Source organism: Paenibacillus taichungensis (assembly GCF_003287275.1).
Lineage (GTDB): Bacteria > Bacillota > Bacilli > Paenibacillales > Paenibacillaceae > Paenibacillus > Paenibacillus taichungensis_A.
In genome coordinates this window covers 115,344-230,686 of sequence record NZ_QEVW01000015.1, presented here as the reverse complement: position 1 = coordinate 230,686, position 115,343 = coordinate 115,344, and the positions used below count along the sequence as shown (strand labels likewise).

The following is a 115,343-nucleotide window of genomic DNA, read 5'->3' as shown; positions in this document are numbered from 1 at the left end:
GGTGCTGTCCTTTCCTTGTTAACAGAGGTGAGGATGTGAAGTGATGTTCTCTTATGAAATGGAATTCATTGTTTGCGAAACACATCTTTATCTTTCTGAAGCTTTCAGAAATAGATTGACAATATAGACATATAGACTTAAAATTTAAAACGATCGTTTGATTTAAACAATCGTTTACATCAAATTCGAACTAATAAGTAATGGAGGACATCATTTATGTTGCAGGCTTTACGTATATTGTTGAAAAAACCGCCAGTAATTGTGGGGATCGTGACGGCGCTTATGTTCCAAGTGATCTTCAGCGTGATCTGGATGACAGCATATTCCGGAGTGAATGACCGGATGAATGAATTGACGGTTGCCGTTGTCAATGAGGATGGAGAGCAGTCCAAGGGGATCGCAGATCGCATGGCTGAGACGCTTCCTTTTCATACCGTAACGAATCTGAGTGCTGCTGAAGCACTTGACCAGTTAAATCACCGCAAGATTCATATGGTACTGAATATCCCGGCAGGGTTTAACGAGCTGATTCAAACAGCCGGTTCCACTGCCGAAATCAAGTACACCATTAACGAGGCGAACCCGGTTACGATCAAAAGCATGATGCAAGGTGTATCGCAAAGTGTGACGAACACGATTAACAAGCAAGCAACCGCTCAAGGTGTGCAAGCTGTGTTGACGGCTTCCGGAGCGCCTGCAGATCAGGCAGCTGAAGCTGCTGCCAACCTGACTACCCGCGTGGAAGGTAAAACGACTTCCATTAATCCGGTTAACGGCATGAACAACCAGATGGTGCCGATGATGATGGTACTCGCTTCTTATGTGGGAGCCATGATTATGGGGATGAACCTGCAGACAGCGATGGGTATGCTGTCCGCTACTCACTCCCGCTGGACGTTGTTTGGTGCCAGAGTAGTCATTAATCTGGGGTCTGCTCTAGTGGTTTCCCTGCTGGGATCATCACTAATTGTTTCGCTTGGCGGACAGATCGAGCAAGGATTTATCGCATTCTGGTTGTTCCAGGCGTTATTCCTCTGCACGTTCATGTTCTTCTCCCAGTTCTTCCTGATCTGCTTTGGACCGGCAGGAAGCTTGTTCAACATCATTTCACTGTCGCTGCAACTGGTATCTTCCGGTGCAATGGTGCCACGTGAACTGCTGAACAGTTTCTACAGTGGTATTGGTCAGTATCTGCCAGCCACATATGCCGTTCAAGGTGTTCTGAGTGCTCAACTGGGCGGACCTGGAGTTCAAGCCGCTGCTGGCTCGATTGTTATCGTATTGCTGGTTGCTGTAGCCCTCTCCCTGGTGGTGACGTTGTTGAAAAAACAACGCATGCCAGCTGGGGCACCAAGCCCGGCTCAAATGAACAGCTAATATTTCAGACATCATGGTTGTTCTTCATAGGTTATGATCAAGCGCCCCGGTGATTTTCACCGGGGTGCTTGGTTTAATAGTAGGTTGAGGTGGATAGCTTTGAAGGAACACAGGCTGCACACCTTGCGCTTTGATGCACAAACTTTCATAATGAAACGATAGAGTAGTCTCGCTGCAGCCCGGTGAGCTGGAGCAAATGAATAGAACGGACAAGAGGAGCGGACGGAATGACGGAACCGGAATTGGATATAAAAACGAGGATTTTGCTTGCAGCCAAGAAACTTTTTGCACAGCAGGGGTATGACGGGACGAGTGTTCGTCAAATCTGTGATGAGGCGGGGGCGAATGTATCGCTGGTCTCGTATCATTTTGGCGGAAAAGAAAAGGTGTTCGAAGCATTATTTGAGCACTTTTTTCCTGATCATATGATGAATGAGTTGGCTGAAGAGTCCATGTCCTCCCCCGTGGAGGGTATCCGACGAATCATAGGTGAAGTTGTAAAGTTCACAATGACGGACCGGGAGATGAGCGATATTGTGCAGCTTGAAATTACGCTGCGTACCCATCGCACAGCTACCGTATTTCGTTTTTTGGACCCCGTCTGGACCAGAGTGAGAGAACTGCTGCAAGAAGGCAAGGAGCAGGGAGTATTCCAGATCGAGTCCGTATCTTATGCAATGCTTCAGGTCATGGGTGTGGCTTTGGCACACAAACGGGCCAAGAACTCACGATTTAGCTTTGACTATCAGGATATGAACACAGATGAGCTGGCCGAGCAGACCATTGAATTCGTACTACGAGGATTGGGAGTGAATAGCAATGAACGAAACCATTGAATTGATGATGAAGCACCGCTCTGTGCGGAAATTCAAGCCAGACCCGGTAAGTGAAGAGCAGCTGGCAGCAATCGTGGCGGCCGGGCAGATGGCTTCTTCTTCAAGTAGTGTGCAGGCCTATACTGTAATTGCTGTTACCGAACAGGAGCAAAAGGACAAATTGGCTGAATTGGCAGGCAATCAGTCTTACATCAACGAATGCCCTGTATTTCTCGTATGGTGTGCTGACCTATATCGCCTGAGTAATGCAGCGAAGCGTCATTTACCTGAAAAGGAATCCTATGAGGACTCCACTGAAAACTTTATGGTGGCCACAATTGATGTTGCACTCGCATCGCAAAATGCTGCGCTTGCAGCAGAGTCACTAGGTTTCGGAATTGTATATATTGGCGGGCTGCGCAACCGCATTGAGGAAGTTAGCGATGTCTTGGGCTTGCCTGACGGAGTGTACCCAGTATATGGAATGTGCATAGGTGTTGCTGATCAGGAGACGGGGATTCGTCCGCGTCTACCGCTGGATGCGGTCTTGCACCATGGCCGCTATAACGCCGAGCAGACCCTCAAAGGCGTCGAGAGTTATGACGAAACGACTGCTGCATACATGAAGGAGCGCACCCAAGGGGAACGTACTACACCGTGGTCCGAAATGATGGCGAAACGCCTCACAGAACCGGTACGTCTACAGATGAAGCCATTCCTCGAAGGCAAAGGATTCTTGAAACGTTAAGCGTAAATCCAAAAGAAGTCAGTTCGGCGGATGCCGACTGACTTCTTTTTTGATACTCTGCAGTGCCTACTTAGTGGAGAAAGTGAACCAGAACAAGACTGAACGCCAATTCGGATCTAAGGAAGACCGTAAAAGCGTTTTGTATTCTGATAGAAGAGACGCGCTGCCCGCTCCGTTCCCATACCTGTCACTTCACTCCACGCCTGAATAACCTGTCTTGTCATGGCTGGATGCGTCATTCTTCCCTGGAAAGGTCCCTCGAAAGGCCAAGGTCCATCGGTCTCTGCCATAACCTGCTCGGAAGGATACTGACGGGCCAGTTCGCGTATTTCCTCTTCGTATATGATATCAGGTGTAAATGAGACGAAGTATCCGTTGTCAGCCATACGCTGGACGGTCCGCTTGGAGCCTTTGAACCAGTGAAAGTGAGCCCGGCGATGATGATATTGCTCCAGCAGATCACAGGCGATATCGGCATCCTCATATACAGCGTGCAGTACAATCGGTTTACCGTGCCGTTTCGCCAGCTGGATAAATCGCTCCAACAGATCGATATAACCGCTCTGATCAAAGCGTTGCCCTGCCAGTTCGGCTTCCTGTCGGTTGTAATAGGGCAACCCAACTTCCCCAATGGCTGTAGCTTGTCCCATATGCTTTTCGATCCAGTCAAAGAACAGATCCTGCTCTGCCAGGGACGGCAGGGGCTGCTCGGGATGGAACCCAAAGGCTGGATATACGGTGCGGGGGTATTGTGAAGCTAGCTCCAGGTTGGTCTGGGCTGATGCCAGATTCATGGAAACGGCAATGACGGCTTCAACCTGCTGGGATGGGAAGGAATGCAGCATCTCACGTTGTTCTTCGGTTGTATATTTGTCCAGGTGAAGATGAGCATCGATCAAGGGTGCAAAAGCGGTTGATTGCATGGATGGACCCCTCCTTTTTATCTTTTACCAATGATACGCAGTATTGTATATCTCGGATCACCCATTTTAGGGAAATAATAACTTAAAAACCCGCACTATTTAGATAGGCGGGTTTTCTGCTGTTCTTCTCTCATCCACTGGGAAATCTGCCGTTTGCGTTCAAGAAAAGCGGATTCCTCCGTGATCGCTTCGCGACGTGGACGATCAAAGGGAACATCGACTTCGTGAATTACAGCTGCAGGCCGATTCGATAAAACATAGATACGGTCAGCGAGCAATAACGCTTCCTCAATATTATGCGTGATGAACAGCACCGAGCGGCGGTTCTGTTCCCAGATATCGAGCAGCCAGCGCTGCATGTCGCTGCGGGTCAATGCATCAAGTGCACTAAATGGCTCGTCCAGCAGCATCAGCTCCTGCGGACTGAGCAGCGCGCGCAGAAAGGCAACCCGCTGCTGCATGCCACCCGATAACATATGCGGATAGGCTTGTTCAAATCCGGCCAGTCCGACACTGCTCAGCCACTTCCGGGCATCTGCAAGCGCTTCTGCTCGGGGTGGTGCATCTGCAGACACTTCACCAGCAAGCAGCACATTGTCCTCAATGGTACGCCATGGGAAGAGGGCAGGCTGCTGCGGCATATAGCTAATCTTGCCGCGTTGTCCGGTAACATCCTGACCATTCATCAGGATTTGGCCCCCCTGTGGTTTCAGCAGACCGCCGATGATGTGAAACAGGGTGCTTTTGCCACAGCCGGAAGGGCCAACGATGGCTACGAATTCTCCTTGCTCCACGGTCAGTGACAGGCCATCCAGAACGGGCAATGTGCTGCGTCGCTCGCGGAACGAAGCATGCACGTTCAGAACTTCGAGCGCTGGTGATAAATGATGTGCAGGTAAGGCCGCGGCTCCATTCTCAGGAAGTCCACTACTCTTTGGAATGGTTGCACCTTCATTCGGCGCAGCAGCTATCCGCTCGTTGTGTTCGGGTGTCATCTTTTCATCACTTCCTAAGCGTTATATGGTGCATATTTCAAAGTTATCGTTTTTGTGGCCGCCAGCGTACGAGCAGCTTCTCCAATAGCGCAATGAGCAGGAAGAGCAGCAGGCTCAGTGCCACAATAATCATGATTGCCACGAAAAGACGATCCGTCCGATAGGCCGATTTTTGCAGCATCATATAATAACCGATACCCTTATCTGCACCGATCCATTCGGCGATAATCGCACCCATGACGCTGTACGTAGCGGCAATTTTAATCCCCGAAAACACTGAGGGTAATGCATGTGGGAGTTCGAGCTTCCAGAAAATTTGGCCGCGTTTTGCACCAGCCATGCGCATATAGTTCATCATCGCTGCATCGGTGCGGGTCAACCCGTCCATGGCAGCTACGGCCACCGGGAAGAAGCAGACCAGGATGATGGTAATCAGTTTGGGCAGCAGCCCAAATCCGAACCAGATCAGCAAGAGCGGCGCAAGCGCGATAGTCGGTATATTTTGACTAAGAATAAGTAATGGATAGAGTGCAGATTTCAAAAAGGGAATTAAATGCAGCACCATCGCAATCAGTAATCCCACAAGTGTACCTGCTGCAAACCCTATCAAAGTCAACTGGATTGTTGCCCATGCATGCATGCCAAGTCGCTCGGCCTGGGACGCTGCTTCATGGGCGATGTCCGAAGGTGCAGGCAGCATCCATTTCTCAATATGGAACAGGGAGACGGCTCCCTGCCATATCGCTATAAAGAGAATAACCGCCACAAAGGGCGGCCAGACGTTTTTCCAATAGGCATGCATTAGCGATATTTCTCCGTCAGGGTGTCCATGCTGAAACCACTTGGGCTATGGGCGATCTTGATCTGTGAGATGATGCTCGGACTGCCGGCTTCCACAAGAACTTCGTGCATTTTGCGAACAACCTCCAACAGCTCATCCAGTTCTCCTTCCATCGTGGTATCCAGTGGATTAACCTGATATTTCAAACCAGACTGCTGAATAACTTCGATGGCACGATCAACGTAAGGGTAGGAATTTTCGCCATTGGGCGTTTTGGGAATGACTTGAATGCTAAGTAATGTGCTTGCCATGAGAGATCACTTTTCCTTTCGGGTTAAATTGCATGAGTTAAACCAGCTTTACACTTTACCACTCCGATTGCAGTACCCTCTTCCGATCGCTGTTATCCCCGGATTTTTCGATTCCATTTTCCACATGGGGAAAATCCGGGGATAAAGGCGACCACTTCGTTTCTACAGATGGGTTCTGCACTCTTCGTTCTGGTGTAAAAAAAGTTAAACTTAAACCATTTTTATTGGGGTAAGAACTCGTTCGTATATGCTTTGGATACATCTACCTGCTCGTCGAGCAGTTTTTTGCTAAACATCCAGTCCGTGTAGTTCTGCCATACTTCCTGCTTCTGCTCACCCCAGCGCGGTGCGTCATCCTGATATTTTGGACTCAGCCACTTCTGGCTTGCGAGTACAAGATCCTTATCCAGATCCGGTACGGCCTTGATCAGAATGTTGGCAGCGTCTTCGGGATGTTCAATCGCGTATTGATATCCTTCGGAAGTCGCTTTCAAGAACGCTTTAACCAGCTCGGGATCGTTCTGAATCGTCTTTTCATTGGTAACGAGTACAGGAGTGTAGTAGTCCAGTGCCTCGGAATAATCCTTCACATATAGCATGTCGATCGGTTCGCCGCGCAGTTCGGCTTCAATGCCCGTCCATGCGTAGAAAATCCAGGCAAAGTCGATATCGCGTTTCACAGCGGTGAAGAAATCTGCATCGCCCATGCTGATATTTTTTACTTTGGATACATCGGCGCCTTCGCCTTCCATAATGGACTGCATCACAGCTTCTTCTACCGGGGAGCCCCAGCCACCATAAGTTTTGCCTTCAAAATCTTTGGGGGACTTGATGTTCCGATCCGCCGGAGCGGCAAATCCGGACGTGTTATGCTGAATAACCGCAGCGATGGACACGAGTGGTACGCCTTGTGTGCGGGCCTGGGTCACACTCTCCTGATAACTTACGCCAAAAGGCACTTCGTTCGAAGCTACCATGGTATCCGCGCCTCCGGCACCTGGCTGTACAATCTCAACATTCAAGCCTTCGGCTTTGTAAAAACCTTGATCTACGGCCGCATACAGGCCGGTATGATTCGTATTTGGTGTCCAGTCCAGCACCACTTTAACGTCCTTGAGGGCTGCATTGTCACCTTCATTGCTGTTTTCGGTGTTGCTGCTACCATTTTCTCCTGAAGGTGCAGCTTCTTTGCCGCCACATGCAGCCACAGCCACTAGTAGTACGCACAAGAGCATTAGGCCCATCATTTTACGCCATCTCATCTTTATTTCTCTCCTTCATGTTGTCCGGCCAGTGGCGCGGGGTACTCCTTGGCTTCATATCCAAGCTTCTTGCATAAATCGACAGATTTATACCAGCTATGATCCGGATGACGTCACTTTTTTAGCTCTCTGGCTATATAAAAGAACATTAAAAAAGCGCCCCGTTAATCCGGGACGCGTGCAGGCGTTAGAGATGTGGCACTCAGCAAAGAGGCTGGGCCAATTCGATATACTCCGATTCCTACGCTGGCATGATCCAGATCAGGTCTAAGGGTCAGTATCTTGGTGGGATACACTCTCAGCCGGCCTATTCCGACTCCCCTGGGAAACTATGAAGTTACGGGCATTACTAGGTGTAATTATAGGCCAGAGGCCCATGCATGTCCAGTCAGGAACTGGATAGGGGCACGTATGAAATAGTCAAAAAGGCCGTTATACATGCGTATAACGACCTCTCTAGATGTGTTATTTTCAATAATTATCGTGGCGAATCATATAAGGAAATCTGACTGAGTGCAAAAGCATCGGATTTCGGGTCATAGCCTACCTGTTTCTGAGTGGTTTCCAGATTCAATCGTTTAAACCGATTATTCGAGATCCCATGCAGTATGGTGAAGGGCTCCAGATCTGGAGCTGTAATTGCTTTGAACATCAAATCACACAAGTCAGCCGGACTAATATACGCACTCATATCCCTTGCTTCCAGCGCGGGGCCATCCAGTTGAAAATCATCATATGCCCCTATACGTATTGCAACACTTTGTAAACCTTCGGTATACGCAAAATAGGAAGCGAGCGATTCTCCAAAACATTTGCTAACCCCGTACAAATTCCGTGGGCGTGTCGGCATGTCCGGATAGATTTGAGCATCAATGGGATAACCCTCAATCGTCTGTGCACTGCTTGCCAGAATGACTCTCCGTACACCTTGGTCTTGAGCTGCACGGAATACATTAAATGTACCCTTGATATTGATATCCAACAACGATTCATAAAACCCTGCATGTGGGGAAGGGTCTCCCGCCAGATGAACAACCACATCCATGCCTTCGCAAGCGTGCTGACAGGCTTCGGGATCTGTCACATCCAGTGTCATGATCTCATGGCTTGTCCCTTGATACGTATGCAGTCTGTCGATACTCAAATCCGTAAGTCGCAGGTGAAATGCTTCTGACAAGTGATGGGACAAGTCACGTCCAATTTTTCCGGCTGCGCCGGTAATTAAAATGTTCATAAATCAGCTCCAATTCTTAGCGCTGGAAGAACTCGATCCATTCCTTTTCAGGTCCATAGATGAAGAAATAACGGTAACCGTTAGGCAGTGTAATCATCTCTCCATCAATAAACTCGGCCTCGGTTTCCTTAATGCGGTTGTACTCAGACTCAAGGTCATCGACATGGATGGCAAAATGGTGCACCGTACCTTCGGAAGGCAGCTTGTCGCTGTATCCCTGAATCAACTCAATCTCGGTCTCATGGCTTCCGTTGAAGCCGAGAAAGGCGAGCTGAATGACGCCGTTGGTATGGGTTACCCGGTCTTTCAATTCAAGACCAACAATCTCCGTATAGAAACGCAGCGTGGTCTCCAGATCACGAACGGCAATGCCGACGTGGTCAATGCGCTTTTGAAAACTCATCATCCAAATCCTCCTTATATGTAGCGAATATTCCCTACCATTTTAAGGGATATGATAGGGCTCTAATACGAGGTTGTCAAATCCGATTTTAATTTGGAAAAATTATATTTGTTCACAGAATGTTCACTTATGTGGAGGGGTTTGTCATCTCTATAATTACGAAGGTAAACAGAGAGGATGAGAGAATTGCCAACAACGAAAAAAGAACAGATTGTTTTTGGAATAATGATGTGTACAGGAATGGTTGTAGTCATGATGACTTTCAATTTATGGCACAATGGGTTATTGAGCAAGATGTCTGCGTTTGAGATACTGCTTCAGTTCATATTGTGCTTTATCATTGCGTTCCTGGTGGAGTCCTTCATTGTGGGGCCTGTAGCGAGAAAAATTGCCTTTGCCTTACCTTTTGACAACAAAATCCTGGGTGTGCTCGCCATGTCATTTTTCATGGTTATTGGGATGGTTCTGATCATGTCCTTGTATGGAATGATTTCCGCTTATCTTGCAAATCAGTTAAATGGAACATCCATACTACGTACGTATCTTCATACGATTGCTCGTAATTTCAGCCTGGCGCTACCTTACCAAATTATTATTCTGGGACCGCTCGTTCGATATGTATTCGGTAAATTCATTAAGGATAAGGGGAATGTAGTTCCTTCAACCTAAATAACGTTAGTTCCGATTCAAAGCACCTGAAAGTATTTCCTGGGCAATCTTGTGTAAATAAATAGATCGTATGATCATCTTTAATGAAAGGTGATCTGAGGTGAAGATAGGACACTTTCTACCATGATTACAGCGCTAACGAATAGGGAGCATCTTATTAGGCCGGTTTTTAAGGAATGAAAAATCTAACGAATCTCAGCGGCGTTATTATGCTAAGAAACTGCAACGAGACCTTGATTTGGAGCTAATTATCTAGAATATCGTCTCTAGGATTCGTTAGATTTCAAACATGCAGAAATGAGGATGAATAGCGTGTACCAGGTTCGTTAGAACAGAATAACGTTACAACAAAATGTCCACCGCCAATTCATGCGATGGACATCTCAATCTCTATAATAGTTATTCTATTTCTGATTCTAATTCTCAGGTCTGCCTCGACACATAACTGTTAAGTCACTGTATCGACCACATGTTTGTTCTGCCATTGATAGGTGATCACGCTGATAATCAGCAGACCAACTGCAAAAATGGCAAGCATCCATGCGGACTGGTTAACCTCCAGATGATCCAGGCTCCAGCCTGTAACCAAAGGCAGAATGGCACCGCCAACACCACCTGATGCAATCAGGATGCTGGGCGTCGATTCTTCTGTTCCAGGCAGCATTTTGCTGGCGAAGACGAGGGCGATGGAGAATACGCCCGATAATGCGAGCCCGAGCAACAGAATGATCAGAAATGCCGACCAGATCTGGTTGGTAAAAGGAAAGATCATCAGCAGCACAACTGCCGCAAGGCAGCTGTAGAGAACGTAGACGCGATATTGGAATTTCTCCGCAATATATCCGGCGAACAGCCGTCCAACAGACATGGCGATCCAGAAGCAGGTAACACTAAGCGCGGCACCTGCTTCCTTCATGTTCATTTTCTCAATCAGAATGGCTGGCATGAAGTTGGCAAGGCTCATTTCGGTGCCGACATAGAGAAAGAAAAATAGAACAAATAAAGACAGAAGAGCCAAATTACGGCCGTGATAGGTTAAACGAGTTGGCTTGATGTCTGCAGGCGTTCCCATTGGCGACTCAGCAGCGTGAGTGTGTACAGGAGTCTGGTCTGAGCCGCGTCGACTAAGCTCGCTGTCCAGCTCACCGAATGAACTTTTGGCCCAAAAGATAAAAGTCATCGCTGCACAGACGGCTACCACGAGGAACGACATACGCCAGTACCCGGCAGAAATCAGACCGCTGGCAATGAGCGGCATGACCATGGCTCCGATACCAAATAACACTTCAAGTCGGCTCATGGCAACCGCCGTATTATCTTTAATTGCAGCAATGATGATTGTACCGATGACGGCCTCAATCATGCCGAATCCGAATCCGGCTGCAGGTGCAATGACGAACATCCAGCCCCAAGGAGGCAGCAGCATATAGGATAACTCAGCAATGAAGAGCAGAGCTGCGGCAATTAATAGGCCGCCTCGCTTACCAAAGCGTTTATTCAACCACGGAGATAACAGTACACCGCCCAAGAACCCGGCAAATTGGGCAAAGATCAGTGTGCCTCCCTGACTATAATCCTTGCCATAATATTCAAGGGCGACGGGCAGGATTGAGCCGAGAACCACATGGGCAAGACCGATGAGGAAATAGGAAAGACATCCGATCCAAAGCAATTTTTTCATGAAGAAAAACTCCTTCTAGATATTATGTTATGTAATAAGTCTGCCATTCAGGAGTATTTCCTAAAAACAAACAATCTCTATCATAACAGGACATGTAAGGGTGTGCACGGATAACTTGCAATGGGGGCTAAAGTTCGTATATACTGAAAAACAACAATTACAGATCGGACCATGCCGTTGAAGAGAATCCAACTCGGAGGCGTTTTCGCCAGGGGAGCGAACATTCCCCAAGTTAACCGGAACCGCCCGTTATCGCGGACCAAGAGGCTGAACCAGAATATTCTGGTTTGGCAAGTTGGGTGGCACCGCGAGCAGAGCGCTCCTCGTCCCAAGGGATGAGGGCGCTCTTTGTATTTTTACAGCCAAAGGAGACGGTGACCATGTTGGAAATGAAGTGGATTCGGGAGCATGCAGAAGAGGTGCAAGCTGCGGCAGTCGGCAAGAGAATGGATATCAGTATTCGTGAATTGTTGGAACGGGACGAGGAGCGCAGAGCACTCTTACTGGAGACGGAAGAAGGGCGTAGAGTGCGTAATTCGTTATCTGCTGATATCGGTAGACTGATGCAAGCTGGTGAGCGTGAACAGGCCGAAGGTTTAAGGGAACAGGTGAAACAGCTGAATGGTCAGTTAGAACAAGTTGAAGCCAAGCTTGCTGTTGTGCAAGAGGAAGTGACACGGCTGCAATGGTTGGTACCCAATGTTGTATCGCCGGATACGCCAATGGGCGCATCGGATGAGGATAATGTGGAGCTGAGACGTGTGGGTGAGCTGCCAGTATTCGATTATGAGGCCAAGGATCACGTGGAACTGGGTGAACGGCATGATCTAATCGATATTCCACGTGGGGTAAAAATCGGCGGCACACGAAGCTATGTGCTCAAAGGAGCAGGGTTGCTCCTGCACCGGGCTGTACAGCAACTTGCGCTTGATCTGCTAATGAAGCATGGATTTACGCCAATGGAAGTTCCTTTGATGGTGAGAGAGAATACACTCTTGAACACGGGGTTCTTCCCCACAGGACGGGATCAGGTCTATGAATTGCAAGGTGAGAATAAGTGGCTGGTAGGAACATCGGAAGTGCCGCTGGTTTCGTATTATGCCGATGAGATTGTGGATGTGCAAGAGTCAATCAAGCTGGCTGCCGTATCGACGTGTTTCCGCAGTGAGGTCGGCTCGGGCGGTCGGGATGTGCGCGGGTTGTACCGGGTGCATCAATTTGCCAAAGTGGAGCAAGTCATTCTCTGTGCACCGGATGCGGAAGAATCGGAGCGAATGCTGCAGGAAATTACGGGACACGCCGAGGAATTACTGCAAATGCTGGAACTGCCTTATCGCGTGGTGGCTGTCTGTACAGGGGATATGTCGCAGAAAACGTACAAACAGTACGATATTGAGACCTGGATGCCAAGCCGCAATGCTTACGGGGAGACACATTCGTCGTCGAATCTGCATGATTTCCAGGCTCGGCGTTCGAATATTCGTTGTCGCGATGCCCAAGGCAAGCTTGCATACTGTCATACGTTGAACAATACGGCTGTGGCTTCGCCACGCATTCTGATTCCATTGCTGGAGAATCACCAGCAGGCGGATGGAAGCATTCGCATTCCAGCCGCACTTCAGCCTTATATGGGCGGTGCCGAATTTTTGGTTTTGCCGCATCAGGACGAAGAAAATTAAAAGGACTAGAAGCTGTGTTGAGAAACAAAAGGGAACTCTGCTCCGGGGTTCCTTTTTGTTTTGCCTGTGATGTTGGGAGCAGTTAAGAGTGTTCAGCGCTTCTATGGTATGGGTGGCGCAGTACAGGGATGTGGGAATGGCCAAACCAGCGGGTATGTCACACAGCTGTAACGTACAGATTGTATAGTAGAATCCAGTTTGGAAAGGAGGCACAGATATGAACCTGCTGCTCGCGGATGATGAGCCGTTGATGCTGCAAATATTAAAAGCCTATTTCGTTAAAGAGGGCTTTCAGGTATTTTTAGCCGAGGATGGGGAAGCAGCCCTGAATCTCTTTTATACTAATCAAATCGATTTGGCGGTTTTGGATTGGATGATGCCTGGTCGCAGCGGTGTCGAGGTATGCCGGGAAATCAAGCGTACGAGTCGGGCGAAGGTATTGCTGCTGACAGCCAAAGGGGAATCGGATGATGAATTTCTTGCCTTGAAGGCCGGGGCGGATGATTATCTGCGCAAGCCATTTGATTCGCGTATCCTGCTATTGCGTGTAAAAAAGCTGCTGCAACTTTCCGCCAAAATTATTGTGGGAGAACTGACTGTCGATCTGGAAGGCCAGAAGGTCTACCGTGGTGGAGTGGATGTAGGGGCTACCCATAAGGAATTCGAATTAATGAAAGTTCTGGGAATGAATAAGGGGCAGATTGTAACCCGTAAAATTTTGCTGGATCAGGTGTGGGGTTTCGATTATTTCGGCGAGGAACGCACCGTAGACACTCATATCCGCAGACTGCGTGAGAAAATTGGAGAAGATTCGATCAAAACGTACCGGGGAATGGGCTATTGCCTAGAGGATCAAAATGAGTAAACTGACCCGGAAACTGCTCGTGCGTATTATCGGTGCATTGTGTGTTGTCTTTTTCCTATCCTTTATCGTCAATACGTTTTTCCTGCCCAGCTATTTTTTGTATCAGAAAAAGCAGAAGCTGGCCGAGTTAACGGCTGAAATCTCTGCTTCAGAACATGACGTTCCAATACAACGAATTGAGAGCCTTGAAACGCAATACGAGGTCGCTATCGCTTATGCTTCGTTGAAGGATAGTGTAAATGATATTAACGATCAATTGTTATGGCAATATAACCGCAAGGGGATTGCCCTCAGTAAATTTTGGCTCACAGAAGAGAGTATCTCTGCGCTGCGTGAGGGTGCCCGGGTTAATAAATTCTATGATCAGACCAAGCTGAAATCCAGCTTTCTCGTGAACTTTGTTATGGTGGGGGATTCCGTGTTTGCAGTCGGCGAATCCATCTCCCATTCATCGGAGACGATTCGAATTATTAATCAATTCAATGCGTACATATGGCTCGGTATGCTGCTGATGCTTATCCTGCTTTCCGTGCTGTATACCGCCCGGATCGTTAAACCGCTCGCAAAACTAAGCGAAACGGCTGAAGCCATTTCCAATTTATCGTTTGCGAAGGTTGATATAAAGACAGGAGATGAGATTGAGTCTTTAGGACACAGCATCAATGTGATGAGCGACAAATTGCAGCAGGCGCAACATTCGTTGGAAATGAAAAATGCCAATCTGCGAACGTTCATCTCGGACATCTCGCATGAATTAAAAACACCGCTCTCCCTCATTCGTGTCTATGCCTCTGGCATTCAGGATGGCCTGGATGATGGAACTTACGCCGGGGTTATCCAGCAACAGAGCGAAGAGCTGGCTGGTTTAATTGACCGTCTGTTGGAGTTATCCCGTCTGCAGGCCGAAGTATACGATTTTGAACCCGTTGATCTTCGTCAATTGCTCACAGAGACCCTTCATACCTATGAAACCGTATTTCAGCAGCATGGCTTGCATGTGGAAGTGGAGGATGGATGGACTGCAGAGACCTGGGTGCTGGCTGATCGACGGAAGCTGGAGTCTGTTCTGCACAATTGGATGACCAACGCGGTGAAATATACAAGCGGTGACCGAATAACCATTACACTTGAATTGAAAGGGGAAACGGCATATTTCGGTATCACCAATGAAACGGATAAGGAAGAGCACGAACAGTGGGATCAGGTATGGGAGCCCTTCTATGTAATGGATAGTTCGCGCAGCAAAAAGTTTAGCGGGACGGGATTGGGCCTATCTATCGCCCGGACGATTCTTGAGAACCACCATGCCGACTATGGCCTTAGCGTAGCCGATGGAAAAGTAAAGTTTTCTTTTTCTTTACCTTTAATACAACGTTAACTAAGGATGCCACCATGCAAATGGTGGTTTTTTTGTGTGAGAAGCAACCTGATTAAAGCATGTACACGTTGGAAAAAGCCGGTTGTTCCCTTGTCATACTGATGTAACACAATTGCCTTAGGATAGGCCTATCACCAAAGCAGAATTTAATTGATGGAGGGATATCCGATGTTCAATAAAACCTTTTTAATAACGGGAGGCACAGGCTCATGGGGAGAAGAGTTGGTCAAACGATTGCTCGTTCAGGAGCCGAAAGAAATTCGTATTTTTTCACGAAATGAATCGCTTCAGGCTCAAATGAGACAAACCGTCTCTGACCCGAGAGTGAAGTTTGTACTTGGAGATATCAGAGATCGGTGGGAGCTGGCTGGCGCCTGTAAGGGTGTAGACTATGTCTTTCATCTTGCGGCGCTTAAACATGTTCCGGTCTGCGAGGACCAACCGGATTGTGCGGTCAAAACCAATATTGTCGGAACGCAGAACGTCATTGATGCTGCAATCGAGAACGGCGTGCGGAAGGTGATATATATATCTACGGACAAAGCTGCGAATCCTTCCAGCATGTACGGGATGACCAAAGCCATCGGGGAAAAATTGATTTTATTAGCTGACAGTCGTTCCGCTACAAGCTTTGCTTGTGTACGAAGCGGAAATGTTCTTGGATCCACGGGCAGCGTAGTACCGTTATTCAAACGCCAGCTTGCGTTGGGGCAGCCACTCAGCATTACCGATTCCAGAATGACACGTTTTTTTCTTCCCCTTGGAGACGCCGTGGAAATTCTTTTATCGGCCATGGAACAATGCGAGGGCGGCGAGATTATTGTCCCCCGAATGCCATCCTGCAAAATAACGGATATCGCGCAGGTATTGGCAGAGGATGCTGGACAAAAGGATGTCCCGATACATTTTATCGGTGCCCGTCCGGGTGAACGGCTTTATGAAACGTTGATTTCAAATTGGGAAAACGTTTGGGAAGTGGAAGAGGAGAAGTCCTACTTTGTTGTCACCGCCTCCTCTGCACCCAAATTAGTGGATAAAGAGGGTTGTGAGACTTTTGCTCTTCCTGGCAGAGGATATCATTCGGAGGATGTCATCATGACCAAGGCGGAAGTGCGCGATATGCTGTGGAGAGGGGGATTTCTGTGTTCAAGCGGAGGATCATATTTACAGGAGGCGGCTCCGCCGGTCATGTGACAGCCAATCTCATTCTGATCTCCAGATTGCTTCAGGAGCAATGGGAGATCCATTATATCGGTTCCAAGCAGGGCATCGAGCGTCAATTAATTGGCAAAATTCCGGCAGTTCACTACCATGCGATTGCAACAGGCAAGCTGAGAAGGTATTGGGCGTGGGCAAACATTTCCGATGTGTTCAAAATTATGCTTGGAGTGCTGCAGGCTTATCTACTCATTTTTCGAATTAAACCTCATGTTTGCTTTTCGTTAGGGGGATTCGTGGCTGTTCCTGCTGTAGTGGGTGCCAGGTGGAACCGGGTGCCGGTGCTGATTTTGGAGCCGGATCTACATCCGGGTCTGGCCAACAGGCTGTCACGGCGATACGCTCAAATGATGTGTACCACGTTTATGGATACCACGACATTCGTCTCCTCTAAGGCGTCAGACAAGACAGTATACGTGGGACCTGTAATCAGGGAGGAGTTGAAACTTGGCAGCCGAGCACGGGGGATTCATTTTTGCCGATTTGTCTCCGACAGGCCTATTCTGTTGATTATGGGTGGCAGTCAGGGTTCGGAAAAGCTCAATCGTATGGTACTTGAAACACTGCCGGAACTGCTCAAGCGTTATCAAATCATTCATATATGTGGCACAGGTAAATTGAACTCAGCTTTTCCGCGGTTTGCAGGCTACAAGGCATTTGAATACGTGCATGAAGAACTTGCCGATTTAATGGCTATGGCGGATATGGTTGTGTCACGTGCCGGCTCCAATGCGATCCATGAGTGGCTGCTGCTGCGCAAGCCGATGCTCCTGATTCCCCATGCCAACGGCGGGTCTCTTGTTGGACAGACGCTGAATGCAAAGTATTTTCAGGAGCGAGGTTATGCGAGGGTTCTCCAGGAAGAGGATTTAACTGCTCAGACATTCCTGCGAGATATTGACCTTGTATATAAGGAGAGGGATCATATGGTGGGCCATATGAAGGCGAGTGGAACGGACAACGCCGTTGACAAGGTTCTGCAGCTTATTCATACAACGGTTTCTTCGGTGGAAAAGAGCTGAACATGAATAAAAGATTTCCCGAACTGCTGCTGGTCATGTTCTTTTTGCTCATCGTATCTATCCTGATTATCTCAAAACGTTTATTGTATTAAACAATATAATCTTCCAATCGCTGTTATCCCCAGATTCTTCTGAATATAGAGGCATTCTTCAGTCACTTCTTAATGACTTGGAGAATGCCTCTGCATATTTTGGGAATATAGGGGGAGGGCCGTAGCATGTAACAAATGTCGAATGTTCCTCTTATCCGCGATTCTGCTCCAACAGGATTCATTTTTATGTAATGAGTTTCCGATATAATATAATAGAAGTAAAATATTGGATTACAGGAGATGAAGATTGCAATGAATGGAATGAAATTAGCAATACGAGGCGCCTTGGCCTTTATTTTAGTATTGGCAGTACTGGCTCCTTCGCTTGCCTTGGCAGCCACGGGTGACGTGACATCCATCGAGATTACCAACAGTAGTCCGCAGCAGATGAGTGTGTCCCAGACAACGACGCTTCAAGTGATGGCGGTTATTGAAGGGTTTGATAACAAGCAGGATGTTACGGGTGGCGCCACATGGTCCACGAGTAACGAAGCTGTTGCCACCATTATTAAAGGCAAAGTGAAGGCTGTGGCAGCAGGAGAAGCAACGATATATGCACAGGTAGATGGCTCCAAAGCGCAATTGCTGGTTAAGGTTCAGGATAAAATTAAAAGCATCAAAGCTTCGCCAAGTTCCTATAATTTTGTCAAAGGTAGTGAAAGTGCGCTCCCCAAAGTAAGCATTGTGCGTGCAAACGGCAAGGAAGAAGACGTAACGTCCGAGATCGTATGGACGGTATCGAGTGCCTCCGCGGTGCTGGAGAGTGGTAAAATTAAAGGAATTACGCCTGGCAGAGTGCTGTTACAAGGCAAATATGGCTCAGAGACGGTTAAAGTCCCCGTAGCGATTACAGACGAGATTACCAAAGTCGAAGTAACACCTGCTGTCATGCAGCTGAATATTAAGAAATCGAAAGCGTTGAAGGTAATCGGTACATATGCCAATGGGAAAACAATTAATCTTTCAAAACAGGTGATATGGACCTCTTCCAACAATAATGTAGCAACCGTCAAAAATGGTACAGTCAAAACACTGACGGAAGGACAAGCCACCTTGACAGGAACTTATCAAAATCAGACAATAAAGGCAGAGGTTACCGTTGTTCCTTTGCTCAAAAAGCTGATCACAGGCCAGAAAACACTCGTCTTATCGCCACAAGCAAGTACAACACTGAGTGTGATGGCGCAGTATGATACAGGCAAAACCACGATTGTAACGAGCAGTGCTGTATGGAGCAGCACCAAACCAAGTGTAGCCACAGTATCGGGCGGCAAGATTGTGGCCGTGGGTAAAGGCAAGACATCCATCACCGCCAAGTGGGGTAATAAAAAAGTTACTATACCGGTAACGGTAAAATAAAGTTTCAACAATGAAACATATCAATTAAGATAAATTCATCATCGTGAACAGAAACAGATGGGGCGTAGACATACGCCCCTTTTAAGTATAAAAAATTCTATATAGTAATTACATAAAGGAGGGAGCATCTGAATGACAGATCATCTGCAACCGGAAAACTGGCCTGCGTGGGCGACAGAATCGATAGAGATTGTAGAGGCCAATCCCATGTGGGACTCGCAGGCTCAGGAAGAAATTCGACAACTCAAAGAACTATTACAGGAGCTCAATATTCATAAATTTGAACATATCGGAAGCACATCGATTCCGGGATTGCCGGCAAAGCCCATTATTGATTTGATGGGAGAGGTGAAGTCGTGGGAGGACATGGACTTAATTTCCAATCAGCTGAATCCGGCAGGCTGGAACTACGTTCCACCTGAACTGGATGGTCGGGAATACAGACGATTCTGGGTCAGAGTGAAGGATGGCAAGAGGGCTGTACATCTTCATCTGATGCGCCCAGGCGAGGAACGTTGGGATCGCCAAATCCAGTTCCGGGATGTGCTGAGACAGCGCCCGGATCTGGTAGAGGTTTATTCGGCCTTGAAAGCTAAACTTGCGGATGAGAATAAGGACGACAGGGAAGCGTATACCGCTGCCAAAACGGAATTTATTATACAAGTGCTTGATGAAGGCATTTGATCCATGAGGAAGGCATTTTTCAAAGACAGATTGATTTATTTCATTGCAGTGATCATAACCATGGCGGCAGGACTGGCGTCCAGACACTTTGGTGAACTTTTACCGGATTTTGTACGTGAGCATTTCGGTGATGCCTTGTGGGCAGCGATGATTTATTTTGGGGTACGCATGGTTTGGATGAATCGCAGCAAAGAGTTGGCGCTGATCGTAAGCCTGCTTTTTAGCTGGGCCGTCGAATGTTCGCAAATGATTCAGATCGCTTGGCTGAACGAAGTGCGTTCAACGATGCTGGGTGCGCTTATTTTGGGACGTGGATTTCTGGTGATGGATCTGTTGAGGTATGCTGTCGGCATTCTGTGCGTCTATGGGATCGATCGTTATTTCCTGAGCAATAAGAAGGCTTGATACTGGGGAGGGACTTAAGTGAATGTAGAGAAGCTTTTTACGGCATCACCCGAATTTGAGACAGAGCGTTTGATACTGAGACGTCTTACGCTCAACGACCTCGATGATTATTTTATGTTTGCCTCTGATCCGAAAGTGAGTCAGCAAAGTTTGTGGAACTGCCATGAGACGTTGGATGATTCCGTTCAATATATTCAAAGAGTGTTAGACAATTATGAGAAGAAAACGGTCTATATATGGGCCTTTATTCTGAAAGAAACGGGGAAACTGATCGGGCGAGGTGGCATTTTTCATCTAAATGAATCCATGCAAAGTGCGGAACTGGGGTACGCGATTTCCAGCAGTTGTTGGGGCAAAGGCCTTGCAGCAGAAGCGATGCAGCCGATTGTTGAATACTGTTTTCAGGAACTGGACTGCAATCGGCTTGAGGGGAAATGCAATGCAGGCAACATCGGTTCTGCACGAGTGATGGAGAAGCTGGGCATGTCATATGAAGGTCTGATGCGTAAACAATTGAAGATCAAAGGTGTGTTTACGGATCAAAAATTGTACTCCCGTATCCGGGATGATCTATAATACTTCCAATGACTTGCACGATACATAGAAGAAATTGAAGGAGGCGGAACAATGATCTACAGTATTATTTCCCGAGCGGTATGGGAGCAGGTATCCAAGCAGAGCGTGTATGCACCGGATAGCCTGGAGACGGACGGTTTCATTCATTGTTCCACTAAAGAACAGATTCCATGGGTAGCGGCTCAATTTTATCAAGGGCGTACGGATTTGTTATTGATTGGCATTGATGAGAGGGCCTTGAAGCCGGAACTGGTGTATGAGGACCTGTATGAGTTGAATGAACTGTTTCCACATATCTATGGTGAACTTAATTTGGATGCTGTACGGAAAGTCATTTCTTTTGAACCGAATGAAGACGGGACGTTTTCTTTTCCTGAATAAAAACATTTTGTGAAGGGTTGTGAACGTGTGGATATGAATCAGGTATTTCTGGATACAGCCGAGAAGCAATTTTTGTATTACAAACAGCTTGGGGAAAAGGCCATGGAGCAATTGGAATCCGAGCAACTGTTTCAATCCTGGAATGAAGATGCCAACAGCATTGCGGTTATTGTGAAGCATCTATGGGGCAATATGCTGTCCCGTTGGACGGATGTGCTGACAACCGATGGAGAAAAGCCGTGGCGTGAACGTGATGCGGAATTTGTGAATGATATTTCGACCCGGGAAGAGCTGCTCGCCAAATGGGAGGAAGGCTGGAACTGTTTGCTTGGAGCCATTCGTTCTTTTACACCGGAGCAACTGTCTCATATTATATATATTCGCAATGAAGGACATACCGTCATGGAGGCAATCATCCGGCAATTGGCCCATTACCCTTATCATGTGGGGCAGATTATCTATGCAGCCAAAATGCTCAAAGAAACCGCATGGAACAGTCTTTCCATTCCGAGAAATGGTTCGGACCAATATAATGGCGGCAAATTTGCCAAGCCGAAGGCACGAAAACATTTTACAGATGATGAATTACGCATAGAAAAAGGTAAAGGTGAGGAACAGCAATGACACAGATCGCATTGATTCGCCATGGAAGCACGGCGTGGAATAAGGAGAAACGTTCGCAAGGCCAAACGGATAATCCGTTGGATCAGGAAGGAAGAGAACAGGCACTATTGCTTGCTGCAAGACTGAGTGAGGAAACGTGGGATGCCATCTATGCAAGTGATCTGGAGCGTGCAAGTGAGACGGCTCGCATCATTGGAGATCGTTTGGGAATACAAGAGATTCATTTGGACCCGAGGTTGCGTGAAATGGGCGGTGGGCAGGTGGAGGGTACGACCGAAGATGAACGTCTAGCCAAATGGGGAGCGGATTGGAATACTCTGGATTTAGGTCGGGAACTTGCGGATGCAGGAACGAGTCGGGGCAGTGCCGCGATAGAAGATATTGTACGACAGCATCCCCATGGAAGAGTGATCGTTGTCAGCCATGGCGCTATTCTTCGTAATACACTGCGAGGGTTGGTTCCTGAACTTGATGTGAGCGCAAAGCTGTCCAACACGTCGATCACCCGGATTTCTTGGGAAGCTGAGTCTTGGCAATGTGATCTATACAATTGCAGCGTGCATCTGAATTCCTCCAAGGAGTTGTGATAGATGGATGCTTTGGCATTAAAACAGAAATTGCAGCAGATTGATTCGGCTAATTTATCCGCCCATGAAGTAGAACATCCTTACGAATTGGCTCTGCATATGATGCAGCATATTGGCAGTCCAGACCCAGTTTTGCGGGATGAATTGATCTATGTTACGTTTGCGACCTGGATTGGACAGGGTGTATTTTCGGAAGAACAGCTCAGTCATCTGTTACATATGGCGCTGGATGATCAGCATCTTTTTCATGGTATTGGAGAACAAGGCACGGACAGTGTGTTTACCCGAACCTTCTCTGTGCTGCTCCTGCCTCCAATTCTGAGTGTAGATCGTCAACGGCCTTTTCTGAAAAAGGAAGAGATAGAGGTTATTCATCATCGGTTGACTACGTATCTGGAACGTGAAAAAGATGTTCGCGGCTATGTCGATGATAAGGGCTGGGCGCACGCTCCGGCACACGCGGCAGATGCAGTTGAAGATCTTGCACAGTCGCCTTATATGAAGCAGGTAGCCTTACGGGAGCTTTTGCATGCACTCACTGTGAAAATTACCGAATCGAGTGTGGTCTACATCCATGATGAGGATCAGCGGATTGCTCATGCAGTGGTCACCATCCTTCGTCGCAATCTGCTGGAGCAAAACGATATTTCGTCTTGGATCGATTCACTGAATCCAAACGATAAGACGGAGGGGAAATCGCTTCTGGAGATCAGCCAGATGAGCTTGAATGTGCGCGTCTTTCTGCAGACGCTCTATCTTGCCATACGGACAGAAGACGTAGAGCCCTTTCCCGCTGTGCGCTCATTTATTTTGCAGGCTTTGGAGAAAAAATGATCAAGGGATTATAAACTTGTGAACAAGGAGGGGGATAGCATGACTGAACTGCCGTATTCATGGACTGAGGATGTGCTGTCTCCTCTGGGAGAAACAGGGGTTATGATCCGGTGTGGGGACAACATATCCGAAGCGGTGCACCGGAGGGTGATGTCGATATGTACTTTGCTGGAAAAGAGGCAACTATCGGGCATCTTGGAGTGGTTACCTTCATTTGCATCGGTCACGCTGTTCTATGATCCGTTGATTTCCTCGTACGACGAGGTATGCGGAAGGCTGCTTCATGAATTGAACAAGATGGAAGAGGCAACGCTGGGTGAACCCAGAACGATCATTATTCCCGTATGTTATGGTGGTGAACTGGGTCCTGATCTAGAATATGTCGCTACTGAACATGGGCTTACGCCGGATGAGGTCATAGCTATTCATACATCCGGCGATTACCTGGTTCACATGATTGGATTTGCACCAGGTTTTCCTTATCTGGGCGGGCTATCGGAGAAGATCGCTACACCCAGACGATTCACACCTCGGCTTCGTGTAGAAGCGGGAACAGTGGGTATTGGTGGCAAACAAACGGGAGTTTACCCGGTGACGACTCCTGGCGGATGGCAATGTATCGGCCGAACACCACTGGAGCTATTTCGTCCGACGGAAAATCCGCCAAGCCTGCTGGCAGCAGGTGATCGGGTTCGTTTTGCAGCGATATCACTGCAGGAGTATCTGGAACAAAAGGAGGGCGAAGGATGAGTATTGAAGTTATTCGCCCAGGTTTGTTATCCACCGTTCAGGACGAAGGAAGGACGGGATTTCGTCGGTATGGAATTCATCCGGGCGGGGTTATGGATTCCTTTGCAGCCAGAGCAGCCAATGCACTGGTTGGCAATTCCCGTGATGCAGCTGTGCTGGAGATGACGATGACGGGACCGGAGCTTCGTTTTCATGACAATCGGCTGATCTCTTTATGTGGCGCGGATCTGACGGGAACGGTGGATGGCCTGCCTGTTCCGCTATGGCGTCCGGTCATGCTACTTGCTGGAAGTGTACTGAGATTTGGACGATGCCGTTCCGGTTTGAGGTCTTATATGGCGATTGCTGGTGGAATCGCAGTACCTGAGATGATGGGCAGCCGCAGTACGGATCTTAAGACAGGTTTTGGTGGGGTTGAAGGACGTGCCCTGAAGGTGAGTGACAGGTTGTTTGTGGGGGAAGCTTCTTATGAAGCGCAATCGGCGTTGCATGGATGGAGTGTGGAAGCTGGAAAGAATAATCGGCGGATGCACGCACCTGCCTGGTACTTGTCCAGCAGGGAATGGCCCGCCTACCATGCTGAACCTGTTATTCGTGTCATGCCGGGCAAAGACAGTACAGCGTTTGATGAAGACAGCCTGGAACGATTCCACAAAGAACGATATGTAATCTCTCCTCAATCGGATCGGATGGGTTATCGATTGGAAGGTGCAAAGTTGGAACTCGTTCAACCCATGGATCGGCTGTCCGAAGCCGTCACCTATGGCACAGTTCAGGTGCCAGCAGATGGTCAGCCCATTATATTGATGGCCGATCATCAAACCATTGGGGGCTATCCTGTGATCGCACAAGTAGCGCGGGTAGATTTGCCGATACTGGCACAGGCAAGGCCAGGGGCGCGGGTTACTTTTGAACGGATTACGTATGAAGAAGCACAGCAATTATTCCTTGAACAGGAGTTGGAGTGGCGGCTAACCGATCAGTTGATTCGCAGGAAATTGGCAGAAATGGGGAACCTTTAATGAACACGGTGGATATCAATTGTGACCTTGGCGAGAGTTACGGAGTATACCGTATGGCGTCGGATGAGGCAATTCTGCCGCTGATCACTTCAGCCAACATCGCTTGTGGATTTCATGCGGGTGATCCGGCAACGATGCGGCAAACGGTGCTACAAGCATTGGAGCATCATGTCGCGATTGGCGCCCATCCCGGCTTGCCCGATTTGCAGGGATTTGGCAGAAGACGTATGGATATTTCACCACGAGAAGCCTATGACATGGTTGTGTATCAAATGGGTGCGTTGGATGCTTTTGTCCGTTCATACGGGGGGCGCATGCACCATGTGAAACCCCATGGAGCCTTGTATAACATGGCTGCTGAAGATGATCAGCTCGCTGAGGGAATCGCCGAGGCTATCTATAAAGTACAACCGGAACTGTATCTCTATGGCCTGGCCGGCAGTGCAATGAAACAGGCAGCGGATCGCATTGGGCTGCGCAGTATCGGTGAAGTTTTTGCAGATCGAACCTACGGACCAGATGGGAGACTAACCCCACGCAGTCATCCGGGGGCTGTCATTCAGAAGACGGAACAAGCTCTTGCTCAAGTACTGCGTATGGTGAAAGAGGGCATTGTTGTGTCGACGGAAGGTTCACCTGTTTCCATAAAGGCAGAGACAATTTGCATCCACGGCGACGGAGCGCATGCTCTTGTATTTGCTCAAGAGATACGTTCGTTGCTTGAATCTGAGGGAGTTAACCTGACTGCACCTGGAGTTGCTAGATGATTGCTACAGTAACCGAGGGTCAGAGGTCGAACTATACGAGTTTGTAAGGAGTGAAAGTAGAACATGAAACCGATACGTAATTCGGCGAAGGCTGTTATTGTACAGGATGGACGTTTGCTAGTGATCCGGTTGGAGGATCAATATGGTGACGCTTATGTTTTCCCTGGCGGAGGACAGGAGAAAGGCGAAGAACTAAAGGATGCCGTTGCCCGTGAATGTCTGGAGGAAATTGGACAGGCGGTGACTGTGGGAGATTTGCTGCATATCCGGGAGTATATCGGAAAAAACCATGAATTTGCCGATTGGGATGCCGATGTCCACCAGGTTGAATTTTATTTTGAATGCAAGTTAGTTGATCCGAATGCGACGATTTTTGAAGGCTCCAGCCCGGACGATCATCAGGTAGCCGTAGAATGGATTCCTCTCGAAGCGCTGTCACAGATACGTCTATATCCGAAAACCATTGGTGAACTGTTACTGGATCAGGCGTCTTCACGTATTTATCTTGGGGATTTGAATTAAAAATTAATCCATATGGTCACGAAATGCTTCCTTTATGTACACATTTTTATAAATAACTTTTCCAAAACTGTCACGTTTACGAACCGGTTCATGGATTCACCATAGATGAGGTGGGTACACTATAAGTACAGGCTTATTACACCTAACGTAAGCTGACTGTACTTATACACGGCAGCGGAGTGGATAAAAACCTAAGGAAGCAAAACCTGCAAAGTTGAGGCGTCAACAGGTTTTGATTTGAACTTTAGCTTACCCACTCCTCAATTTGAAAGAACAGTAGACGTAGTGAAGGGGACGGAATCGATTCTGTAGAAGCGAAGCGTTCGCCTTCATCCCCAGATTTTATCCTATGAGATAGGATTTCAAAAAAATCTGGGGATAACAGCGATCGAAAGAACGATCCGTACCCGTAACGGCCGCCTACAAGGCTCTTCAAATATCCCCTAAATCGAAAGGAGCATTTCCCATGAACCAGACTGAATTGGAACAAAACATTGTAAAAGCATTGGAAAACAACCCTTTTTGCAGTTTCTCCACAGTGGAGAACGGTAAACCGAAATCACGCTACATGGCGCTTTTCAACGATGGAATGAACATTCATCTGGCGACAAACCGCCGTACGCACAAGGTAGAGGAGCTGGAGAATAATCCGAATGTCAGCCTTTTGCTAGGTTATGAAGCGGGTGGCTCCAAGGAAGTGGTCGAGATTGAAGGAACATGCGAAGTGACGAAAAATGAAGGTTTGCGCGAACAGGTATGGAATGATGAACTAAAAGCATGGTTTGACGGCCCAAACGATCCCAATTATGTCATTCTGGACATTACCCCAAATCGGATTGAATACATCGGCAAAGATCATGAGCATCAGGTGTGGGAGCAGTAATTTCGCATATTGAAAATCACCTTTTCTGAGTGGGAGGCCATGCCAACGATTTGGAAAAGATATAGCCAACCGTGAACGCCAGAAGGCGTCACGGTTTTTTGATATGGGTCGATTCAGCTAATATGGATATAGATGTAAGCCACATGTAATATACGTTTTTAACAGCGTGAGTAAACTATTTTCATCCAAAAACATGCAAAAGATGTCGAAATCACGCATGTTATTGTAAACTGGGCCATGTATGTGCGGATAACGTAAAAAATAATGCTTTTCAATGGTTGAACATTGCGTTATGATTTGGAATGTAAACGATACGCACAGATATGAATAGATGTTCATGTGAGATAAACTAACCTGAGATTCTGAACCATACGATCGGAATATCAGTACGCACAACCCATGAGATCTTTCGCATTTCTGCGCTTATTCGTTTGCTCACTAATGCATGATTCAATGTACATAACCGGGAGGGGTTATTTTGAGAAAGAGTAAAAAAGTATTATCAAGCCTGACTGCCGCTTTGGTTGCATTAAACGTGCTTGCGGTATTTCCGGTACCTGTATCGGCTGCGGACGCTACCAAGGTTAAATTGCGGATCATGGAAACAACGGACATTCACGACAACCTGATTAACTATGACTACTATTCCGACAAAGAGACAGACCAGTATGGTCTGGCGAAGACAGCTACGCTGATCAAAAAAGCCCGTGACGAAGCGAAGAACAGCTTGCTGTTCGACAATGGTGACCTGATCCAGGGTAACCCACTCGGGGATTATGTAGCGAAGATTGATCCACTCAAAAAGGGCGAAACTCACCCTGTATATAAAGCGATGAACCTGCTCGATTATGATGCAGGAAACATCGGTAACCATGAGTTTAACTATGGTTTGGATTTCCTTGACATGACACTGGAAGGTGCGAACTTCCCTTACATCAATGCCAACGTATATGTAGATGACGGTGACGACGATGAGACGAATGACAAGAACTACTTTACCCCATATAAAATTTTAGACAAAAAAGTTACTGATGAGAGTGGCAAAGAGCACACCATCAAGGTGGGTGTCATCGGATTTGTACCGCCACAAGTTATGCAGTGGGACAGTGCTAATCTGGAAGGCAAAGTCATTGCCAAAGACATTATCGCTACTGCGAAGAAATTCGTTCCTAAAATGAAGGCTGAAGGTGCCGACATTATTGTAGCTATTCCTCACTCCGGTTTTGAAGATATTCCTCAAACGGATCTGATGGAAAACTCGGTATTGTACCTGAGCCAGGTTGAAGGCATTAATGCCATCCTGTTTGGACATGCCCATAAAGTATTCCCGAGCGCTGATTTTGCCGGTAAAAAAGGTGTAGACCTTGAAAAAGGTACAATCAATGGTGTTCCTGCTGTAGAGCCAGGCTTCTGGGGTGACCACCTTGGAATTATCGATTTGGATCTGGAACTGGTAGACGGAAAATGGAAAGTGGCAGACTCCAAAGTAGAGGCACGCCCTATCTATGACACAGCTAACAAAAAGGCTCTGGTAGATGCTGATCAAGAGATCGTTGATGCTGTTCATGACGAACATGAAGGTACGCTTGAGTATGTGCGTGGCCCAGTCGGCGAAACGACGGCTCCAATCAACAGTTTCTTTGCACTTGTTCAGGATGATCCATCCATTCAGATCGTAACAAATGCACAGAAATGGTATGTTGAAAAACATATGCAAGGAACAGAATATGAAGATATTCCTGTATTGTCTGCAGGCGCTCCGTTCAAAGCAGGCGGACGTTCAGGAGCTTCGTATTATACGAATATCCCTAAAGGCACCATTGCGATCAAAAACGTAGCTGACTTGTACGTGTATCCAAATACGGTACATGCCGTGTTGGTTAATGGCGCTGAGCTGAAAGAATGGTTGGAATGGTCTGCTGGCCAATTTAACCAGATCGATCCGGCAAAAGGTGGACAACAACAATTGGTCAATATGGACTTCCCAACGTATAACTTCGACGTTATCGATGGTGTCACGTACCAAATTGATGTAACTCAACCAGCGAAATATGATGGCAAAGCTACGATCGTAAATGCTTCAGCTAACCGGATTAAAGACCTGAGTTTCAATGGTAAACCGGTTGATCCAGCTCAAAAATTCATCGTGGCAACGAATAACTATCGTGCTTCTTCATCCAAACTGGCTAACCCGGACGGTAAACGCATCGTCTTGGCTGCACCGGATGAGAACCGTCAAGTTATCATTGATTACATCCGTGAGAACAAAACGATTAACCCGACAGCTGATGGTAACTGGTCGCTTGCACCAATTAAGCCTTCTGCAGGTGTAACGGCAGCTGCACTCAACGATCTTGAAGTTGTGTTCGCGTCTTCCCCGGATGCCAAAGCATTGGTTGAAGCGAACCCGGCGATGTCCTTTATTGGGACAAACAAAGACGGCTTTGCTGAGTATGGCTTGAAATTGACAGGAGAAGCAACAACGACTCCAGAAACAGGTACGGAGCCTGCTCCAACGCCTACGAAGCCAGACCCAACTCCAACTAAACCTACAACCAAGCCACAACCTGAGAAACCAGCAGGGGGCAAAGTGGTACATGTAGTGAAAAAAGGAGATAACCTCTACCGCATCGGCTTGAAATATGGTGTGGACTGGCGCAAGCTGGTTTCCGTAAATAAAATTAAAAATGTGCACAATCTTAAAGTTGGACAGAAAATCGTAATTCCCGCGTCTTAAGATTAATTAGCGGTAAATGAAGACCGACAGTCAGCAGACTGTCGGTCTTTTTTATGCTATGACAATGCGAACGTATGCCGGAACCGTTATCATTAAAGTCATCAAAACAGTAGAGATAAATTTCAATACCCATGCTATAATATTTACAAACTTTGGGTATATACCAGTAAACATTAATGAGATAGAATCACAAACTGGCAAGGGGGTTCTACATGAATTGCAGTGGCTGCAGTCCAATTCATCCTATAGAGGATCAAGGTACCCTGTATATGCGTCCCATCTCCCCCGCTTTGCTGGAAGCACTGCAGATGCAGGGAAGACATGTCGAACATTCGGATGAACTCATCTGGATGCATTTTTTGAACCTTGAATCTGCACAGCAATGTATAGAGGATATTCTGAACATTGAAGCGACCCTGCCGGATAAGGTAACGGTACAGGTCACTCCACTGTATGGGCAGGTAAATGCGGATAGTTGGATTAGTCTCTCCATGCAGGAAGCTCGACTCAAACATGCGGATCTGGTTTCCATTATCCTGGAGCATCAATTTAGCAGTCATATGCAGCCAATCGTAGATGCATCGGAGCAGATTATCGGATTTGAATTTTTACTTCGTCCTGCTGAACAGGGTAGACCCTTCAGTGCGTATGAATTATTTGAAGTTGCACGGGATACCGGATTGCATTCTTTTCTAGATCGGACAGCGCGTATTGCTGCCATTGAGACGAGTGCCGTTCTTTTACCGCATGGTGTCAAACGTTTTGTGAATTTCCTGCCTTCCTCCATCTATAACCCCGAATATTGTCTGACACACACATTTGAGACGATTGAACGCCTTTCGCTAGACCCTAAGGATTTTGTGTTTGAAGTGGTGGAAACGGAACAGATTCAGCATATGTCCATCTTGCAGCATATTTTTGAGGTGTATCGTTCTCATGGAATGTCAGTTGCCTTGGATGACGTGGGGGCCGGATTCTCAACGATTGAAGTAATGAATCGGCTGAAGCCGGATTTTGTCAAAATAGATCGGAGTCTCATTGATCATTGTGATCATGATTTGAACAAACAGCAGCAAATTATTGATATTGTTGAGATGTCGCGTCGTTTTAGCGGGCGGGTACTTGCTGAGGGCATTGAGCGGATCGAGGAATTTGAATTCTGTCGATCCGTGGGTATTGATTTGGCACAAGGGTATTATTTTGGTAAGCCAACCGCCTATCCGCCACAAGGTCCCTACGGAAAAACCTCTGCGTGAATGCAATAAAATATAGTCGTACCACAAGTCACTTCGCTTGATCGGAGTGGCTTGTTTGACATGCCATGAAAACTTTTCATTCAAATAAATAAGCTTATTCAGCCGATATATAGGGTAGGCCTTTGAATAAATTGTTGTCTATATGGCACCTTATTTAATCGGGTCGGAGGGGTCTTACATAAAAAGGTAGATTTAAATTTAGAGGGGGAGAAGCAAGATGGGTAACATTCGGGGGAATGAGCAAGAAAAGGCAGCAACCGAGCCAGCCAAACCAAAAGATAATAAACCGAAAAAGAAAAACAGAAAGAAAAAAGGCTTCGTTTGGAGCATAAGGAACAAATTATTGGTATCCTTCCTGGCTGTTCTACTCTTACCGAGTCTAACCATTGGGATCGTTACGCTAATTATCGCTGATGATACGGTGGAAGACCAGCTGATGGATAGTGCGAAACAAAGTGTAGACACAACGAATTCAATTATTGGAACACATGTGGATGCGAAGATCCATGATATCAATTATTTTGCCAGTTTGATTGTGACTGACATGATTAAAGGACAGGATGAAAGCCCTGAGCTTGAGACGAAATTGAAAGAGTATCTTGGGCTACATCCGGATGCTATAAATATCTTTGTGGGGACCAAAGAGGGAGTCATGGTTCGTGGCAAGGAATCTGCGGGAAGCTCACAAGGGTCCGCTTATGATCCTCGGGAACGAGAATGGTACAAGCTCGCGATGGAGAAGCCAGGTACTCCAGTAGTTTCACCTGTTTCCAAGAATACAGACGGCATTGCTGTTGTCTTTGTCTCCAAAACGCTTGAGGATCAATCGGGTGTCATTGGTTTGTCCATGGATCTAACAGAGTTGCAAAAGCAGGCATCTATTAAGGTTGGCAAGGAAGGGTATGTCGTCATCTTGGATGCAGACAAAAATTATGTCGTATCCCCAGTCGTGGAAGTCGGCACACAAGAACAAACAACAACGCTTGATCCAATGTTCGAGAGCAAAGAAGGCGAATTTAGCTATATCTATCATGACGATCCCAAAACCATGATCTTCTCTACTAACGAGGAAACCGGATGGAAGATTGGCGGCACTTTGTTTAGAAGTGAAGTATCCAATGCAAGTAAAGACATTCGGATGGCAACCCTGTTGGTCATTCTGGCAGCAACCTTCTTAACGTTGATATTTATTATCTGGTTTACACGTTCAATGCTGCGTCCGATCAAACGTCTACAGGAATCCGCTAGAGCCGTAAGTAAAGGCGACCTGACGGTGAAAATGGAAACAGGACGCAAAGATGAGGTAGGCGACCTGGCGAAGTACTTCGAACGGATGGTCGATAATCTGCGCATGATGATTCTGGGTGTGCAGGAAACGGCAGAGCAGGTCTCTGCTTCCTCACAGGAATTGTCTGCAAGTGCGGATCAAACAACCAAGGCCATTGAGCATTCAACGATGGCGATTCAGGAGCTTGCCGAGGGTGCCGAACAGCAAGTGAAGAGTGTGACGGATGGATCAGGGCAAATGAGCCAAATGGCGGAAGATGTTCGTATGATGTCTGAGCGTGTGCAATCCATTACAACAAACATGCGGCATACATCCGGTGCAGCATATTCAGGCAATGAGGCTGCTGGTCAGGCGGTAGAGCAGATGAATAGCATTCAGGAAACGGTAGAACAGCTGGCAACGGTGGTTCAGTCACTGAATGCACGGTCCGTTGAGATTGGCAGCATGGTAGATGTGATTGCCACGATCTCAAAACAGACCAATCTGCTTGCTCTGAACGCCTCCATTGAAGCGGCAAGAGCGGGAGATGCTGGCCGTGGATTCGCCGTCGTAGCGGGAGAGGTGCGGAAGCTTGCTGAGGAATCGGGAAGCTCGGCTGCGCAGATCGGTGAACTCGTTCATAATATCCGTCAGGATATGGATGCGGCCCTGAACGCTATGAATGCAGCCCAGACTCGGGTTGGAGATGGGATTCAGGCTGTAAATACCTCTGGACAATCCTTTGCACAAATTCGGGAGGCTGTAGAGGATGCTGTTCATACGCTGGACGATTTGTCCGAAACAACGAAACAGCTGGAGAGTGGTGCTTCCCATGTTGCCAAAGCAATGAACGATATTTCAATTGTGACCCAAGAATCTGCCGCAAATACGGAATCCGTCTCAGCCTCTTCTCAGGAACAGCTGGCATCTGTGGAGGAGATCGCTTCTTCTTCAGCACATCTGAACAGTATGGCGGAGCAATTACAAGGATTGTTGGGTATGTTCAAAATGGTAGGGGACACGCCGAAGGATGGGGATAAATCCTAATCATTAGGTCATATTTTTTACCGCAGTTCCTATAGAATTAGAAAGAAATAAAGATAGACAATTCTCCTGCAGCCATGTATAACTATAGCGTCTGGTTTATCCGCAAGAATTGCGGTGTAATCATATCTGGCAAACCATTCTCATATCATGCCTCAAAACATGATGAATATATCGGCGCAGGAGGCTTTATGACATATGTAGCAATTCTGATTTTTGTACTGACCATCACATTGGTTATCTGGCAACCACGCGGATTAGGCATTGGTTGGTCCGCCATGGGCGGGGCCTTGCTAGCATTGATGTGTGGTGTCGTCAGTCTGAACGATGCTTCTGATGTGGCATCCATTGTATGGAATGCAACGCTCGCTTTTGTCGGCATTATTATGATTTCATTAATACTCGATGAGACAGGTTTCTTCGAATGGGCTGCCCTTCATATGGCGAGGTTGGCAGGAGGAAATGGGCGCAGGCTGTTTATCTATTCCATTTTGCTCGGGGCGGCGGTGTCGGCGCTCTTCGCCAATGATGGTGCAGCGCTCATTCTTACCCCAATTGTGCTCGCGATGGTACGTGCATTGAAGTTCGATGAGCGCATGGTGCTTGCCTTTGTCATGGCTAGTGGATTTATCGCCGATACAACATCGTTGCCGCTGGTCGTAAGCAACCTGGTAAATATCGTATCTGCGGATTATTTTGGTATTACATTTGTGGAGTATGCGGTGCGGATGATCGTACCCAATCTCTTTTCCATCGTGGCGAGTACAGGGATGTTGTTCTTGTTTTATCGCAAAAGTATCCCGCTTCGCTATGATATCTCTGCAGCACGTGATCCAAGGGAAGCTATTCGTGATCCGCGGATGTTTCGCATCGCCTGGTTCATGCTGGTGCTGCTGCTCGTGGCCTATGCTTCCAGTGAGTTTTTGCCAATTCCCGTATCGGTTATCGTTGGTGCCGTAGCTCTTTTGTTCGCCATATTGGCAAGAAAGAGCGAAGCAGTGGACTTGAAACGCGTGATCAAGGAAGCCCCATGGTCCATTGTCGTGTTCTCGGTGGGCATGTACATCGTGGTGTATGGACTGCGTAATGCCGGTTTAACCGATCACTTGAGCCGCTGGCTTGAAACTATCGCAGACCATGGTCTGTTGGCCGCCTCAGTGGGAATGGGCATGATCGCAGCGATATTGTCATCAGTAATGAACAATCTGCCCACCGTGTTAATTAACGCACTCGCGATTCAGGGTGCACACACCGAAGGTATTGTGCGTGAGGCGCTGATCTACGCGAATGTGATTGGTTCCGATCTGGGTCCCAAAATGACGCCAATTGGTTCGCTTGCCACATTACTGTGGCTGCATGTGCTGTCCCGCAAAGGTGTAAAAATTACTTGGGGATATTATTTCAAGGCAGGCATAATCTTAACCATTCCCACACTATTAATTACCTTGGCCGGATTAGCGTTATGGCTATGGATTCTGGGTTAGTAAAATCGTATTTGTACATTAACAATTATCGTATGATCCAACTTATTGTAAAAAGCTGCTCTTACACGCTGGTGCTACATACCAGCGATGAGGCAGTTTTTTTATTTCTTCTATAGAAGAAACAAATTCTCTTTCTACATTAAGCATGTACACAAAGGCCAGCATCCATAGTGCTGGCCTTCTTTTTTTACCTTCCCCAGGCTGAGGATTAAAATGCCTGGGACATAACCAGCGTTGACACAGCGCAGGGAACGGAACGCTTGTGTAAAGTCGAAGCGTATTCTGTTTAAGAATTGTTTATGAATTTTAAAACACCGAATGTAGTGGAGGGGAAGGAATCGATTCTGAAGAAGCGAAGTGTTCGCCTTTGTCTCCGAGTTTTAACATTATACATATCAAATCAAAAAAAATGGAGACAACAGCGATCGGAAGAACGATCCGTAACCGGAACGGCCACTCTAAAGTATTAGCGACTTATTCATTATGTGATTAAAATTTGGACACAATACGGATTGAAACAACGCGTCCGTTTCCGGAGCGGCCACTTCAGCGCAATTTTTCTCAAATTTATTTCAATTCACAGCCCAACATTTTTAACATTGCGTTTACAAAACATTGATTTTGAGATGACATAACGAAACTACAATGAATAAAGAGTTGATGGTGAACAAAAATAAAAGCAAATCACCGTCACTAAATTGGGGGAGGAAAACAAAACATGTTTAAAAAGTTGCCGTTCATTTTGATGACCTTAACATTCGTACTGGTACTCGCAGCATGCGGATCGAAAAATGACGCTGGTACAGAGGGAAGCAACAATTCCACAGGAGAAACTGCTACTGAACTTAGCGGTAACATTCTGGCTGTTGGTTCAACAGCACTGCAACCTCTGGTAGAGCAAGCTGGACAAAAATTTATGGCAGTTGATGAATATAAGAACGTAACAGTACAAGTGCAAGGCGGCGGTAGTGGTACTGGTTTGACACAAGTATCCGACGGACAAGCTACAATCGGTAACTCTGACGTATTTGCAGAAGAGAAAATCGATGATGCAGCAAAAGTAAGCGAACTGAAAGATCACCAAGTGGCTGTTGTAGCCATCGCTCCAGTAAGCAACAAAGATGCAGGTGTACAAGATTTGACGAAGCAACAACTGATCGACATTTTCTCTGGTAAAATCACAAACTGGAAAGATGTTGGCGGTGCAGATCAAGCGATCGTTATCGTAAACCGTCCTAGCAGCTCCGGTACTCGTGCAACATTCGAGAACTTTGCTCTGGGAACAAAAGTAGAAGATATCCAAGGTTCTATTCAGGAAGATTCCTCTGGTACAGTTAAAAAGCTCGTAGCTGAAACACCGGGCGCAATTGGTTACCTGGCTCTATCCTACCTGGATGACAGCCTGCAAGTTTTGAAATACGAAGGTGTAGAAGCAACAGTTGAGAACGTAGAAGCAGGAACTTATCCGGTATGGGCTTACGAGCACATGTACACTAAAGGTGATCCGGATGCAGCAACACAAGCATTCCTCGACTACATCCTGAGTGATGAAATTCAACAAAACGACGTGACGGAGCTTGGTTACATCCCGGTATCCGGCATGAAAGTAAAACGTGACGCAGCAGGCACTGTGACTCAATAATCTTTGAACTTGCGCATACAGCGAGAGAGGCGGACCCAGGTCCTGCCTCTTTGCGCGGTTTGCTCTGGAATAATCCCATATTTATGAATTCTACTATAGAAGGATGGTTGTTATGGAACAGACCGAAGGGGGAACGGTAATGAACAACAAGTTGAAACCACGCCGGCCCTTGAGAGAGAAGCATTATTGGGAAGAGTGGACGGGACGGATCTATACGTCGATTTGTGTCGTTTTCCTGATCGTTGTCATGTTTTCCATCGTTTATTTTGTAGCGTCCAAAGGCTTGTCGACCTTTTTCCAGAATGGCGTAAGTTTACGCGAATTTTTATCCGGAAAAACGTGGAATCCAACGGGGGAACCCGCTGCCTACGGAGCGTTGCCGTTCATTACCGGTTCATTCATAACAACTTTGCTTGCAGCTCTGATTGCAAGTCCGCTTAGCTTGTGTGCAGCGCTCTTCATGACCGAGATTGTACCAGGTAAAGGTAAAAAGATATTGCAACCTGCGATTGAGTTGCTGTCCGGTATTCCTTCCGTAGTGTACGGGTTTATCGGTCTCAGTGTGATCGTTCCTTTATTGCGCAGCATGTTTGGCGGAGCCGGCGTCGGGATTGCAGCCGGATGTTTGGTTCTGTCTGTTATGATTTTGCCTACCGTAACAAGCATTATGGCAGATGCACTGTCTGCACTGCCGAAAGGTCTGCGTGAATCATCCTACGCACTGGGTGCAACCCGCTGGCAAACGATCTACCGTGTCATTATCCCGACGGTTCTTCCAGCTTTACTGACAGGGATCGTACTGGGTATGGCTCGCGCATTTGGTGAAGCTCTTGCCGTACAGATGGTTATCGGGAATGCACCGCATGTACCGACATCACTGCTCGAATCGGCTTCAACGTTAACGAGTGTAATCACCCTGAGTATGGGTAACACCACGATGGGATCTGTTCATAATAATGCACTGTGGAGTATGGCGCTTGTCCTGCTGGTGATGACCTTTGTCTTTGTCATTCTGGTTCGCCTGCTTGAAAGGAGGAACCGGGTATGAAAATGAAGGCTAAAACGGTAGATAAAGTTGCCACATCCATTATCGTTGTTCTGGCGCTGTTCATTGTTGTTCTCTTGCTCGGTTTGCTTGGCTTCATTCTGGTACGTGGAATCGGACAGATTAACTGGCACTTCCTGACCAGTGCACCACAGTTGCTCAAAGGTGGAGGCGGGATTGGACCGCAATTATTCAACTCGATATTCCTGCTTGTCCTGACATTGATTATTACGATTCCGCTCGGATGGGGCGGCGGTATTTATATGGCTGAGTACGCCAAGCCGGGCCGGATCACAAGTTTTATTCGACTCGTTGTCGAAGTGTTATCCTCGTTCCCGTCTATCGTTATTGGTTTGTTCGGACTCTTGTTAATTGTTAATACATTTGGTCTTGGATTCTCCTTATTATCGGGTGCCATGGCCTTGGCTATATTCAATCTTCCACTTATGGTGCGGACAACAGAGCAAGCGTTCCGGGCCGTTCCGAAAGAGCAGAAGGAAGCGGGTCTTGCACTCGGATTGTCCAAATGGAAAATTATCACCTCCATTCTGCTGCCTGTGGCATTGCCAAGCTTAATCACGGGTACGATCCTGGCATCGGGCCGGATCTTCGGTGAAGCAGCAGCCCTGATGTTCACAGCGGGTATGAGTAGTCCACCGTTGGACTTCACGGACTGGAATCCAACGAGTCCAAGATCTCCAATCAATCCATTGCGTCCGGCAGAGACGCTGGCCGTGCACATCTGGAAAGTAAACAGTGAAGGCATTGGCCCGGATTCCAAAGAAGTAGCAGCTGGCGCTTCAGCCGTGCTTGTACTTCTCGTACTAGCGTTCAATCTGAGTGCACGCTGGATCGGTCGGGTGGTTTACCGCCGTATGACAGCTTCGAAATAAGGAGGAACCAACATGGCCATACCTTTTGGTACGGAACAGTTAAGCATATATTATGGGCATTTTCAGGCAGTTAAACAGATCAGCCTGACGTTTCCCGAAGCCAGTGTAACGGCACTCATTGGACCATCCGGCTGTGGTAAATCCACGTTCCTGCGGTCGCTCAACCGGATGAATGACGAAATTGCCGGTTCCCGCACCGAGGGACATATCTGGATGGATGGTAATGATCTGAACGAGCCGGGCACGGATGTAATCAAGCTTCGCCAGAAGATTGGTATGGTATGGCAGAAGCCCAATCCTTTCCACAAATCCATTTATAATAATATCGCGTTTGGCCCCCGCTACCGCGGTATCAAGAACAAGAAGGCACTGGATGAAATTGTGGAAAAAAGCTTGCGCCGTGCTGCGCTCTGGGACGAAGTGAAGGACAGACTGAACGAGTCTGCCCTGGCCCTTTCGGGTGGACAACAGCAGCGGCTCTGTATCGCCCGCGCGTTGTCGGTTGATCCGCAGATTTTGCTGCTCGATGAGCCGGCATCTGCGCTTGACCCGGTATCAACGGGTAAGGTGGAGGAGTTGATCTCGGAGCTCAAGAAGGAGCTTCGGATCGTAATTGTTACCCATAATATGCAGCAAGCGGCACGCATCTCGGATTATACGGCTTATTTTTATCTGGGAAGCATGGTTGAGCACGGAGATACGGAGCATATTTTCACCAATCCGGACAATCGTCTGACTCAAGAATATATTATGGGACGGTTCGGTTAACGGTTATATTGGATGGAGTATGAGATCGAGATAGATTTATAGAGATAGAAGGAAGCATAACACTCGGGCGAGGTCGTTCGGGGGTTATGCTTTTTTACATCATCAGATATATGGAATAGTTTGCCAAAATAAAAACAATCATGCTACGATATTTGTAAACACTACCTTTCATCTGATAAAAGAAGGAGATGTGACTCATAACTACCCATAAAATTTCCCATGACGCCATGGCAACTGAAATTGTCTCGCATTATACCATTGAAAAGCCCTCGGTTTCCTTTATCCGACATAATGAAAACTTAACGTATCAGGTGGTTGATGATTCAACCGGACAGAAGTACCTATTGCGTATACATAAAGCCGCTTTTGCAAGCATGACGGGCATTCAGCATACACGACCTGCACTTGAAGCGGAGATGAGCCTACTTCATGAATTACGGGCTACCAGCCCGTTGCGAGTGCAGAAACCTATACGCAATAAAGCGGATGAGTGGGTCACCGTCTGGTTGGACGAAACAGGGGAAGAGATCTGTTGTACCGTTTTGGAGTGGATTGAGGGCAGGGATATCAAGCAGGGAGAACGTCTGACAACAGCGCAGATTCATGATTTGGGCGTACAGTTGCAGACGTTGCACCAATATGGACGACGACCAACGGGAGCTCCTGAGCCACAGGTGGGTTCACTGAAGTCTGAAAGCGGACAGCAGATGAATGACCGTGATCAGCATGCTGATAAGGCGATCATCGCAGAGATGTATACCGATAGCGACAGCCCTGCCTTGGAGCATACAGAAGTAAGACCAGCCTATGGCTCGATCAAAGAGAATCTGGTCATGCTGGAACAATTGGAGGAAGGCGTTAGACGTGGCATCTTTACTCCTGAAGATTTCGATTTGATTCGCAAGACGTTTGAGAACATTAACGGTCAACTCGAAACGTATCCGCACAATGCCGAGACATGGGGAGTGATTCACGGGGACATCACCCGCGGCAATCTGTTAGTGACGGAACAGGGGATATCCATGATTGATTTTTGTTTATACGGTTATGGCTACTATCTATTTGATGCCGGAGGTGCGGCTCTTATTTTCAATCGGGAGGAACGGGATGTCTTCCTATCGGGTTATAGTGAGAAGACAGGACCACTAACGAAGCGTGATATTCGTTTAATGGAAGGATTCATGCTGATCTTTACGTTCGGCTATTTTGCATTCCAGATGGAGAATGAGTCCAGGTACGAATGGATGAAAGAGCGAATGCCTCTTATATGCAGTAAATTTTGCAAACCATATGTACAGAACGAGAGTATTTTCTATGAGTTATAATTTGTGATTTCTAGTGGGTGGGTAGCGCTATGAAGAACATTCGTGCAAAGAGAGTTGCATCGAAGGGGCAGTCTGGTGGCTGGAAGCATGCCGGATTGCTACTTAGCGGAGTGGGCATATCCAATCTGGGTGATTTCATATATATTGTGGCGATTAACCTGATGGTATTGAATATGACACAGTCTCCAGCGGCAGTCGCAGGGTTGTGGATTATCTCGCCGATTGCTTCGGTGTGCACTAAGTTTTGGTCAGGCAGCCTGATTGATCGTTATGATCAGCGACAGCTGATGATTGGTGCTGATATGCTACGGGCATTGTTGGTGGCGGCGCTCCCACTGATGTCCAGCCTATGGATGATGTATGCAGTGATGTTTTTGATCAGCATGTCTTCATCTATATTTGTCCCTTCCTCTCAGGTATACATTACCCGGTTGGTACCTGCTGAACGGCGCAAGCGCTTCAATTCCCTACAAGCCCTGATCAGCTCAGGGGCATTTATTACCGGCCCAGCAGTTGCAGGAGTGATGCTGATTTATCTATCTCCGGCGGCAGCCATTTATGCCAATGCGATTTCCTTTGCTGCTTCTGCGTTGATTCTAATGTTTCTTCCCAAACTGGGCATTGGAGAACAGAATATAGGGACGGGAAGCAGACTGACACCTCGGATGATTGCCCAGGATTGGAGAGCTGTACTGAGCTTCAGCCAGAAGTCGGGCTACGTGGTCGGTATATATGCGCTGTTCCAGATTATTCTGGTCGTCGGCATGTCGCTGGATGCCCAGGAAGTGGTATTTATCCGTCAGGTGATGAACCTGCCTGAAGCGCAGTACGGAGCATTAATGAGTATCACCGGCATCGGTTATTTGGCAGGCTCCATGCTGGTTTGGCTGTTCGCCAAACATTTGCCGATCCGTCACATGATGGGTGGCGGTGTACTTCTGGTTGCGCTAGGTTATTTCCTGTTTGCCCGTTCATTCTCGTTTGAACTGGCGGCGGTTGCCTTTATTCTGCTCGGTCTGTGCTCGGCACTGGCGAATACGGGCCTGGTTACTTTTTATCAAAATAATATCCCTGTCGATCTGATGGGGCGAATGAGCAGTGTACTTGGACTGGTGTTAAGTGTGCTACAGGTGGCTTCCATTTTGATTGCAGGCGTAGTGGCAGAGCGGTTGTCGCTTCGTATGGTATATACGGTTGTATCCGGGGTTATGGTGCTGGCAGCGTTGGGCTTGTGGGTGACGAGCATGTTTCCTTCCCGAAGCAGATATTACGATGAACCGGCGAAGCCCAAGGCAATGGTGGGGTGAAAGGCAGGAATACGGCAAATACAGTTCTAGTACAGAATAAAGGTTGCCTGAATACCCGAACCGTTCAGTGGAACATAACATAAATAGTATTAAACACAGATATTGGCTAATAGAAAATGAAAAATGTATACGCTTTCGAGATGAAACGCATTAACACATTCATGTGATGAAAGTTTACAGTTTATTCGTTTATCTTGTGTATAAAATGGGAATAAGCAAATATTCGCTAAGAAATCGTTAAGTTTGTTGACACTGATCTTCCGGTCGATTAATCTTAATGAGAAAGTATTAAAAACTTCAATTATCGTTCTGGTACAAGATCAGAATGGTTCCATACAGCGAATGATAGCGAGCGGGAGAGACCTGAGCTTGTCGAGTAAAATGGCAGCTGTCGGGCACCGAAGGAGCAAGCTGCTACGCACCCGGCGCAGCGGTTAATCTCTCAGGTAAATGTACCATCGTTGGACGCAACTCTGGAGAGTGCGCGAACTGCGCCACCCAAGGGGTATATGGTCAAGCAGCACGGTGTGCAGGGTGACATCACCTGTGAATACAGGAATGCATCGATCCGCCGCGCTGCTTATCATGAAACTCTCAGGTATCGAGGACAGAGAGAGGGCCTAGGGCCTTCTTCTGTCCTTTTCTCATGTCATCATTCAGTAATAAAGGAACATTATGGGTGTACGTCTGGATGAAAATGACGATTATAAATGGAGGGTTTGCGATGCGTTTTAAAGACGTTTTTTCAATTATTGGTCCGTCCATGACAGGTCCATCAAGTTCACATACGGCTGGAGCGGCAAGATTGGGGCGAATTGCCCGTCAGTGGCTGGGATGCACGCCTGAACGCGCCCGATTAACTCTATACGGCTCGTTTGCTGATACGTATCAGGGGCATGGTACGGATCTTGCGTTGATTGGTGGCCTGCTTGATTATGTGACTGATGATCCACGTATACCGGATGCAGAACAATATGCAGAGGAAGCGGGTATGGAGGTAGAGTTTTTCACAAGCGGCCTGCCTGCTCCTCATCCCAATACGGTTAAGATTGAGCTGTGGCACGGAGACCGTGAATGCTCATTAATTGGTGCTTCCATCGGCGGGGGCAGTGTTTCCGTGCATGCATTGAATGATTTTCGTGTACAGATCAGCGGAGAGTTCCCCACACTTGTACTGCGACATTCGGACAAAGCAGGGGTGCTCGCTTCGGTAACCTCCACCATCAGTTCGTCCGGGGTGAACATCGGGTACATGCAAGTGGATCGGAAAGCCCGGGATGGTGAAGCACTGACAGCGATGGAGATGGATGGTGTGCCGAATCCTGAGATGTTGAACCGCCTGCGGTCGCTGGATCATATGCTGGACATTCGCGTGATTGATTTGAAGAGAGGGGTCGAGCCTGATGCGGTTTAAACATCTACATGAACTGAATACCATCTGTACAGCAGAGTCCAAGACCATTGCCCAGCTGATGATCGAAGAGCAGGTTCAGGAGACGAATATCCCGGAAGCGGATGTTGTGCGGCAGATGTCGGATTACTACCAGGTGATGAAGGAAGCTGTACACAAAGGGCTGACAGAAGATACGACATCACGCAGCGGCTTGACTGGTGGAGATGGCAAAAAAATGGCTGAGTACATTCGTAAAGGTGAGACTTGTTCTGGAGATGCCTCTGCACTGGCCATGGCGTATGCCCTTTGTGTATCGGAAGTGAATGCCTCCATGGGTCGGATCGTTGCGACACCGACAGCCGGTTCCTGCGGCATCATTCCGGGTGTATTTATCAGCTCCCAGGAGCGTTTTGGCTGGAGTGACGAGCACCTGGTGAACGGTCTGTTCTGCGCGGGAGCGATCGGTTATGTCATTGCCAACAATTCATTTATCTCCGGTGCAGAGGGTGGCTGTCAGGCTGAAGTGGGTTCTGCTATCGGTATGGCCGCTGGAGCCATGGTGGAGCTGCGTGGAGGGACGCCGGAGCAAGTGGTTCATGCGGTTGGTCTCGCGTTAAAAAATACATTAGGCCTTATCTGCGATCCGGTCGCAGGCCTCGTGGAAATTCCGTGCATCGTCCGTAACGGACTGGGTGCGGTAACCGCTTTGGCTGCGGCCGATATGGCGCTTGCCGGGGTGCGTAGTGCCATTCCGTCTGACGAAGTCATTGATGTCATGCTGGAAGTGGGCAGTGCGATGCCAAGCAGGCACCGTGAAACGGCCCAAGGTGGGCTTGCTCAAACGCCGACAGGACGGAAAATGATGGAGAAGCTTGCCAAACCAAAGGCGAAGCGTGCTGAGCCTGAGGCTGAAGCTGAGACTCCTGCTGAAAATAAACCAGAAGCCAAGGCATAATACCCATCAAAATGAACTGAATTTAACTCGTGGAGCCTGAATCATTAACGGTAATGATCTGCTCTCTCATGATATGAAAGCCGATATGAATTCTTCTTGGTGAAGAAGCGTATCGGCTTTTTGTTGTTCCAACAAAGAAAAATAAAAAGGTATTGACGTTTATATATCGTGTTGATATATTACTTATTGTTATATATCAATACGATATATATGACCGAGAATAAGTTATACAACTTAAGGAGATGGATAATATGAAAAGTGTTTTTCAAACGAGTATTCTGTTTTTGAAAAATGGAGCTACAGTGGTCGGGTTAATTACAGCCGTACTGTTCCAGGTTTTTTTTAATACCATTTGGCTTAGTGGATATGATCAGGTAAATGCACGGATGAATCAGCTTGCAGTAACTATCGTAAATGAAGATGGGGCTGCGGCGGAGCCTGTGGCAAAGTCTCTTGCAGAGGGCCTTAATTTCGCGATCAAACCCTCGGCAACTATGGAAGAAGCAAGGCGGATGTTGACGGACCGGGATGTATACATGATTATCGAGATTCCATCCGGTTTCATGCAGCAGGCGGGAGACTTGTCGAGCCCGGTGGCGGTGAAGTATGTGATGAATGAATCCAATGTAGCTACCGTAAAAAGTGTGATGCAGACCGTATCCGCACAAGTTACAGCGACGTTGAACCGTGAAGTACAGCAAAACAGCATTCGGGGAGTGCTGAATCAATCAGGTATGGCTGACGATCAGGCGAATGTTATGGCAGCGGGGTTATCTTCCCGGGTGGAGGCAGAAGTGGAACGGCTGAATCCAGTTCATAATTTTGCTTTTTCCATGGTACCGATGTTGATTGTGACGGCTACGTTTACAGGTGCAATGCTGCTTGGCATGAATCTGCAAAAGGTTTCTGGTGAACTCAGTAGCAGGGCAGGGAAATGGGAACGTTTCTGGGCACGAAATATCATCAATGTTGGTGCTGCATTTATCGTATCGCTCGTTGGAGCAGGAATGATGCATGTGATGGGTGTATCATCAGCAGACGGATGGTGGATGTTATGGTTATTTCAGTTGTTGATTACTTTATCTTTTCTATTCGTGGCGCAATTGAGCTTGCTGCTGCTTGGAAATGCTGGGGCATGGTTAAATAGTGCCTTGTTGCCTCTGCTGATGTTGTCATCAGGCGCAACCATTCCTCGCGATGTCATGCCTGATTTCTATCAACAGATCGGACATTATCTGCCGGCAACCTACGCGGTGGAGGGGATGATGAATCTGGTGCTTGGCGGCAACGGGATTAGTCGTGATGTTATGCTTCTGGTGGTGATTGGAGCGGCGACGTTGGTTCTGGGAGTGATATGCACGTGGATCAAAGGTTCAGGTCCTGCACAATCCGGCATTCCTTTGGAGTCCAAGTCTGCACCGACACCTGTCGCTCTGACTGGGAACCTGCCATCACCTGATCGTGGATAACATGGATGATAATGATACACCCCCGTTTAACCAGATAAACCAATCCGTGAGCGGCTTATGATGTTGAACGTATAAGGGAGGATGTGATACGTTAAGAGGAATTGGAAAGGAGCGGTACACCGATGAACACGCAGCAGGTCATCCTCGGAATACTGCACAATCAGCCATGTTCCGGATATGAGATTAAGCAGTACTTTGAACAATATTTTTCATTTTTCTTCGATGCCAGCTTTGGCACCATATATCCTACACTTGCCAAGATGGAAAAGTCAGGGTTGTTAACCAAGGAATCCGTTAGACAAGAAGGGAAACCTGACAAAAATGTGTATACCTTAACAGCGGAAGGGTCTGCGGAGTTCAATACCTACTTGATGAGTCCCCTGGAAGCCGAGGTGTTCCGTTCTGATTTTCTGATGCGTCTGTATTTCGGAGAGCTGGCGGATGAAGATACTGTCACAGGCTGGGTACGGTCAGAGTTGAATCGTAAAGAATTGCTGTATGCTGAGCTGCAGCGCCAGATGAAGCAATTTGGCGAACAGATCTCACCTGCACAGCGTTTATGTATGCAAGTGGGGCTTGTGCAATACGAAGCTACCATCCGATTGCTCAAGGAGCAGTTAGCCTCGCCACAATAGTTTTCAATAGTATCCATCCATGTCTCAAATCAATTGACGATCCATCCATAACGCAGAAAAGCGCTTTACAGATCAATAACAGGTCTGTGAGCGCTTATTCGGCATTGCCTTCAGTACGTTGGAATTGCAAGGGTATAACAAAATTAAGAAGCTACGCGATATCTGTACTTAGTACAGCATATCCATATGCGGGCAGCTCAACGGCCAAGATTCCCTCTTCCTTGGCTGTGCGATAATTCTCGCCAAATAACTCCGTCCATTCTCCGGCGCCTGCCTCCAGCTCGACAATAGCTGTTTCTTCCGAACGATTGAACAGGATCAGAATGCGCTCTTTCTCATCCTGTCGTTCCATCACAAGCTGGCTTCCGCCTTCGCGGGCCTGCAGGAAGCGAATGCTGCCTTCTGCACGCAGGGCAGGGTGGGCATGGCGAAGTGCGATTAGCTTCTGATAAAAGGTGAACAGCTCGCGGTCCTGCTTCGTCTCGTCCCACTCCATACATTTCCGACAACCGGGATCATGATCCCCGTCCAGCCCAATCTCGTCTCCATAATAAATGCACGGAGTGCCCATATAAGTGAATTGGAACAGCGCGGCCAGTTTCATCTTCCGCTGGTCGCCCTCACATAAGGTGAGCAATCGTGGTGTATCGTGGCTGTCCAACAGATTAAACGCCACTTCGCTGGCTTGCAGCGCATAGCGGGACAGCTGTCGACCGATCGAGTTCGCGAACTGTTCGGCGTGCATGATATCTTTTACAAAAAAACGATTCACGGCTTCCGTAAATGGATAGTTCATCGAGGCATCGAACTGATCGCCTTGCAGCCAGGAGGAGGACTCATTCCATACCTCACCCAAGATATAGGCATCCGGATTCGCAGCCTTGACCACACGGCGGAAGTCACGCCAGAACGCATTATCCACTTCATCCGCGACATCCAGCCGCCAGCCGTCGGTACCCACTTCCTTGATCCAGTATTCGGCCACCTCCAGCAAATATGCCTTCACCTCAGGATTTTCCGTATTCAGCTTCGGCATGTGGGCTTCGAATCCGAAGGTTTCATACGTAGGAATGCCATCCTTCACGTCCAGCGGAAATTCATGTACATGGAACCAGTCCTTGTATTTGGACTTCTCCCCGTTTTTTTGTACATCCACAAACGGCGCAAACGTCTTCCCGGAATGATTGAACACCGCATCCAATAGCACCCGGATTCCGCGCGCATGGCACAGCTCAACAAGCCGTTTGGCTGTATCTGCATCACCAAAATGCCGATCTACTCGCAGATAATCTTCGGTATCGTATTTGTGATTGGTTGTTGCCTCGAAGATCGGTGTAAAATAAATGGCGTTGATGCCCAACTCTTCAAGGTAATCCAGATGGTCGATGACGCCCTGGAGATCACCACCGAAAAAGTTAAATGGGGTCGGCTCACCACCCCACGCTTCCACATGTTCTGGATCAAGGTCAGGGTTGCCATTGGCGAATCGTTCAGGGAAGATCTGATAGAAAATCGCATCCTTCACCCATGCAGGCGGTGTAAATACAGCTCCGGGGTGGATATACGGGAACTGGAACATGTGACCAGGATCGTTTGGTTCATGCGTTTGGAAATCCGTTTCGGTCATCCAGATCTGTTCTGTGCCACTTTTTAGCAGGAAGGAGTACTTCAGACGGTGATACGGAGGCTTTACTTGCCCCTCATAATAATCAAACATGGAATCGGATGTATATTTGGTTAAAGGAACCAGTTCTTTGGTACGATCCCAGGCGTATTTGTCCCCAGTCAGGGCATGTACCTCGGTGAGATCATTCTTTTTGGCACGCAGACGCAGACGAATGGTATCCTTATCGTAGGCATAGGCCCAGTTCCGTTTCGGTTGATGAAAGATGGCTTCCAGCAGCATGTTGAATTTCCTCCCGTCGTATACACATGTATTATGTGAGCAAGTCGCAGCATTCGATGCAGAATCATGCGAAGCGGATAATTAAGGTATAATTTAAAATAAAAGGACATCAATGATCGCGAGATCACCATTCGTACATTTTATATAAGTAAGATACTTCATTATGTTTCAAATATATAATTAACCCAAAGGGTGGAGAAAGGAAACGGATGCGGGCATGAAAACGAAACTGTTATACATTGAAGACGATACGGAAATTGCTACATGGGTTAGGGCCGACTTGGAGGAGCGCGGATATGAAGTGGTATGGCTGGGAAGTGGTGAAGGTGCGGCTGAAGCTGCCGGGGGCTGTTCGTTGGTTATTCTGGATGTCATGCTGCCGGGACTGGATGGATTTACGGTAGGACAACGACTCAAAAAGGAACATCCTGAAGTGCCCATTGTTATGCTTTCGGCCAGAACGTCCATTGACGACAAGCTGCACGGGCTTGATTTTGCCGATGATTATGTAACCAAGCCATTCCATCCCGATGAACTCGCCGCACGGATTGAAGTCCAGCTTCGGAAGGCAGGTACTGCAATCTCAGCTGATACGGTGGTGAAACTGGACCACTTGTCCATCTATGAGAAGGATCACCGGATTGTGAATGAGGAGACGGGGGAAGAGATTATTTTATCAGGCAAACAGTTTCATATCTTCGCCTATCTGCTCAGGCATATGGGCATGATTCGAACCAAGGAACAGATCTACGAAGCCGTTTGGAACGAGCCTTACCTGGACGGTGATAAGACATTAATGGTACATATTCGGCATCTGCGCGAGAAGCTGGAGCGTGACCCGGCGAACCCGACCATCATTCAAACCGTTCGTGGTGTCGGGTATCGTGTGAAGAAGCCATGAGCAAAAAGGCGATGATGCCCGATCCATCCAATAGAGACAGAGGAGTGAAACGAAGCTTTTTGGGTAAACGGAAAATGCGTTTTGGACGTACCTTGATGTCCCGGTATATTCTCCTGATCTTGGCGGCAGTTTTGTTTGTGCCAGTCGTTCTCCCGATTACATCCATCATCTATGTGGTGGTGGTGAACAATACGAATACGGGGAATACGGCACCTTATGGGGATGTCACAAAAATCAGCAACCTGTGGACGCGGGAATCCGAGAAGCTGGGTGGGGCGACCTCTGACGAAATTAATCAGCGTATGGCACAGCTGCACCACAAATATCCCAAATCTTCGATGTACCGTGTGGACCAAAACGGTAAAACGGTATTTATTCTCCCTGGAGAGGACGTTGTTGTCTCGGAACTCACCGTGGATGGAATGACAATGACCACAATGAAATGGACGCTGGATCATCAGACAACAGAGACTCAGATTCCCTCGAAATGGAATGCGAACATTGCCCTGGAATTTATGAAGGAAGCGTCCTATCGTGATCCGCTGACGGTAGTTTCTTTTGTAGGCGGAGATAGCGAAGACAAGGGACAAGGCTTTATGGTAATTGAGGTTCCAAGGTATCTTTTGCAAAAGCCGCAGAATAATTGGCCTATGGAACTCTTGTATTTGGGTGGATTAATGATGATTATCTTCCTCTTATTTATCATCATGTCTATCCTGTTCTTTGCGCGAATTCGCAAGCGGCTTATCCGGCTCCAGACGGCGATGATCACTCCGGGCAAGGAAGGAATCCCACTTCCTGTCGAAATCCGCAGATCGGACGAGATCGGACAGCTGGAGGAATCGTTTAATGAAATGGTGCATCAGTTAACAGACAGCCGCCACCGGGAGCGGGAGGAGGAACAGCTGCGCAAACGTCTAGTTGCGGGATTGTCACATGATCTGCGTACACCGCTGACGGTCATTCGCGGACATATGCATTCCCTTCACAAAGAACCACTAAGCATGGCCGCGGATACTTCATTGCGTCGTATGGAAGCCAAGATGGATGATTTGAGCGGACTGATCGATAACATGTTATCGTACAACCTGCTCACCAGCGGGAAATATACATTGAAGCTGGAACAGAAGGACGTCCTGCGAATCGTTAGAGAAACAGCAGCGGCCTGGTATCCCGTATGGGAGAAAGAGCAGTTTGAGATCGATATCGATCTGCCGGAAGAACCGTTGATCTGGCAGGTGGATGAGCAGGGATTACGTCGTGTTCTCGATAACCTGTTTCAGAATGTCATCCGTCATGCAGTGAGTGGAAAATATATTGGCATATCAACAGAACAGATCCATGGGGAGACAGCTCTTGTTATTCATGATAGGGGCCCAGGATTGCAGGAAGATTCGGATACCAAAGGAACGGGTCTGGGGTTATCCATCGTGGATCTGCTGATTCGTGAGATGGGACTGCGGAAGAGGGTGCACAGCTCCGAGAATGGATTGCGGGTGTTTCTCTATAGCGGCGGGGAAGCTGGCAAACCGAGGCCCTAACCTTTTTTTAAACTAAACTTAAACTTCAGGCGGCTTCAGCTTTAACCTTGGAAGGTTACGATGATATCCGAGGTGATCAAACAGTGAGTGATAACATTATTCAAACCGCTAACTTATGGAAAACATACCGGGACCGTGCGGCGGTCCGTGAACTTGATCTGCATATTAAAAAAGGAGACATCTACGGCTTCCTTGGTCCCAACGGGGCTGGTAAAACAACAACCATTCGTATGCTCCTTGGCTTAATCAAGCCGACCAAAGGAGTCATCCGTATCTTCGACAAGGATATCCGCAAGGATCGCATGGACATTCTTCGACGTGTAGGTTCGTTGGTTGAATATCCGTCCTACTATGGACATCTGAACGCGGTGGAGAATCTGGAAACCTTGCGCCGGATATTGGATGTCCCCAAATCGAGGATTGCCGAAGTGCTTTCCATCGTGGATCTGACCCGGGATGCCAAACGTTCCGTAAAAGGTTACTCGCTTGGCATGAAACAGCGGCTGGGGATTGCGAGTGCCCTGCTGGGCCAGCCGGAGCTGCTGATTTTGGACGAGCCGACGAACGGGCTTGATCCGGCGGGTATTCAGGAGATCCGTGAGCTAATCAAACGTATGCCGTTGGAGCATGGCATCACCGTACTTGTGTCCAGCCATTTGTTGAGTGAAGTGGAACAGATGGCGAGCCGGGTGGGCATTATCCGTGAAGGGAAAATGGTTCTTCAGGATACAATCGCCAATCTGCATAGCCAGACGGGCAGCTCCATTCGACTGACCGTTTCCGAGCCGGAAGAAGCGATGAAGCTGGCACGAGAGCAGGGACAATTCGGTCAACGTGAAGGAGCGGCACTTACGTTCCCGTACATGGATAATAGCGCCATTGCCTTGCTGGTCCGTCGATTGGTTGAGCAGGACCATGCGGTCTATCGTGTGGAAGAGCACCGTCAATCTCTGGAAGACTTGTTCATGCGGGTTATCGGCGAGGGGGCGGCGATATGACGGGCCGTGCGTTATCGTCTGACTGGCTCAAAATTCGTGGTAAAGGCATCTGGTTTCTCGTTTTTCTGGCACCCATTGGACTGACAGTAATGCAGGCTCTGAACTTCGGGCTTCGTTTGGGCTATCTGAAAGAACAGTATGGGGATCATTTGTGGGAGGGTTTGCTGGACAATGTGGTTGTTTTTGTACCACTTGCCTTGATGCTGGGGGCGACGATTCTCAGTTCGATGATCGCAAATGTTGAACATGAGCAGGGATCATGGAAGCAATTGCTGGCGATGCCAATCCCAAGACCTGCGGTGTACCTGGCCAAGTTCCTGCTCGCTTGTATGCTGCTCATCATCTCCTGTTTGTTATTAACAACAGGCATTATTGGTCTGGGACTGGTGCTTGGATTCAACGCGGGTGAGATTCCCTGGATACATGCAATCAAGCTGGGCTTACTGCCACTGGCTGGAGCACTTCCAGTGTTATCACTGGAGCTATGGCTGACGATGGTAAGCAAAAATCAGGCTCTTCCGGTCACTCTCGGCATTGTACTCGCGGTAATGGGCATGTTCGCACTCAGTATCTCACCATACTTTCCGCTTGCATGGGCACAGATGGCTTGGGTCAGCCCAAAACCATTTGTGTACGTCGGTTTGGGCGTAGGTTCGGGTCTCCTGATCATGTTGCTGGGGATGATGCATTTTAGCCGGAAGGATGTGGCCTAAGATGAGTTTTGCAACAACCTATTTCCGAATCCTGTCCTCTGAGCGACTCAAAATGGGCAAATCACCTGTCTGGCTTCTGATTCTACTGAGTCCGTTAATTGCGCTGCTGATTGGGCTATTATCCACACCTTCAGATCAATGGAGTGTGCTAATGGGCTCAATGGTCTTTCTGCACGGTTTGTTATTGCTGCCCATCCTGACCGGCGTATTTACGTCTTTCGTCTGTCGTTTCGAGCATGCGGGTGGAGGCTGGAAGCAAATGCTGGTGCTGCCGCTCACCCGTACGGGCGTATATGCGGGCAAATTGACCATCGTGATTCTGCTTCTGGCAGGTACACAATTGCTGTTGCTCGGGTCCATCCTGCTGGCAGGTATGATCCAGGGCATGACGGATCCTATCCCATGGGGATTCCTTACAGGAAAGCTGCTGCTGGGGCTATTCGCTTGTGTGCCGCTCGCTGCTCTTCAAATGTTCGTTTCCTTGGTATGGAGCAGCTTTGCAGCACCACTAGCATTGAACTTTGCGTTAACCGTACCGAACATTCTGATCGTGAACTCGGCTACGTTTGGCCCGTATTACCCTTGGGCGCAACCAATGATTTTAATGACACCGCTTGAAGGTGGAGGATTCGGAGCGTACAATGTTCCGCTTGGGACTATGCTGGCAGTGGTTGGGGGTAGTGCAGTTCTCTTCATTTTAATCGGAGTGTTATATTTTAGAAAAAAAGAAATTTAATTTTCGCAATTAAGTTGTCTAATAAATTCCTTTTAAGCAAACATAGACCTCAGTTATTGACGAGCTATGTCGCTTAAAGGGGATTTTTTTGTCGTTTATACATGGTTTTTGGTGAAGAGATTGTAAGCAAATTTGAACTGGAATCTGGTAAAATAAAAAAAGCTGTTTCTAGGAAGGCTTACATGGTTATTCGAGGGTAGGCCCATTTCTCCGAAAATTATATTTTTTGGTTGTTAGATGAAGATATAGGCTAAGAAAAGAGGGGTAAGCCTTGGATATTAATAAAACGGAAACCCTAAAGCGCATTATTTCTGAGGGAAGTTCTTACCAATCATTGTTTTTTAATCACCCGGATGCCATATATGTGATGGACATCCATGGAAATTATATTGATGCCAATCCCTCGATTGAGAGGATCTCAGGGTATACTTTTGAAGAACTCCGTAGCTTGAATCGAGATAGAATATGCCCTCCCGAGAGTGAGGAGTCACGTAAAGAATACATTCGCGAGGTACTGGCTGGACATTCAGTCAGTAAATCGATCACGTTTTATCATAGAGACGGTTCTCTGAAACAGGCCGAGATTACCTATGTACCCATAACGGAACAAGAAGTTATCGTGGGGATATACGGTATTGCCAGGGATGTAACCGAGATCGTAGAAGTCGAACGTAAGTTGCATGAAACGCAGGAGAAATATCAGATACTGGCGGATCATGCCCAGGACCTGATCACCACGACGTCCATGGATGGCAAGTTGCTTTACGTCTCACCTTCCGTCTATCCTTTGCTCGGATATCGTCCGGAGGAAGTCACAGGCAAGCTCCTGAAGGATTACTGTTACCCCGGGGATTACCCTGAACTTCTGGAGATGTCGTCGAGTGGGAATGGCTGCAAGATGCGGGTGCTTCATAAGAAGGGGCACTACATCTGGATGGAAACACTGGCAAAGCCTGTGGCCGGAGAAGAGGGTAAGAATACGCAGATTGTAAGCGTCAGCCGGGATATTACCCAGCATAAAAACGCAGAAAGACGTCTTAGAGAGAGCCGTCAACGATACAAATCTCTGTTTGAACATAATCCAGCAGCGGTATACTCGCTGAATCTCGAAGGCAAATATACTGCAGTGAACCGGAATCTGGTCAAAATGCTGGATGTACCTCGAAGCAAATTGATCGGGCAGTCCTTTCTTTCGCATTTGGATAAATGTGAAGTACACGGAGGGCAGGCATATTTCGAACTGGTGAAGCAGGGGAAACCTCAACATTATGAAACGCGGATCGTGAATTCCAGTGGCCGGAAGGTAGATGTATCTATCATTAATGTTCCCATCATTGTGGACCAGGAACTTGTGGGTGTGTATGGAATCTTGTCTGATATTACGGAGCGTAAGGACTATACGGAACAGATTCAGGAGCTTAGCAAACAGCATGCCCTGATTCTTAACACGGTTACAGAGGGCATCTACGGATTGGACGCAGATGGCATCACCCGATTTATGAATCCGGCTGCTGCTTCCATGTTCGGCTACGAAGCGGAAGAGTTTGTCGGCAAAAGCTCGCATCCTATCATTCATCATTCACGTGCAGACGGCAGCTATTTCCCAAAAAATGAATGTCCTATTCATATGACAGTGATGGATGGGCAGCGCCGTACAGTGAAGGAGGATGTGTTCTGGCGCAAAGACGGAACCAGCTTTCTGGTGGAATATCAGGTTACACCGATTATCGATGAGGGTCAGATTCGTGGCGCCGTTATCGTGTTCAATGATGTGACTGGTGATCGCGAAATTGTGCGCGCCAAGGAAACCGCTGAACTTGCAGCACAGGCCAAGTCGGAATTCCTGTCCATGGTCAGTCATGAAATTCGGACACCAATGAATGGAATCGTAGGCATGACTGAATTGCTGATTGGCACGGATTTATCAGAGGAACAGCGAGAATACGCCGAGATCATCCGTGAGAGCGGCGATGCACTCTTGAATATCTTGAATGACATCCTTGATTTCAGTAAATTGGAATCCGGGAAAATGGCTTTGGCCTATGAACCGTTCTCGCTGCGGATCATGTTGGAGCAGGTTGCGGAACTTTTCTCCCCTAAAGCGGAAGAGAAGCAGTTGAAGATCCGATATCGTCTCAATCCCGACATTCCTGAGTTTATGGTGGGCGATGCGATGCGTATTCGGCAAATTCTCGTCAATCTGGTGAGCAATGCCATGAAGTTTACGGATCAGGGGAGCATTGATGTTACTGTGGATATTATTCGCGGCAGCAGACCGGAAGCGAGTGTGTTGGATTTCGCGGTGAAGGATACAGGGATCGGTATTCCAGAGGATAAGCTGGATCAGTTGTTCCAGTCATTCTCTCAACTGCATCCTGTCATTAACCGCAAATATGGCGGGACAGGTCTTGGATTGGTCATCTCGAAGCGGCTCGTGGAGATTATGGGTGGCAGTATCAGTGTGGAGAGTGAAGATGGAAAAGGATCAACCTTCCGCTTCGCTGTGCCTGCTACAAGTGTAGATGCGACTGCAGAGCAATCTGCACGTCAATTCAGCCATGATCGAACACGCCAAGGGGATAAAGTGGCTATGCGTATTCTTGTTGCCGAGGACCACCCAGTAAACCGAAAGATTTTGACAGAGTATCTGGAGAAGCTTGGTTACCAAGCAGATGTATGTTCGAATGGAGTCGAGGCTATCGAAGCCATTTCACAGAATGCCTATGATATTGTTCTCATGGATCTTCAGATGCCTGTTATGGATGGACTCAAAGCGACAGATCTTGTACACCGATTAATTCCGCAGGAGCGTATTCCAGCTATTATAGCGGTAACCGGAAATGCCAAACGTGAAGACAAGGAAGCTTGTCTGGAGATTGGGATGCGTGACTTTATCAGCAAACCCGTTATGCTGAGTGAACTGAAACGGGTGCTTCAGCAGTGGGGGCCGACGGATGAACCTCAGCTTGCACCAAGCTGAAATCGTACTCCCAAGGTGGATAAAAACAAACAAACACAAAAATGCCAATAACACTTCTGAATCAGGAGGTTATTGGCGTTTTTGTGTTTCTGATTATTTTGTTATGGACCATCCTTGAATAGCTGAACTGGTCAAGCCAGGGTAAGACGATTGATGTTGCCTGACAAAACCTCACAGGAGCGCTCAAATTTCTCGCGTTCAGATGCATCCAGGTTTAATTCGATTATCTCTTGGATCCCATCCCCGCCAATAATGGCTGGAACACCTGCACATACGTTGCTCTGTCCATACTCTCCATCAAGGATCGCGGACACGGCAATAATCTTGTGTTCATCATTGAGAATCGAACGGGTAATATGTGCGAGTGCGTTACCGATTCCGAATTGAGTGGAACCTTTACGAGTGAATATTTCCCAACCGGCATCTTTCGTTTTGCGGGCGATATCTTCCAGATCCAGATGTTTGAAACGTTCCTTGTGCTGCTCCATAATGTGCATAATCGGTTTGCCTCCGATGGTAACATGCGACCATGCGACGAACTGGGATTCCCCATGCTCCCCGAGAGCATATCCGTGCACGCTGCGAGGATCGATGGAGAAGACTTCGGACAACAGCGTTTTGAGCCGTGAGGAATCAATAGACGTACCTGTCCCAATGACTCGTTCACGCGGAAGACCGGACAGCTTCCATACCATATAAGTTACTATGTCAACCGGATTGGCTGCGACGACAAAAATCCCTCGGAATCCGCTATTCATGATGGGAACAACGATGTCTTTGGCGATGGACTCCGCTTCTTCCAGGATATCCAAACGAGTCTGCCCTGGCTTCGGATTCGCTCCGGCAGTCAGGACAATGACGTCCATACTGCCGCAATCTGCATAAGTGCCAGCGTATACCTTTGTGCGGTTATGCGTGAAGTCCATGCAATGGGAAAAATCCAGCGCCTGTGCAACCGCGCGATCATACGTCCGGTCAACCATCATAATTTCTCTGCATATCGATTGATTAATCATGGAATACGCACAACTTGAACCGACAAGTCCCGCCCCGATCACCGCTACTTTACCTGATTTGCCTAACACTGCCGTTCAGCCCCCATTACCATTTGATTTATCCGTTCACAATGATACATATGTTAAGTATAGTCCTTTATTTTATGCTAATAATTGCTTCTACGTTACATAAGATAACACATGGAAAAGCTGCACAGCAATGATTTCCTCTGTCGCGGGAGCGTATTGGAGTGGTGGAGTTAACAAAATTGACATGAATAATTCATTTTCATAAAAAGTGACGGCGTTTGCATCAGCATATTTCGACATGACAGCATTCATGTTCATTGTCGGATGAAGGGTTATTTTTACGAATGAGGCAACTGACAAAAGTTCTTATGAATCCGCAGAAACAGAAGAAAAGCGTCAAAGGGATCAGCAAAGAGACTGACGAATACATACGGACAAGCAAATGAAAAATGCGTACTTGATCTATGAGACAGGTCGACCCGATCCGATGACAGTTCCAGAAGGGAACGCTGAAGCCACTACCTTGTACCAAAAAGACTTCATTCCGGGAGGGAATAATAATGATTGCAGAAGCAGGAGCAACGACGGAAACGGCCAAGAGCCTGGGCATTGGTGCCAGTACTCTTCGTAAATATGCGGCAGCACTTGAGGAACAGGGATACCGATTTGAACGTTCCGCCAACAAATCCAGACTGTTCAAGTCGGACGATATCGAGTGCATAGAACGCTTGATGACAGAGCTTAGGGAACATAACCTGCCGCTTGCGGATGCTGTAGTCACCGTACTGGCTCCAGAAGTGCCTGTGATGGCAGTGGAGGATGCTTCGGAGACGGAATGTGCGGCTACGGTGATGCCCGCAATATTTCCTGAGGCACCTGAACCGACTGGAGCCCTAAGATCTTATGAAGGTCTGGGACAACTCGTGAGTGAAGTGACATACGGTGCTGTCGGACAGCAGGATGATCAGGTCCAACTACTGCAGCATCGGGTGGACGAACTGGAGTTAACGCTGCAGCATCTGGCGGATACCCATCTTGCTCTTCAGGAGCAGATGGAGAAGCAGCGTCTTTGGATGAATGAGAAGCTGGAAGAGGAGCGGGATCGTGAACTGGTCACCAATCTGCGCAGCTTCCAGGGAAGAAAACGCAAACCCAAAGGAACATCGCTCCGAATGTTGTTTGGGCTGCTGCCCAAAAAGCACAAAGAAGCCTGAGAACTCGGCCCATGCTCGTCGTGATTTTACACAGATAGCTTGATATAATGAGCCCATACAACAACAAGACTGGCTGCTGATCTGCTCTTTTTAAACGGAAAACAGAAGATTAGATGGCTGGCGTGGGAGGATCTGTGGAGCTGCGACGAAGCTGGCAAAGACTGCTCGGCCTATGGACTGATCGTCCCCGGCGGAAAGGTACGAAGATCGCCGGGCGTTATACGATATATGACTTGCTCGGCATGGGAAGTTATGGACTGACGTACCTGTGTACCGATGAACAGACTGGCAAGGATGTGGCGTTAAAAGAGTCCAAACCCAGCAAAGGTAGACTCGCTGTACGGTTGCTGGACAGGGAGGCGGATGTGGTGAATCGGATGGATCATCCGGCTATCCCTAAGTTGCTGGATGTGTTCACATATCGTGCGCGTAGTTACATTGTTACCGAGTACATCCTTGGTGAGACACTGGAACAGTGTATATTCGAGCAAGGCCGCAAATATACGGAACAGGATTGTCTGGAGCTGGCAAAGCAACTGCTGGCTCCCATTATGCATGTTCATGAGCAGGGATATATTCATGGAGATGTGCGTATTCCAAATGTCATTTTACGTGACGGGCAGGTGCGTTTAATTGATTTTGGCCTGGCGCGGCGCATGGGGGAGCCGTTGTGGCCTGAGCTGAAACGCCGGATGCGTGAATTACCTGAACCTGAAGATGAACTGGCTGCACCTGACCAGGATTTGCAGGATCTCGGTCATTTTCTTTTGTTCATGCTGTATTCCGCTTACGAGCCAGAGAAGGGCCGCAAACCGGCCAGCTGGCAGGAAGAACTCAAGCTCACGAAGGAAGTTCGCGACATCCTGGAACGACTGCTTGGACTTCGTCCAGGCTATGAAGGTGAAGCACTGAAGTTACAGGCAGATATTGACCGTGTGCTGATAAAAATGCGATGAAGAAATAAATAAGGGTTGTTTTGCTAACCGTGAAGACGGCAAGCAGAACAACCCTTTTAATACATATACGATGATTTAGCGCCAGTCTAAATGAAACGAACATTTCTGTTTGGAAATCGTAATACCAGCTTAGCTGGAGCTGTATTTTCTGCTTTTATAGTAACCGGAGCCATGGCGGTTATCCCGGTGTTTTGCATCCGAAGATGAATATCGTCTGTAGTTGCGTTTGCCAGAGGAACTGCTGTGACGTTTATATGAGTGTCTATCCGATGAGCTGTTACGCCTATGATGAGATGAAGATTTAGAATCGAGGAGTTTGCCGATAATCTTTTTGAACATGAACGTTCATCCTTTCGTCTTCAACCGTTTTAAGCATATACGGAGCTTTGTTAGACGGGTTTCGAATTTTTTTAAGGGGAATTGTATTTATTGGACAGGGGCGAGGTGTATAATAGAATGTTGAGGATTACACGGAATTTTTTATTTTGAGCATTTCGCGTTACAATAGAAGACAGGATGAGATTTTAACGGACAGGAGTAGTTGTAATGATTACGTTGAAAACCAAAGAACAAATCGAACTTATGAAGAAGGCCGGAGAAATTCTTGCCGCATGCCATAGAGAAATCGCCGGAATGATCCGTCCAGGGATCACGACACAGGAAATTGATCAGTTTGCCGAAGCTTTTATGAAGAAAAATGGCGCTACGCCGGAACAAAAGGGATACAACGGGTATCAATATGCGACATGTGCGTCGGTTAATGATGTGATCTGTCATGGATTTCCGGGAAAATATGTACTGCAGGATGGGGACATCGTTACGATTGATATGGTCGTGAATCTGAACGGCTGGCTGGCTGATTCCGCGTGGTCGTATGCGGTGGGTCAGGTGACTCCAGAAGCACAACATCTATTAGACGTGACCAAAACATCCCTCTACAAAGGGATTGAACTGGCTGTGATCGGCAACCGGATCGGTGATATCTCCAATGCGATTCAGACGTATGCGGAAGGAGAAGGCTTATCGGTTGTCCGTGAATTTATCGGTCACGGAATTGGCGAGAAAATGCATGAGGAACCACAGGTGCCTCACTACGGCCCACCACACCGTGGTCCACGTCTCAAGGAAGGCATGGTTATTACGATTGAGCCGATGCTGAACATTGGTACGTACCGTAGCAAGCTCGACTCGGATGGTTGGACAGCGCGTACTCAGGATGGAAGCCTGTCTGCCCAATATGAGCATACGATTGCCATTACAGCAGATGGTCCTGTTATTCTGACTGCTCAATAATGGCTCCCAATGTCTCCAATGTGATGATATTTGCATATTTCAAGGCGGCCCACGTTTGTGATCCGCCTGTTTCGGTTTAAACTATTTAGAGGCGATACACATAGAGCCGGTGGTTAATAATATCAGCTGACAGAGGTTTAACCCCTGTCCACTGGCAAGAAGGAGGTCATTTTGGTGTCTGAAAATAAACAGATCGTACTTGCGTCTCGTCCCGAAGGTGCCCCATCCAGAGAAGACTTTAAATTCATTGATGCACCGCTTCCTGTACCGGATGCAGGACAAGTTCTGGTACGTACGCTATATTTGTCTGTAGATCCATACATGCGGGGCCGCATGAAAGATACAAAATCCTATGCTCCCCCCTATGCGTTGAATGAAGTGATCAAGGGCGGAACGATTGGGCAGGTGGTGGATTCTTCGGAACCCAATTTGCGCAAAGGGGATTTAGTATCCGGCATGTGGGGCTGGCAGCAGTATGCAGCCGTAAATACGGGAGATATTTCCCTGATTGATACAGAAGAGGCTCCAATTACGGCTTACCTGGGTGCGTTGGGCATGACCGGTTTGACCGCTTATTTTGGCATGGAAGACATCGGTAAGCCGAAGGATGGCGAAACGGTGGTCGTATCGGGAGCCGCCGGAGCGGTAGGCATGATTGCGGGCCAGATCGCCAAGATTGTAGGTGCGCGTGTAATCGGGATTGCAGGTTCTGACGAAAAATGTGAGTATCTGAAAGAAAAACTGGGATTCGATGTGGTGTTGAACTATAAGCACGAAGAGGATATGTCTGCTGCCATTGAACGGGCTTGCCCGGCTGGCGTAGACGTCTATTTCGACAATGTTGGCGGTGAAATCTCGGATGCGGTACTGCGCCATATTAATCGGAATGCACGTATTCCACTCTGTGGACAGATTTCGTCATATAATCTGGAGAAACCGGATATCGGCATGCGCCCACAGACATTATTGTTAACCAATACAGCGTTAATGAAAGGTTTTCTGGTGGGTGACTATGCCAAGTCCTTCAAGGAAGGCCGAGCCAAGCTAGCAAAATGGATCAAGGAAGGCCACATTCAGTTTGAAGAAAACATTGTGGAAGGTTTTGACCAGACGCCTGAAGCATTTATGGGCCTCTTCTCAGGAGATAACTTGGGTAAACAGCTTGTAAAGGTTGCGGACCCCGAATAGATATAGAATCCCTAGAACATATGCCAGAACAAGAAAAGACACGTTCCGCACGATGAAGTGCACAGAACGTGTCTTTTTAGTTGTTAGGATGTTGCGATGAAGCTAAGATTCGGCAGCAACAACTTCCTTATAGTGTTTGTACATATATACCCGCCAGCGTACGATCATACCGAAGGCCAGAAGGAAGAACAATCCACCCGTTTGAGGAATGCTTACATAACGCTGAATGACTTCATGCAGGATTAGGCGTATTGCCAGCAATCCAAGCAGAATGAACGCGAAGCTTCGTGAACGGGTGGCAAAAATTTCTTCGTTAACTCGTTCAAAGCGAGTACTGCGAATGAGGGGATACGAGAATATAAACCAGCCCACCAACAGCGCGATAAGTGCCCATAGAAGCGGAACATGTGTCTCAGGTACAACAAACATGAGAAAACCCGTACTCATTCCCAGCGGGGGAATAAGTATTTTGCGAATGGTTACCGGACGGTGGCTGGCTTTCATTCGAATAAAAATGGCAAGTAGGGCCATGACGAGCATACCCAGAGTTGCACCGATCTGAAGGTAAGACGGACTGATTTGAGCCACGTAAAACTCCCTCTTTCTGGAATAATATGTTATCCGGACATCCGGAACATGATGCGAATTACCGGAATTTTCTGTTTCTATTATATCACAAACGAAGAAAGCCGATAGAATGCTTAGTGTATCATTTACCCGGATTGTATATAGAGGGTTCATTTGAAAAATTTGTATTATTGTACCCAGTGTGAGGCGGTTTATTCGAGTAAGGGGAAATCAGGAAATGAACGATCATGTACGGATGAATGTCCACCTTATCGGTGGGCAAAATGCTGGGTGGTTTGAAGGAAAAACCGTTTTGTTACTACAGTTGTCCAGTATCATATGTGGAAGTGTGCTTGTGCTCCTGCTATGCGCGTATGGCTACATCCTATGGGATAAGCATGCAGCGAGGCGAAGGGTGGTCGTGCAAGCAAAATGGTTGCATGAGTTTAATGCAGAAGGTGAAGGTTCCGCCCTAAGGAATTATTTTGACACAGGAGAACTTGACTCCGCTTTGCTTAATATGTCGGGAGATCAACAGGCTGTGTTGCAGGGCATCTTGTTACAACGACTGTCTCAAGGGCCCCGAGAAATGGAGCTTGCACGTATTCGCTTCTTGTCTTGGAGAGTCTTTGAAAGTTCATACAGAACAAGGCTTGGATCGAGGAAGTGGAGCGTTAGGGTTAACACTTTGTTATACGTCGAGCAATTTCATATGATAGAACTATTGCCCAAGCTTGAGGACATCCTTCGTTCTGCTTCATGTACGCCGCTTGAGCGGTTCATCATCTTACGCATGTATGCCAGAACAGGGTATATGAGAGTTTTGAAGGAATTACTGCGAAAGGATACGTTGCTTTCCGATTCACAGTATTTGCAGATCTTGTTACCGCTCACAGATGAGATGTGGTTGAAACTAATGGAACATTTCAAGGAACTATCTTATCAGGTCCAGTGTACGTTCATTGATGCTCTGCGAATCCGTGATGAACAGACAGATAACGCTATTTCATTGCTGGAGTCACTGATCCTTGGAGGGGATGCTGAACTTCGCACCCGCTCGTTACAGGCGCTCGCCCATGTTGAAAAGAAGGATAAGCGTTTGCTGAGACAGTTGTTGCTGGTATGGAATGAGCAGGGTGACGAAAGGCCACGCTCGGAGCGTTTAGTTGTGGCCCGATTGATGGGCAGCATTCGTGAAGAAGCTTTTGTCCCGCTACTGAAAAGGTTGATGGGAGACCCTTCTTTTCAAATCAGGCAGGAGGCAGCGAATTCACTTGCTCGATACGAGCAGGCGGTTGAGGAACTGCGCTATACAGCCTCAGAACACCCGGATAAATACGCAAGGCAGATAGCGGAGGAAACGCTGGAAAGGAAGCAGTATGGACGAAAGATGGATTAATATGCTGCGGAGTTTGATTGTGGCGTGGCACGAGGGGATTTTGATATACCTTATACTCGCCATTGTGATGTTCAGTGTACTGTTTCTCGCTGCTGTCCGGATGCTGATCCGGCAGAGGGATGTGGACTCGCTTCAATATGATGAGATGCTGAATGAGGAGCTGGCTCCGCCGGTATCACTTCTTGTCCCAGTGTACAACAGCGAGAACATGATTGTTGACCGTGTCGAACGTTTGTTGGAAACGCAATATGCTCTCTATGAAATTATCATCATCAATGATGGTTCCCAAGATGGAACTATGCAGCAGCTAATGGATACGTATGATTTGTTGCCTATTCAGAGTAAAGTTCATTATTCGGGTCTGGAACGGGAGATTGGACAGATCAGGGCAGTGTACCGATCTATGGTGCACTGCCATCTCCTCGTGATTGATAAGGAGTATGGTGGCCATATGGATTCACTGAATGTGGGGATCAACATGTCTCAATATCCCTATGTTGCATCGATTGGACAGGCGACTGTGTTAGAAAGGGATGCGTTGGTGAAGATCATGAAACCAGTTATGAGCGCTCTTCCGGGTGAAGAGATCGTCGCTTGCAGCGGCAGGGTAGATATGGCCAATGGGAAGTACCCATTTACTTCGATTCAAGGCATTACATCGTCAGAACGGGCATTAAGCCCCCTGCTTATAATGCAATATATTGAATATGTGCGAGCTTTTTTGATCAGTGGCATAGGACTTGTACGATATAACATCAATATTCTGTTGTTTACATCACAAGCTTTCGGTGTTTTCAAAAAAAATAGGATCATGGAAATCGGCGGTTACAACACGGATTCTCATGTAGGTCACATTGAGCTTGTCATGCGGTTGCACAAACATATGAAACAGATGAAAGAGCCTGGACGTATTATATACATTCCCGATCCGATCTGCAGTGTCAACGTACCGGAGTCCTGGAGCCAACTGCTGAAGCAGCGTGCTGGCTGGCATAGACAGCTCGCGGGCAGCCTATGGGAACAGCGCAGCATGATTGGAAATCCGCAATATGGGTGGATGGGGATGGTATCGATTCCTTATTTTATCCTTGTTGAACTGATGGGACCGGTTCTGGAGATTGCGACGATAATTTTTCTGATCTCGGGAATGTGGTTACAAATTGTGGATGTCAAGCTATGTCTGGTCCTTGCTCTGCTTCTGGTGCTCTACGGTTCCCTGTTGTCGGCTTGCGCGGTGATGTTTGAAATATGGTCCTCCCGCAGAGCATATACGTTTCGTGAGGTGACACGACTGTTTTTGTACGCATGCTCAGAGACATTTTGGTTTAGACCTATGAACAATGTATTCCGTATTTACGGACTGTTGCAGGTCGTGGGATACGGGAAGAAGAACAGTAAGCACGGAAAGGGGTAGTTTGCCGATCATCGTAATACCTTGGAACAGAGCAAGGAGGAATACGCTTCATGAATAGAAATCACAGGCCGCTCACGGTATGGACATTGGCTTGCTTGACCGTGGTATCAGTGGTCCTGGTTATTCCCTGGATTTTGTGGCAATCACAGGCACCGATACCGCTTAACATCATGATTGTTGACAAAGGTAAACCGGACTTGTCCTATGTAGGGCATAAGGGACTGGTGTGGATTTTGAATCAACAGAAGATTGTCCAACAAACAGGGGAGCATTATACGTACGAAGAAGACTACTACGGATATGATATACAGAACGGAATCTCCCGTATTGAACGGAAATTGCCGGATGAGGTAACCGACACGGACCTGATCTATCTGACGGCTAATCATCATCTTTCATCTACAGATACGAATGAGCGTATACAAGACAAAGCCTATGAAGGTCTCACGATCTATGATGCGCACAAAATCCGTGAAGCAGCAACCAAAGGTGTAACGATTGTTGCTGAGTTTAGCGCCTTGTCGAATGCTGTTTCGAACATGACAAAAGAGCAATTGTATCCGATTCTGGGCATGAAAAGCAGTGGATGGCAGGGGAGATCGGTATCGGATCTGCAGAGCCTGGATGAAGTGCCGCAGAAAGTCCGAATGAACTACGAGCTTAGAGAGAAAAGGGATTGGCCCTATCACGGAGCAGGTATTTTATTGGTTCATGAGGATGGACGGGTAATTGTACTGAAGAAAGGCCGGGATGTAAAGACCGGTGACTTAAAGGTCTCCTTTACACAGGAAGGTGAGGAATGGAGTGGAATTACCCGGGATATCCATTACAGCGAATGGTTCGACATTATTGTGCCTCAACAACAGGCTGCTGTACTGGCCTGGTATAAGACGGATCTGACGGAGAATGGTCAGCAGAAACTGATGGACGCAGGTATTCCGGTGGAATTCGCTGCTCTTATCCGGAATGAGGGCTATAATCGGACGTATTATATGGCAGGGTCCTTCGGAGAGCTGGAGCATTATTCGTTCTGGCGCCGTATCAAGGGATGGGATGTAGTAAAAACGAAGCTTACACCGGATCAAAAGGGTGTCTCCGATCGGTTTTACTGGAAGGTATACGTACCCGTAATGAAGAAGATTTTGCAGGAAGTCCAATCAGGGCAAGCACCCTGGCAATAGAAAAACCGTTCCTTTGGTTGCGGGACGGTAGGATACATAAGGAGGGCTGCAGATCAACTGCAGCCCTCCTCTATTTGGCATCAAAGATATATCGGGTTTTATGAATGAAGATGTTGCAAACCATTCAGGAAAGCGGCCACGGAAAGTTGCAGACTCTCATCCGGGTCAAAGTTCATACCGAAGCCGCCTTTTTCACCCATGGAGGCGAAGCCATGGCAAAGACTGCGTAATCCGCGAACGGCATGGAGCGTTTCCGCTTCACTTAGTGTATAGGGCTGCAACAGGCGGAGCAACAGATTTAGGGCAGCTGTACTCTCCACAACGAGCTGTGGTTCCTGACGGTCCGGAGCGTGGAAGAAGGCTTCGTACAGCCCTGGATGCTTGCGGACGAAGCCGATATATGCAGCAGCGACCTCCTGAATGGCTTCGTCGCCGGAACGGCCGGCGGAAGCCTCAGTTAATGCAAGCCTGAGCTGCTGTGCGGACATCAACGCCAATTCCTGGCGAAGCCCGGGAAGACCGTTGATGTGGTTGTAGAGCGACGGGGAGCGCACATCCAGCCGCTGGGCCAGAGCGGCCAGTGTTAGCGAATGGAATCCGTCGCTGTCGGCAAGCTGGACGGCGGCGCTTAACAGAACGCCGCGATCCAGCCCTTGGCGGGGGCTCACAGATGCCCCCCGGCAGGGCGCAGCCGCTGCTCCGCGTCTGCTGTAGCTGCTCGCATAGCCGCAGCGGGCTGACGCAGCATTCGTCCGTGCCCTACAGCGAGCACGGACGGCTCCAGCTCAGCCAAGCGCTTGGCGCTGGCAAGAGCAAGTTCACGGTTCCACGTCGCCAGCGCGGGGAACGGAAAGAGCGGGCGCAGCCGGCCGGATACGGCGAGACCGCCGTGCAGCTGATACGCGTCGCCAGCGATGAGCACGCGGCTGCGCGTATCCATGAAGGCCATATGGCCCGGCGTATGGCCTGGGGTAGCAATGGCGACCAGGGATCCGATCCGGTCGCCATCATCGAGCAAGCGATCCGGCCGGGTGCGGATCGCTTTGGGTACACTACCGCGTACCGGAGTCTGCGGCTCGCCGGGAAGCAGGGAAGCGTCTCCGGCCAGCAGCGGGGCATCTCTTCTTGAGATGCAGACCTCGGCTTCAGGCAGCGCATCCTTAAGACCGTCCAGTGCACCAACATGGTCGCCATGGGCGTGAGTCAGAATGATTCTGGTAATCGGTTTACCCAGGGATTGTGCAGTAGATAGAATCCCCTTCAGACTGAATGGCATTCCGGCATCAATAAGGGTAAACCCATCTTTTTCTTCAACAAGATATACGTTCACGGGGAAGAGGCGTGGAAGGAATGAAACCTGGACAACATCATGCTCACGTGTAATTCGCATCATTGAATCCTCCTTAAAACTAATGTTGTTAGTAATATAACTAATATCATTAGTTTTTGCAATACCCTATGAAGATATGCTTAAAAAATAGGATATTTTAAGCCGTAAAATCACTTTACAAAAAAAGCGTTTTCAAAATGAGAATAACCGATTATAATAATCTCGTAAGCCCTTTCATATGTCTATCTTATTGGAGCCTTTCGCGAAGCGATAGGCTCACTTTTTTTGTTCTTTCCCCCATAAAAACGGTTAGAACTCAACCTTTTTATTTAGTCTATGAAGAGCCTGTATATACTGATATGACAGGGGAATCGGGTTTTCTAACCCCTAAGTTGAGAGTGTTGACAAACATAACTGTTATTCCTATAATAACAGTTATACTTACCTTGGATTGAATGTTCATCGGTGAACGATATGCCGGGAAGGGAGTAAGTAATGAACAGTGAATTTACCATTGCTGTACACTGTCTGGTCTTTCTGTCCATGAAGGATGAGTGTATGGCCAATAGTGAAGACTTGTCTCAAAGTGTGGGTACGCATCCAGCCAGAGTACGCAAGGTGCTTAGTGTGCTGCGGAAGCACGGATACCTGACCACCAAGGAAGGTGCTCATGGTGGATATCTGCTCAGCCGTCCGAGTGGAGAAATAAAGCTTGGAGAATTGTACAGACTGGTAGCCGGTGGATCACTGGGTCCCAGTTGGTGCTCGGGAGAAACTGGTTCAACGTGCGTTGTTTCTTCCAATATGCAGGATGTAATGGGAAGCATCTACGATGGAGGCGAAGAAGCATTAAGCGCTTATTTTGACCGTATATCCATTGAGGATGTGAAGCATCGTATCGGTAATGGGAAAGAATGTTCTTTGTCTATGGAACCCTTGTCCATGAAGGATAGGTCATGACAGAACTGATCGTTAACAGCTCTTCATGATCTGGCCTTGGACTGCTGCTGTCAGGCATAGTGGACAGGCTATACAAGGGCGTTTGCTCCGGGTGTAAGATCCGTTGATGTTTCAGGCGATTCCGGGCATAACGTGAACACAGATGGAAGCGATCGTCTGCGCTGATGTTATTTTCGGAAGGTGAGAACTCGGTAGAGTTGGGCCTTACGAACGTAAAAAAATAAAAAGAACTTGGGGAGTGGAACGCATGTCCAGCATTGAAAACAATGAAACACTTCGCGTGATTAACGAACGTCACGCTGTCAAAAAGTACGAAAGTGGTTTTGTTATGCCTGAAGCAGATTTGAACGCTATCCTGACTGCCGCTTCCGAAGCACCGTCTTCATGGAACCTGCAACACTGGAAATTCCTCGTGATCGAATCCGAAGCAGACAAAGCCAAGTTGCTGCCAATCGCTTACGGCCAAAGTCAAATCACAGACAGTTCCGTTACGATCGCTGTACTCGGGGATCTGGAAGCGAACCGCAACGCCGTGATTTATGATCAGGCTGTTGAAGCAGGTGCAATCCCTTCTGAAGTTCGTGACGCATTGGTTGGACAGATCAATGGTGCTTACAAAAATCCGCAAATCGCTCGCGATGAAGCGATCCGTAATGCATCGTTTGCTTCACAGAACATTATGCTTGCTGCACGTTCCCTGGGATATGATACTTGCCCAATGGGTGGTTACAACCCGCAACAATTGATCGAAACGTTCAACATCCCTGCGCGTTATTTGCCAACGTTGTTGATCACTGTAGGTAAAGCTGCAGTTCCAGCTCGTCCGTCAGGTCGTTTCCCGTTGTCAGAAGTTGTAGTTAAAGGTTCTTTCTAAGACTGATTTTAGATCAGTTATCGCTATAGATATCAATAGATATAACATAAACAGCCGCATGTCCCCACTAGAGGGAAACATGCGGCTGTTTGGTATTTAAAATGACAGTGGATCATTATTTCTCTGGTGTTTCCGGGATTTTCGGTGCATTGAAATCTTCCAGGTACTCAATTGCGTTATACATCATAACCGCAGCTTCGGCGCGGGTAATCGTTTCCTTCGGATTGAAGTTGCCCTCGGTATCGAGCGTATTAATCTTCAAGACAAGGGAGCGTTGAACCGCACCTTGAAATTCTGGCGTAAGCTCTTTCTCATCCGTGATATCTACAGGCTTGATGTTAATCATCGGCAGGCCGCCTTTAGCTTCAATGCCTTGCATCAAGAAAAGGGTGTACTGTTCACGGGTTAGCGGCTTGGAAGGGTCGATGTCGTTGGACATCTTAATACCATTAAACTGAGCACGGACAAAAGCATCACTGTACCATACGCCATCTTTTACGTTGGAGAAGTAGTCACTTGGCAGAGGTTGCTTGACAAAACGAATCGTGTCCAAATTCAGATGGAGACCATCAGCAATAAGCTGTATTCCCTGAGCTGTGTTGAGTTCTTGTTCCGGTTTAAATAAGCTATCACTCACGCCTTTGATTAAGCCATCCTGATGAAGGGATTCAATCTTGTCTGCCCCCGTAATACCTTGAATATCAGTAAATTCTGCTTGAGCTGCATGAATCGGACCCGCGCTCAGAGAAAGGGAGAGTACTGCTCCGGCTGTTAATGCAGCCAATATGTTTTTTTTCATGACAGGTTCGCCTCACTTTTCCAGGGAGTATCCCTTTGTATAAAAGCTATTTGTCCCTATAGACGACCCTATTCCTCAAAAGGTTGCTGTAATTTTCCATTGGTTTTCTACAAGAAATGCCGTTGGAATATGTACAAAGGGAATGGACTATTGTAAGGCCTTACACTTTGTATTATGGTGAGGAAAGATAACCACTGAAGCAAAAGTCTGTGATTTGGGTAAGTACATAACAAGTGGAATCAACTATTCGGGATACAACTTCTTATAATTGCATGTAATTAGAGTGTGAGATCAATCATTTGAATCAATAAGGAGAGAATGAAACGATGGAAACAACAGCAACGAATGAAGCTTTTTTCTATACAGGTACTTATGCATCCGCAGATCAACCGGGAATATTTCTCTGTGCGTTGAACAAGGATACAGGCGAGTTGCGGATTGTAAATCATATGGATGGAGTAGAAAATCCATCGTATCTGGCCTTATCTCCGGATGGGAACTCTCTGTACGTGGTAAGTGAGACAGATGAGGGAGAGGTGCTGGTCTATCGCAGGGATGCTGCAACGGGTGAGCTGCATTTGATGGATCGCAAATTGACGAAGGGCGCATCGCCTTGTTATATATCTGTCACGGAGGATGGCAAGTGGGTGCTGACTTCGAACTACAGCAGTGGCAGTGTGAACGTATTCCCGGTAGGGGATCAAGGCACGCTTGAAGAAATGAGTGCGCTGATTGAGCATACGGGAAGAGGGCAGAATGACGACCGTCAGGAAGGGCCGCACGCCCACTCCATTCAACCAGACCCTTCGGGTCAATATGCCATTGTCTGTGATCTGGGTCTGGATCAGATTATTGTGTATCGTCAGGAAGAAGGCCGCTTGGTAACGCACCGTGAGATGAATCAGCCTCCAGGCTCCGGACCGAGACATCTCGTCTTCCACCCCAACTCGAAATGGGCCTATGTGATTAATGAATTGAGTAACACCATTACGGCGTTCATGTATGATCAGCGTCGAGGTGAGTTCACTACGTTACAGCATATCACCACACTGCCTGAAGGGCATTCTGGTGAAGGGACGGGAGCGGATATCCGTGTATCCCCGTGTGGCCGTTTCCTCTATGCTTCCAATCGTGGGGACGACAGCATTGTGCTGTATCATATTGACCAGGAATCCGGTAAGTTGGAGGCTATAGAGTGGACTTCCACTATTGGTCAGACTCCGCGTAACTTTAACTTGCTGCCAGGTGGCATTCTGCTGGTCGCCAATCAGGACAGCAACAATCTCGTTGCTTTTCAGATCAATGGTGAAGATGGACGTCTGACACACAACGGATTCAAATTGGAGATACCACGTCCAGTGTGTATTGCTCCAGTAGTATAAGGTGAGATGACACAACATTCTTTGTTACGTCCGGGTTCCGATCGAGTGTGCGAGAATGAAGCATCCAAGTCGAAAGATTCATCTTTCGGCTTTTTTCCTTTTTATCATACATAAAATTACTAAATTAGACCTATAGATGGAATTATATGTTTAATTTAAAATGAGTATATTAAAGCGCTTACATTGATATGAGATGGCGCTACCAAGGGCATCGGGCTTACCAATTCGATTGGGGAGGCAATGGCTTTATGGGAAAACGATCGTTATGGAAGCGTACATTGCGGACCGCAGGTGTGTCCCTTCTGAGTTCTGCGCTACTGGTTACTTCGCTGGGTCTTGGAGACACTTCGGTCACTCATGCTGCGGGTGCCCGCCAGATGGAGTTTCTGGACCGCGGTGTAGTTGCAGTGAAGACGGGCACAGGTGTGTTCGTCAGTTGGCGGCTTCTAGGTACGGAAGGGTCGAATGTATCGTTTAATGTCTATCGGGATGGAACCAAGGTAAACGCATCACCCATAACGAACAGCACCAACCTCCAGGATGCAAACGGGACAAGCAGTTCCAAATATACGGTTCGAGCCGTAGTGAGCGGAACCGAACAGGCTGCTTCGGCGGCAGCGAGCGTATGGGGCAATAATTATTTGTCAGTACCTCTCAGTGTGCCCGCAGGAGGTACAACACCGGATGGTGTGGCCTACACGTACAGTGCCAATGATGCGAGTGCGGGCGATGTGGATGGGGACGGCGAGTATGAATTGATCGTGAAGTGGGACCCGTCCAACTCCAAGGATAACTCCCAAAGCGGCTACACGGGTGAAGTATTTATCGATGCCTACAAATTGAATGGAACACGCCTGTGGCGTATCAGCCTGGGCAAAAATATCCGTGCGGGTGCTCATTATACCCAGTTTATGGTGTACGATCTGGACGGAGACGGCAAGGCCGAAGTGGCGATGAAAACGGCTGATGGAACGAAGGATGGAACGGGAGCAGTCATCGGGGATGCCAGCAAGGATTATCGTAATTCCAGCGGATACGTTCTGTCCGGGCCTGAGTTTCTTACGATCTTCAATGGACAGACCGGCAAAGCACTTTCCACGGTGAACTACGAACCGGCGCGCGGCAATGTGTCCGATTGGGGAGACAACTATGGCAACCGGGTCGATCGATTCCTTGCGGCGATTGCGTATTTGGATGGAGAGCGGCCAAGTCTGGTCATGGCACGCGGTTATTACACTCGGACTGTGCTGGTGGCGTACAATTGGAGAGATGGACAACTAACCAAGCAGTGGACGTTTGACTCCAACACGTCAGGTAATTCAGGTTATGCAGGACAGGGCAACCACAATCTGAGCGTTGCAGACGTAGATGGCGATGGCAAAGACGAAATCGTTTACGGAGCGATGGCAGTGGATGATAACGGCAAAGGACTCTACACGACAGGGCTTCATCATGGGGATGCGATGCATCTTAGTGATCTGGACCCGGATCGTGCGGGACTTGAGGTATTCCAGGTGCATGAGACCCCGTCCAATGCCGGAGTGGAATTCCGTGATGCGCGTACAGGTCAGTTGATCTGGGGCGTACCTACGACAAAAGATATCGGACGTGGCATGGCAGCTGATATTGATCCGCGTTACAAGGGTGCCGAAGTGTGGGCAGATGGTGGTTTGTATACAGCCAAAGGGCAGAAATTGGGGACAACCCTGCCTTCCTCCACGAATTTTGGAATTTGGTGGGACGGTGATCTGCTTCGTGAGTTGCTGGACAGCAACCGGATTGATAAATGGGATTACGCCAATAGCAAAACGGTGAATCTGCTGACCGCTTCCGGTGTTTCTTCCAATAATGGAACAAAATCCACACCGAATCTGCAGGCCGACCTGTTTGGAGACTGGCGAGAAGAAGTGGTATGGCGGACCAATGACAGCTCTGCGCTCCGTATCTACACGACAACAGCCGTTACGGACAAACGAATCTACACCCTGATGCATGATCCGGTATACCGTCTGGGTATAGCTTGGCAAAATGTAGCCTATAACCAGCCGCCACACACGGGCTTTTATTTGGGAGATGGCATGAACACACCTCCTGTACCGAATATCCGGTATGCAGGTAAATAGGAGGAAGGTGCATGATTTCATGTCAAACTCAAGGAATGATGTTGCAGCGAATAAAACTTACCGCTGAATAGGGAACAACGGACTTTGGTCCGTTGTTCTTCTTTTTCTTCCATTTACACAGATATCCGGTAGAAATCGGAAAAAAACGTTTGACAGTCATATGTACTGCCCTTATGATACGTATATAACTCACTAAACAGGTAGGAATAATAAAAATGACTACGCTCTATTTGCGGAAGCAGTCATTTACAGTCACATGAGAGATCGTAACGTGAACAGAATAACGTTCTCACCGTATAGACGGAGGAACACCGCAGCGCATCAATCCTGGATGAAGCATACACGGCCTTTGGGCTGGCATGACTTTATGAGGGAGAAGTGCGCGGGGGTTCCTCCGTTTTTTGTTTTTTTTCGGTGCGTTCCGTGCTGTTCAGCCTGCTGAGGTAATCTTGCAAATCCATTCGGGGGGAGTGTTATCTATGAAAAAGAGAATTCATAAGGGTATTCTGGTTGGTCTGGCATTGGTGTTAACAGGGGTACTGGCGGCATGCGGATCGGAAAGCGGTGGCACGAATGCGGCAGGAACATCGGGTGGAACGGAAGGCGGCAAAGAAGGGGCAAAAGCGATCGAGTTGCTGAATGTATCCTATGATCCGACACGTGAACTCTATGAGCAATATAACAAGGCGTTTGCGGCCTATTGGCTGAAAGAGAAAGGTCAGGAAGTAACGGTTAAGCAGTCTCATGGTGGGTCAGGTAAACAAAGTCGTTCCGTCATTGATGGTCTGGACGCGGATGTGGTTACGTTGGCATTGGGATACGATATCGATGCTATTGAAGATAAAGGTCTGATTAATGCGGGGTGGCAGGACAAATACGAGCACAACAGCTCCCCGTATACATCAACGATCGTATTTTTGGTACGCAAAGGCAATCCGAAAGGCATTAAGGACTGGGATGATCTCATCAAGGGAGATACCCAGGTCATTACCCCAAATCCGAAAACGTCCGGCGGGGCACGCTGGAACTATCTGGCGGCATGGGGATATGCGCTCAAACATAACAACAATGATGAAGAGAAGGCCAAAGCATTTGTTGCAGAGCTCTTCAAACATGCGCCTGTCCTTGACTCTGGAGCACGTGGAGCGACAACTACGTTTGTAGAGCGTGGTATTGGTGATGTACTGCTTGCATGGGAGAACGAGGCTTTCTTGTCAGTTAAAGAGCTGGGTCCGGACAAATTCGACATTGTTGTGCCTTCGGTCAGTATTTTGGCTGAACCACCTGTAGCAATTGTAGATAAAAATGCAGACAAAAAAGGCAGCCGCGAAGTGGCGGACGCCTATCTGAAATATTTGTACAGTGAAGAGGGGCAAACCATTGCTGCTGAAAATTATTACCGCCCAACCCTGGACAGTGTGAAGGAAAAGTTCAAGGATCAGTTCCCGCAGCTTGAGCTGTTCACATTGAACGATGTATTTGGCACATGGCGCGATACCCAGGCCAAGCATTTTAATGATGGCGGTATCTTTGACCAGATTTATGTTCCGGGCAGCTAATGCATCTGACGTCGATATTGTTGCGTGACCATGTAAGCGGCCAACCAGTCCGACCGACTGAAGGCAGAGAGGATGAACGTGCATGAGCAAGGTGATGGTGGCCCGGAGTCGCACACTGCCGGGATTCGGATTAACGATGGGTTACAGTGTGCTATACCTGAGCCTGGTTGTACTTATTCCACTGGCAGCGCTCTTGTTTAACTCCACAGGGCTGACCTGGTCCACATTGATTGAGGTGGCGACCAATCCCCGGGTACTGGCTTCTTTCCAAGTGAGTTTTCTGACTGCAGGTGCAGCGGCCCTGATTGATCTGGTCCTCGGGCTGCTCCTGGCTTGGGTACTCGTTCGGTATGAGTTCCCGGGAAAACGACTGTTTGATGCCGTCATTGACCTGCCTTTTGCCTTGCCGACGGCAGTGGCAGGGGTTGCCTTAACGGCGCTGTATGCCGGAAATGGCTGGATTGGGCAGTTTGTGGAGCCATTGGGCATCAAGCTGGCCTATTCACAGGCGGGCATTACGCTCGCGCTGATGTTTATCGGGATTCCGTTTGTGGTGCGCACAGTGCAGCCAGTATTACAGGAACTGGAGACGGAGGTGGAGGAAGCTGCGGCTACGCTGGGAGCGGGAAGATGGCGGATATTCCGGAAGATTCTGCTTCCGGATCTGATCCCGCCGCTGCTGACAGGTTTTGCTTTGGCCTTTGCCCGAGGTATTGGCGAATATGGCTCAGTGGTGTTTATTTCAGGCAATATGCCAATGAAAACGGAGATTGCGCCCTTGCTGATCATGGCGAAGCTGGAGCAGTTCGATTATGCGGGAGCTACGGCGGTAGCCTTGCTGCTGCTGCTGGTCTCTTTTGTCCTGCTCTTGATCATTAATTCACTTCAACGCTGGAGCCGAAAGGCAGGCAGAGCTTAGTGAGCAGTGAACCAACCTAAACCAAAAGGAGGTACAGAATATGGCGGGTTCCGTTCCATTGACGCCTGCTTCCCGTGTGCGAACCGGGCCTGGGCCAAACCGTGCAACTACGGAAGCACCATGGGTCAAATGGTTGTTGATCGGATTGGCAAGTCTGGTGTTGCTCTGGCTGCTCATCTTGCCGCTGGTGATCGTGCTGATGGAGGCGTTAAAGCAAGGCTGGGGTGTCTACATCGCCGCGCTTACCGAGCCGGACGCGATGTCGGCATTGAAACTTACGCTGCTGGTTGCCGGGATCACCGTACCGCTCAATACGATATTCGGTGTGGCGGCAGCGTGGGTCATTACCAAGTTCCAATTCAGGGGCAAAGGACTCATGATCACCCTGATCGATCTACCTTTTTCGATCTCGCCTGTCGTAGGCGGGTTAATCTTTGTCCTCGTCTTTGGTTCGAATGGATGGTTTGGACCTTGGCTGGCCGAGCATGATATCAAAATTATTTTTGCCCTGCCCGGCATTGTCATCGCAACATTGTTCATTACGTTTCCTTTTGTCGCCAGAGAACTGATTCCGTTGATGGAGGATCAAGGCACGAGGGAAGAAGAAGCGGCAGTTACGCTTGGGGCCTCCGGGTGGCGGATCTTCTGGAACGTGACCCTTCCCAACATCAAGTGGGGACTGCTGTATGGCATTATTCTGTGTAATGCACGGGCGATGGGCGAGTTCGGGGCCGTGTCTGTTGTATCGGGACATATTCGCGGGGAGACCAACACCTTGCCGCTGCATGTCGAGATCCTGTATAACGAATATCAATTCTCTGCTTCGTTTGCCGTCGCCTCCTTGCTGCTGATTTTGGCTCTGGCAACGTTGCTGCTCAAGAGCTGGTTGGGTCATAAAACGATTCCCGAAAAATGATGTACGACTCCTGTATCCATGCCGATCATCTTGGTTTTGAAGAGGGTTCCGAATGAAAATGGATTTTGTTTAAACTTCATGAAAATTCGGATTGACAGCTACTGGAAGCCCTGCTAATGTATAAACCAAGTATATAGGTTGGATAAGAATGAATTATAAGTCGGGTTGGATGACAGCGCACTTGAGGAATATAGCGGGCAGTAGCCCGAGAAGAGGAGGCGGCTCTATGGCTAAGCCGTTAAAAGTGGATGAGGTATGGATGGATCGAATTGCCGGACAACTGAATGACATGGAGTTTGGCTCGTTACACATCGTTGTGCACGAAGGCCAGATTGTGCAGATGGAGCGGACCGAACGTAAACGTTTTGAAAATACGTCCTCCGGCAGCGCCTCCAAATCCGGCAGCACTGCACGAGGCAGCTCACCCCGTTCATTGCGCTCATCGAATGCAAGCGCGAAGGGATAGGCTTCATGTAATTCATGATTGGATTAGGCATAATGCAAAAAAATAGTAGAAACCGAAAAAGAGAAGCCGCCGATTTTCCGGGCTTCTCTTTTTCGGTTTTGAATGAACTGATTTTGATGATGCAGGCGAATCAAGTTAACAGAGAGGTTCACTTTTCAGAAATGGCTCCAGATGTGCGCGGTTTATAGAGGTTTAGCTCCATATCCAGGTTCTCATCCTCATGTACTTCTGTACTGCTATTCAATTCCTTATCCGAATCGGTGTGTCCCGCGTACGGGCGATCACTGCGAGAAGGCGTTCCTGTCAGGCTGAAGCCAGAGATGAACAGGATGAGTTGCAATCCCAATGCGTAGGGAGCAGCAGCAAGTCCGATCAGATGAAGCAGCGAGCACAGCGCAATTAGAGTAACAAGTGCTTTGGTTACTGTGCCCGATGAACCCTGTCTTGGGCTGGACCAGAGCAGATAACCATAGAACACCGTGATGATTAAGGAAACAAAGCGTATCCATGGCAAAGCATTGAACCAGGAATGCCAGAAAGGATACAACAGACCTTGTTGACGAAACACAAAATCAGCAATTAGGTACAGTACAGCGGCGACAGCGGTGGGCTCGGCAGCTGGACGAATGACATTCCAGATTGATTTTCCCCAATGGTCTGGATGTACGTAACGATTCAATTCATCGGACAAGGCTGCACTCTCTCGTTCCAGAGCCCTGTGCATCAATGCGAGCCTGGCGGGATCCACATCGATGATACAGCTGCGGATCTGATCCTGAAGCTGTGGAGACAGATGTACTGCGGTTCTGCAGGACAGCATGGCAGTTATCAGTTCATGATGCTCATGTTCCGTTATAGCAACATTCCGATGTTCTTTGGCTGTGAGTTGTCCAAGTAGGGTTGTACTTATGTATAGTGTGTCTCGTATCGCGTGCATTCGCCTATCACGGCTTCGTCTGACCTCAGTTGCTGACCACACGTAGAGACCAAGCAGCACAGCGATCATTCCGAGTAATACCGCCACGAAGCCCGGATATGAGAATAGAGCAAGAATCCAGCGTTGAAGCACAATGGTTCCTCCTTTGCAAAAACTGTAGCGTAGCATGAAACACGGTCCACATAAGCTTTCTCTCACTATTACACAGGAATTGCGTGAATTCAAGCAGGAACAGTAGGAATTTACTGTTATAAGAAGGACATGAGCACCCAAGCAAAGAAGATGTAATTTCCATAATTCTTTTATTCTACACATAATCATTGGTTTAATAGGAAGGGAGCATGAGCTATGGACCAGATCAACATTGAACATACACCGCCCTCAGCGGCAGAATACCTAGCGTTACGGAAAAGCGCAGGTCTTAGTGCGATGAGCAAGGAGGGAGCGGAGATTGGGCTGCCCAATAGTCTTTTTGCCGTATGTCTGCGTGAAGAAAATGAAATCGTAGGCATGGGCCGGGTCATCGGGGACGGTGGTTGTTTCTTTCAGGTGGTGGATATCGCTGTGCGCCCTGATCAGCAGGGAAGAGGATATGGCAAATTGATCATGAGCGAGATCATGAATTATTTGCGCGAACATGTGCCTGCTCGTGGCTTGGTTAGCCTGCTGGCAGATGTTCCTGCCGATCGTCTGTACGCTCAATTTGGCTTCACCTACACCAGTCCGAAATCGGAAGGTATGTGGTGGAGACAAGGGGAATAGGAAGCGAAATAAAGCTGCAGGTTGTCAAAAAGTGAAGAGGAATGACCCACAACCTCATTTTAATATGAGGGAATTGATGTTGAGCCGCATATTGCGGCTTTTTTCGTTTGAATTGGGGAATAGAAGAGATTTGTTGGCGATGGTTTACAAGTAGATGAAGAGGGTTTAAGATGGCGTGAGCCGTTTAAGGTATATAACAATGGGATTAAGTATTAAAATAACGGTAAGTTGACAAGATGATATCTACTGAAAAGAGGGATTTGATATGAAAGTTGCCATTTTTGGAGCAACCGGAGCGATTGGAAAGACGATACTATGGGAGTTAATGGACCGCGGACATGAGGTAACGGCGATTGTTCGTGATCCTTCGAAGGTTGAGATGGAGCATGAGCGTTTGCGTGTGTTACAGGGGGATTTGCTTAACCCGGACCAGGTTGCCGATTTTACAGCAGGGCAGGAAGCTGTTGTGAGTGCCTATGGACCGAAGTTTGGTGCGGAGGAAGAGATGCTGGAAGTTACACGTTCATTAATTGAGGGTGTTCGGCGTGGAAAAGCAGGACGTTTGGTTGTCGTGGGTGGAGCAGGAAGCTTGCTTACGGATTCTGGAGAAATGCTGATGGACACACCTGGATTCCCAGAGGAAGTCAAACCACTGGCGAAGGCTCATGTTGATGCGTATAACCTGATTGAGGCATCGGATATCAACTGGACCTACATGAGTCCTGCGGCTACGATCACAACAGGAAGACGGACAGGTCTGTTCCGGGTGGGCATGAGTCGTGTGATCACCGATGATCTGGGTGAGAGTTCGATTTCCGTTGGCGATTTTGCAGCGGCTTTGGTGGATGAGCTGGATGATCCGCAATTTATTCAATCCCGGTTTACGGTGGGGTACTAAGGGTCACAGAGTAAAGGACAGGAAAAAACAGATGCGAATATTAGAATGAAGCGAAGCAGCTTGGAAAACGAAAGAGGCATCGCGACATTAACCTATTCGAAGATGTAAATTTCCGTGAATTTCGCCGGGGAGGGATGAACGTTGTTTATCGTAACCGCTGAACAGATGAGAGCTGTGGATGAGCATACGATTCACAAGCTAGGCATTCCTGCTGCCAGTCTGATGGAGAACGCAGGCAGAGCCATCGCCGAGGAAGTTATCCGGCTGTGCCGGGAAAAGGACGTTGGCCTCAGTTCGGAGCAGCAGGACCGCTTGAGCGATGGTAACCGGAAGCGGGCGCACACCGGGCCCGGGGATCGGCAAGGTCATGGTGGCGACATCATCGCCGATCCGGCGTTCGTGATGGAGCAACCCGGAGATCAGCAGTGGTACATGCTGATCGGCAAGGGTAATAATGGCGGCGACGGGCTGGTTGCGGCGCGCCATTTGGTTGAGGCGGGGCTCGGCGTGACTTTGGTTTACGCCGATGCGCCGGATGCGTTGCGGGGCGAAGCCGCAGTGCAGCGGGATGCCGCAGCGCAGCTCGGCATCCCAGCCCTTGTCCACGGGCGCGATGCCGTGGACTTCAGCCGGTGCACAGGCATCGTGGATGCGCTGCTGGGCACCGGCTCGCGGGGGGCGCCGCGCGGAGCATACGCGGCGCTGATTGCGGCGGCAAACGACAGCGGCAAGCCAGTCGTGTCCGCCGATGTGCCAAGCGGGCTGAATGCCGACACGGGGGAGGTATATGAGCCCTGCATTCAGGCCCGGGTGACCGTATGTCTCGCGCTGCTTAAGCGCGGGCTGGTGCAGTACCCGGGCGCATCTGCCGCGGGGCGCATCGTGGTGCGCTCCATCGGCATTCCCGCGCGGCTTGCGCCGGAGCACAGCCCCTCGGTCCGTCTGCTGACGGAAGAGGTGCTGCGAAGTGCGCTGCGCGTGGATACGGGCCGCCTCCGGGCACCGGACGGCCATAAGGGCACTTACGGCCACGTGCTGCTGGCCGCAGGCAGTCTGCCGATGAGCGGCGCAGGCTTGCTCTCGGCCAAGGCCGCGCTGCGCGCTGGCTGCGGGCTCGCTACATGGGCGCTGCCCGCGGCACTGCTGCCGCATGTCATCGGCACCGTGCCCGAGCTCATGCTCGCTGCCGCCGCAGGTGGCGACAGCGGCGAGTGGAACGCGGCTTCCGCCGACGCCGTGCTGCGTCTCGCGGAAAGCCGCGACGTGCTCGCAACCGGCCCGGGCCTCGGCCGCTTCAAGGGCGACACAGACTGGCTGCGCCGTCTGTGGCAGCATTCGGATCGCCCGCTCGTCATCGACGCGGACGCCCTCAACATGCTGGCAGACGCTGGCCCAACAGGGCCACGCGACTGGGGAAAACGAAGTGCGGCGACCATCCTGACGCCGCACCCCAGAGAGATGGGCCGACTGCTGGGCATGTCGACCCCTGAAGTGCAGCGTGACCGAATCGGACACGCTGCACGGTACGCCCGCGAGCAGGACGTGACCCTGGTGCTCAAGGGAGCACGCACGGTCATCGCAACGCCATCCGGCGAGGCGTATATCAACACCACCAGGCACGCCGGCATGGCAACCGGCGGTGCGGGAGACGTGTTGACCGGCATCATCGCCGGTTTGCTTGCCCAAGGGCTCAGCGCGGAGCAGGCTGCTACCTTTGGCGTGTTTCTACACGGCCAGGCAGGAGAGAGGGCCGCGCTGCTGCGCGGTGATCCGGCATCCTTACTAGCCGGGGATATCATGGATACACTGTAACTAGGGGCATGAGTGAAGACCGTGTGTAACACGCAAGAAGAACGGCAAGGAAGAACCGCAAGAAGGACACACAGGAAGTACTCGCAAGAAGAACGTGCACCGAAGTATGCACAGGAAGTGCTCGCAAGAAGGAACGCCAGGAAGAACGCCAGGAAGAACACAAAAGAGGTATACGCAAAAAGTACAAGCAAGAAGTACAAGCAAGAAGTACATGTGCCCCTTCATTCCTCCTGCGCATAACAGAAACAACTAAACCATGCATAACATCATGAAAGGGATGTCCCATAGTCATTAACATGACGTGGACATCCCTTTTTAGTGCCATTAACGTTTAACGAACCAGACACACGCTATTGGCCGAATTTTCCATTGATCTGCGGTTTAACGAATCACAGCAACGTTATTATCCTACATCGGCAGGTTTTGGCCCGAATTTACACCCGTATAACAGGAATAGCGTGTCTGGAATTCGTTAAACTGTGCATTCATCGCAAATCCGCCAATTAAGGTGTGTTCGATTCGTTAGAATGGGTTATCGCTTCGTAAACCCAAGAAGTGAATTCCCTTTCAGCCTTTTTATGCATCCGCTTCTTTCTTCATTCATGGTTCAGCTACAACCGGAACCGTAGAAGCTCCTGATGCATCTCCGCACTGATATCCCGCAGGCTTTTCACCTTGGTGCTTGCTTCGGCAAACGAACGTTGCTGCTCAGCCGTTGAAGCTGTAATTTCCTCGCTGCTTGCAGCGGATTGTTCGGTGATCGCACTTATATTTTCAATTGCCTGCTGAACCTGTGCGCTAAGTTCACTGGACTGCTGCATGTCCTCCGTAAGCTGATTAATACTTGTGCTGATTCGCTCTACACTGTGACGAATGCCGGAGAAGGATTCGCCGGTTTTCCCGGTAGCCTGCTCCTGTTCTGCAAAGAGCTGAATGCTCTGGGTCACAGAGTTTTTCACTTTGCCCATAGCCGCTGTGATTTCGCCGACAGCCGCAAAGATATGCTGTACCGATTGCTCCGATTGCTCCGCCAGTTTCTTCACTTCCCCCGCGACGACAGCAAAGCCGCGTCCGGCTTCACCTGCACGTGCCGCTTCGATGGAGGCGTTCAGAGAGAGAAGGGTTGTCTGCGTTGCGATACCTGATACATAGGCAGTCATAGTTGCGATCCGGGAGGCGCTCTCCTCCAATTCCTGGACAGTCTTTTCCACCTCAGACATCGCAACCCGGTTTACTTCAGCCAGTCGAAGCTGTTCCTGTACGGCAATGTGTCCCTCTCGCACAGAAGTCAGAACTTCGTTACCATAGATGGCCGATTGTGAAGTCGCCTGAAGATTGCTTTCAAACATATGCTGCATCTTGTCCACGACCATAACCGTGTCACTTAGATCCTCAGCAATTTTCTGACTGCCAATCGACAGTTCTTCGGTTGTTCGGGATACTTGCTGCACAATGGCCTGCACGGTATCATTGCCGCGATCAATGTCCTGCGCCATCCCATCCACACGGTTTCCTGCGGCACCGATGGATTGAATGATACTGCGTATGTTCCCCGTCATCAGACGGAAGGAGCGGTTTAAGTCATCCAGTTCATCTTTGCCTCGTGTCTCCGGAAGCTGCTGCGTAAGATCGCCGTTCGCAATTTGTCCTGCGGCTTCCTTCAAGCTGCGTATGCGTCTCGCCAATTTTCGTGAAGTGTACATGTTGAACAGCAGAACAGCGACAAGCAGGATGATGGCTCCGGCGAGAGCGATCTGCCAGGTCCGCTGAATGTCTTGTTCAAGATCTATTGTGTATTGGTCATATCGATCCCGGGTCACCTCATCCAGCATGTAGATATCATTTTGTATGCCTTTGACCCGGGAGCTGAAACGTTTGGCGTCCGAACTGTTCATGGCTGTAATGGCTTCGGTGGCGCCCGTGTCCAGAGCCGTTAATTTGGTTTGGATGGATTGGATCAGGCGAAGCTGTTCATCTGTTTCCAGCAAGCCTTCTGTGAGCTGCTTTACCATGGTTTTACCTTCATTCAGCAAGCGTGCTACATTATCCTGATTGCCAGCTGTCATGGAGAACGAGTACACATCGAGTGCCTGCTCGGTCTGTATCTGGTTAGCGTTCAGCTCCGTGACCTTCAGCATGGCAGGCACCAGATTTTGATTTTTGGCATTCATGTTCAGCAATTGAATAATGATATAGGCTACTAGCAAAAGGCATAACAGTAACGATACTATGGCATTCAATATCAGCTTTCCCTGCAATTTCATAAGCGTGCCTCCATGTTAGCAATTGGTTTATTGATCTAGGGTAATTTTGGTTTTGCCGGAAGCGATCTGTGCTTTCAAATCTTCGAACGTTTGCTGTTGTTCGTCCGTGAGTGTGATGTTATGTAGGGCGGTTAAACCTACGCCATTTTCTGCCAGACCATAGAACATTTCTTTTTCGGGAAATGAATGTTGGTTCTGAATGAACGTATTAATGGCGTTATGAAGTGAGACATCTACATTTTTGAGCATGGAAGTGAGTACTGCTTTTTCTGCTAAAAAGAACTGATCCTGGTCCACGCCAATGGCGTATTTACCCAATCTCTGAATCTCTGAAAGTGAGCCTATACCTGTCAATCCTGCTGCGACGTAAATGACTTCAACATGCTGTTCCTGAATCATCTGTGCTGCGAGCTTTCCTCCAAGATCAGGATTGCCAAAATCCCCGGCGTACACGACATGGACTGTGGCATCCGGATTGGCTGCCTTTACACCTTGCTCAAAACCTTGCTGGAAATCGTGAAGCACCGGAATATCCATTCCACCCAAGAAGCCTACATGATCTTCGGTTGTTGCAAAGCCAGCAATGATCCCTGCAAGATAGCTGCCTTCTTCTGCTTTGAAGGACATGGAAGTCACATTGGGGAGATCGGAATGCCCGTCAATGATGAGAAAGTGCTGATCGGGATACTTCTGAGCAACCTTCTCCAGATCTGTTTTTATCGTGTCGCTTAGACCAATAATCAGATCAACTTTATCCTTCGCAAATTGCTCAAAAGCTGCCTCGGATGTCAAATCCTTTCCCGGTTCCTTGTAATCAAAAACAATACTGTTCTCGTTTCTTGCCTGTACCAATCCCTCAAAAGATGCGTCACTGAAAGAATGATCACCCAAGCCGACATCCGTAAGAACGATTCCGACTTTGGTTCGCTGATCTGCGGGGGACGCCTTATCTGCTGCCGAACAAGCTCCCAGCATCAGAACAACCAGAACCATCATCATGGTGAACCCGAATTTGATTTTCCATTGTGTTTTCATGTGCGTATGCCCTCTTTTCTATAAGATGGAGATAACGTGTGAGGTGAGCAATTCCTCTATATGTATATCGGATGGGAGCAGAGTCTCCATAATGGGTAAGGATGAAAATTTACGAAAACTCAATGAAATTCCAATGAAACCCATGAATTATACATGGAATTTACATTTGAAGAGGCATGGATTCGATACAGGGCCTGTACTACGTCTTGCTGGTCAACGGGAAAAAGAAAGATAAAAAAAGGACAAAGAAGAGACCGATTAGGTCTCCTCTTTGCCTTTTCCTGATACCAAACGAATGATGAATGACTACATATCATGAATCAAAAAATTCATATATATGAACGGTTTTCCCTGTTCACTCAGCATATACAGTGTACCTGAATGCTATGTTCCCGCGCTCATTCAGCTGTACTTGCAGCGTATTACCACGCTGCTACCGAGCCATCGGTCCGGCTTTCCGTGCCGCCGCACAATACGCCATTGTCCGGGTTGCGCCAGATGATCTGGCCGCGTCCAAACATCGACGGGTCGAGAGCGATCTGTATATCATGCCCTTTGCGGGCAAGTGCCTGTGCAATATGCTGAGGGAATCCGGGCTCAACCAGGATCGTTTTGCCTTTGGTCCACTGCCAGCGCGGAGAATCGAGCGCAGCCTGTGGATTGAGGTGGAAGTCCACCGTATTCATGACGACCTGCACGTGACCCTGGGGTTGCATGAAACCGCCCATGACCCCAAATGGTCCGACGGCTTCATCTCCCCGTGTGAGGAAACCCGGGATGATCGTATGATATGTCCGTTTACCCGGCTCCAGTGCGTTGGCATGATCCGCATCAAGCGAGAAATTATGCCCCCGGTTTTGCAGGGCGATACCTGTACCCGGCACAACCAGCCCGGAGCCGAAGCCCATATAATTGCTCTGAATGAAGGAAACCATGTTGCCCTCACCATCTGCCGTTGCAAGATACACCGTCCCGCTTGCCCTTGGGTCGCCTGCTTCAGGCGGAAGTGCCATATCACCAATGAGCTTGCGCCGTTCGTCTGCATATGCTTCGGATAATAATTCCTGTACCGTTACGCCCATCTTGCGTTCCTCGGTAATGTATTTCTCCCCATCGGCAAACGCCAGCTTCATGGCTTCCAGCTGCCTGTGGTATGCCAGGACGGATTCCTTTTCTTCAAAATCAAAGCCCTTCAGCAGATTGAGCGCTGCCAGAGCAATCAGCCCCTGACCGTTCGGTGGGATCTCCCAGACGTCATATCCGCGATAGGAGACCGAGATCGGATCAACCCATTCAGGCTGGAATGCAGCCAGATCTTCTTTGGTCAGGTAACCTCCGTGTTCTGCCATAAAAGAATGAATGCGCCCCGCGAGTTCCCCTTCATAGAAGTCTCTCGCTCCACTCTCGCCAATCCGGCGCAGGGTTGCCGCATGATCCGGCGAACGCCACACCTCGCCTACAGCTGGAACACGCCCGCCTGGGGCAAATGTCTCAAACCATGCACGCCCCGCTTCCGCATCGCCTTGGCGTGCATAAATGTCGGCTGCCCGTGCCCAATGGCGCGCCAGCCCCGGCGCAAGCGGGTAACCTTCTTCCGCGTAGCGGACAGCCGGTTCCAGCGCTTCCGCCAGCGTAAGCCGCCCGAATCGGCGGCTCAGCTCAGCCCAACCCGCCGGTGCGCCAGGCACCGTCACCGGGATAACCCCAAGCTTCGGCATCTCCGAATGGCCTGCCGCTTTGAGCGCCTCAATCGATATACTCTGAGGCGCAGGCCCACTGGCATTCAGGCCATGCAGTTTGCCCTCGGTCCAGACGAGGGCAAAGGCATCGCCCCCAATGCCGTTGGACGTTGGCTCCAGCACGGTGAGCGCAGCAGCGGTGGCGATAGCGGCATCAATGGCGTTGCCGCCCTTTTTTAACACATCCAGACCCGCTTGTGCAGCCAAAGGCTGTGAAGTGGCGACCATGCCTTGTTTGGCATAAACGGGCACGCGGTAAGACGGATACGGTTGGTAGAGTGGATCGTAGTTCATCAGGTTGTTCAGCTCCTTATCGCAAGATGTCAGGTTCCGGCTCGCCGGACAAATACTCCTAATCCTCTTCGGAACAGGTAACGTGATCTCCTGCTGCCAACGCGAAATCCAACCTGACATAGCCCGTGAATAGGGAGGATACAGTTGCATTCATATCAGTGCCATTATATTTTTTCAAAGATTTGCGGTGTTCTCCAGATGACTAGGTCGTTACCATGTCGCCGCCATTGACATGAATGCACTCACCGGTGACATAGGAGGAGTCGCGGGAAGCGAGATAGACGTAGGCAGCCGCAAGTTCATAAGGTTGGCCTGCCCGGCCCATCGGCGTCTCGGTTCCAAATACCTGGACATCTTCAGCGGAAAAGCTGGATGGAATGAGTGGGGTCCAGATGGGTCCCGGAGCCACGCAATTCACCCGGATTCCTTCGGATGCGAGTGATTTGGCGAGTACCCGTGTCAAAGAGACCACAGCCCCTTTGGTGGAGGAGTAATCAATCAGCTGCACGTTACCTTTATAGGCCGTAATGGAAGCTGTATTAATAATGGAAGCACCCTTACACATATGGGGGAGAGCCGCCTGAATAAGAAAGAAATAGGCAAAAACATTCGTCTGGAACGTATGGTACAGTTGTTCTTCCGTAATATCGACAATGCTTGGCTGTACGTACTGGACGCCATGATTGTTGACCAGGACGTCGATCTTTCCGAAGGTTTCCATGGTCGTACGGATGACAGCCTCGCAGTTTTTCTTCAACCGCAGATCAATCTCGATTAACAGACACCGTTGTCCCAGCTCTTCAATACGTTCACGTGTCCTTTCGGCGTCGGTCCGTTCATATAGATAAGCGATGGTGATATCTGCACCTTCCTTGGCAAAAGCAATAGCTGCAGCTCTGCCGATTCCACTGTCACCACCGGTAATAATCGCAACCTTGCCTTTCAGCTTGCAGCTGCCAATATAAGCAGGATCTTCGCTGATTGGTTCAGGTACCATTAGGGTTTCCAGACCTGGCTGCTGGTCCTGATGCTGGGGAGGGAAAGCCAGATTTTGTGGCTTGCACACCGTTTTCTCACCGTAAAAAGGATATACAGGATTCATTCGTTTTACTTCCTCCTCGCACACGTTAGTTCATACGCCTAATCTATGCATTCGCCCAGAAGAAGGTGCGGTAGGAGGAAGAAGGACATTTGTTTTTAACGCAAAATATACCATAATAAGGATGTAGCTATTGCAACAGTTTTATTAAATGTGGAGGTGTCAGGAGCCAAATGAATATTCAGGGGATTAATCATCTGTGCTTTTCCGTATCCAATCTGGAACGGTCCATTACTTTTTATGAGCAGGCTCTCGGTGCCCGCATTCAGGTAAAAGGCCGGAAGCTGGCGTATTTCGAACTTGCCGGACTATGGATTGCTTTGAATCAGGAAGACGTCATTCGCAACTACACGGAACGAACGTATACACATATTGCATTTACCGTAAAAGAAGAGGAATTCGACGAGTCTGTACAGCAGCTGCGAGCAGCAGGGGCTGACATTCTTCCCGGAAGACCTCGTGACCCGAGGGATGCGTTATCCGTATATTTTACCGATCCCGATGGTCATTTGTTCGAACTGCATACAGGCAACATGAAGCAGAGGCTGGATTTTTATCGTGAAGAGAAGACGCATATGACCTTTTATCCATAAGATGATGTGCAAATGGAGGTAAATGGTAATTAACGTGTTTAATGTCACTGCAATTATCCGTAAAATAAGTCTCAGGATCGCAGAGGATATAGGGTATATCTAATGCCAAACGATACAGAAGGAGAGATGGGCGTGGAGAGCAAAGGATGCAAATTACGGGTAATTGCAAGTGGACTCTGCATGGCCACAGTCATGCTGGTTTCCGTTTTTACGGGGGGGATTACCAATTCGGGGGAACGCACAGGGCTTGCTGAAATTTCGGTTCAGCAGAATGACAAATTTCCACCTGTAACGCTGCTTGACTTGAATGATCCGGTTCCCCATAGATGAATGAGGGCCTCTTTCCAGAGACCCTGAATTTCATAAAACCTTTTCGGTTTGTTTTACAGTTGTTATAAGAAGATAGGGTTTGTCTTTACTTGATAAATGATTTGTAGTCGCTATATTCCATTTTACGATCCTGTTTGCTTAAGAGGAGTAATTGGTAGCTGATGTTCGCTTCACGCTCTGCATAAATTCGTTTTAGCAGATCGTGGCTCATTCGTAGAAAGTAATAACCTTCGTCCGGATTGTCTTTCTCGTGGAACACCACGCCGAGAAGACGATATAGTTTTGCCCGCAGTATCCCTTCATCTCGCTGATCCAGCAGTTGAAGAGCTTCTTTGATGGCAGCCTCTGCCTGCAGCGGTTCACGTTCCTCCAGATAGATTTTACTGATTTCCTCCAATATGGAAGCCTTTTTGTCGGGCAGTTTGCGTTTGTCGTATATTTCGGCGCATTCAGCCAGCAAAGGAAGGGCTTCTTTTTTTTGCCCCATATGAAGCTGAATGACGGCAAGGTTGTGGAGGGCCAGAACATAGGATTCACTCTTTGCTCGTTTATATGAATCTGCTGAGGTTTTGGTCCAATCTTGGCTTAATGACAAGTGGCCTTCCTGTTCGGAAATGTAGTAGGCTTTGCCCAGACCAAGCGTGATCTCACCATAAAGTTCATGCTGTCCTGTCATCCGGGCGTCTTTTTCTGCTTTATGATAGAAATCCAGGCCTTGATCGACATTCCCCAAGCGCAAATGAGTGGTTCCAAGATACATTAATGCACGAATATGATCATCCTGCAGGTACTTAAGCCTGCTACTGTAGGTATACGCCTGTTCATAATATTTCCGCGCAGCATGGAATAGCTCTGCATGAAAAGCCGATCGTCCCATTTCCAGATAATATTGAACAATGCGCTCCCGATCTCCGGTGCGGGTTATCGTAAAGGCGGCGGCTTCTCCCTTATCCATCGCTTCCCGATGTTCTCCCATTCGGTTATGGCTGCGCATGATCAGGAGGTAGGCTTCTGTCTGGTCTAGTGTATCCTTGGTCAATGTGAGCACATTATGAGCCATGCGAATGCAAGCGTGGTCGTTGTTTTCCTCAAAATATGATTTTGCTTTATCCAGCACAGCCTCACCAATATCCGTATCTGTCTCTGTATTTCCTTCCAAAAAATACTCCATAGGTGTATTCAATCGTCTCGCAATGATCTTCAACATACGTTGGGAAGGAACGGCTCTGCCCTTTTCGATAAGACTGATATAAGAGCGTGTCATATCCTCTCCCGCCAGTTGCTTTTGCGAAAGTCCAAGCTGCTCCCGGATTTCCCGGATTTTGGGTCCGACCATGTTCATTCACCGTCCCTTAAATATAGTTGGATTTTACTAGAATTGTGGATTGTATGTTGAGTCTATGGAGTAGGCAAAAACAAGGGGGAAGGCATGTAAGGGGCATTTACCTCCATTTACAGTTTAATTCCAATTTGGGAGATTATAGAATGATAGTATCCAAGATGAAAGGAGGAGAAATGAATGGTCCTTAAAGCGACTCCGATTACACTGGAACAACTGAAACGCAAAGAAATCGAAGCAGCACAATTGGAAGCAAACGTATTGGGTGAGACTCGTGAAGTCAGTGCCCGTGCGGTATCTGCCCGTGCAGTAGAAGCCCGTGCAGTAGAAGCTCGTGCAGTAGAAGCCCGTGCAGTAGAAGCTCGTGCAGTAGAAGCTCGTGCAGTAGCGGCTCGTGCAGTAGAAGCTCGCGCAGCAGCGGCTCGTGCAGCAGCAGCTCGCGCAGCAGCAGCCCGTGCCTGATCTTACTTACTTATCGCATTACGTTAGATTCATAGATGGGAGCTTCCACGGAAGCTCTCTCCCTATATTCAGAGAGATTCGCACGTTGGTGATAACGAGGTGTCTTGAGCCGATGCATATTAGACAAATATGGTCCTATATTCCAGAACATATCGTACCCATCCGGGAACTGAACGATGCTCTGGGACTCAACACTGCCCAGACGAAAGTACTGGAAAAAATTCATGGTTTGAAACAGGTTCGGCAAGACAGGGACGGGGATCTGGCGGCCCTGCTCGGGCATGTGCTTACCCAGGTGGTTACCCATCAGGAGGTAGCTCCTGCTTCGATTAAGTATATCATTTATTGCCACACAATTCAGGAAAATTTCCCCTTTCCTATGAAAGTTTTGCAAGGCCTGAAACGGGCGTACGGATTGCAGCATGCCATTGCGTTTTCACTTACGCAGCAGAACTGTGCATCGGGTTTGGTTGCTCTAAATGTTGCCGAGACTTTGCTGCCTTCATTGGAAGCGGATGATCATATTTTAATTTTGACAGGGGAGAAAACGTTCAGCCCCGTTGTGCAACTGATTCCTAACACAACCGTGATGGGAGAGGCAGCCGCGGCTGTCCTGGTTGGCAATAACGGAGATGGAAGCCGTCTGGTTGGACTTACAAATATTACACTTGGTCAGTACTGCAATGTGCTGACGGGGAATCCCCGATTACAAAGGGAATTCCAGGAGATATACACGCCCCGGTTATGTGATGCCATTCTTGAAGCTGTGGAGCAGGCGGGTCTTGCATTGCAGGATATTCGATATATCGTACCGCACAATGTAAATCTATCCTCCTGGAAAAAAGTAGCCGCCCGATTATCGTATCCCCTTGAACGTATATATACATCGAATGTGCAGGAGATTGGTCATTGCTTCTGTTCCGATCCGTATATCAACCTTCAAGCCGTTCTGGAGCAGGAGCTTCTGCAACCGGATGATTATTATCTTCTTGTTACGGTTGGTCTTGGGGTTACCTTCAGCGTAGCGGTAATGCAATATGCAGGAATTGGAGGCGATGGTCGTGACGACAGTTTTGACCGATTTTTCGAGCAAGTTGAAGTGGGCGTTAACGGGTCGGCATAATGTTACTTTTGTTTATCTGAACAATTTTGAGGTTGAAGAGTATTGGAGTGAGCAGGGGGTTCTTAAGTTGCCCTCAATAAGTATCGGCTCGGCTGCAGACGTCGTAAACCGGATGGAAGAGTTGGGACTGTTCCTGGCCGGAGAGAACGATATCATTTTACTTAAAAGTCAGCCGGATCAAGCCTTCATGGCAGAGGCGCATTCCCTGGGCTTTGGTCAGTCGCGGTGCATTGCTGCGGAATACAATGAGCCCGCACTCAATATCACGGCTAATCTCCTCAATTGTCCTGACACGCTGGGCAAGCTGCGGGAGCTGTCCGAGGATTCCGAAACACGTGCTTATCTGGTCCCCTTCGGCACATCGGAGTACGAAGAAGAACTCTCCCGCCTTACCGGGATTCCTCTTGCTGTTCCCTCCGTGGAAGTGTTTCGCAAGGTGAATGACAAGGGTTATTCGCGCCGCCTTAATACAGAGCTGGGCATTCGTCAGATTCCAGGTGCAGAATGTACGTCCCTGGAAGAGCTTGCAGTTGGTTTCGAACGCCTGAAGCCTGTGCTCGAGCAGGGTGGACGCCTTGTGCTGAAGGATTCCATGGGTGTATCGGGCAAAGGCATCACTGTAATTTCTGATGAAAGCCGGTTTTACAAATGTATGAGCATGCTGGAAAAGCAGGCGAGCAAAAAGGACATTCGCCGGATCAATTACGTGCTGGAGCAATGGATTGACAAAATCTGTGACCTGAATTACCAGATCCTCATCGATCGGTCCGGTGGAGTCGAATTCCTCGGCGTAAAGGAATCGCTGGTAGAACAGGGCGTACATCAGGGACATCTCATGCCATCTCGTCTGGATGACATTCAACTTGGCATTATTCGGGAGGCAGCCTTGCAAATCGGTGCAGCCTTGCATCGGGATGGATATTATGGCATTGCCGGCATGGACGCGATTCTGGATGAGGATGGCACGGTTTGGCCCAACCTTGAAATCAATGCAAGGTTTAACATGTCTACATATCAGACGAACATTCAGGAGCGCTGGCTCCTGGACGGCATGTTTGGTCTCGCCAAAAAATACACACTTCGTCTCAAGCATTGGCTGGATTACGGAGAGCTGCGCTCCAGACTGGGGGGGCTGATGTTCACACCAGAGAATGGCGAAGGGCTTTTGATCAACAACTTTGCCACGGTCAATGCGGCATTCAAAAGTGAGGGCAGCCTTTTTTCCGGACGTCTGTATGGCGTCATTATTGCGCCCTCTCCTGAACGGCTGCGAGCCATCGACGAATCGGTAGAAGCCGTATTAACTTCCATAAATGAGGTGATGTGAATGTCCGAAGAATATCAGATTCAGCAGCTGTCCATCTCGGATATAGCCGAGAAATTCGGAACACCCCTGTATGTTTATGACGGGGAAGTACTGCGAGAGGTGTATCAGGAACTAAGGGGTTCGCTTACTCCCTACGTGGAGCTGTTTTATTCATTAAAGGCTAATCCGAATGTTTCGATTGTACACATGCTGCAAGAAATGGGTGCGCAGGCAGAGGTGTGTTCCATGACGGAGTTGCACACGGCTCTAAAGGCAGGAGTCGCTCCGGAAAGTATTATTTTTCTTGGACCCGGAAAGAGCGATCAAGAGATTGCCGCCTGTATACGTTATGGCATCTATGCAATTGTGTGCGAATCATTCCAAGAGCTTGAGCGTATTGAGATGATTGCCGCCAGCGAAGGGAGAATTGTATCGGTTGCGCTGAGAGTAAATCCTTCCTTTTCCGTAAAAGGATCAAGGCTGACTATGGGCGGCAAACCGCGCCAGTTTGGCATGGATGAAGAGAGTGTGTTTCAGGGGAAGAAGCAGTTCGAGAGCTGCTCTCATGTGGAAATTATGGGACTTCACGTGTACATGGGAACCCGCATGCTGGAAGTAGAGCCGATTGCCGAGAATACCCGGCATATTCTCGATCTGGCTGAGCGCATTGAACAAGAGCTTGATATTACCCTGCGAATGGTGGATGTCGGTGGAGGGTTAGGTGTGCCATATCATGAGGGTGAGCAGTCCCTGTCCATTGCATCCCTGACAGAACAGCTGAATCCGCAGTTCGAAGCTTTTCGCCTTGGGCACCCGAACACCCGATTGTTCATGGAACTTGGGCGTTATCTGGTAGGCACCTGCGGCATGTTGGTCAGTCGGGCTATGTACGTCAAGCAATCGTACGGAGAGAACTTTGTCGTGACTGACGGAGGAACGAACTGTCACATGGCAGCGGTAGGCACGGGATCGTACGTGAAGCGCAACTTTCCGATTGCATCCCTGACGCGTTATGGAGAAGCCCCTGTAGCCGAGTACAATATCACGGGTCCATTGTGTACACCCAACGATGTTGTGGGCAAACGCGTGCAGCTTCCCCCAGTCATACAAGGAGATTTGATTGGCGTGTTCCACTCCGGAGCTTATGGACCAACAGCTTCTCCAACGCATTTTCTAAGTCACGGAAGTCCTGCTGAAGTTCTAATTGTTGGTGGAGAAGCCCATCTGATTCGGGATAGGGATACTCCGGAGGATCTGCTGGGCAAACAGCGTTTGATACAAGTGTCTCATACCGCAATAACCAATTGATAAGGAGAGATGATGAACATGACAACTGCATTGCTGCTTGAAGAGATTAAGGGTGCTATTGCTGAAGTGTTGAATACGGAAGCCAGGCAGGATATCCAACTGAGCACTTCTTTATTTGACGAACTCTATCTGGATTCGACGTCGGTACTGGAACTGCTCATGACCCTCGAAGACCGGATTGAGGGTCTGGAGATCGACCCGGACGAGCTGGAGCCGGATGTTTTCGATACGGTAGGCTCTCTGGCTGCTTATATTGAGAAGCAGCTGATCGCGGCTTGATGGCTTCGCCTGTTGCCATTCGTGAGATGGGGGTCAAGCTTTTCTTGGACAGCCATCCTCCATTCGAACATCCTGATCTATTGCGCTTGCACCGGGATATGTTTGCCAGTACTCCGGTAAAGTATGATGTTCATCTTTTGCAGGAGCGTAACAACAATGCCTATCACGATATGAGCGTGGAGCTATTGGAAGCGACAGGGCTTGATCAGGTTATGCAGGATGTGGATGTGTTGCTGCTTGCGTACAATTTCCCTAATATTCGCCCCGATATTTCGATCGTGAATTATTTGATGGATCGTTATCAAGCGTGCTTCATCAGCTTTGCGGTAAATGATCTTGGTTTTGGTGCTCCCTTTGCAGCACTCCATATGCTTCAGCATTATTTGAACCGGGAGGGATTCAGTAAGGGTATGCTGCTGATCATGGATCAAACGGCTCTCCCCTATGAAACGATGGAATTGAATGAGTCGCCTGGACCGGATACAGCTGCAGTCATTTTACTCGAACGGATGACAGGCAAGGGGCCTTGCCTGCTGGGCGTGGAGATGCGATATGCCGACCAGTCCATATCCGATACAGCTGCTCTGGTATTGGATCACTTGTGCAAGGAGGCTTCCATTTACCAGAATCAGATTACCTTGCTCATCCACCCTGATCTGGAGCAGGAATGTACGGGCACTTCATGGTACGAGGCGATTGAATGGAGGGGGTGTTACGATCCATCACGCTGGAGTGCGGCTCCGTTCTTCGCATTGCAGGAGCTTCTGGAAGAGAAGGATAGGAGCGAGTACATATGCCTTATGCATCTGGAGCAAACCGATTCATTTATTCATGCGTTGTTAATCCAGACTGGCGATGCAAGGGTGGACAGTCAGTAACAAGGAGGAGGGAGCACAGTGGCGTTCGGTATTGTGGATATTGGCGTCTACCTGCCTGAACAAATCCAGCAACCGGAGGAAGTTCTGGCTGCCTTGGAACTGGGAACGGGGGAACTTCAGTTTTTGCGTAAATGCCATCACTTGGAAGGTATACCTGTTACGGATCCCGGTCAGATGCTGGATGACACGATTGCGCAGGCTGTGGAACGTCTTCAGACCAGGCAATCTCTCGCCGGAATAGACCTTGTTCTTTATGTCCATTCCTTTCAGGTGCAGACACCCGGCGACTACAGGCTTGTGCAGCGTGTCTTACGACGCTTCGGAATGGAACAAGTACCTTTCTATGGCATATCCCAAATGAACTGTGCTTCGTCGATAGCGGCTCTTCAATGGCTTGAACGCCTATCACAAACACAGCCTCACATTCAGAAGGTGCTGCTTGTTTGCGCCGATCAATTCAATTTTCTTCCTTCTGAATGGCGCTATCTACGCAAGTCGGCAATCCTGGGTGATTCCGCTGTGGCTGTCCTGCTAAGCAGGGATAGTCGTCAGCACGTCGTTCAGGCGACGCATATTTTTCGAGATACCCGATTCCATACGGGCTATCATGCCACTGCTGATGAGATCACGGCCTTTAATCGATTGTATGTGGATTATATCATTCAAGGCATGGAAGAGCTGCTGTCCAAGGAAGGCTTGACTCTTCAGGATGTGGATCATATCTTTCCCCATAATGTCAACTGGACGACCTGGAGGGAATTCTCGCGAAGAACGGGGTTTGAGCAGGAACGAATCTATCTGGATAACATTCAGCGCATCGGTCATACCTTCTCCACGGATCCGTTTATTAATTTGAGCTCGGGACTGGAACAGGACTGGGTTTGCACGAAAGGACGCTCCGTCATGGTCAGCATCGGGCTGGGCAGCTTTTTTGGTTTTGCATTGGTGAGGCATGGAGAATAAGAAGAATGAGGGAACAGGAGGAGTGGCAATGCACGTCATCGAATTTCAGGGTGCGGGGGCGAGATCCGTGGGCCTGCAGGCGGCAGGTGATCCTGTTGCTTCAATTTCGAAATTGTTGGAAGATGCAACCGTGCGATGGAATAACCGTCCCGTGCTTTTGGCTGCGGGGGAATACATGCTGGCGACAACGGGTCTGATTGAACAAGAGCCTGTAGTTTGGCATGGAACTGCAAGAGGGCTGTATGGTTGGGACCAGTTACATGCTGTGCTTGTGCAGGATCGGATGCTTGAGCCTTCTGGCATTGAGCTATACCGTGTACGGTTCAATTCAGCTGAGGCGCTCCAGGAGCATGGCAATGACGAGGGAATAACTTGGGACGATGTTTTGAGAACAGGGTTACTCCAATTCCGAGCCGAATTGTGCAGGGCTGGATTGGAACAGATGCGCAGGCATCTGTCAGGTCGCATATCCGGAGGGCAGTCCACCCTTCAACATCAACTGGTGAAAGGAATGGTCGCGGATGTTTTGACAACGCTTTACATGACGGAAACGTTGCCTCAGAACCAATACCTGTCAGTTAAGCCAGACCTTCCGTTATGCCAGGTCCACACGTGGATTCATCGGGAAATGGATGAAGCTTTCAGACAAATTCAGCGTTTGGGTGGAGGTTTCGGATTTCTGAGACAGGGTGTATCTTCCTATATCTATACAGGCCAACTGGTGAAAAACATGCTGTTATCAGGCGAGGGGGATTATTGATGATCACACCGTCAACCATTGCAGTCTTTGAGCATGTCATGAAAGAGTTCGCTGCCGAGCTGCGCGAAATCGGTCTTGTAATCGATCGTGAGCCTGAACGAATTCATGAATTTTTGCATATGCCTTCCATGCAGGCCATCAATCATATGATGATTCCACCGGAGTATGGTGGTCAACCGATCGTAACCATAGGCAATGAACGATATTACGGACTCTCCTCCTTGGAGAGGGTGATCACGATTGAGAAGTTGGCAGCAGGAGATGCTGGAGCTTTTCTTGGCGGCCCGGGTCCATCAATGTCCAGCATCGTCATGATGGATCTTGCCGATGAGGAGCAAAAGGAACGTTTTTATAGCCATTTTATGAAGGGCGCGTCATGGGCCTTTTTTGCCATGTCGGAGCCGGAGAAGGGCTCCGATGCCACGGATATTGGTACACGTATCACACGTCAGCCTGGCGGGGGGATCGAGCTGAACGGTCATAAAATCTATATTGGGAATGGAAGCCGTGCACGTGTCGGCCTAGTGTTTGCCCAGACCAACCGGACACCTCTCGGCATTCAGATCGCGCTTGTCGATCCCTCAATGAAAGGCTTTACGGCGACCCCACTGGATACGATGGGACTCTGCGCGCTCCAGATCAGTCATTTGAAGTTTGAAGGTTTCCCGCTGGAAGAGAAGGATATTATCGGCCGTCATCTTAGTCCTACCAAGCGGGGGTTATGGGGGGCACTGCGTACATTTCATCGCATGCGCCCAAGCGTAGCAGCATTGGCGCTCGGTGTTGCACAGGCTGCGTATGATTACGTACTGGAGCACAGATCCATTTTCAAAGAGCGGGAGAAGATGGAGCTGGAGAGAATGGAGATGCGGCTGCATTCGCTTCGTAGCATGATTCGTAATGCTGCAGCAGAGATTGATCATGATGCCCAAAAAGGGTACCTTGCTTCCCTTAGTAAAATTCGCGCGGCTGCGCTGGCTGAGGAAGCGACGGAATTGGCATTGGACATGATGGGTCCTGGCTCCATGATGGAACATCCCTTGTTGAACAAATGGTATCGCGATGCCAGAGCCTTCGAGTTTATGGAAGGTACAACGTCCATTCAGAAAATCAATGTGTTCCAAGCCTATGCCAACGGGAAGATGCAGCATGCCTGAACCATTTCACAATGCTGCCCTCGATCCTATTTACGTGGATCATATCTGCTGGTTAACCGCGGAGGATCATCTGTATACCCTCGACTGGCCAACACCGGATGATTATTTTTATGTATCCCCACACATATATATGGAAGATCATTATTATGGTCGTGTGGGAACGCTGACCCGTTCGCTCATGGCAGATGGGAAACGTCTGACTGCTGGTGATCTTGCGCTCATGGTGATGGAACGGTTATCTAATGAGGCGCACTGGGACTGGCTGATTTTCGCACAGACTTGCCCTGAACGTCATGCTCTGAATGCACCACTTGCCCGTATGCTTGAAATGGCTGCATGGCACGTTGATTATCCGCTTGGGTTATCACATATGGGTGCGCTGGCCGGTACGGAAGCCATCCAGGCGGCTCAGTGGAGCCTACGCCAGAGGGAGCGTGCTGCCATTGTATTGGTGGAACAGCGGGTATTCCATGACGATGGTCAGGCCGGATATGGACTGAAAACCAAGGAGCGTGGCGATACGGCCGATATGGCAGTTGCCCTTCAGGCGTGCACCAATCAAGGCGCATTGCAAGTACGCTATGTCGGCAAAAGGATCGTACAGTCGGACGAAGCCGACTCTTTTGCCTCCCAGGTACAGGATATTATCCGTGAACTGATGGATGGTTGCACAGCGGATCATATGATCCTTCAGTCAAGGCTGGGACTTCACATAAGCGACAATTCCATTTTGCATATAGGTCCTGACAAGACCGTATGCGTACCATATGCGGATTATCAGAGCGGGGATGTGTGGATTCAACTAGCAGAAAAACTGCAGCGAGGAATTATCAGGCCGAAAGAACGGGTAGTGATGATTTCGTGGGATGGGGACCGCATGATATCCGCTTGCTGTGTACACGTGATCCATCTGCCATTGCTAAGCAGTCTTGCGATGAATCAGGAAATCAAGACAACATGAATTGTGGAGGTGAGTCACCATGCAAGGGATCAATTATACGGTCGGTTCGATCCAGCGATTGCTGTTGCGAACAGCTGTCCCGATGCTGCTTGCTTCATTGGTCAATGTAATTACGCAACTGGCTAACGTATTTTTCATGGGACATACGAGCCAGAGCGTTCTATATGTCCTCTCGCTGTACATCCCGGTCTCCTTCGTTATGATTGCGATCATTGAAGCGATGCAGCTCTCGGTTCAGGTGGCGGTGGCTCGCAGTCGTGCCGGGGGTTCACGGGTGTTTACACAGTTATTTGTCCATATGATGGGAAGTGCAGCGCTGCTTGCTATCCTAACAGGCGGCATTGTAATGCTGCTGACTCCCGCGCTGACATGGTTTTATGCCGTACCTGCCGATATTGCTCCCATGTTTACGCTGTACGTTGGAGGCATGATGATCGCCGGTGTTCCGGCTGTTCTGGCAGCAGTAAGTGGTGCGGCGCTTCGGGGTCTGGGCCGGGCGCAAGCCGCTTCGTGGAACTCGGTGGGCATGGCTGTGCTGAACATTTCTCTTGTGTATGTTTTTGTATCAATGTTCGGGCTGGATCTGAAGGGGATCGTGTATGCCAACATGATCTCATCGACATTATCTTTGCTCATCTCCCTGATTATTCTTTTCGTTCGCAAAGAATTCCTTATGGAACACTTTGCTTTTGCAAAGAAACATTTTGTTGCCCTCAGACATGTAGGAATTCCCGTTTTCATCTCATACTGCATGATTTTTCTGAGCACCTTTTTCTTTAACAAAATCGTCAGCCACTTTGGTGAAGGTACCGTTGCCGGTTTTGGCGTCGGTTATCGAATTCAGACGATGGCGATTCTACCGGGCATTGTGATTGGTTCTGCTATCGGCATCATGATCAATCACAACTTGCAGTCGCCTCATCGACCAAGGGCCTACGCAAGTTATCGACAAGGTCTGCTGCAATCTTTCGCTCTCTACGCAATTATTGCTATTGTAATCTGGGTCTGGAGAGAACCGCTTACTGCATTCCTGATTGAAGACGCGGCATCTCGTGCGGAAGCCGCACGTTATCTCTCTGTAGTTGCTCTTTCCTATATTGGCATGGGCCCCATGATGACCACGCTGCTTACGATGGAACAGAGCGGGCGCGGGTATCAGGCCTTGTTCCTTAATGCAGTATACTTCCTGTTAATTATTTTATTGGGATGGGGAATGACTCGCCTGTTTAATCAGGTTATCTATTTCTATGGCGTTATTGCTGGTATGAACGTCATAGGCATTTCTTTCTTCCTGCCTTTCATGAGGAGGTTAAGGCGGGATTATGTAGAGCCGTCCGCATACGAGTCAGGAATAACAGAGGAAGAATCCACTCTTACCAATCAGGGATATTCCACACAGATTTGACTCTAACTAAGTACAGGAGGATCTTGCATGAAACATTCCGAGCCTGCTTATCTCGTGCGTCGTATCGGAGATACATGGATCGCTGCGGATGAAACGTTCGGTCAGTTCTATGAACTTGAGCCTGAGCACACGCTGGAGCCGCGTTTCCCTCCGGATTTGCCGGGAGTTGAACCCCCGGAGGTTCCCTTTTTTTTGTATGAGCCACTTAAAGAACAGGCACCCAAGCTCTGTATCTTGGGCATTCCCTATTCCGGTGGAACAAGCCTGAAGAATTCCTCTGTATCCGGATTTGTGCAAGTGTTGCGTGAGGAATCGTATAAAAAAGTGTTGTATCCGTCATTAAAAGAAACAGGGAATTCGGGATTATATGATATTGGCAATGGAACGCGGTTGCTTGAAGACGTGGTTATGCAGGATTGGGGTTCTTGCCTCATGGACGAAGCGGATAATCATGCAGAACTGCCCTATTCAAGAGGAATTACATCTGCTCTGGAGCATGCCAGAGAACATCAGGCATTGCTCTGTTGCTTGGGTGGCGATCATTCAATTACACAGGGCGTGCTTCAACAGATGCCAAAGGCCAAAGGGAGTCGCAGGATGCTGGTTCAGTTCGATGCCCATCATGATTGCGGCATAGATGCCATTCATCAGGAGCACCCCAGTCACTCCAATTTCGTAAGGCATCTGTTGGAAGATGGGACTGTTGAGGCTGTTGTGCAGATCGGCCTGCGCGGTCTTCGCTCAGCGGATCAAATGTACAAGCATCCGGGCTTGAGACAAATATCAGCGGAGCAAATGACACCAGAGAAGGTGGGCACCGTTCTGAATGAGGTTCGGGAGAGGTACGATATCGATTCGGCTTATCTGACTTTTGATCTGGATTGTCTTGATCCTGGGAGCTTTCCTTATGTTGATTTTCCCATTGGCGGAGGACCGACCTGGCAGAACATTCGGAACTGCGTTATTGCAGCGCTGGATGCCCCGCTTCCTTATCTCGGTATGGATATGGTTGAAGGGCAGGGTGTGTCATCAGACCGAAACATTCCTGGACAATACGAGCTGGCGCTTCGCATGCTGGCTTATATGCTGGACGGCATGGACCGGAATCGTCGCCAGTTTGCTTCGACTATCAACAGGGATGCACTTAGGGAAAGTATACTGTCGGGAACTGGAGCATTTCTGAAAAAGGGCACAAAGGAGACGCGATGATGAAGGATTTCCGATCATTATATACGTTTCACCGGGAACTGGTACAGGATCAGCTCTCCAAGGAAAGAACAGCCGGCATTCAACTCGGCTACTTTTATGCGTTGATGAATATTGTTAAGGAGCTTGCACCTCTTCAGCCGGCAATGTCTCCTGAGTCGATCTGGATGGATTATCTGGCATTTTTGCGTACGATTGATGAACACAAAAAAAGCCCGTTTTCCTTTATGGAGTGGGATGAGGTTGAGGGACGCGAGCATCTAAGGGCCACGCTTAAGGAAGGCGGAGCTTTGCTGACCTGGCACTACGGTTTTGTCAGACACAATATGATTACAATTGGACAAGAGATTCGAGCGGGACATGTTAATGCCAAACTCCCCTTTTATCTGGTGGCTGAGCAAGGGACTGTGAAGCAGGAGCAGAAGCTGGAGGCCTGGAATTCCATCCGGCAATATGCAGGAGCAGAATTGCTTAATGCAGAGGACGAAATGATTGGCATCCGATTATATTCCCATTTGCGGAAGGGAGGTTCATTTAATCTTTTTGTGGATGGACAGACCGGATTCAATACGGATAACCGTGCAGTAGAACTTCCTTTTCTTAGTTCACGGATTCGGACGAGGAGCGGTATATTTCGCATTTTAGCGAGGGCTCGCAAGCCTGTATGTCCCTATTTCATGACGTTGACTGAGGATTTTCGTTCGAAAATTGTTTTTCTGCCTCCTTTCACATTGGAAGAGGACATTCAGGTATCGGCAGAACGTGTATATGAGCCGTTTCGTGCTCAGCTGTGGAGGCAGCCTGCACTCTGGAGATTTTGGGACCGACACCATCAGCAGGTTATTCACTGGAAAGAGGACGAGATTCCCATTCGCTTGGATGAAGGCGAGAATCGGTTGGACTGGTTCTCCAGGCCACTGGATGGATTCGGTCAGCTTGGACTGAACACCGAGAGTGGCATGATTTACAATTTGGGTTAACCGCCTTATAAGGGGGGAGCAGGATGAGGTCATTTATTACGGAGCAGCGCAATCAGCTGTCGGTTCACGTGATGTCAACACGCCAATATGCAAGTCGGTACATCCAGCTCAGTATCGTTAACGAGCAAGAGAGAATTCCGGCAGCAGTGTTTATGGTCATTGTTCGTTTACTGCTCAACCAATTTCAGAATCCGTTGGACGAGGCACACCCGTGGCGGCATCTATGGACCCTTTATGCGGACGAGCCTGGGTACAATTTCGAGTACAAGGGGGACGCCCAGCTTGCATCCATTCGTTTGCGTACTCCTGGGGAAGTACTGCCCCTACCAGAGGAGCGAACGAAGGAAGCGCTGGAGTTACTTGAGGAGCTAATGCTGTGGCCGGTGTCCAGTGATGATTTTGATTTTGATGAGGTGCAGGTACAGGAAGAGATCAAATGGGCAGAGAATCACGCTGGTTACGATGTCTCTGAATGGGACAAGGTGGTGCGGGGGCGCTGTCTGGAATGGCTGGGATATGCTGAACGAGGCAGAGCATCCGAGCTTGAGAAGATAGGGCATTGTGTGCAAGAGGGTGAACTGCTGAAATGGTATAGAGAGGTGCTCCGTTGTCCAATCCATATTCATGTTATCGGCGATTTCGAACCTGATCCCATGATAGCACTTGTCCTGTCTGCTTTTCGGACATTAACTGAAGCAGCGGGGGGAATGGATGACAAACGGACTGCAATCGTGACACGGAACTATCAGTCTGCTGTGCGGCGGGAAGAAGGCGAGCTGATGATGGAGCTGATGGATGTTCAGCAATGCAAAATTAATGTGGCCTTTGCGACCGGAGTGGATTACGGGGCCTCCAACTATCCTGCCTTGTTCCTTTTTCATTCGCTGTTTGGCGCCACGCCTGCCTCGAGACTCCAGTATGGACTTCGCGAACAAAAGCAATGGGTATACCAGATCTACAGCACGCTGGACGATTATCGTGGAACGCTTCATGTGACAACGGGGACAAGCAGCGGATATGCAGCAGAGGTTCTTGAAGCGATAGATGAGGAATGGTTGAAATTATGCAATGGAGATATCCGGGACCAAGAGCTTCACAGAGCCATTCAGAATGTCATGCATTATGTGCAGGTGGGTTACGATCTGCCTGAGCAGGTAATAACCCTCCATATCGATCGGCTGCTCAATCGGGTCCAGATGACCACCCCGCAATTTCTGGACGCTATAAGGGCCGTGACCTCCGAACAAGTGGCAGAAGTAGCTTCCGGATTGAAAAAAGCAGTGACTTGGATTTTGTATCCCGATAGCGAATATTCAGCATAGCTGTAGGAGGAGAATCATGAATTTTGCTGTGAATGTCGCGCCCATCCAGCGGCGCTTGTCCAATGGTCTCAACGTCAGCATCTTCCCTGAGCCTGATTTCCAACATACCTTTGTATCTTGGTCCGTATCTTATGGATCGATCCAAGATACCGCACTGCCCGGGAGGGCACATTTTCTTGAACACATGATGTTCTACAATCCGGATGAGCAACCTGTAAAGTCGCTATTTCATGCTCTTGGGGCTTCAACGTCCGCATTGACACGTTATGATGTAACAACATATCAGATAGCCTGCACAGGCCAGGTTAAGCAAAGTATGGAGCTATTTATGAGGATGCTGGCGACGCCGTGTTTTACCCCGATACATATTGAAAAGGAACGAGCGGCCATCCATCAGGAGCTGTCCATGTATGAAGATCAGCCGTCCTGGCGAGCTTTGCAGCAGCTGACTCGCATGATGTATGGGAATACTCACCCCATAACATCGGATGTTGCTGGTACACCGGACAGTCTGTGTCTAATGACGCCGGATGATCTGAATATTGCTTACAACCATTATTACTCCACGGGAAACATGGCGGTGTCTGTGGCAGGTCCAGTGGAACCGGAGGCCGTTATCGAAATATTGAAACAATATCCGGTGAGCGAGCACGGGTCAGCTTCTCTACCTGGTGCTGCTTCGTTGGATGGGAGGGGTAAGGAGTCCAGTGAACGTTATCTGGAACTTGAATGCGGGCTGCCCCTGTCTCTTGTGAGATTTGGATTCCGGGCTGAGAGTGGGATGGAATTAAAGGATCAGATCGCCTGTATGCTCGGGATCGAAGCACTTCTGGGTGAAACGTCCGATTTTCATGCGGAATGCGTCCAATTGGGTCTGCTCGGTAAAGGAACGACCTGGGATCATTACTACCGCCAGGAATTTGCGTTCTCGAATACTTGCGGTTATTCAACAGACCCGGGTTCATTGTATACCCGTATTGAGGAGCAGTGTGATCGTATTCAGGACAGTGTCATATCCCTGAACAATCTGGAGGTTGCACGATTGACATGGCTAAGTCGGTATTATACAGATATGGATTCGCTTAAACAGCGATGCATGAATGTTTCGGAGCATAAAGTGATAGGACTGGACTATATGCAGATCGGTACGTATGTATCTGAATTGACAGAGGAAGAGATTATAAGGGGTTTGAGAAAAGTGGTAACACTTGCTCATTTGCGAATGGTTGTTTTACGCTAACCGTAAAGTGGGCAGATGATAATTCAAGATAAATTAGATGATTTTTGGTGTTACAGAGGACAACATTTTCGTCTCACGTAGGAGTATGAAGGTGCAGGAGGGACAGACTGATGCTGGATGGCGGAAAAACGGAGATCCATCTCTGGAAGCAAGCTCTTCCCATAAGCGAGGATCAGATGCAGTCAGCTGCAACTATCGCTCAAGCTACACTTACTCCAGAGGAACAGCAGCGGATGTCCAGAATCGGGAAGTCCTCCTTGCTTGAGGCTCATGGCTGGATGACTTCAAGGCTTTTCCTGCGAATGGTACTGGCTCACTACATGCAGCTGCAAGCACGAGATATTCAATTCAATTATGGTAGCTCTGGAAAGCCATATGTACAGGGCGGGCCCCGGTTCAGTCTATCGCATACGAAAGGTCTGTGTGTTCTGGCAGTTACGTCCAGTAGTGTCGAGCTTGGCATAGACATTGAATGGATGCGGCCTTTGCTGCGGCAGCAAGCCATCATCAACCGATTTTTGACCGTGAAAGAGCAGGATTATATTCTGAATGGCGTGTGGAAAGGGCATGAGCGTTCCCGTCTGTTGTGGGAGATACTTACACGCAAGGAAGCCTGGATCAAAGCCTCTGGTCAAGCTCTGTGCGGACAATGGAGAACGTTAAATACGGTGGATGAACATTCTGCTCAGATGAATCTGGTTGAACGCGAGGGACGGTCTTATATGATTCGGGAGCTGGATGTGGGTAGGGGGTATATTGGTGCGTTATGTTTGGAAGGGAAAGCACATGCCTCCATCCGATGGATGTCATGTATTTGAATTTAAATAGGAAATAGCTTACATATCTATTGTGCAAACAATGGATGTACATATAATATGGACAAATACACCCTTAATTTACCACTGTTTGATACTTCGTCATACTCAAGGAGGTTTGTCATGATTCAGTTTCCCAAACCGGATGTGGAACAATATTTCCAGACGTATCGTATTTCCCATTTTGCCGTATCAGCCGACGAGAAACGTTTGTTTTTTGACAGCAATCTGAATGGCCAGCCGAATATCTGGGCGATGGATCTGCCGGGTGGCTACCCGTATCCTTTGACGTATTTGAATCAGAGCAGCCAGTTTATCAAACCGGACCCGGAAGGACGTCATATTCTCACGGCGTTTGATCGGGATGGCGATGAGAATTATCATCTGTATGCCCTGCAACCGGAGGGTGGGGTGCCGTTTCCTGTTGTCCCCGCAGAGCCCGATGATCGTTGTTATTTCTCCCATCTGTCCGAGGATGGACAGCGTCTTTATTATATGACAAGCAGGGATAACCCGAGCTATCTCAATTCACGCCGAATTAACCTGGAAACGGGAGAGGATGAGCTTCTGCATCAGGGGGAAGAGGTAACAAGCAATCTGGCTGCTGTGAGCCCGGATGAACAAGCCTACGTAATCCTGAATGTATATTCCAATACCTACCAGACAGCATACGTGTACCGGAACGGTGAGTCAGAATCCATTATTCCGGTCTCCGAGCGGCAGAGTCAGGTCTCATATGTTCTGTTTGCAGACCATAATCGGCTGCTGATGATCACCAATGATAACGAGCCGTACACCTATGTGGCTGAATACCGGCTGGATACTCATGAATTTCGTCCGCTGTGCAAAGTGGAGGGAGAAGACGTGGATATCATCCGCTGGCACAAGGATTCCGAGACGTTATACTTCTGGACGTTTACAGGTCCCGAGAATCGGATGTATGCATTGGACAAAGGTGCGGAGCACCCTCGGCGTATGGACATGCCTCTGGATACGGTAGATCATGTAACGGTTACCAAGGCTGGCAACGTGTATATTTTGGGACGTGGAGCCGTACAGCCGGCTAACATTTATCGTCTGATGGCAGGGAGTAAGTCCTGGGAGCCGTTGACTGCCAATCGGGTCACAGGACTTGATCCGAGTAATCTCGTTTACCCTGATGTTATTCAATATAGCTCCTATGACGGACTGGAGATCGAAGCGCTTTTGTTCAAAGCAAAACCGGAACAGGCTAATGGTTACACGGTATTTTGGCCGCATGGCGGGCCACAGGCATCAGAAGCGAAATTCTTCCGTCCGATGTTCCAAATGATGCTGGCTCAGGGCTATCATATTTTTGCTCCTAATTTTCGGGGAAGCACTGGCTATGGCGCCGAATTTGGTAAAATGGTCGAAAGAGATTGGGGCGAGGGCCCGCGGTTGGATTGTGTTGCCGGTATTAACTGGCTGTTTGACGAGGGCATCTCCTCACCGGATCGCCTGTTCGTGGTGGGGGGCAGCTACGGCGGATATATGACCTTGCTGCTGGCAGGACGTCATCCGGAATTATTCCGCGCTGCGGTTGATATTTTTGGACCAAGTAACCTGTGCACCTTCCTGGAATCCGTGCCGGAAGACTGGAAACCGATGATGGACAACTGGCTGGGTGATCCGGTCCGTGACCGTGAACGTTTAACGAAGGATTCGCCAATTACGTATCTGGACCAGATGGTCAATCCGATGCTGGTCATTCAAGGGGCCAATGATCCAAGGGTCGTGAAGGCGGAATCCGATCAGATCGTTGCCGCGTTACAGGGGAAAGGAGTAGACGTAGAATACATCGTTCTGGATGATGAGGGCCATGGCTTCTCCAGAAAAACGAATGAGATTCTTGTTTATCGGCGGATGCTGGAATTTTTACAGAAACATCAGGAAGTCCCAGTTGCACAACCGTAATGTATATGAGTGTGTCATCGACGTAAATATATGATGGTTTGGAAAAACCGCCAGGAGAGCGTGTGTCGCATCTTTCTGGCGGTTTTTGATGCGCTAATCCAGCAAATTAATTACCGAGTCCATGTACTGCTCCGCCCAATGTGCAAAAGGCATATCCGCTGCCCACGTCACTCGGCCCGTTGCTTTGCATTCACCCCATAACAAAATACGCTGATAGAGCAGATGCACCCGAAGACGTGTGGCAAAGTGCTGATATCGCTCCGTATCCGCTGCGCAGACAACCTCCCGGTAACCGTGAAGGAATCGTTTGGCAAGCTCGGGTTGGCCTTCGCGTACATACATGGCTGTCATTTTGGTTAAGTCAGCTGTGCCGTCTCCAAAATAAGCCGTTGTAAAATCAAACAGACCACTAATCTGCCAGTCTGAAGCAAGGCTGCTATTCTTTTGAATCACAAAGTTCTCGACCTTAAAATCCCCCATCACAAATCCGGGAACAGGCATGGATTGAAATGCAGATTCAGCGTTTTTTAATTGCTCGTCCACCCACTGTGTATCTTCGTCTGTTATCATGGAGTATTTTGCAGCATCCTGCAGCCAGTGATGGATTGTCCCGTACAGCCAGTCCAGATATTTACCCGCAAAGGGAACGATCTGTTTTGCTACAGGATCATATTCTCCCGCATCAGGAACCTTCCAACGGTGCAGTTCTGCTAAGGAGTGGGCAAGCATTGTAGCGATATTCCCTTGATCCTCCTGTGAAAGTGAAGCCTGTAATGAAGGATCATGCAGGTGCATTCCAGGTAATCGGGGCATAATGGCATAGCTCCAGCCCAATATGTCGGTATCTTCATGCAATAGATATGGATCAGGTACAGGAATGTTGGTGTGAGTTCTCAGCTGTTCTACAAAGAATTGCTCTTCCTGAAGTTGTCCCGCATATAATGGGTTGCCTTTCAGAATATATTCTCCCTCTGAAGAGCGAATAAGAAGTGTCTGACCCATCACACCCTCATCGGTTCGCTTATAATCTTTAAGCGTTCCCAGATTGAAATCATGAAGCGCCTTTTGCAAGGATACTCGCTCAATCTCACCAAGTTTATTGGAGCCAAAATAAATACGGGTTGTCATAAGCCCCTCCTGCGATCTCAGTCTTCATCCTCTTCGTCAGACAGATCAAACGTATCCGCATCAACCAATCCGCGGATAAAAGCTTCAAAATTAGGCGCTAGATATGTAATCTCATAATCGTCTTCCTGATCCACATGAACCACAGCAGGTTCGCCTTCGGGGCCACAGAATCGATAATCTAGCATCACCACATCATGTCCGGCAGATGGACAATCACAGATCACAACACCGAGATCAGGATATCCCCAATCTTCAATCATGAAACGACTTCCAAATTCTCCGCCCAGTGTATTGGATTTGTCCCGTGCAATGCCCATAATCCCCGTAATGGCGATATGGTCTTCGGCCCATGAAGTGGCTGTTTTGGTTGGAAAAACGGTGTGTGCAGGGATTCCGCCGTTCTGTGTGTTCATTAACTGGATGTAGGAGGCAGGTAGTTTGTAGCCTAGCTCCTGTTCAATGGTTTGGATCATCTCCTCGTCAAAAGGTGAAGATACATAGCTTTCCAACGCATATTCACTCTGTTCCCAGAATGAAACTGGATCGTAGGACTCGGAAGCGGCTCTAAGGTTGTTCAGCCTGCCGTTGTGCTCCAATTCCAACAATATCTCTTGATGGCGCTGTCGATCCTGTTGCATTTTTTCAGCTTTGGGCCGTGTCCATTCGAGAAATTCAGTCGTTGATTCGTCATGGGGTAAGAGCTCGTTTGCCATCTCAAAAGCTTTGAGTGCCTGCTCATACATGGCCATATGATAATAAGCGTAACCCAACCGGTACTGCCAGAGAGGGTCACTTGCGCCCTGTTCATGGACGGATAGTAACTGTTGGACAGCCTCACGGTAACGTCCTTCATTGTTATATGCTCTGGAAAGTTGTCCAATTAGCTCATAATCCCACTCCAGTACAGGGATTTGTTGAATACGTTCAATAATGAGACCGAACTGGTCCTGTTCATGCCACTTGTTTAGTTGTTCCAGTAGTTCTCTTTCCATCACTATGCCTCATTTCAATAGGGAAATGTGAACCTGTTTCCATTATATCTTACAAGCTCGCAGGATGGATGGGTACAGTATCCTATCCAGTCGTACAGAAATAGAAAAAACACTCCCACTAACAGAAAGCCATCATGACATTCCAATAAAGGGAGTGTTGTGTATTTGTTGTAGGTTGCGGTCATTAGATCAATATCTACTTACAGATCGTCAAATCCGTTATCGTCGCCGACTTTGCCGTAGTTACGGGATTTGGCTTCGAAGAAGTCCGTTTTCGTAGCATTCAGTGCTTCGTCGGAGAAAGGTTTGATCCAAGGCATGCAGTTTACATCCACGCCTTCGTATGCTTTTTCCATACCCATCAGGCGCAGGCGTTTGTTAGCGATGTACTTGATGTAGTCTTCCAACTCGTTCAGGTCAATCCCGCGTACGTTGCTGAGAGTGTAGTGTGCCCAGTTAGTTTCGAGTTCAACGGCACGATGGATCGTTTTGTACACATAGTCCATGTTCTCAGGTGTGTTCAGTTCAGGGAAGTCTACCAGCAGCTGTTTGTACACTTCAGCGAAGAAGTAGCAGTGTTGGTTCTCGTCGCGCTGAATATAAGAGATCATTTGGCTGGTTGCCATCATCTTCTGGTCACGGGCCAGGTTGTAGAAGAAGGCAAACGTACTATAGAAGAAGATACCTTCAAGTACCAGATCGGCTACCATGGCCTGGAAGAACGTTTGTGGGGACGGATTATCCCGGAAGGTCTGGTAGATGTCGGCGATGAACCGGTTACGATCAAGCAGCACCGGATCATGTTTCCAGTATTCAAAGATTTCCTTTTGCTCCCGATCGGATACGATGGAGGACAGGACGTAAGAGTACGATTGGTTGTGTACCACTTCCTGTTGTCCGATGATTGCCGAGATCGCTTCCAGTGAGGAATCCGTGAAATAACGTTTCACGTCACCTACAAACATCGTTTGCATGGAGTCCAATACAGCGAGCAGGGAGATGTTGACTTTGAACGTACGCTGTTCTTCCGGATCCAATTGGGCAAATTGGGAAGCATCCTTGGACATTGGGATTTCATCCGCGATCCAGTGGTTGAGCAGCAGTACTTTGTACAGTTTGTACATATGAGGCATACGAATATCGTTCCAGTTCAGAATGCCTGAGCATTCCCCTTCAATGATACGGGTAGACTGGTTGGGCGCTTCGGTATTGAAAATTTTCTGCAATTGCATAATCCGTTCACTCCTTGAATGAATTTACACTGTAATATTAATACTTTTATATATTAGGGTTGTATAATGTGGCATCTATATCAACATCTCATGATGTTGTGATCGTGTTTTGGGCAAAAAAGTACCAGGGCAACGCCATTTTGCATTCAAAACAGGATGCCCTGGTAGTCATCGTAGATCTAGTGAGCTTTTAGCATCACGATAAAACTTAGCTTGCGCAAGAATCGCATTCTTCAATAGTCAATGCCCGACTGCGGACATAATAAGTTGATTTAATGCCGGCTCTCCAGGCGTGCAGGTGCAGCTCCAGGAACTCCGTTGCTTTGATATCTGGACGAACATACAAGTTGAAGCTTTGTCCCTGATCGACGTGGCGTTGACGGGCAGCGGCCATATTGATGGAAGCATGTTGATCCACCATGAACGCTGTTTTGTAATACCAGATCGTTTTTTCAGATAGGTCAGGTGCCGGGTTGGCAATCTTGTATGTCGTTTTCTCTTCATAGGACAACAATTCGTATAGCGGATCAATGCTGGCTGTTGAACCTGCAATGATGGACGTTGAACCATTTGGTGCAATAGCGAACAACCAAGCGTTACGTACACCGTTTTGCTGTACTTGGGCTTGCAGTTCTTTCCATTGTTCCGTTGTAACGAATTGACCTACGCGCTCACCTGTCGTGTAATCCCGTTGGTCAAAGTATTTGCCTGTTTGCCAATCGGAACCTTGGAATTTCGGATAATGTCCTTTTTCCTTGGACAGTTCCATGCTGGCTTTTACGAGCAGATAGTTAATTTTTTCATACAGATTATCGTTATATGTGACTGCCTCTTCCGATTCCCAACGAATGCCTTCGAGAGCAAGCAGGTGATGAAGTCCGAATGTTCCCAGACCAACTGCACGGTATTGACTGTTGGTGTATTGGGCTTGCAGCACTTCAATGTTGTTGATATCGATAACGTTGTCCAGCATACGAACCTGAATCGGTACCAGACGCTCCAATACATCATGCGGCACAGCACGTGCCAAGTGAATGGAGTTTAGGTTGCAGACTACGAAATCGCCAGGCACTTTCGAAATCACGATGCGGGTTTGTCCATCTTTGGTTACGAGCTCTTCTTTCTCAACTACAGTTGCAGATTGGTTCTGCATGATCTCTGTACAAAGGTTGGAAGAGTACACCATGCCGTGTGCACTGTTCGGGTTCGAACGGTTAACGGTATCCCGGTAGAACATGTAAGGCGTACCGGTTTCCAGTTGGGATTTCATAACACGTTTCATGATGTCAATCGCCTGAACCGTAATCCGGGACAACAGTGGGTGATTCACTGCTTCCTCATATTTCTCGCGGAACGCGCCTGCGCCTACGGACTCATCGTAGAAATCTTCCAGTCCGAGTGGACGACCGTTCTCATCTTTCCAGCCCATCACTTTTTTCGTTTCATGCGGGCAGAACAGGCTCCATTCGCCGCGGCTCGCTACTCGCTCCATGAACAGGTCAGGCAGACAGATGCCGTGGAATACGTCATGCGCACGCATCCGCTCGTCACCATTGTTGAGCTTCAGATCGAGGAACGCCAGAATGTCTTTGTGGAAAACGTCCAGATAAACGGCGATCGCACCTTTACGTGTTCCGAGCTGGTCTACGCTGACCGCAGTGTTATTTAGTTGGCGAATCCAAGGGATTACGCCAGAACTTGTGTTTTTGTGACCCCGGATGTCCGAACCGCGTGCTCTGACTTTACCGAGGTAAACGCCGATGCCGCCGCCCATTTTGCTGAGACGTGCTACATCTGTGTTGGAGTCAAAGATGCCCTCAAGGGAATCATCCACGGTATCAATGAAACAGCTGGAGAGTTGTCCAGCCACTTTTTTACCCGCATTCGACATCGTAGGTGTAGCTGCCGTCATGTACATGTTGCTCATTGCCCAGTAAGCTTCTTTAACGAGATCCATACGTCTCTCAGCAGGCTCCTGATGCATCAGGTACATCGCAATAACCATGTAGCGCTCTTGAGGCAATTCCATGACTTTTCCGTCAAAATCGTGAGCAAGGTAACGTTCTGCCAATGTAAGCAAGCCGATGTAGTCGAACAACAGGTCGTTTCGGTAGTCGATGCATTCAGCAAGTTCGTCAATCTGCTCTTTGGTGTAACATTCCAGCAGTTCTTCGCGGTAAATACCTTTCTTCACAAGATCGACTAGAAGGGGATGGAAAGCACCATATGGTTCTTCCGGATAAGATTTGTATCTGCGGTTGGTTGCCGCTTTCTTGTAAAGGGAAGTGAGCAGGGAGCGTGCCGCTGCAAATTTCCAGTTAGGCTCTTCCTTCGTTACCAGTTCCAGAGCGCTCATCATAAAAGCGTTGCTGATCTCGTCTCCGGTAACTTCGTCACGACGGAGCTTGCTGTTTACCCCGCGTACCAGACGTTCCTTGTCGAGCATGTCCAGTCCTTCCAGAATACGATCTGCATATACCGAGATGCGCATATCATCAAAGGCAAGCTGGCGGTTGTTCGGCTTGGTCACAACTTGTGGCATGAATATTCCTCGCTTTCGCATGTTTAAGAGATAAATTGGAGAAATTCTTTATATAAAGAATTGAGTGTCTTCTTACGGTGAGATAAAGATATAAGCTGCATATTATGGACTGAACGGTGGTGATAGCGAGTCTTGCTCATCTTGCACATAGGAGCAGCACGCAGAACATGGTCACATAAAAAGCATTCCCTCTGCCTATTGGCCGAAAATGCCCACGGATGCCCTGATCCCTTGCTGTCTTTAAAGATTCAAAAAAAGACAGAAAAGGGTGCTTATGTAATCTTTTGTCTATAGCAGACACGCCTTTAATTAGAGGATACCGGTGCAGTCCAAATAGCCCCGTTACCTCCGAGTCAAGTCTGTTTCGAGAAAGCGATTTACACCTACAGGGACGTGCCTTTAGAGGTGATTTCATCCTGTTTTTCGCGAGATTTCAGAAGATGACTAATAGAAGTGGGGTAATTCAATTTTACTACATTTTGTTGCTGTTCTCTTACTGTAACCCAACATATAGTGTTTGTAAACAGGGTCAACACAGTGAAACGTAATTCCGAGTATACCATTTAAGCCAGGATTCCGCAAAGGAAAAGGACTGGAAGATTTGAAGATTTATCAAAAAAAATTTTTGGTCAAATCAGATGACGTTATCACGTCAGTTTGAATTGTGGCTCCTTCAACTGGTAGAATAAAAACAGGCAAAAATCGACTAAAAATGAGCGGCACCGGTAACTTGCGGGGCCCAAGGGAGGCCGATCGAAATGGCAATAGCAGAAGTGACCGTAATTCCAATTGGCACCGGAACGACCAGCTTGAGCAGTTATGTGGCAGACATGCAGAAAG

At 48.5% G+C, this 115,343-nt stretch carries 104 protein-coding genes, 1 pseudogene and 3 riboswitches (1 of these 108 only partly in view); of the genes and pseudogenes, 80 read left to right on the top strand and 25 right to left on the bottom strand.

The window, feature by feature from the left end:
• Positions 1 to 216 precede the first annotated feature (216 nt).
• From DC345_RS23375 to nfsA, 3 genes are all read left to right on the top strand, one after another.
• Positions 217 to 1,377 (top strand): YhgE/Pip domain-containing protein, encoded by a 1,161-nt coding sequence (locus DC345_RS23375; protein ID WP_113055213.1) that lies wholly within the window; start codon positions 217 to 219, stop codon positions 1,375 to 1,377.
• 227 nt (positions 1,378 to 1,604) lie between these two features.
• Positions 1,605 to 2,213, top strand: coding sequence for a TetR family transcriptional regulator (locus DC345_RS23370; protein WP_063566247.1), 609 nt, complete (start codon positions 1,605 to 1,607; stop codon positions 2,211 to 2,213).
• On the top strand, positions 2,197 to 2,940 hold the full coding sequence (nfsA, locus tag DC345_RS23365; RefSeq protein ID WP_113055211.1) for an oxygen-insensitive NADPH nitroreductase: 744 nt from the start codon (positions 2,197 to 2,199) through the stop codon (positions 2,938 to 2,940). The genes DC345_RS23370 and nfsA overlap by 17 nt, the downstream gene beginning before the upstream one ends.
• A 116-nt stretch (positions 2,941 to 3,056) precedes the next feature.
• On the opposite strand, the gene DC345_RS23360 is transcribed toward nfsA, so the two are convergent.
• From DC345_RS23360 to DC345_RS23330, 7 genes are all read right to left on the bottom strand, one after another.
• Positions 3,057 to 3,863 (bottom strand): TatD family hydrolase, encoded by an 807-nt coding sequence (locus tag DC345_RS23360; RefSeq protein WP_113055209.1) that lies wholly within the window; start codon positions 3,861 to 3,863, stop codon positions 3,057 to 3,059.
• Between the two features lie 95 nt (positions 3,864 to 3,958).
• Entirely contained in the window at positions 3,959 to 4,858 is a 900-nt protein-coding gene (locus tag DC345_RS23355; RefSeq protein WP_258530772.1) for an ABC transporter ATP-binding protein, read from the bottom strand.
• Positions 4,859 to 4,901: 43 nt separating this feature from the next.
• Positions 4,902 to 5,660 (bottom strand): ABC transporter permease, encoded by a 759-nt coding sequence (locus tag DC345_RS23350; RefSeq protein ID WP_113055208.1) that lies wholly within the window; start codon positions 5,658 to 5,660, stop codon positions 4,902 to 4,904.
• A complete protein-coding gene (locus tag DC345_RS23345) occupies positions 5,660 to 5,950 on the bottom strand; it encodes an MTH1187 family thiamine-binding protein (RefSeq protein WP_113055206.1) in 291 nt (96 codons plus the stop codon). Before DC345_RS23345 ends, DC345_RS23350 begins: the two co-directional genes overlap by 1 nt.
• Positions 5,951 to 6,171: 221 nt before the next feature.
• The gene (locus tag DC345_RS23340) at positions 6,172 to 7,212 is read right to left on the bottom strand and encodes an ABC transporter substrate-binding protein (protein WP_113055204.1); all 1,041 of its coding nucleotides are present in this window, start codon (positions 7,210 to 7,212) and stop codon (positions 6,172 to 6,174) included.
• Between the two features lie 220 nt (positions 7,213 to 7,432).
• A riboswitch (TPP riboswitch) is annotated at positions 7,433 to 7,545 on the bottom strand.
• A 145-nt stretch (positions 7,546 to 7,690) separates the two neighbouring features.
• A complete protein-coding gene (locus DC345_RS23335) occupies positions 7,691 to 8,446 on the bottom strand; it encodes an NAD-dependent epimerase/dehydratase family protein (protein WP_113055203.1) in 756 nt (251 codons plus the stop codon).
• A gap of 16 nt (positions 8,447 to 8,462) precedes the next feature.
• A complete protein-coding gene (locus DC345_RS23330) occupies positions 8,463 to 8,849 on the bottom strand; it encodes a VOC family protein (protein ID WP_113055201.1) in 387 nt (128 codons plus the stop codon).
• Positions 8,850 to 9,026: 177 nt separating this feature from the next.
• Here DC345_RS23330 and DC345_RS23325 point away from each other — a divergent pair, with 177 nt between their 5' ends.
• On the top strand, positions 9,027 to 9,518 hold the full coding sequence (locus DC345_RS23325; RefSeq protein ID WP_472924294.1) for a DUF2798 domain-containing protein: 492 nt from the start codon (positions 9,027 to 9,029) through the stop codon (positions 9,516 to 9,518).
• A 448-nt stretch (positions 9,519 to 9,966) separates the two neighbouring features.
• On the opposite strand, the gene DC345_RS23320 is transcribed toward DC345_RS23325, so the two are convergent.
• Positions 9,967 to 11,199 (bottom strand): MFS transporter, encoded by a 1,233-nt coding sequence (locus DC345_RS23320; RefSeq protein WP_113055198.1) that lies wholly within the window; start codon positions 11,197 to 11,199, stop codon positions 9,967 to 9,969.
• Positions 11,200 to 11,579: 380 nt separating this feature from the next.
• Here DC345_RS23320 and serS point away from each other — a divergent pair, with 380 nt between their 5' ends.
• From serS to DC345_RS23160, 32 genes are all read left to right on the top strand, one after another.
• Positions 11,580 to 12,878, top strand: coding sequence for a serine--tRNA ligase (gene serS, locus DC345_RS23315; protein WP_113055196.1), 1,299 nt, complete (start codon positions 11,580 to 11,582; stop codon positions 12,876 to 12,878).
• 217 nt (positions 12,879 to 13,095) lie between these two features.
• A complete protein-coding gene (locus tag DC345_RS23310; RefSeq protein ID WP_113055195.1) occupies positions 13,096 to 13,743 on the top strand; it encodes a response regulator transcription factor in 648 nt (215 codons plus the stop codon).
• Positions 13,736 to 15,121, top strand: a complete 1,386-nt coding sequence (locus DC345_RS23305; RefSeq protein ID WP_113055194.1) for a sensor histidine kinase — start codon at positions 13,736 to 13,738, stop codon at positions 15,119 to 15,121. Before DC345_RS23310 ends, DC345_RS23305 begins: the two co-directional genes overlap by 8 nt.
• Positions 15,122 to 15,289: 168 nt before the next feature.
• Entirely contained in the window at positions 15,290 to 16,315 is a 1,026-nt protein-coding gene (locus tag DC345_RS23300; RefSeq protein WP_113055193.1) for a polysaccharide biosynthesis protein, read from the top strand.
• Positions 16,264 to 17,361, top strand: a complete 1,098-nt coding sequence (locus tag DC345_RS23295; RefSeq protein WP_113055191.1) for an undecaprenyldiphospho-muramoylpentapeptide beta-N-acetylglucosaminyltransferase — start codon at positions 16,264 to 16,266, stop codon at positions 17,359 to 17,361. Before DC345_RS23300 ends, DC345_RS23295 begins: the two co-directional genes overlap by 52 nt.
• Positions 17,362 to 17,714: 353 nt before the next feature.
• On the top strand, positions 17,715 to 18,812 hold the full coding sequence (locus DC345_RS23290) for an Ig-like domain-containing protein (RefSeq protein ID WP_258530771.1): 1,098 nt from the start codon (positions 17,715 to 17,717) through the stop codon (positions 18,810 to 18,812).
• A gap of 132 nt (positions 18,813 to 18,944) precedes the next feature.
• Entirely contained in the window at positions 18,945 to 19,496 is a 552-nt protein-coding gene (locus DC345_RS23285) for a GrpB family protein (RefSeq protein ID WP_113055188.1), read from the top strand.
• 3 nt (positions 19,497 to 19,499) lie between these two features.
• Positions 19,500 to 19,901, top strand: coding sequence for a ribosomal maturation YjgA family protein (locus DC345_RS23280; RefSeq protein ID WP_113055186.1), 402 nt, complete (start codon positions 19,500 to 19,502; stop codon positions 19,899 to 19,901).
• A gap of 18 nt (positions 19,902 to 19,919) precedes the next feature.
• Positions 19,920 to 20,477, top strand: coding sequence for a GNAT family N-acetyltransferase (locus DC345_RS23275; protein ID WP_113055185.1), 558 nt, complete (start codon positions 19,920 to 19,922; stop codon positions 20,475 to 20,477).
• A 51-nt stretch (positions 20,478 to 20,528) separates the two neighbouring features.
• A complete protein-coding gene (locus tag DC345_RS23270; RefSeq protein WP_064642662.1) occupies positions 20,529 to 20,858 on the top strand; it encodes a DUF952 domain-containing protein in 330 nt (109 codons plus the stop codon).
• Between the two features lie 33 nt (positions 20,859 to 20,891).
• Positions 20,892 to 21,482 carry a DUF1572 family protein gene (locus DC345_RS23265; RefSeq protein ID WP_309304346.1) on the top strand — a complete coding sequence of 197 codons (591 nt, stop codon included), beginning with the start codon at positions 20,892 to 20,894 and terminating at the stop codon, positions 21,480 to 21,482.
• Complete coding sequence (locus DC345_RS23260) at positions 21,479 to 22,069, top strand: histidine phosphatase family protein (RefSeq protein WP_113055182.1); 591 nt, start codon at positions 21,479 to 21,481, stop codon at positions 22,067 to 22,069. The genes DC345_RS23265 and DC345_RS23260 overlap by 4 nt, the downstream gene beginning before the upstream one ends.
• Before the next feature lie 3 nt (positions 22,070 to 22,072).
• Positions 22,073 to 22,903 carry a DUF2785 domain-containing protein gene (locus DC345_RS23255; RefSeq protein WP_113055180.1) on the top strand — a complete coding sequence of 277 codons (831 nt, stop codon included), beginning with the start codon at positions 22,073 to 22,075 and terminating at the stop codon, positions 22,901 to 22,903.
• A gap of 39 nt (positions 22,904 to 22,942) precedes the next feature.
• Positions 22,943 to 23,653, top strand: coding sequence for a 5-oxoprolinase subunit PxpB (gene pxpB, locus DC345_RS23250; RefSeq protein ID WP_113055179.1), 711 nt, complete (start codon positions 22,943 to 22,945; stop codon positions 23,651 to 23,653).
• Positions 23,650 to 24,675 (top strand): 5-oxoprolinase subunit C family protein, encoded by a 1,026-nt coding sequence (locus DC345_RS23245; protein WP_113055177.1) that lies wholly within the window; start codon positions 23,650 to 23,652, stop codon positions 24,673 to 24,675. The genes pxpB and DC345_RS23245 overlap by 4 nt, the downstream gene beginning before the upstream one ends.
• Entirely contained in the window at positions 24,675 to 25,442 is a 768-nt protein-coding gene (locus DC345_RS23240) for a 5-oxoprolinase subunit PxpA (RefSeq protein ID WP_113055176.1), read from the top strand. Before DC345_RS23245 ends, DC345_RS23240 begins: the two co-directional genes overlap by 1 nt.
• Positions 25,443 to 25,505: 63 nt before the next feature.
• On the top strand, positions 25,506 to 25,964 hold the full coding sequence (locus tag DC345_RS23235) for an NUDIX domain-containing protein (protein ID WP_113055174.1): 459 nt from the start codon (positions 25,506 to 25,508) through the stop codon (positions 25,962 to 25,964).
• 466 nt (positions 25,965 to 26,430) lie between these two features.
• On the top strand, positions 26,431 to 26,847 hold the full coding sequence (locus DC345_RS23230; RefSeq protein ID WP_113055173.1) for a pyridoxamine 5'-phosphate oxidase family protein: 417 nt from the start codon (positions 26,431 to 26,433) through the stop codon (positions 26,845 to 26,847).
• A 478-nt stretch (positions 26,848 to 27,325) separates the two neighbouring features.
• Positions 27,326 to 29,584: a bifunctional 2',3'-cyclic-nucleotide 2'-phosphodiesterase/3'-nucleotidase gene (locus tag DC345_RS23225; protein ID WP_113055171.1), complete on the top strand. Its 2,259-nt coding sequence runs from the start codon at positions 27,326 to 27,328 to the stop codon at positions 29,582 to 29,584.
• 212 nt (positions 29,585 to 29,796) lie between these two features.
• Positions 29,797 to 30,840, top strand: coding sequence for an EAL domain-containing protein (locus tag DC345_RS23220; protein ID WP_113055170.1), 1,044 nt, complete (start codon positions 29,797 to 29,799; stop codon positions 30,838 to 30,840).
• Between the two features lie 217 nt (positions 30,841 to 31,057).
• Entirely contained in the window at positions 31,058 to 33,154 is a 2,097-nt protein-coding gene (locus DC345_RS23215; protein ID WP_113055168.1) for a methyl-accepting chemotaxis protein, read from the top strand.
• A 188-nt stretch (positions 33,155 to 33,342) separates the two neighbouring features.
• Positions 33,343 to 34,635: an arsenic transporter gene (locus tag DC345_RS23210; protein WP_113055167.1), complete on the top strand. Its 1,293-nt coding sequence runs from the start codon at positions 33,343 to 33,345 to the stop codon at positions 34,633 to 34,635.
• A gap of 718 nt (positions 34,636 to 35,353) precedes the next feature.
• Complete coding sequence (locus tag DC345_RS23205; protein ID WP_113055165.1) at positions 35,354 to 36,277, top strand: phosphate ABC transporter substrate-binding protein; 924 nt, start codon at positions 35,354 to 35,356, stop codon at positions 36,275 to 36,277.
• A 139-nt stretch (positions 36,278 to 36,416) separates the two neighbouring features.
• On the top strand, positions 36,417 to 37,325 hold the full coding sequence (gene pstC / locus DC345_RS23200) for a phosphate ABC transporter permease subunit PstC (RefSeq protein WP_099858708.1): 909 nt from the start codon (positions 36,417 to 36,419) through the stop codon (positions 37,323 to 37,325).
• A 2-nt stretch (positions 37,326 to 37,327) separates the two neighbouring features.
• Positions 37,328 to 38,215: a phosphate ABC transporter permease PstA gene (pstA, locus tag DC345_RS23195; protein WP_024632234.1), complete on the top strand. Its 888-nt coding sequence runs from the start codon at positions 37,328 to 37,330 to the stop codon at positions 38,213 to 38,215.
• 12 nt (positions 38,216 to 38,227) lie between these two features.
• Entirely contained in the window at positions 38,228 to 38,983 is a 756-nt protein-coding gene (gene pstB, locus DC345_RS23190; RefSeq protein ID WP_113055163.1) for a phosphate ABC transporter ATP-binding protein PstB, read from the top strand.
• Positions 38,984 to 39,210: 227 nt separating this feature from the next.
• The gene (locus DC345_RS23185) at positions 39,211 to 40,308 is read left to right on the top strand and encodes a phosphotransferase enzyme family protein (RefSeq protein WP_113055162.1); all 1,098 of its coding nucleotides are present in this window, start codon (positions 39,211 to 39,213) and stop codon (positions 40,306 to 40,308) included.
• A gap of 29 nt (positions 40,309 to 40,337) precedes the next feature.
• On the top strand, positions 40,338 to 41,615 hold the full coding sequence (locus DC345_RS23180; protein WP_113055160.1) for an MFS transporter: 1,278 nt from the start codon (positions 40,338 to 40,340) through the stop codon (positions 41,613 to 41,615).
• A gap of 343 nt (positions 41,616 to 41,958) precedes the next feature.
• Positions 41,959 to 42,082, top strand: a riboswitch (glycine riboswitch).
• 4 nt (positions 42,083 to 42,086) lie between these two features.
• A riboswitch (glycine riboswitch) is annotated at positions 42,087 to 42,228 on the top strand.
• Positions 42,229 to 42,339: 111 nt separating this feature from the next.
• A complete protein-coding gene (gene sdaAB / locus DC345_RS23175; protein ID WP_024632230.1) occupies positions 42,340 to 43,029 on the top strand; it encodes an L-serine ammonia-lyase, iron-sulfur-dependent subunit beta in 690 nt (229 codons plus the stop codon).
• Positions 43,019 to 43,963: an L-serine ammonia-lyase, iron-sulfur-dependent, subunit alpha gene (gene sdaAA, locus DC345_RS23170; RefSeq protein WP_113055159.1), complete on the top strand. Its 945-nt coding sequence runs from the start codon at positions 43,019 to 43,021 to the stop codon at positions 43,961 to 43,963. The genes sdaAB and sdaAA overlap by 11 nt, the downstream gene beginning before the upstream one ends.
• Before the next feature lie 251 nt (positions 43,964 to 44,214).
• The gene (locus DC345_RS23165; RefSeq protein WP_181586705.1) at positions 44,215 to 45,432 is read left to right on the top strand and encodes a YhgE/Pip domain-containing protein; all 1,218 of its coding nucleotides are present in this window, start codon (positions 44,215 to 44,217) and stop codon (positions 45,430 to 45,432) included.
• Positions 45,433 to 45,554: 122 nt separating this feature from the next.
• Positions 45,555 to 46,067, top strand: coding sequence for a PadR family transcriptional regulator (locus DC345_RS23160; protein ID WP_113055155.1), 513 nt, complete (start codon positions 45,555 to 45,557; stop codon positions 46,065 to 46,067).
• 151 nt (positions 46,068 to 46,218) lie between these two features.
• On the opposite strand, the gene DC345_RS23155 is transcribed toward DC345_RS23160, so the two are convergent.
• Positions 46,219 to 47,973, bottom strand: coding sequence for an alpha-glycosidase (locus DC345_RS23155; RefSeq protein WP_113055153.1), 1,755 nt, complete (start codon positions 47,971 to 47,973; stop codon positions 46,219 to 46,221).
• Between the two features lie 217 nt (positions 47,974 to 48,190).
• Here DC345_RS23155 and DC345_RS23150 point away from each other — a divergent pair, with 217 nt between their 5' ends.
• The 6 genes from DC345_RS23150 to DC345_RS23125 all read left to right on the top strand — a co-directional run bounded on the left by DC345_RS23150 (position 48,191) and on the right by DC345_RS23125 (position 55,842).
• A complete protein-coding gene (locus DC345_RS23150) occupies positions 48,191 to 48,874 on the top strand; it encodes a response regulator transcription factor (protein ID WP_099858628.1) in 684 nt (227 codons plus the stop codon).
• Entirely contained in the window at positions 48,871 to 50,415 is a 1,545-nt protein-coding gene (locus DC345_RS23145) for a HAMP domain-containing sensor histidine kinase (protein WP_181586704.1), read from the top strand. Before DC345_RS23150 ends, DC345_RS23145 begins: the two co-directional genes overlap by 4 nt.
• Positions 50,416 to 50,498: 83 nt before the next feature.
• On the top strand, positions 50,499 to 51,413 hold the full coding sequence (locus DC345_RS23140; protein ID WP_113055320.1) for an ABC transporter ATP-binding protein: 915 nt from the start codon (positions 50,499 to 50,501) through the stop codon (positions 51,411 to 51,413).
• Positions 51,410 to 52,126 (top strand): ABC transporter permease, encoded by a 717-nt coding sequence (locus DC345_RS23135; protein ID WP_113055151.1) that lies wholly within the window; start codon positions 51,410 to 51,412, stop codon positions 52,124 to 52,126. The genes DC345_RS23140 and DC345_RS23135 overlap by 4 nt, the downstream gene beginning before the upstream one ends.
• A gap of 1 nt (position 52,127) precedes the next feature.
• Entirely contained in the window at positions 52,128 to 52,862 is a 735-nt protein-coding gene (locus DC345_RS23130) for an ABC transporter permease (RefSeq protein WP_113055148.1), read from the top strand.
• A gap of 271 nt (positions 52,863 to 53,133) precedes the next feature.
• The gene (locus DC345_RS23125; protein ID WP_113055147.1) at positions 53,134 to 55,842 is read left to right on the top strand and encodes a PAS domain-containing hybrid sensor histidine kinase/response regulator; all 2,709 of its coding nucleotides are present in this window, start codon (positions 53,134 to 53,136) and stop codon (positions 55,840 to 55,842) included.
• Between the two features lie 131 nt (positions 55,843 to 55,973).
• Here the strand turns inward: DC345_RS23125 and DC345_RS23120 are convergent, their stop codons facing one another.
• Entirely contained in the window at positions 55,974 to 56,927 is a 954-nt protein-coding gene (locus DC345_RS23120) for an L-lactate dehydrogenase (protein ID WP_113055146.1), read from the bottom strand.
• Between the two features lie 500 nt (positions 56,928 to 57,427).
• Between DC345_RS23120 and DC345_RS23115 the strand changes: the two genes are divergently transcribed.
• The 4 genes from DC345_RS23115 to DC345_RS23095 all read left to right on the top strand — a co-directional run bounded on the left by DC345_RS23115 (position 57,428) and on the right by DC345_RS23095 (position 61,518).
• Entirely contained in the window at positions 57,428 to 58,081 is a 654-nt protein-coding gene (locus DC345_RS23115; protein ID WP_113055143.1) for a LexA family transcriptional regulator, read from the top strand.
• Between the two features lie 113 nt (positions 58,082 to 58,194).
• Positions 58,195 to 59,037, top strand: coding sequence for a serine/threonine protein kinase (locus tag DC345_RS23110; protein WP_113055142.1), 843 nt, complete (start codon positions 58,195 to 58,197; stop codon positions 59,035 to 59,037).
• 546 nt (positions 59,038 to 59,583) lie between these two features.
• Complete coding sequence (gene map, locus DC345_RS23100; RefSeq protein ID WP_063566201.1) at positions 59,584 to 60,330, top strand: type I methionyl aminopeptidase; 747 nt, start codon at positions 59,584 to 59,586, stop codon at positions 60,328 to 60,330.
• A 174-nt stretch (positions 60,331 to 60,504) separates the two neighbouring features.
• Positions 60,505 to 61,518 (top strand): NADP-dependent oxidoreductase, encoded by a 1,014-nt coding sequence (locus DC345_RS23095; protein WP_113055138.1) that lies wholly within the window; start codon positions 60,505 to 60,507, stop codon positions 61,516 to 61,518.
• Positions 61,519 to 61,620: 102 nt separating this feature from the next.
• On the opposite strand, the gene DC345_RS23090 is transcribed toward DC345_RS23095, so the two are convergent.
• Positions 61,621 to 62,106, bottom strand: a complete 486-nt coding sequence (locus DC345_RS23090; protein WP_175382111.1) for a CcdC family protein — start codon at positions 62,104 to 62,106, stop codon at positions 61,621 to 61,623.
• 217 nt (positions 62,107 to 62,323) lie between these two features.
• On the opposite strand from DC345_RS23090, the gene DC345_RS23085 reads away from it, so the two are divergent.
• Genes DC345_RS23085 through DC345_RS23075 form a run of 3 tightly spaced genes read left to right on the top strand, consistent with a single transcriptional unit; the run spans position 62,324 to position 66,079 of the window.
• Positions 62,324 to 63,484 carry a HEAT repeat domain-containing protein gene (locus DC345_RS23085; RefSeq protein WP_113055137.1) on the top strand — a complete coding sequence of 387 codons (1,161 nt, stop codon included), beginning with the start codon at positions 62,324 to 62,326 and terminating at the stop codon, positions 63,482 to 63,484.
• Entirely contained in the window at positions 63,465 to 64,898 is a 1,434-nt protein-coding gene (locus DC345_RS23080) for a glycosyltransferase family 2 protein (RefSeq protein WP_113055135.1), read from the top strand. The genes DC345_RS23085 and DC345_RS23080 overlap by 20 nt, the downstream gene beginning before the upstream one ends.
• Before the next feature lie 50 nt (positions 64,899 to 64,948).
• Positions 64,949 to 66,079 carry a hypothetical protein gene (locus DC345_RS23075; protein WP_113055133.1) on the top strand — a complete coding sequence of 377 codons (1,131 nt, stop codon included), beginning with the start codon at positions 64,949 to 64,951 and terminating at the stop codon, positions 66,077 to 66,079.
• 98 nt (positions 66,080 to 66,177) lie between these two features.
• Here the strand turns inward: DC345_RS23075 and DC345_RS23070 are convergent, their stop codons facing one another.
• The 3 genes and pseudogenes from DC345_RS23070 to DC345_RS23065 form a co-directional block, all read right to left on the bottom strand.
• Positions 66,178 to 66,567 (bottom strand): TetR-like C-terminal domain-containing protein, encoded by a 390-nt coding sequence (locus DC345_RS23070; RefSeq protein WP_258530778.1) that lies wholly within the window; start codon positions 66,565 to 66,567, stop codon positions 66,178 to 66,180.
• 51 nt (positions 66,568 to 66,618) lie between these two features.
• Positions 66,619 to 66,747 (bottom strand): annotated as a pseudogene (locus DC345_RS32250) (TetR family transcriptional regulator); the annotation flags it as partial.
• Entirely contained in the window at positions 66,744 to 67,469 is a 726-nt protein-coding gene (locus DC345_RS23065) for an MBL fold metallo-hydrolase (RefSeq protein ID WP_181586703.1), read from the bottom strand. The gene DC345_RS23065 and the pseudogene DC345_RS32250, both read right to left, overlap by 4 nt.
• 435 nt (positions 67,470 to 67,904) lie before the next feature.
• On the opposite strand from DC345_RS23065, the gene DC345_RS23060 reads away from it, so the two are divergent.
• Complete coding sequence (locus tag DC345_RS23060; protein ID WP_113055130.1) at positions 67,905 to 68,369, top strand: Rrf2 family transcriptional regulator; 465 nt, start codon at positions 67,905 to 67,907, stop codon at positions 68,367 to 68,369.
• 247 nt (positions 68,370 to 68,616) lie between these two features.
• Positions 68,617 to 69,243 (top strand): nitroreductase family protein, encoded by a 627-nt coding sequence (locus DC345_RS23055; RefSeq protein WP_113055128.1) that lies wholly within the window; start codon positions 68,617 to 68,619, stop codon positions 69,241 to 69,243.
• Between the two features lie 115 nt (positions 69,244 to 69,358).
• Here DC345_RS23055 and DC345_RS23050 read toward each other — a convergent pair whose 3' ends face one another.
• Positions 69,359 to 70,042, bottom strand: a complete 684-nt coding sequence (locus DC345_RS23050; protein WP_113055127.1) for an S-layer homology domain-containing protein — start codon at positions 70,040 to 70,042, stop codon at positions 69,359 to 69,361.
• 326 nt (positions 70,043 to 70,368) lie between these two features.
• Here DC345_RS23050 and DC345_RS23045 point away from each other — a divergent pair, with 326 nt between their 5' ends.
• The 6 genes from DC345_RS23045 to DC345_RS23020 all read left to right on the top strand — a co-directional run bounded on the left by DC345_RS23045 (position 70,369) and on the right by DC345_RS23020 (position 77,407).
• Positions 70,369 to 71,424, top strand: a complete 1,056-nt coding sequence (locus DC345_RS23045) for a lactonase family protein (RefSeq protein WP_113055124.1) — start codon at positions 70,369 to 70,371, stop codon at positions 71,422 to 71,424.
• A 248-nt stretch (positions 71,425 to 71,672) separates the two neighbouring features.
• Positions 71,673 to 73,547, top strand: coding sequence for a rhamnogalacturonan lyase (locus DC345_RS23040; protein ID WP_113055123.1), 1,875 nt, complete (start codon positions 71,673 to 71,675; stop codon positions 73,545 to 73,547).
• A 479-nt stretch (positions 73,548 to 74,026) separates the two neighbouring features.
• Positions 74,027 to 75,106, top strand: coding sequence for a sulfate ABC transporter substrate-binding protein (locus DC345_RS23035; RefSeq protein ID WP_113055121.1), 1,080 nt, complete (start codon positions 74,027 to 74,029; stop codon positions 75,104 to 75,106).
• Between the two features lie 82 nt (positions 75,107 to 75,188).
• Entirely contained in the window at positions 75,189 to 76,025 is an 837-nt protein-coding gene (gene cysT, locus DC345_RS23030; protein WP_063566191.1) for a sulfate ABC transporter permease subunit CysT, read from the top strand.
• Positions 76,026 to 76,065: 40 nt separating this feature from the next.
• Positions 76,066 to 76,941, top strand: coding sequence for a sulfate ABC transporter permease subunit CysW (gene cysW, locus DC345_RS23025; protein ID WP_063566190.1), 876 nt, complete (start codon positions 76,066 to 76,068; stop codon positions 76,939 to 76,941).
• 226 nt (positions 76,942 to 77,167) lie between these two features.
• Positions 77,168 to 77,407, top strand: a complete 240-nt coding sequence (locus tag DC345_RS23020) for a YezD family protein (protein ID WP_113055120.1) — start codon at positions 77,168 to 77,170, stop codon at positions 77,405 to 77,407.
• A gap of 148 nt (positions 77,408 to 77,555) precedes the next feature.
• Here the strand turns inward: DC345_RS23020 and DC345_RS23015 are convergent, their stop codons facing one another.
• Positions 77,556 to 78,476 (bottom strand): hypothetical protein, encoded by a 921-nt coding sequence (locus DC345_RS23015; protein ID WP_113055119.1) that lies wholly within the window; start codon positions 78,474 to 78,476, stop codon positions 77,556 to 77,558.
• A 216-nt stretch (positions 78,477 to 78,692) separates the two neighbouring features.
• Between DC345_RS23015 and DC345_RS23010 the strand changes: the two genes are divergently transcribed.
• From DC345_RS23010 to DC345_RS23000, 3 genes are all read left to right on the top strand, one after another.
• Positions 78,693 to 79,106, top strand: coding sequence for a GNAT family N-acetyltransferase (locus tag DC345_RS23010; protein WP_090999435.1), 414 nt, complete (start codon positions 78,693 to 78,695; stop codon positions 79,104 to 79,106).
• A gap of 265 nt (positions 79,107 to 79,371) precedes the next feature.
• On the top strand, positions 79,372 to 80,004 hold the full coding sequence (locus tag DC345_RS23005) for an NAD(P)-dependent oxidoreductase (RefSeq protein WP_113055118.1): 633 nt from the start codon (positions 79,372 to 79,374) through the stop codon (positions 80,002 to 80,004).
• A 141-nt stretch (positions 80,005 to 80,145) separates the two neighbouring features.
• The gene (locus DC345_RS23000; RefSeq protein WP_181586702.1) at positions 80,146 to 81,816 is read left to right on the top strand and encodes an NAD(P)H-hydrate dehydratase; all 1,671 of its coding nucleotides are present in this window, start codon (positions 80,146 to 80,148) and stop codon (positions 81,814 to 81,816) included.
• Between the two features lie 611 nt (positions 81,817 to 82,427).
• Here the strand turns inward: DC345_RS23000 and DC345_RS22995 are convergent.
• From DC345_RS22995 to DC345_RS22980, 4 genes are all read right to left on the bottom strand, one after another.
• On the bottom strand, positions 82,428 to 84,080 hold the full coding sequence (locus DC345_RS22995; RefSeq protein WP_113055117.1) for a methyl-accepting chemotaxis protein: 1,653 nt from the start codon (positions 84,078 to 84,080) through the stop codon (positions 82,428 to 82,430).
• A gap of 27 nt (positions 84,081 to 84,107) precedes the next feature.
• On the bottom strand, positions 84,108 to 85,115 hold the full coding sequence (locus DC345_RS22990; protein ID WP_258530770.1) for a BMP family lipoprotein: 1,008 nt from the start codon (positions 85,113 to 85,115) through the stop codon (positions 84,108 to 84,110).
• Between the two features lie 422 nt (positions 85,116 to 85,537).
• A complete protein-coding gene (locus DC345_RS22985) occupies positions 85,538 to 87,148 on the bottom strand; it encodes a gamma-glutamyltransferase family protein (protein ID WP_113055115.1) in 1,611 nt (536 codons plus the stop codon).
• A gap of 202 nt (positions 87,149 to 87,350) precedes the next feature.
• Complete coding sequence (locus DC345_RS22980; protein WP_113055114.1) at positions 87,351 to 88,250, bottom strand: glucose 1-dehydrogenase; 900 nt, start codon at positions 88,248 to 88,250, stop codon at positions 87,351 to 87,353.
• 170 nt (positions 88,251 to 88,420) lie between these two features.
• Here DC345_RS22980 and fosB point away from each other — a divergent pair, with 170 nt between their 5' ends.
• Both fosB and DC345_RS22970 read left to right on the top strand, forming a co-directional pair.
• Complete coding sequence (fosB, locus tag DC345_RS22975) at positions 88,421 to 88,840, top strand: metallothiol transferase FosB (protein WP_113055113.1); 420 nt, start codon at positions 88,421 to 88,423, stop codon at positions 88,838 to 88,840.
• 102 nt (positions 88,841 to 88,942) lie between these two features.
• The gene (locus DC345_RS22970; protein WP_113055111.1) at positions 88,943 to 89,170 is read left to right on the top strand and encodes a hypothetical protein; all 228 of its coding nucleotides are present in this window, start codon (positions 88,943 to 88,945) and stop codon (positions 89,168 to 89,170) included.
• 85 nt (positions 89,171 to 89,255) lie between these two features.
• Here the strand turns inward: DC345_RS22970 and DC345_RS22965 are convergent, their stop codons facing one another.
• Positions 89,256 to 90,506, bottom strand: a complete 1,251-nt coding sequence (locus DC345_RS22965; protein WP_181586701.1) for a helix-turn-helix domain-containing protein — start codon at positions 90,504 to 90,506, stop codon at positions 89,256 to 89,258.
• A 183-nt stretch (positions 90,507 to 90,689) separates the two neighbouring features.
• On the opposite strand from DC345_RS22965, the gene DC345_RS31830 reads away from it, so the two are divergent.
• The 17 genes from DC345_RS31830 to DC345_RS22880 all read left to right on the top strand — a co-directional run bounded on the left by DC345_RS31830 (position 90,690) and on the right by DC345_RS22880 (position 108,609).
• A complete protein-coding gene (locus DC345_RS31830) occupies positions 90,690 to 90,971 on the top strand; it encodes a hypothetical protein (RefSeq protein ID WP_181586700.1) in 282 nt (93 codons plus the stop codon).
• Positions 90,972 to 91,083: 112 nt separating this feature from the next.
• Positions 91,084 to 92,094, top strand: coding sequence for a 3-oxoacyl-[acyl-carrier-protein] synthase III C-terminal domain-containing protein (locus tag DC345_RS22955; RefSeq protein WP_113055107.1), 1,011 nt, complete (start codon positions 91,084 to 91,086; stop codon positions 92,092 to 92,094).
• On the top strand, positions 92,033 to 93,421 hold the full coding sequence (locus DC345_RS22950; protein ID WP_181586699.1) for a preATP grasp domain-containing protein: 1,389 nt from the start codon (positions 92,033 to 92,035) through the stop codon (positions 93,419 to 93,421). Before DC345_RS22955 ends, DC345_RS22950 begins: the two co-directional genes overlap by 62 nt.
• Complete coding sequence (lysA, locus tag DC345_RS22945) at positions 93,422 to 94,708, top strand: diaminopimelate decarboxylase (RefSeq protein ID WP_113055104.1); 1,287 nt, start codon at positions 93,422 to 93,424, stop codon at positions 94,706 to 94,708.
• An 18-nt stretch (positions 94,709 to 94,726) separates the two neighbouring features.
• Positions 94,727 to 94,987 carry an acyl carrier protein gene (locus DC345_RS22940; protein ID WP_068964052.1) on the top strand — a complete coding sequence of 87 codons (261 nt, stop codon included), beginning with the start codon at positions 94,727 to 94,729 and terminating at the stop codon, positions 94,985 to 94,987.
• Positions 94,987 to 95,865, top strand: coding sequence for a hypothetical protein (locus tag DC345_RS22935; protein ID WP_113055102.1), 879 nt, complete (start codon positions 94,987 to 94,989; stop codon positions 95,863 to 95,865). Before DC345_RS22940 ends, DC345_RS22935 begins: the two co-directional genes overlap by 1 nt.
• 18 nt (positions 95,866 to 95,883) lie before the next feature.
• A complete protein-coding gene (locus DC345_RS22930; RefSeq protein ID WP_113055101.1) occupies positions 95,884 to 96,828 on the top strand; it encodes a 3-oxoacyl-[acyl-carrier-protein] synthase III C-terminal domain-containing protein in 945 nt (314 codons plus the stop codon).
• 28 nt (positions 96,829 to 96,856) lie between these two features.
• Complete coding sequence (locus tag DC345_RS22925) at positions 96,857 to 97,588, top strand: hypothetical protein (protein WP_113055099.1); 732 nt, start codon at positions 96,857 to 96,859, stop codon at positions 97,586 to 97,588.
• Positions 97,588 to 98,745, top strand: a complete 1,158-nt coding sequence (locus DC345_RS22920; protein WP_113055098.1) for an acyl-CoA dehydrogenase family protein — start codon at positions 97,588 to 97,590, stop codon at positions 98,743 to 98,745. Before DC345_RS22925 ends, DC345_RS22920 begins: the two co-directional genes overlap by 1 nt.
• Positions 98,738 to 99,706, top strand: coding sequence for a hypothetical protein (locus DC345_RS22915; RefSeq protein ID WP_113055097.1), 969 nt, complete (start codon positions 98,738 to 98,740; stop codon positions 99,704 to 99,706). Before DC345_RS22920 ends, DC345_RS22915 begins: the two co-directional genes overlap by 8 nt.
• Before the next feature lie 19 nt (positions 99,707 to 99,725).
• Positions 99,726 to 101,111, top strand: coding sequence for an MATE family efflux transporter (locus DC345_RS22910; RefSeq protein ID WP_113055096.1), 1,386 nt, complete (start codon positions 99,726 to 99,728; stop codon positions 101,109 to 101,111).
• Positions 101,112 to 101,138: 27 nt separating this feature from the next.
• Entirely contained in the window at positions 101,139 to 102,320 is a 1,182-nt protein-coding gene (locus DC345_RS22905; RefSeq protein ID WP_113055095.1) for an arginase family protein, read from the top strand.
• Positions 102,320 to 103,297, top strand: coding sequence for an LpxL/LpxP family acyltransferase (locus DC345_RS22900; protein WP_181586698.1), 978 nt, complete (start codon positions 102,320 to 102,322; stop codon positions 103,295 to 103,297). Before DC345_RS22905 ends, DC345_RS22900 begins: the two co-directional genes overlap by 1 nt.
• 23 nt (positions 103,298 to 103,320) lie before the next feature.
• Complete coding sequence (locus tag DC345_RS22895) at positions 103,321 to 104,619, top strand: M16 family metallopeptidase (protein WP_113055093.1); 1,299 nt, start codon at positions 103,321 to 103,323, stop codon at positions 104,617 to 104,619.
• 16 nt (positions 104,620 to 104,635) lie between these two features.
• Complete coding sequence (locus DC345_RS22890; protein ID WP_113055092.1) at positions 104,636 to 105,859, top strand: M16 family metallopeptidase; 1,224 nt, start codon at positions 104,636 to 104,638, stop codon at positions 105,857 to 105,859.
• A 110-nt stretch (positions 105,860 to 105,969) separates the two neighbouring features.
• A complete protein-coding gene (locus DC345_RS22885) occupies positions 105,970 to 106,677 on the top strand; it encodes a 4'-phosphopantetheinyl transferase family protein (RefSeq protein ID WP_113055091.1) in 708 nt (235 codons plus the stop codon).
• A 120-nt stretch (positions 106,678 to 106,797) separates the two neighbouring features.
• Positions 106,798 to 108,609, top strand: a complete 1,812-nt coding sequence (locus DC345_RS22880; protein ID WP_113055090.1) for a S9 family peptidase — start codon at positions 106,798 to 106,800, stop codon at positions 108,607 to 108,609.
• 93 nt (positions 108,610 to 108,702) lie between these two features.
• Here DC345_RS22880 and DC345_RS22875 read toward each other — a convergent pair whose 3' ends face one another.
• The 4 genes from DC345_RS22875 to DC345_RS22860 form a co-directional block, all read right to left on the bottom strand.
• Positions 108,703 to 109,737 carry a phosphotransferase family protein gene (locus DC345_RS22875; protein WP_113055089.1) on the bottom strand — a complete coding sequence of 345 codons (1,035 nt, stop codon included), beginning with the start codon at positions 109,735 to 109,737 and terminating at the stop codon, positions 108,703 to 108,705.
• 17 nt (positions 109,738 to 109,754) lie between these two features.
• Positions 109,755 to 110,729: an SMI1/KNR4 family protein gene (locus DC345_RS22870; protein ID WP_113055088.1), complete on the bottom strand. Its 975-nt coding sequence runs from the start codon at positions 110,727 to 110,729 to the stop codon at positions 109,755 to 109,757.
• A gap of 200 nt (positions 110,730 to 110,929) precedes the next feature.
• Positions 110,930 to 111,961: a ribonucleotide-diphosphate reductase subunit beta gene (locus DC345_RS22865; RefSeq protein WP_062322688.1), complete on the bottom strand. Its 1,032-nt coding sequence runs from the start codon at positions 111,959 to 111,961 to the stop codon at positions 110,930 to 110,932.
• Between the two features lie 208 nt (positions 111,962 to 112,169).
• Positions 112,170 to 114,503 (bottom strand): ribonucleoside-diphosphate reductase subunit alpha, encoded by a 2,334-nt coding sequence (locus DC345_RS22860; RefSeq protein ID WP_113055087.1) that lies wholly within the window; start codon positions 114,501 to 114,503, stop codon positions 112,170 to 112,172.
• 758 nt (positions 114,504 to 115,261) lie between these two features.
• On the opposite strand from DC345_RS22860, the gene DC345_RS22855 reads away from it, so the two are divergent.
• On the top strand, positions 115,262 to 115,343 hold the beginning of the coding sequence (locus tag DC345_RS22855; RefSeq protein WP_113055086.1) for an MTH1187 family thiamine-binding protein. 245 nt of this gene lie beyond the right edge of the window; 82 of the gene's 327 nt are visible here — the first part of the coding sequence; it begins with the start codon at positions 115,262 to 115,264; the stop codon falls past the right edge of the window.

What these genes read in the sequence shown, in the direction of transcription:
- DC345_RS23070 (WP_258530778.1), bottom strand. Translation starts at nt 66,567, where the DNA reads ATGTCCGCACAGCAGCTCAGGCTTGCATTAACTGAGGCTTCCGCCGGC.
- DC345_RS22865 (WP_062322688.1), bottom strand. Translation starts at nt 111,961, where the DNA reads ATGCAATTGCAGAAAATTTTCAATACCGAAGCGCCCAACCAGTCTACC.
- DC345_RS22990 (WP_258530770.1), bottom strand. Translation starts at nt 85,115, where the DNA reads ATGAAAACACAATGGAAAATCAAATTCGGGTTCACCATGATGATGGTT.
- DC345_RS23145 (WP_181586704.1), top strand. Translation starts at nt 48,871, where the DNA reads ATGAGCAAAAAGGCGATGATGCCCGATCCATCCAATAGAGACAGAGGA.
- DC345_RS23310 (WP_113055195.1), top strand. Translation starts at nt 13,096, where the DNA reads ATGAACCTGCTGCTCGCGGATGATGAGCCGTTGATGCTGCAAATATTA.
- DC345_RS23210 (WP_113055167.1), top strand. Translation starts at nt 33,343, where the DNA reads ATGACATATGTAGCAATTCTGATTTTTGTACTGACCATCACATTGGTT.
- DC345_RS23300 (WP_113055193.1), top strand. Translation starts at nt 15,290, where the DNA reads ATGTTCAATAAAACCTTTTTAATAACGGGAGGCACAGGCTCATGGGGA.
- DC345_RS23255 (WP_113055180.1), top strand. Translation starts at nt 22,073, where the DNA reads ATGGATGCTTTGGCATTAAAACAGAAATTGCAGCAGATTGATTCGGCT.
- DC345_RS22940 (WP_068964052.1), top strand. Translation starts at nt 94,727, where the DNA reads ATGACAACTGCATTGCTGCTTGAAGAGATTAAGGGTGCTATTGCTGAA.
- DC345_RS23155 (WP_113055153.1), bottom strand. Translation starts at nt 47,973, where the DNA reads ATGCTGCTGGAAGCCATCTTTCATCAACCGAAACGGAACTGGGCCTAT.
- DC345_RS23150 (WP_099858628.1), top strand. Translation starts at nt 48,191, where the DNA reads ATGAAAACGAAACTGTTATACATTGAAGACGATACGGAAATTGCTACA.
- DC345_RS22910 (WP_113055096.1), top strand. Translation starts at nt 99,726, where the DNA reads ATGCAAGGGATCAATTATACGGTCGGTTCGATCCAGCGATTGCTGTTG.
- DC345_RS22955 (WP_113055107.1), top strand. Translation starts at nt 91,084, where the DNA reads ATGCATATTAGACAAATATGGTCCTATATTCCAGAACATATCGTACCC.
- DC345_RS23285 (WP_113055188.1), top strand. Translation starts at nt 18,945, where the DNA reads ATGACAGATCATCTGCAACCGGAAAACTGGCCTGCGTGGGCGACAGAA.
- DC345_RS22965 (WP_181586701.1), bottom strand. Translation starts at nt 90,506, where the DNA reads ATGGTCGGACCCAAAATCCGGGAAATCCGGGAGCAGCTTGGACTTTCG.
- DC345_RS23055 (WP_113055128.1), top strand. Translation starts at nt 68,617, where the DNA reads ATGTCCAGCATTGAAAACAATGAAACACTTCGCGTGATTAACGAACGT.
- DC345_RS23110 (WP_113055142.1), top strand. Translation starts at nt 58,195, where the DNA reads ATGGCTGGCGTGGGAGGATCTGTGGAGCTGCGACGAAGCTGGCAAAGA.
- DC345_RS23160 (WP_113055155.1), top strand. Translation starts at nt 45,555, where the DNA reads ATGAACACGCAGCAGGTCATCCTCGGAATACTGCACAATCAGCCATGT.
- sdaAB (WP_024632230.1), top strand. Translation starts at nt 42,340, where the DNA reads ATGCGTTTTAAAGACGTTTTTTCAATTATTGGTCCGTCCATGACAGGT.
- DC345_RS23345 (WP_113055206.1), bottom strand. Translation starts at nt 5,950, where the DNA reads ATGGCAAGCACATTACTTAGCATTCAAGTCATTCCCAAAACGCCCAAT.
- DC345_RS23135 (WP_113055151.1), top strand. Translation starts at nt 51,410, where the DNA reads ATGACGGGCCGTGCGTTATCGTCTGACTGGCTCAAAATTCGTGGTAAA.
- DC345_RS23340 (WP_113055204.1), bottom strand. Translation starts at nt 7,212, where the DNA reads ATGAGATGGCGTAAAATGATGGGCCTAATGCTCTTGTGCGTACTACTA.
- DC345_RS23080 (WP_113055135.1), top strand. Translation starts at nt 63,465, where the DNA reads ATGGACGAAAGATGGATTAATATGCTGCGGAGTTTGATTGTGGCGTGG.
- DC345_RS23280 (WP_113055186.1), top strand. Translation starts at nt 19,500, where the DNA reads ATGAGGAAGGCATTTTTCAAAGACAGATTGATTTATTTCATTGCAGTG.
- DC345_RS23320 (WP_113055198.1), bottom strand. Translation starts at nt 11,199, where the DNA reads ATGAAAAAATTGCTTTGGATCGGATGTCTTTCCTATTTCCTCATCGGT.
- DC345_RS23335 (WP_113055203.1), bottom strand. Translation starts at nt 8,446, where the DNA reads ATGAACATTTTAATTACCGGCGCAGCCGGAAAAATTGGACGTGACTTG.
- cysW (WP_063566190.1), top strand. Translation starts at nt 76,066, where the DNA reads ATGGCGGGTTCCGTTCCATTGACGCCTGCTTCCCGTGTGCGAACCGGG.
- DC345_RS23220 (WP_113055170.1), top strand. Translation starts at nt 29,797, where the DNA reads ATGAATTGCAGTGGCTGCAGTCCAATTCATCCTATAGAGGATCAAGGT.
- DC345_RS23115 (WP_113055143.1), top strand. Translation starts at nt 57,428, where the DNA reads ATGATTGCAGAAGCAGGAGCAACGACGGAAACGGCCAAGAGCCTGGGC.
- DC345_RS23165 (WP_181586705.1), top strand. Translation starts at nt 44,215, where the DNA reads ATGAAAAGTGTTTTTCAAACGAGTATTCTGTTTTTGAAAAATGGAGCT.
- cysT (WP_063566191.1), top strand. Translation starts at nt 75,189, where the DNA reads ATGAGCAAGGTGATGGTGGCCCGGAGTCGCACACTGCCGGGATTCGGA.
- sdaAA (WP_113055159.1), top strand. Translation starts at nt 43,019, where the DNA reads ATGCGGTTTAAACATCTACATGAACTGAATACCATCTGTACAGCAGAG.
- pstB (WP_113055163.1), top strand. Translation starts at nt 38,228, where the DNA reads ATGGCCATACCTTTTGGTACGGAACAGTTAAGCATATATTATGGGCAT.
- DC345_RS23245 (WP_113055177.1), top strand. Translation starts at nt 23,650, where the DNA reads ATGAGTATTGAAGTTATTCGCCCAGGTTTGTTATCCACCGTTCAGGAC.
- DC345_RS23085 (WP_113055137.1), top strand. Translation starts at nt 62,324, where the DNA reads ATGAACGATCATGTACGGATGAATGTCCACCTTATCGGTGGGCAAAAT.
- DC345_RS23005 (WP_113055118.1), top strand. Translation starts at nt 79,372, where the DNA reads ATGAAAGTTGCCATTTTTGGAGCAACCGGAGCGATTGGAAAGACGATA.
- DC345_RS23270 (WP_064642662.1), top strand. Translation starts at nt 20,529, where the DNA reads ATGATCTACAGTATTATTTCCCGAGCGGTATGGGAGCAGGTATCCAAG.
- DC345_RS23185 (WP_113055162.1), top strand. Translation starts at nt 39,211, where the DNA reads ATGGCAACTGAAATTGTCTCGCATTATACCATTGAAAAGCCCTCGGTT.
- DC345_RS22900 (WP_181586698.1), top strand. Translation starts at nt 102,320, where the DNA reads ATGAAGGATTTCCGATCATTATATACGTTTCACCGGGAACTGGTACAG.
- DC345_RS22970 (WP_113055111.1), top strand. Translation starts at nt 88,943, where the DNA reads ATGCCAAACGATACAGAAGGAGAGATGGGCGTGGAGAGCAAAGGATGC.
- DC345_RS23010 (WP_090999435.1), top strand. Translation starts at nt 78,693, where the DNA reads ATGGACCAGATCAACATTGAACATACACCGCCCTCAGCGGCAGAATAC.
- nfsA (WP_113055211.1), top strand. Translation starts at nt 2,197, where the DNA reads ATGAACGAAACCATTGAATTGATGATGAAGCACCGCTCTGTGCGGAAA.
- DC345_RS23240 (WP_113055176.1), top strand. Translation starts at nt 24,675, where the DNA reads ATGAACACGGTGGATATCAATTGTGACCTTGGCGAGAGTTACGGAGTA.
- DC345_RS23305 (WP_113055194.1), top strand. Translation starts at nt 13,736, where the DNA reads ATGAGTAAACTGACCCGGAAACTGCTCGTGCGTATTATCGGTGCATTG.
- DC345_RS23020 (WP_113055120.1), top strand. Translation starts at nt 77,168, where the DNA reads ATGGCTAAGCCGTTAAAAGTGGATGAGGTATGGATGGATCGAATTGCC.
- DC345_RS23035 (WP_113055121.1), top strand. Translation starts at nt 74,027, where the DNA reads ATGAAAAAGAGAATTCATAAGGGTATTCTGGTTGGTCTGGCATTGGTG.
- map (WP_063566201.1), top strand. Translation starts at nt 59,584, where the DNA reads ATGATTACGTTGAAAACCAAAGAACAAATCGAACTTATGAAGAAGGCC.
- DC345_RS23265 (WP_309304346.1), top strand. Translation starts at nt 20,892, where the DNA reads ATGAATCAGGTATTTCTGGATACAGCCGAGAAGCAATTTTTGTATTAC.
- DC345_RS23235 (WP_113055174.1), top strand. Translation starts at nt 25,506, where the DNA reads ATGAAACCGATACGTAATTCGGCGAAGGCTGTTATTGTACAGGATGGA.
- DC345_RS23325 (WP_472924294.1), top strand. Translation starts at nt 9,027, where the DNA reads ATGAGAGAATTGCCAACAACGAAAAAAGAACAGATTGTTTTTGGAATA.
- DC345_RS23230 (WP_113055173.1), top strand. Translation starts at nt 26,431, where the DNA reads ATGAACCAGACTGAATTGGAACAAAACATTGTAAAAGCATTGGAAAAC.
- DC345_RS23050 (WP_113055127.1), bottom strand. Translation starts at nt 70,042, where the DNA reads ATGAAAAAAAACATATTGGCTGCATTAACAGCCGGAGCAGTACTCTCC.
- DC345_RS22885 (WP_113055091.1), top strand. Translation starts at nt 105,970, where the DNA reads ATGCTGGATGGCGGAAAAACGGAGATCCATCTCTGGAAGCAAGCTCTT.
- DC345_RS22995 (WP_113055117.1), bottom strand. Translation starts at nt 84,080, where the DNA reads ATGAAATTGCAGGGAAAGCTGATATTGAATGCCATAGTATCGTTACTG.
- fosB (WP_113055113.1), top strand. Translation starts at nt 88,421, where the DNA reads ATGAATATTCAGGGGATTAATCATCTGTGCTTTTCCGTATCCAATCTG.
- DC345_RS23045 (WP_113055124.1), top strand. Translation starts at nt 70,369, where the DNA reads ATGGAAACAACAGCAACGAATGAAGCTTTTTTCTATACAGGTACTTAT.
- DC345_RS22920 (WP_113055098.1), top strand. Translation starts at nt 97,588, where the DNA reads ATGATCACACCGTCAACCATTGCAGTCTTTGAGCATGTCATGAAAGAG.
- DC345_RS23075 (WP_113055133.1), top strand. Translation starts at nt 64,949, where the DNA reads ATGAATAGAAATCACAGGCCGCTCACGGTATGGACATTGGCTTGCTTG.
- DC345_RS23040 (WP_113055123.1), top strand. Translation starts at nt 71,673, where the DNA reads ATGGGAAAACGATCGTTATGGAAGCGTACATTGCGGACCGCAGGTGTG.
- DC345_RS23375 (WP_113055213.1), top strand. Translation starts at nt 217, where the DNA reads ATGTTGCAGGCTTTACGTATATTGTTGAAAAAACCGCCAGTAATTGTG.
- lysA (WP_113055104.1), top strand. Translation starts at nt 93,422, where the DNA reads ATGTCCGAAGAATATCAGATTCAGCAGCTGTCCATCTCGGATATAGCC.
- DC345_RS23350 (WP_113055208.1), bottom strand. Translation starts at nt 5,660, where the DNA reads ATGCATGCCTATTGGAAAAACGTCTGGCCGCCCTTTGTGGCGGTTATT.
- DC345_RS23205 (WP_113055165.1), top strand. Translation starts at nt 35,354, where the DNA reads ATGTTTAAAAAGTTGCCGTTCATTTTGATGACCTTAACATTCGTACTG.
- DC345_RS22880 (WP_113055090.1), top strand. Translation starts at nt 106,798, where the DNA reads ATGATTCAGTTTCCCAAACCGGATGTGGAACAATATTTCCAGACGTAT.
- DC345_RS23370 (WP_063566247.1), top strand. Translation starts at nt 1,605, where the DNA reads ATGACGGAACCGGAATTGGATATAAAAACGAGGATTTTGCTTGCAGCC.
- DC345_RS23215 (WP_113055168.1), top strand. Translation starts at nt 31,058, where the DNA reads ATGGGTAACATTCGGGGGAATGAGCAAGAAAAGGCAGCAACCGAGCCA.
- DC345_RS23060 (WP_113055130.1), top strand. Translation starts at nt 67,905, where the DNA reads ATGAACAGTGAATTTACCATTGCTGTACACTGTCTGGTCTTTCTGTCC.
- DC345_RS23330 (WP_113055201.1), bottom strand. Translation starts at nt 8,849, where the DNA reads ATGAGTTTTCAAAAGCGCATTGACCACGTCGGCATTGCCGTTCGTGAT.
- DC345_RS22875 (WP_113055089.1), bottom strand. Translation starts at nt 109,737, where the DNA reads ATGACAACCCGTATTTATTTTGGCTCCAATAAACTTGGTGAGATTGAG.
- DC345_RS22870 (WP_113055088.1), bottom strand. Translation starts at nt 110,729, where the DNA reads ATGGAAAGAGAACTACTGGAACAACTAAACAAGTGGCATGAACAGGAC.
- pstA (WP_024632234.1), top strand. Translation starts at nt 37,328, where the DNA reads ATGAAGGCTAAAACGGTAGATAAAGTTGCCACATCCATTATCGTTGTT.
- DC345_RS22905 (WP_113055095.1), top strand. Translation starts at nt 101,139, where the DNA reads ATGAAACATTCCGAGCCTGCTTATCTCGTGCGTCGTATCGGAGATACA.
- DC345_RS22985 (WP_113055115.1), bottom strand. Translation starts at nt 87,148, where the DNA reads ATGAACTACGATCCACTCTACCAACCGTATCCGTCTTACCGCGTGCCC.
- DC345_RS22915 (WP_113055097.1), top strand. Translation starts at nt 98,738, where the DNA reads ATGCCTGAACCATTTCACAATGCTGCCCTCGATCCTATTTACGTGGAT.
- DC345_RS23290 (WP_258530771.1), top strand. Translation starts at nt 17,715, where the DNA reads ATGAAATTAGCAATACGAGGCGCCTTGGCCTTTATTTTAGTATTGGCA.
- DC345_RS23260 (WP_113055182.1), top strand. Translation starts at nt 21,479, where the DNA reads ATGACACAGATCGCATTGATTCGCCATGGAAGCACGGCGTGGAATAAG.
- DC345_RS22935 (WP_113055102.1), top strand. Translation starts at nt 94,987, where the DNA reads ATGGCTTCGCCTGTTGCCATTCGTGAGATGGGGGTCAAGCTTTTCTTG.
- DC345_RS22860 (WP_113055087.1), bottom strand. Translation starts at nt 114,503, where the DNA reads ATGCCACAAGTTGTGACCAAGCCGAACAACCGCCAGCTTGCCTTTGAT.
- DC345_RS22925 (WP_113055099.1), top strand. Translation starts at nt 96,857, where the DNA reads ATGCACGTCATCGAATTTCAGGGTGCGGGGGCGAGATCCGTGGGCCTG.
- DC345_RS31830 (WP_181586700.1), top strand. Translation starts at nt 90,690, where the DNA reads ATGGTCCTTAAAGCGACTCCGATTACACTGGAACAACTGAAACGCAAA.
- pstC (WP_099858708.1), top strand. Translation starts at nt 36,417, where the DNA reads ATGAACAACAAGTTGAAACCACGCCGGCCCTTGAGAGAGAAGCATTAT.
- DC345_RS23355 (WP_258530772.1), bottom strand. Translation starts at nt 4,858, where the DNA reads ATGACACCCGAACACAACGAGCGGATAGCTGCTGCGCCGAATGAAGGT.
- DC345_RS23065 (WP_181586703.1), bottom strand. Translation starts at nt 67,469, where the DNA reads ATGCGAATTACACGTGAGCATGATGTTGTCCAGGTTTCATTCCTTCCA.
- pxpB (WP_113055179.1), top strand. Translation starts at nt 22,943, where the DNA reads ATGACTGAACTGCCGTATTCATGGACTGAGGATGTGCTGTCTCCTCTG.
- DC345_RS23130 (WP_113055148.1), top strand. Translation starts at nt 52,128, where the DNA reads ATGAGTTTTGCAACAACCTATTTCCGAATCCTGTCCTCTGAGCGACTC.
- DC345_RS22895 (WP_113055093.1), top strand. Translation starts at nt 103,321, where the DNA reads ATGAGGTCATTTATTACGGAGCAGCGCAATCAGCTGTCGGTTCACGTG.
- DC345_RS22980 (WP_113055114.1), bottom strand. Translation starts at nt 88,250, where the DNA reads ATGAATCCTGTATATCCTTTTTACGGTGAGAAAACGGTGTGCAAGCCA.
- DC345_RS23180 (WP_113055160.1), top strand. Translation starts at nt 40,338, where the DNA reads ATGAAGAACATTCGTGCAAAGAGAGTTGCATCGAAGGGGCAGTCTGGT.
- DC345_RS23360 (WP_113055209.1), bottom strand. Translation starts at nt 3,863, where the DNA reads ATGCAATCAACCGCTTTTGCACCCTTGATCGATGCTCATCTTCACCTG.
- DC345_RS22890 (WP_113055092.1), top strand. Translation starts at nt 104,636, where the DNA reads ATGAATTTTGCTGTGAATGTCGCGCCCATCCAGCGGCGCTTGTCCAAT.
- serS (WP_113055196.1), top strand. Translation starts at nt 11,580, where the DNA reads ATGTTGGAAATGAAGTGGATTCGGGAGCATGCAGAAGAGGTGCAAGCT.